The organism is Pandoraea norimbergensis, from assembly GCF_001465545.3.
Lineage (GTDB): Bacteria > Pseudomonadota > Gammaproteobacteria > Burkholderiales > Burkholderiaceae > Pandoraea > Pandoraea norimbergensis.
Map to the genome: position 1 here is coordinate 2,240,474 of NZ_CP013480.3, position 115,343 is coordinate 2,355,816.

General features: G+C 63.1%; 98 protein-coding genes and 2 tRNA genes (1 of these 100 cut by a window edge). 54 read left to right on the forward strand and 46 right to left on the reverse strand.

The window, feature by feature from the left end; all coding sequences use genetic code 11:
• Positions 1–48: 48 nt before the first annotated feature.
• Both AT302_RS09895 and AT302_RS09900 read right to left on the reverse strand, forming a co-directional pair.
• Positions 49–837: a deaminated glutathione amidase gene (locus tag AT302_RS09895; RefSeq protein ID WP_058378296.1), complete on the reverse strand. Its 789-nt coding sequence runs from the start codon at positions 835–837 to the stop codon at positions 49–51.
• A 35-nt stretch (positions 838–872) separates the two neighbouring features.
• Positions 873–1,784, reverse strand: coding sequence for a type 2 periplasmic-binding domain-containing protein (locus AT302_RS09900; protein WP_058380226.1), 912 nt, complete (start codon positions 1,782–1,784; stop codon positions 873–875).
• Between the two features lie 267 nt (positions 1,785–2,051).
• Between AT302_RS09900 and AT302_RS09905 the strand changes: the two genes are divergently transcribed.
• Positions 2,052–3,500, forward strand: a complete 1,449-nt coding sequence (locus AT302_RS09905; RefSeq protein ID WP_064675061.1) for an aminotransferase-like domain-containing protein — start codon at positions 2,052–2,054, stop codon at positions 3,498–3,500.
• Here the strand turns inward: AT302_RS09905 and AT302_RS09910 are convergent.
• The gene (locus AT302_RS09910; RefSeq protein WP_058378297.1) at positions 3,485–4,408 is read right to left on the reverse strand and encodes an aromatic alcohol reductase; all 924 of its coding nucleotides are present in this window, start codon (positions 4,406–4,408) and stop codon (positions 3,485–3,487) included. The genes AT302_RS09905 and AT302_RS09910 overlap by 16 nt on opposite strands.
• Before the next feature lie 37 nt (positions 4,409–4,445).
• Here AT302_RS09910 and AT302_RS09915 point away from each other — a divergent pair, with 37 nt between their 5' ends.
• The gene (locus AT302_RS09915) at positions 4,446–4,892 is read left to right on the forward strand and encodes a winged helix-turn-helix transcriptional regulator (protein WP_058378298.1); all 447 of its coding nucleotides are present in this window, start codon (positions 4,446–4,448) and stop codon (positions 4,890–4,892) included.
• A 1-nt stretch (position 4,893) separates the two neighbouring features.
• On the opposite strand, the gene AT302_RS09920 is transcribed toward AT302_RS09915, so the two are convergent.
• Entirely contained in the window at positions 4,894–5,355 is a 462-nt protein-coding gene (locus AT302_RS09920; protein WP_058378299.1) for a GNAT family N-acetyltransferase, read from the reverse strand.
• A 212-nt stretch (positions 5,356–5,567) separates the two neighbouring features.
• Between AT302_RS09920 and hutG the strand changes: the two genes are divergently transcribed.
• Together hutG and hutC are read left to right on the forward strand one after the other, a co-directional pair.
• A complete protein-coding gene (gene hutG / locus AT302_RS09925; protein WP_058378300.1) occupies positions 5,568–6,377 on the forward strand; it encodes an N-formylglutamate deformylase in 810 nt (269 codons plus the stop codon).
• Positions 6,378–6,491: 114 nt separating this feature from the next.
• A complete protein-coding gene (gene hutC, locus AT302_RS09930; RefSeq protein WP_058378301.1) occupies positions 6,492–7,262 on the forward strand; it encodes a histidine utilization repressor in 771 nt (256 codons plus the stop codon).
• Positions 7,263–7,298: 36 nt separating this feature from the next.
• Here hutC and AT302_RS09935 read toward each other — a convergent pair whose 3' ends face one another.
• Together AT302_RS09935 and AT302_RS09940 are read right to left on the reverse strand one after the other, a co-directional pair.
• Entirely contained in the window at positions 7,299–8,264 is a 966-nt protein-coding gene (locus AT302_RS09935; protein ID WP_084656139.1) for a DMT family transporter, read from the reverse strand.
• A gap of 115 nt (positions 8,265–8,379) precedes the next feature.
• Positions 8,380–9,006 carry a TetR/AcrR family transcriptional regulator gene (locus tag AT302_RS09940; protein ID WP_058378302.1) on the reverse strand — a complete coding sequence of 209 codons (627 nt, stop codon included), beginning with the start codon at positions 9,004–9,006 and terminating at the stop codon, positions 8,380–8,382.
• A 213-nt stretch (positions 9,007–9,219) separates the two neighbouring features.
• Between AT302_RS09940 and AT302_RS09945 the strand changes: the two genes are divergently transcribed.
• From AT302_RS09945 to AT302_RS09960, 4 genes are all read left to right on the forward strand, one after another.
• The gene (locus AT302_RS09945; protein WP_058380228.1) at positions 9,220–9,933 is read left to right on the forward strand and encodes a class I SAM-dependent methyltransferase; all 714 of its coding nucleotides are present in this window, start codon (positions 9,220–9,222) and stop codon (positions 9,931–9,933) included.
• 130 nt (positions 9,934–10,063) lie between these two features.
• Entirely contained in the window at positions 10,064–10,336 is a 273-nt protein-coding gene (locus AT302_RS09950) for a ParD-like family protein (RefSeq protein WP_058378303.1), read from the forward strand.
• Complete coding sequence (map, locus tag AT302_RS09955; protein ID WP_058378304.1) at positions 10,336–11,166, forward strand: type I methionyl aminopeptidase; 831 nt, start codon at positions 10,336–10,338, stop codon at positions 11,164–11,166. The genes AT302_RS09950 and map overlap by 1 nt, the downstream gene beginning before the upstream one ends.
• A gap of 200 nt (positions 11,167–11,366) precedes the next feature.
• Positions 11,367–11,696, forward strand: a complete 330-nt coding sequence (locus tag AT302_RS09960; protein ID WP_058378305.1) for a hypothetical protein — start codon at positions 11,367–11,369, stop codon at positions 11,694–11,696.
• Between the two features lie 17 nt (positions 11,697–11,713).
• Here the strand turns inward: AT302_RS09960 and AT302_RS09965 are convergent, their stop codons facing one another.
• From AT302_RS09965 to AT302_RS09995, 7 genes are all read right to left on the reverse strand, one after another.
• Entirely contained in the window at positions 11,714–12,541 is an 828-nt protein-coding gene (locus AT302_RS09965; RefSeq protein WP_058378306.1) for a hypothetical protein, read from the reverse strand.
• Positions 12,542–12,896: 355 nt separating this feature from the next.
• A complete protein-coding gene (locus tag AT302_RS09970) occupies positions 12,897–14,018 on the reverse strand; it encodes an HPP family protein (protein ID WP_058378307.1) in 1,122 nt (373 codons plus the stop codon).
• Between the two features lie 369 nt (positions 14,019–14,387).
• Positions 14,388–14,840, reverse strand: coding sequence for an RcnB family protein (locus AT302_RS09975; RefSeq protein WP_058378308.1), 453 nt, complete (start codon positions 14,838–14,840; stop codon positions 14,388–14,390).
• A 407-nt stretch (positions 14,841–15,247) separates the two neighbouring features.
• Positions 15,248–16,840 (reverse strand): efflux transporter outer membrane subunit, encoded by a 1,593-nt coding sequence (locus AT302_RS09980; protein WP_058378309.1) that lies wholly within the window; start codon positions 16,838–16,840, stop codon positions 15,248–15,250.
• Between the two features lie 12 nt (positions 16,841–16,852).
• Positions 16,853–20,038, reverse strand: coding sequence for an efflux RND transporter permease subunit (locus AT302_RS09985; protein WP_058378310.1), 3,186 nt, complete (start codon positions 20,036–20,038; stop codon positions 16,853–16,855).
• Positions 20,039–20,103: 65 nt separating this feature from the next.
• Positions 20,104–21,420 (reverse strand): efflux RND transporter periplasmic adaptor subunit, encoded by a 1,317-nt coding sequence (locus AT302_RS09990; RefSeq protein WP_058378311.1) that lies wholly within the window; start codon positions 21,418–21,420, stop codon positions 20,104–20,106.
• 26 nt (positions 21,421–21,446) lie between these two features.
• A complete protein-coding gene (locus tag AT302_RS09995) occupies positions 21,447–22,376 on the reverse strand; it encodes an alpha/beta hydrolase (protein WP_058378312.1) in 930 nt (309 codons plus the stop codon).
• A 241-nt stretch (positions 22,377–22,617) separates the two neighbouring features.
• Between AT302_RS09995 and AT302_RS10000 the strand changes: the two genes are divergently transcribed.
• The 3 genes from AT302_RS10000 to AT302_RS10010 are packed head-to-tail and all read left to right on the forward strand — an operon-like array spanning position 22,618 to position 25,222.
• On the forward strand, positions 22,618–23,634 hold the full coding sequence (locus AT302_RS10000; RefSeq protein ID WP_058378313.1) for a LysR family transcriptional regulator: 1,017 nt from the start codon (positions 22,618–22,620) through the stop codon (positions 23,632–23,634).
• A gap of 29 nt (positions 23,635–23,663) precedes the next feature.
• Positions 23,664–24,182 carry a GNAT family N-acetyltransferase gene (locus AT302_RS10005; RefSeq protein WP_058378314.1) on the forward strand — a complete coding sequence of 173 codons (519 nt, stop codon included), beginning with the start codon at positions 23,664–23,666 and terminating at the stop codon, positions 24,180–24,182.
• Positions 24,183–24,220: 38 nt separating this feature from the next.
• Complete coding sequence (locus AT302_RS10010; RefSeq protein WP_058378315.1) at positions 24,221–25,222, forward strand: serine hydrolase domain-containing protein; 1,002 nt, start codon at positions 24,221–24,223, stop codon at positions 25,220–25,222.
• 42 nt (positions 25,223–25,264) lie between these two features.
• On the opposite strand, the gene AT302_RS10015 is transcribed toward AT302_RS10010, so the two are convergent.
• From AT302_RS10015 to AT302_RS10025, 3 genes are all read right to left on the reverse strand, one after another.
• A complete protein-coding gene (locus AT302_RS10015; protein ID WP_058380229.1) occupies positions 25,265–25,675 on the reverse strand; it encodes a TIGR02594 family protein in 411 nt (136 codons plus the stop codon).
• Between the two features lie 62 nt (positions 25,676–25,737).
• Positions 25,738–26,514 carry a PA3715 family protein gene (locus AT302_RS10020; RefSeq protein ID WP_157125752.1) on the reverse strand — a complete coding sequence of 259 codons (777 nt, stop codon included), beginning with the start codon at positions 26,512–26,514 and terminating at the stop codon, positions 25,738–25,740.
• A gap of 36 nt (positions 26,515–26,550) precedes the next feature.
• Entirely contained in the window at positions 26,551–27,408 is an 858-nt protein-coding gene (locus tag AT302_RS10025; RefSeq protein ID WP_058378317.1) for a LysR family transcriptional regulator, read from the reverse strand.
• Positions 27,409–27,514: 106 nt separating this feature from the next.
• On the opposite strand from AT302_RS10025, the gene AT302_RS10030 reads away from it, so the two are divergent.
• Complete coding sequence (locus AT302_RS10030; RefSeq protein ID WP_058378318.1) at positions 27,515–27,895, forward strand: tautomerase family protein; 381 nt, start codon at positions 27,515–27,517, stop codon at positions 27,893–27,895.
• 31 nt (positions 27,896–27,926) lie between these two features.
• Here the strand turns inward: AT302_RS10030 and AT302_RS10035 are convergent, their stop codons facing one another.
• On the reverse strand, positions 27,927–28,553 hold the full coding sequence (locus AT302_RS10035) for a nucleotidyltransferase domain-containing protein (RefSeq protein ID WP_218918992.1): 627 nt from the start codon (positions 28,551–28,553) through the stop codon (positions 27,927–27,929).
• A gap of 214 nt (positions 28,554–28,767) precedes the next feature.
• On the opposite strand from AT302_RS10035, the gene AT302_RS10040 reads away from it, so the two are divergent.
• The 4 genes from AT302_RS10040 (at position 28,768) to AT302_RS10055 (ending at position 33,181) form a co-directional block, all read left to right on the forward strand.
• Positions 28,768–29,094 (forward strand): c-type cytochrome, encoded by a 327-nt coding sequence (locus AT302_RS10040; protein ID WP_058378320.1) that lies wholly within the window; start codon positions 28,768–28,770, stop codon positions 29,092–29,094.
• 169 nt (positions 29,095–29,263) lie between these two features.
• The gene (locus AT302_RS10045) at positions 29,264–30,292 is read left to right on the forward strand and encodes a porin (RefSeq protein WP_058378321.1); all 1,029 of its coding nucleotides are present in this window, start codon (positions 29,264–29,266) and stop codon (positions 30,290–30,292) included.
• A 13-nt stretch (positions 30,293–30,305) separates the two neighbouring features.
• A complete protein-coding gene (locus AT302_RS10050) occupies positions 30,306–31,997 on the forward strand; it encodes an arylsulfatase (protein WP_237172109.1) in 1,692 nt (563 codons plus the stop codon).
• A gap of 20 nt (positions 31,998–32,017) precedes the next feature.
• Positions 32,018–33,181, forward strand: a complete 1,164-nt coding sequence (locus AT302_RS10055; RefSeq protein WP_058380231.1) for a formylglycine-generating enzyme family protein — start codon at positions 32,018–32,020, stop codon at positions 33,179–33,181.
• Positions 33,182–33,262: 81 nt separating this feature from the next.
• Here AT302_RS10055 and cphA (AT302_RS10060) read toward each other — a convergent pair whose 3' ends face one another.
• Positions 33,263–35,833 carry a cyanophycin synthetase gene (cphA, locus tag AT302_RS10060; protein WP_058378322.1) on the reverse strand — a complete coding sequence of 857 codons (2,571 nt, stop codon included), beginning with the start codon at positions 35,831–35,833 and terminating at the stop codon, positions 33,263–33,265.
• A gap of 152 nt (positions 35,834–35,985) precedes the next feature.
• Positions 35,986–38,628 carry a cyanophycin synthetase gene (cphA, locus tag AT302_RS10065; protein WP_058378323.1) on the reverse strand — a complete coding sequence of 881 codons (2,643 nt, stop codon included), beginning with the start codon at positions 38,626–38,628 and terminating at the stop codon, positions 35,986–35,988.
• 295 nt (positions 38,629–38,923) lie between these two features.
• Here cphA (AT302_RS10065) and AT302_RS10070 point away from each other — a divergent pair, with 295 nt between their 5' ends.
• The 3 genes from AT302_RS10070 to AT302_RS10080 all read left to right on the forward strand — a co-directional run bounded on the left by AT302_RS10070 (position 38,924) and on the right by AT302_RS10080 (position 42,819).
• Entirely contained in the window at positions 38,924–41,353 is a 2,430-nt protein-coding gene (locus AT302_RS10070; RefSeq protein WP_058378324.1) for a cyanophycin metabolism-associated ABC transporter, read from the forward strand.
• Between the two features lie 17 nt (positions 41,354–41,370).
• Positions 41,371–41,838 carry a cyanophycin metabolism-associated DUF1854 family protein gene (locus AT302_RS10075; RefSeq protein ID WP_058378325.1) on the forward strand — a complete coding sequence of 156 codons (468 nt, stop codon included), beginning with the start codon at positions 41,371–41,373 and terminating at the stop codon, positions 41,836–41,838.
• A 72-nt stretch (positions 41,839–41,910) separates the two neighbouring features.
• On the forward strand, positions 41,911–42,819 hold the full coding sequence (locus tag AT302_RS10080) for a recombination-associated protein RdgC (RefSeq protein ID WP_058380232.1): 909 nt from the start codon (positions 41,911–41,913) through the stop codon (positions 42,817–42,819).
• Positions 42,820–42,920: 101 nt separating this feature from the next.
• On the opposite strand, the gene AT302_RS10085 is transcribed toward AT302_RS10080, so the two are convergent.
• Positions 42,921–43,640: an SDR family oxidoreductase gene (locus AT302_RS10085; RefSeq protein ID WP_058378326.1), complete on the reverse strand. Its 720-nt coding sequence runs from the start codon at positions 43,638–43,640 to the stop codon at positions 42,921–42,923.
• Positions 43,641–43,871: 231 nt separating this feature from the next.
• Between AT302_RS10085 and AT302_RS10090 the strand changes: the two genes are divergently transcribed.
• Positions 43,872–44,468, forward strand: coding sequence for a TetR/AcrR family transcriptional regulator (locus AT302_RS10090; protein ID WP_058378327.1), 597 nt, complete (start codon positions 43,872–43,874; stop codon positions 44,466–44,468).
• Positions 44,469–44,490: 22 nt separating this feature from the next.
• Here AT302_RS10090 and AT302_RS10095 read toward each other — a convergent pair whose 3' ends face one another.
• Positions 44,491–45,396, reverse strand: a complete 906-nt coding sequence (locus AT302_RS10095; RefSeq protein WP_058378328.1) for a LysR family transcriptional regulator — start codon at positions 45,394–45,396, stop codon at positions 44,491–44,493.
• Between the two features lie 175 nt (positions 45,397–45,571).
• Here AT302_RS10095 and AT302_RS10100 point away from each other — a divergent pair, with 175 nt between their 5' ends.
• Both AT302_RS10100 and AT302_RS10105 read left to right on the forward strand, forming a co-directional pair.
• Positions 45,572–46,285, forward strand: coding sequence for an SDR family oxidoreductase (locus tag AT302_RS10100; RefSeq protein ID WP_058378329.1), 714 nt, complete (start codon positions 45,572–45,574; stop codon positions 46,283–46,285).
• A 77-nt stretch (positions 46,286–46,362) separates the two neighbouring features.
• Entirely contained in the window at positions 46,363–47,154 is a 792-nt protein-coding gene (locus AT302_RS10105; RefSeq protein WP_058378330.1) for an SDR family NAD(P)-dependent oxidoreductase, read from the forward strand.
• A 497-nt stretch (positions 47,155–47,651) separates the two neighbouring features.
• Here the strand turns inward: AT302_RS10105 and AT302_RS10110 are convergent, their stop codons facing one another.
• On the reverse strand, positions 47,652–47,840 hold the full coding sequence (locus tag AT302_RS10110; RefSeq protein ID WP_058378331.1) for a hypothetical protein: 189 nt from the start codon (positions 47,838–47,840) through the stop codon (positions 47,652–47,654).
• Between the two features lie 352 nt (positions 47,841–48,192).
• On the opposite strand from AT302_RS10110, the gene minC reads away from it, so the two are divergent.
• From minC to minE, 3 genes are read left to right on the forward strand one after another with little or no spacing between them, the layout of a single operon-like run.
• Complete coding sequence (minC, locus tag AT302_RS10115) at positions 48,193–48,990, forward strand: septum site-determining protein MinC (protein WP_058378332.1); 798 nt, start codon at positions 48,193–48,195, stop codon at positions 48,988–48,990.
• A 43-nt stretch (positions 48,991–49,033) separates the two neighbouring features.
• The gene (gene minD / locus AT302_RS10120; RefSeq protein ID WP_058378333.1) at positions 49,034–49,849 is read left to right on the forward strand and encodes a septum site-determining protein MinD; all 816 of its coding nucleotides are present in this window, start codon (positions 49,034–49,036) and stop codon (positions 49,847–49,849) included.
• Positions 49,850–49,860: 11 nt separating this feature from the next.
• Positions 49,861–50,115, forward strand: a complete 255-nt coding sequence (gene minE / locus AT302_RS10125) for a cell division topological specificity factor MinE (protein WP_058378334.1) — start codon at positions 49,861–49,863, stop codon at positions 50,113–50,115.
• A gap of 147 nt (positions 50,116–50,262) precedes the next feature.
• On the opposite strand, the gene AT302_RS10130 is transcribed toward minE, so the two are convergent.
• The 7 genes from AT302_RS10130 to AT302_RS10160 form a co-directional block, all read right to left on the reverse strand.
• Positions 50,263–51,153, reverse strand: a complete 891-nt coding sequence (locus AT302_RS10130; RefSeq protein ID WP_084656143.1) for a DUF1571 domain-containing protein — start codon at positions 51,151–51,153, stop codon at positions 50,263–50,265.
• Between the two features lie 104 nt (positions 51,154–51,257).
• Positions 51,258–53,018 carry an AMP-binding protein gene (locus AT302_RS10135; protein ID WP_058378335.1) on the reverse strand — a complete coding sequence of 587 codons (1,761 nt, stop codon included), beginning with the start codon at positions 53,016–53,018 and terminating at the stop codon, positions 51,258–51,260.
• 184 nt (positions 53,019–53,202) lie between these two features.
• Positions 53,203–54,522, reverse strand: coding sequence for an acetyl-CoA C-acetyltransferase (locus AT302_RS10140; RefSeq protein ID WP_058378336.1), 1,320 nt, complete (start codon positions 54,520–54,522; stop codon positions 53,203–53,205).
• The gene (locus AT302_RS10145) at positions 54,519–55,730 is read right to left on the reverse strand and encodes a MaoC/PaaZ C-terminal domain-containing protein (RefSeq protein WP_058378337.1); all 1,212 of its coding nucleotides are present in this window, start codon (positions 55,728–55,730) and stop codon (positions 54,519–54,521) included. Before AT302_RS10145 ends, AT302_RS10140 begins: the two co-directional genes overlap by 4 nt.
• A gap of 2 nt (positions 55,731–55,732) precedes the next feature.
• On the reverse strand, positions 55,733–57,172 hold the full coding sequence (locus tag AT302_RS10150) for a 3-oxoacyl-ACP reductase (RefSeq protein ID WP_058378338.1): 1,440 nt from the start codon (positions 57,170–57,172) through the stop codon (positions 55,733–55,735).
• Positions 57,173–57,311: 139 nt separating this feature from the next.
• Entirely contained in the window at positions 57,312–59,822 is a 2,511-nt protein-coding gene (locus AT302_RS10155) for an acyl-CoA dehydrogenase (RefSeq protein ID WP_058378339.1), read from the reverse strand.
• Positions 59,823–59,972: 150 nt separating this feature from the next.
• Positions 59,973–60,830 (reverse strand): TetR/AcrR family transcriptional regulator, encoded by an 858-nt coding sequence (locus tag AT302_RS10160; protein WP_237172110.1) that lies wholly within the window; start codon positions 60,828–60,830, stop codon positions 59,973–59,975.
• A gap of 447 nt (positions 60,831–61,277) precedes the next feature.
• Between AT302_RS10160 and tig the strand changes: the two genes are divergently transcribed.
• From tig to AT302_RS10200, 8 genes are all read left to right on the forward strand, one after another.
• On the forward strand, positions 61,278–62,618 hold the full coding sequence (gene tig / locus AT302_RS10165) for a trigger factor (RefSeq protein WP_058378340.1): 1,341 nt from the start codon (positions 61,278–61,280) through the stop codon (positions 62,616–62,618).
• Between the two features lie 127 nt (positions 62,619–62,745).
• Positions 62,746–63,399 carry an ATP-dependent Clp endopeptidase proteolytic subunit ClpP gene (clpP, locus tag AT302_RS10170; protein WP_170935944.1) on the forward strand — a complete coding sequence of 218 codons (654 nt, stop codon included), beginning with the start codon at positions 62,746–62,748 and terminating at the stop codon, positions 63,397–63,399.
• Positions 63,400–63,640: 241 nt separating this feature from the next.
• Positions 63,641–64,921 (forward strand): ATP-dependent Clp protease ATP-binding subunit ClpX, encoded by a 1,281-nt coding sequence (gene clpX, locus AT302_RS10175; RefSeq protein ID WP_058378342.1) that lies wholly within the window; start codon positions 63,641–63,643, stop codon positions 64,919–64,921.
• Between the two features lie 194 nt (positions 64,922–65,115).
• On the forward strand, positions 65,116–67,536 hold the full coding sequence (gene lon / locus AT302_RS10180; RefSeq protein WP_058380233.1) for an endopeptidase La: 2,421 nt from the start codon (positions 65,116–65,118) through the stop codon (positions 67,534–67,536).
• 309 nt (positions 67,537–67,845) lie between these two features.
• The gene (locus AT302_RS10185; protein WP_058378343.1) at positions 67,846–68,118 is read left to right on the forward strand and encodes an HU family DNA-binding protein; all 273 of its coding nucleotides are present in this window, start codon (positions 67,846–67,848) and stop codon (positions 68,116–68,118) included.
• A 56-nt stretch (positions 68,119–68,174) separates the two neighbouring features.
• A tRNA-Val gene (locus AT302_RS10190) sits at positions 68,175–68,250 on the forward strand.
• 14 nt (positions 68,251–68,264) lie between these two features.
• Positions 68,265–68,341 (forward strand) — tRNA-Asp (locus AT302_RS10195).
• 84 nt (positions 68,342–68,425) lie between these two features.
• Positions 68,426–70,348 carry a SurA N-terminal domain-containing protein gene (locus AT302_RS10200; RefSeq protein WP_058378344.1) on the forward strand — a complete coding sequence of 641 codons (1,923 nt, stop codon included), beginning with the start codon at positions 68,426–68,428 and terminating at the stop codon, positions 70,346–70,348.
• 147 nt (positions 70,349–70,495) lie between these two features.
• Here AT302_RS10200 and AT302_RS10205 read toward each other — a convergent pair whose 3' ends face one another.
• On the reverse strand, positions 70,496–71,194 hold the full coding sequence (locus tag AT302_RS10205) for an arylesterase (RefSeq protein WP_058378345.1): 699 nt from the start codon (positions 71,192–71,194) through the stop codon (positions 70,496–70,498).
• Here AT302_RS10205 and AT302_RS10210 point away from each other — a divergent pair.
• Positions 71,193–71,885 (forward strand): ABC transporter ATP-binding protein, encoded by a 693-nt coding sequence (locus AT302_RS10210; protein WP_058378346.1) that lies wholly within the window; start codon positions 71,193–71,195, stop codon positions 71,883–71,885. The genes AT302_RS10205 and AT302_RS10210 overlap by 2 nt on opposite strands.
• Before the next feature lie 133 nt (positions 71,886–72,018).
• Here the strand turns inward: AT302_RS10210 and pgi are convergent, their stop codons facing one another.
• The 3 genes from pgi to AT302_RS10225 form a co-directional block, all read right to left on the reverse strand.
• A complete protein-coding gene (gene pgi, locus AT302_RS10215; protein WP_058378347.1) occupies positions 72,019–73,677 on the reverse strand; it encodes a glucose-6-phosphate isomerase in 1,659 nt (552 codons plus the stop codon).
• A 150-nt stretch (positions 73,678–73,827) separates the two neighbouring features.
• Positions 73,828–75,465 carry an NAD(P)H-hydrate dehydratase gene (locus tag AT302_RS10220; protein WP_084656144.1) on the reverse strand — a complete coding sequence of 546 codons (1,638 nt, stop codon included), beginning with the start codon at positions 75,463–75,465 and terminating at the stop codon, positions 73,828–73,830.
• Between the two features lie 295 nt (positions 75,466–75,760).
• Positions 75,761–77,035 carry a D-amino acid dehydrogenase gene (locus AT302_RS10225; protein ID WP_058378348.1) on the reverse strand — a complete coding sequence of 425 codons (1,275 nt, stop codon included), beginning with the start codon at positions 77,033–77,035 and terminating at the stop codon, positions 75,761–75,763.
• A gap of 251 nt (positions 77,036–77,286) precedes the next feature.
• Between AT302_RS10225 and purL the strand changes: the two genes are divergently transcribed.
• The 3 genes from purL to AT302_RS10240 all read left to right on the forward strand — a co-directional run bounded on the left by purL (position 77,287) and on the right by AT302_RS10240 (position 83,868).
• Positions 77,287–81,318 (forward strand): phosphoribosylformylglycinamidine synthase, encoded by a 4,032-nt coding sequence (purL, locus tag AT302_RS10230; protein ID WP_058378349.1) that lies wholly within the window; start codon positions 77,287–77,289, stop codon positions 81,316–81,318.
• Between the two features lie 174 nt (positions 81,319–81,492).
• A complete protein-coding gene (locus AT302_RS10235; RefSeq protein ID WP_058378350.1) occupies positions 81,493–82,122 on the forward strand; it encodes a hypothetical protein in 630 nt (209 codons plus the stop codon).
• Positions 82,123–82,350: 228 nt separating this feature from the next.
• Entirely contained in the window at positions 82,351–83,868 is a 1,518-nt protein-coding gene (locus AT302_RS10240) for a hypothetical protein (protein ID WP_218918993.1), read from the forward strand.
• Between the two features lie 98 nt (positions 83,869–83,966).
• On the opposite strand, the gene AT302_RS10245 is transcribed toward AT302_RS10240, so the two are convergent.
• The 6 genes from AT302_RS10245 to AT302_RS10270 form a co-directional block, all read right to left on the reverse strand.
• Positions 83,967–84,761: a peptidylprolyl isomerase gene (locus tag AT302_RS10245; RefSeq protein WP_058378352.1), complete on the reverse strand. Its 795-nt coding sequence runs from the start codon at positions 84,759–84,761 to the stop codon at positions 83,967–83,969.
• Between the two features lie 63 nt (positions 84,762–84,824).
• A complete protein-coding gene (locus tag AT302_RS10250) occupies positions 84,825–85,088 on the reverse strand; it encodes a BolA family protein (protein WP_058378353.1) in 264 nt (87 codons plus the stop codon).
• Positions 85,089–85,109: 21 nt separating this feature from the next.
• A complete protein-coding gene (locus AT302_RS10255) occupies positions 85,110–85,643 on the reverse strand; it encodes a septation protein A (RefSeq protein ID WP_058378354.1) in 534 nt (177 codons plus the stop codon).
• 169 nt (positions 85,644–85,812) lie between these two features.
• Positions 85,813–86,223, reverse strand: a complete 411-nt coding sequence (locus AT302_RS10260) for a YgiW/YdeI family stress tolerance OB fold protein (protein ID WP_058378355.1) — start codon at positions 86,221–86,223, stop codon at positions 85,813–85,815.
• Positions 86,224–86,338: 115 nt separating this feature from the next.
• Positions 86,339–86,773 carry a peptide-methionine (R)-S-oxide reductase MsrB gene (gene msrB / locus AT302_RS10265; protein WP_058378356.1) on the reverse strand — a complete coding sequence of 145 codons (435 nt, stop codon included), beginning with the start codon at positions 86,771–86,773 and terminating at the stop codon, positions 86,339–86,341.
• 135 nt (positions 86,774–86,908) lie between these two features.
• Positions 86,909–88,456, reverse strand: coding sequence for a protein adenylyltransferase SelO (locus tag AT302_RS10270; protein ID WP_058378357.1), 1,548 nt, complete (start codon positions 88,454–88,456; stop codon positions 86,909–86,911).
• A 319-nt stretch (positions 88,457–88,775) separates the two neighbouring features.
• Here AT302_RS10270 and AT302_RS10275 point away from each other — a divergent pair, with 319 nt between their 5' ends.
• The 9 genes from AT302_RS10275 to AT302_RS10315 all read left to right on the forward strand — a co-directional run bounded on the left by AT302_RS10275 (position 88,776) and on the right by AT302_RS10315 (position 99,226).
• Positions 88,776–90,407, forward strand: coding sequence for a 3-(methylthio)propionyl-CoA ligase (locus AT302_RS10275; RefSeq protein WP_058378358.1), 1,632 nt, complete (start codon positions 88,776–88,778; stop codon positions 90,405–90,407).
• A 320-nt stretch (positions 90,408–90,727) separates the two neighbouring features.
• The gene (locus AT302_RS10280; RefSeq protein ID WP_237172179.1) at positions 90,728–91,615 is read left to right on the forward strand and encodes a branched-chain amino acid ABC transporter permease; all 888 of its coding nucleotides are present in this window, start codon (positions 90,728–90,730) and stop codon (positions 91,613–91,615) included.
• On the forward strand, positions 91,612–93,057 hold the full coding sequence (locus tag AT302_RS10285) for a branched-chain amino acid ABC transporter permease (RefSeq protein WP_237172111.1): 1,446 nt from the start codon (positions 91,612–91,614) through the stop codon (positions 93,055–93,057). The genes AT302_RS10280 and AT302_RS10285 overlap by 4 nt, the downstream gene beginning before the upstream one ends.
• Positions 93,054–93,911 (forward strand): ABC transporter ATP-binding protein, encoded by an 858-nt coding sequence (locus AT302_RS10290; RefSeq protein WP_084656146.1) that lies wholly within the window; start codon positions 93,054–93,056, stop codon positions 93,909–93,911. Before AT302_RS10285 ends, AT302_RS10290 begins: the two co-directional genes overlap by 4 nt.
• Positions 93,904–94,668 (forward strand): ABC transporter ATP-binding protein, encoded by a 765-nt coding sequence (locus AT302_RS10295; RefSeq protein WP_058378359.1) that lies wholly within the window; start codon positions 93,904–93,906, stop codon positions 94,666–94,668. Before AT302_RS10290 ends, AT302_RS10295 begins: the two co-directional genes overlap by 8 nt.
• 94 nt (positions 94,669–94,762) lie before the next feature.
• Complete coding sequence (locus AT302_RS10300) at positions 94,763–96,859, forward strand: 3-hydroxyacyl-CoA dehydrogenase NAD-binding domain-containing protein (RefSeq protein WP_058378360.1); 2,097 nt, start codon at positions 94,763–94,765, stop codon at positions 96,857–96,859.
• Between the two features lie 88 nt (positions 96,860–96,947).
• Positions 96,948–97,553 (forward strand): bifunctional nicotinamidase/pyrazinamidase, encoded by a 606-nt coding sequence (gene pncA / locus AT302_RS10305; RefSeq protein ID WP_058378361.1) that lies wholly within the window; start codon positions 96,948–96,950, stop codon positions 97,551–97,553.
• 222 nt (positions 97,554–97,775) lie between these two features.
• Positions 97,776–98,216, forward strand: a complete 441-nt coding sequence (locus AT302_RS10310) for a PaaI family thioesterase (protein ID WP_058378362.1) — start codon at positions 97,776–97,778, stop codon at positions 98,214–98,216.
• A 14-nt stretch (positions 98,217–98,230) separates the two neighbouring features.
• Entirely contained in the window at positions 98,231–99,226 is a 996-nt protein-coding gene (locus tag AT302_RS10315) for an NADP-dependent oxidoreductase (protein WP_058378363.1), read from the forward strand.
• Positions 99,227–99,343: 117 nt separating this feature from the next.
• Here AT302_RS10315 and AT302_RS10320 read toward each other — a convergent pair whose 3' ends face one another.
• The 3 genes from AT302_RS10320 to ygfZ are packed head-to-tail and all read right to left on the reverse strand — an operon-like array spanning position 99,344 to position 101,550.
• Entirely contained in the window at positions 99,344–100,141 is a 798-nt protein-coding gene (locus AT302_RS10320; protein WP_058378364.1) for an NRDE family protein, read from the reverse strand.
• Positions 100,132–100,437, reverse strand: coding sequence for a DUF4936 family protein (locus AT302_RS10325; RefSeq protein WP_058378365.1), 306 nt, complete (start codon positions 100,435–100,437; stop codon positions 100,132–100,134). The genes AT302_RS10320 and AT302_RS10325 overlap by 10 nt, the downstream gene beginning before the upstream one ends.
• Positions 100,438–101,550 (reverse strand): CAF17-like 4Fe-4S cluster assembly/insertion protein YgfZ, encoded by a 1,113-nt coding sequence (gene ygfZ, locus AT302_RS10330; protein ID WP_058378366.1) that lies wholly within the window; start codon positions 101,548–101,550, stop codon positions 100,438–100,440.
• A 188-nt stretch (positions 101,551–101,738) separates the two neighbouring features.
• Here ygfZ and mltG point away from each other — a divergent pair, with 188 nt between their 5' ends.
• The 5 genes from mltG (at position 101,739) to AT302_RS10355 (ending at position 106,178) form a co-directional block, all read left to right on the forward strand.
• The gene (gene mltG / locus AT302_RS10335) at positions 101,739–102,734 is read left to right on the forward strand and encodes an endolytic transglycosylase MltG (protein WP_058378367.1); all 996 of its coding nucleotides are present in this window, start codon (positions 101,739–101,741) and stop codon (positions 102,732–102,734) included.
• A complete protein-coding gene (tmk, locus tag AT302_RS10340; protein WP_058378368.1) occupies positions 102,731–103,393 on the forward strand; it encodes a dTMP kinase in 663 nt (220 codons plus the stop codon). Before mltG ends, tmk begins: the two co-directional genes overlap by 4 nt.
• Before the next feature lie 154 nt (positions 103,394–103,547).
• Positions 103,548–104,588 (forward strand): DNA polymerase III subunit delta', encoded by a 1,041-nt coding sequence (holB, locus tag AT302_RS10345; RefSeq protein WP_058378369.1) that lies wholly within the window; start codon positions 103,548–103,550, stop codon positions 104,586–104,588.
• 29 nt (positions 104,589–104,617) lie between these two features.
• Positions 104,618–105,400 (forward strand): TatD family hydrolase, encoded by a 783-nt coding sequence (locus AT302_RS10350; protein WP_058378370.1) that lies wholly within the window; start codon positions 104,618–104,620, stop codon positions 105,398–105,400.
• A gap of 103 nt (positions 105,401–105,503) precedes the next feature.
• On the forward strand, positions 105,504–106,178 hold the full coding sequence (locus tag AT302_RS10355; RefSeq protein ID WP_058378371.1) for an ankyrin repeat domain-containing protein: 675 nt from the start codon (positions 105,504–105,506) through the stop codon (positions 106,176–106,178).
• 43 nt (positions 106,179–106,221) lie between these two features.
• On the opposite strand, the gene AT302_RS10360 is transcribed toward AT302_RS10355, so the two are convergent.
• From AT302_RS10360 to otsB, 3 genes are all read right to left on the reverse strand, one after another.
• The gene (locus tag AT302_RS10360) at positions 106,222–107,025 is read right to left on the reverse strand and encodes a crotonase/enoyl-CoA hydratase family protein (protein WP_058378372.1); all 804 of its coding nucleotides are present in this window, start codon (positions 107,023–107,025) and stop codon (positions 106,222–106,224) included.
• A 182-nt stretch (positions 107,026–107,207) separates the two neighbouring features.
• On the reverse strand, positions 107,208–108,635 hold the full coding sequence (gene otsA, locus AT302_RS10365; protein ID WP_058378373.1) for an alpha,alpha-trehalose-phosphate synthase (UDP-forming): 1,428 nt from the start codon (positions 108,633–108,635) through the stop codon (positions 107,208–107,210).
• Positions 108,632–109,429, reverse strand: coding sequence for a trehalose-phosphatase (gene otsB, locus AT302_RS10370; RefSeq protein ID WP_084656147.1), 798 nt, complete (start codon positions 109,427–109,429; stop codon positions 108,632–108,634). Before otsB ends, otsA begins: the two co-directional genes overlap by 4 nt.
• A gap of 399 nt (positions 109,430–109,828) precedes the next feature.
• On the opposite strand from otsB, the gene AT302_RS10375 reads away from it, so the two are divergent.
• Positions 109,829–112,417, forward strand: coding sequence for a PepSY domain-containing protein (locus tag AT302_RS10375; RefSeq protein WP_058378374.1), 2,589 nt, complete (start codon positions 109,829–109,831; stop codon positions 112,415–112,417).
• 97 nt (positions 112,418–112,514) lie between these two features.
• Positions 112,515–112,799, forward strand: coding sequence for an acylphosphatase (locus AT302_RS10380; protein ID WP_087687838.1), 285 nt, complete (start codon positions 112,515–112,517; stop codon positions 112,797–112,799).
• Positions 112,800–112,878: 79 nt separating this feature from the next.
• Here AT302_RS10380 and AT302_RS10385 read toward each other — a convergent pair whose 3' ends face one another.
• A complete protein-coding gene (locus AT302_RS10385; protein ID WP_237172112.1) occupies positions 112,879–114,510 on the reverse strand; it encodes a methyl-accepting chemotaxis protein in 1,632 nt (543 codons plus the stop codon).
• 282 nt (positions 114,511–114,792) lie between these two features.
• Here AT302_RS10385 and AT302_RS10390 point away from each other — a divergent pair, with 282 nt between their 5' ends.
• A protein-coding gene (locus AT302_RS10390; RefSeq protein WP_058378377.1) for an ATP-binding protein crosses the window boundary here: on the forward strand, positions 114,793–115,343 show its 5' end (the start). The gene runs 1,177 nt beyond the window's last position; only the first 551 of its 1,728 coding nucleotides appear in the window; its start codon is at positions 114,793–114,795; its stop codon lies beyond the right edge, outside the window.

A 115,343-nucleotide genomic window follows, 5' to 3' on the forward strand; every position in this document is an offset into this window, starting at 1 on the left:
CCGAACGGAGCGTGGAACGTCGGGGGCCGGGCTGCCGGCCGGGCGACCTTACAGTTGCGGTGCCGCGAAGCGACGGTTTTCATTACACGGCAGCACGCGACGGGCTTCGGCGATACGCGCCGGATCGATGTCGGCGAACAGCAGCGTCGGCGCTTCGCCGGCACGGGCGATAGCCACGCCGAGCGGATCCACCACCATGCTGGCACCGATGTTGCGCGCGCCACATTCACCGGCCGCCACCATGTAGCAGGTGTTCTCCAGCGCGCGCGCCGTGCACAGCACCTCCCAGTGGGCCTCCTTCATTGGTCCTTTGACCCACGCTGCGGGCAACACGAGCACGTCGGCGCCGTCGAGCGTGAGGCGTCGCGCCAGTTCAGGGAAACGCACGTCGTAACACGTCATCAAGCCCACCTTCAAGCCACACACGTCGACCAGCGGCGGCACCTCATTGCCGGGAATCACGTTGGTCGATTCCTTCATCGAAAACGCGTCGTACAGGTGGATCTTTTTGTACTCGGCGATGATCTCGCCATTGCGCAGCGCGATCAGGATGTTCCACACCTTGCCGTCATTGCTCGCCGGCACGTGCACCGTCATCATCGTCGTCATCTTGTTACCGCGGCTCGCTTCACGCAGTGCGGTGACAAACGGACCATCCAGCGGCTGCGCAGCGCGGCGTACCAGATCGGGATCGGCGATGTCGCGCGCCAGTATCCCTTCGGGGAGTACCAGCAGGTCTGCACCGGCGGCATGCGCCTGCGCCATCAGTTGCAGACAGGTCTGCGCGTTGGTGACGGCGTCGGCGGCGACGGCAAATTGTCCAATGGCTGCTTTCATCAGCGTCTCTCGATAGTCGGTTTCGGGGGCAGGGCTTACGCCCACGCTTGGGGGAAGAGGGCTTCGGCGCCGACGCGGCGCTCGATCAACTTCTGGTCGAGCATTTCGCTCACGAAGTCGTCGATCATCTTGCGGTTCGCCGCGAGACCGTTACGGTTCCATTGCGCCGGCAGGTCCAGCGTCGTGCGACGGATCTCGTCGAGAATCCACGGCGTCGTGTCCGCGTACTTCATCCGCTTTTCCATCCAGATACGCGAGGACTCGTCGAGCAACTCGCTCAATGCCTGCGCCAGCCACGGGTGCTCGGCAAGTATCGCGGGCTTGAAGCCAAGCACGTGGATGCCCGGCACGTAGCCAACCTCGTTGAAGTACGCCTGTTCGGCGGCGCGAAAGTCAGGCAGAAAGAAGCGCAGCGGCGAATCGGCGTCAAAGAAGTTGGGCGGCATGAACGGCGTGAACACGGCATCGAGTTCGCCGGTTTGCAGGAGTTCGTCGAGCGGGCGCTCGCCGGGGGCGGCCTCGATCAGACCGGGGCGCACATGCCGCCCGAGTCGATCGACAATCGGATGCGCTTGCGTCAACCGGCCCGCATACCACTTCGCATCTTCGATGCCCACGCCTTCGCGACGCAGCAGCGTGCGCGTCCACGTGTTGCCCGAGTCCTGCCAGCCGGTGACACCGATCTTCTTGCCCGCCAACTGTGAGAACGCGTTCAACGGGCTGTGCTTCGCCGTGATGACGCAGCGCTGGCGGAACCCCCGCATCAGAAAGTGCGGCACGCACACCAGGCTGTGATCGCCCATCGACACTGCCTGCGCGTAACGGCTGAACGACACCTCGCCGGCATCGTATTCGGCACATGTCGCAAGGTCGTTGGGCAACGTGCCCACGCGGTGCAGTTCCAGCTCGAACCCTTCGGGCTTCAAGTCGCCAAGTGCGAGGGGCATGTAGTAGTCCCAGTCCCGCACGGCCAATCTGATTTTTACCGTCACTTCGCTCTCACTCCACTGACGCTTCGAACCGGCAATCACGATGGTCCATGCGTTTGCATACCTCGCTCGATCACCGACAACACGGCCAGCATTTGCCAGCCCCCTCCGCCAGATCGCCGTTTTTTAAAGCGTTGGCGTTTGTTGAAATCGAGTGTAGTTTGAACAAAAATGAAGATACAATCTTTGTTTTGTTATTGAACAAAAATCCCATTCAGGACGACCGTGCAAAACGCAGATACGGATGACACCAAGACGCTCACGCTGCTCGCGCGGGGCATTCGGAAGCGCACGATGCAAGGCATCGCGCTGGACGTGGCGGCGATGATCCGCTCGGGCGCGATTGCGGTCGGCACGAAAATGCCGGCGGTGCGTGAGCTTGCCGAGGCCCTCGGCGTGAGTCCAGCGACCGTTTCCGGCGCGTGGAAGCAATTGCGCACGTACCGGCTGGTCAGCGGCGCGGGGCGCAACGGCATTTGGGTTTGCGGCGATCAGGGCGCGGTGCGTCCGACGCGTTTCGAGAGCGTTGGGCACTATGGCGATCAGATGGCGGCGGACCTGTCGATGGCAGTCCCCGATCCGGCGCTGGCACCGGACCTCGGTCCGGCGTTGCTGATGGGGGCGAAAACCGCCGGGTTGAACAGCTATCGCAGAGAGATGATCTCGGCACCGCTGCGCGACGCGATGGCGTCACGCTGGCCCTATCGGCCCGAGGCGTTCGTGGCGACCAACGGGGGTTTCGAGGCCGTGTACCTCGCGCTGCAAACGTTGGTATTGCCGGGCTCGGTCGTGGCGGTCGAAGATCCGACGGCCGTGCGCATTCTCGACATTCTGGAAAAGCTCGGCGCGAACGTCATCTCGGTGCCGCGCGATTCGCATGGCCCGAAGCCGGAATTTCTCGCGCGCGCGCTCAAGCAGCAGCCGGTCGTATTCCTCTATCAACCTCGCACACATTCCGTGACGGGCGGCTTCGTCTCCGACGAGCGGTTTGAGCAACTGGCCGAATTGCTCGAAGGCACGGATACGGCGATCGTTGAAGACGACGGACTCGGCGACATCGCGGTTCGTCCGGCGAAGAGTCTGGGCGAGCGTTTTCCGAATCGCACCGTGCATATCCGGTCGTTCTCGAAATCGTTCGGACCGGATTTGCGGCTCGCGGTGATGTCGGCCCCCGCGAAGGTTGCCGACGGGGTGCTGGCCTACCGGAATTTCGGTGCGGGATGGACCAGCCGTATTCTGCAAGCGGCGGCGGCATGGCTGCTGGATCAGCCTGAAACGGCGCGTGTTCTGGCCCATGCGCGTGAGGTCTACGCGCAACGCAGAATGGCCTTGATCGATCAACTGGCAAAGCACGGGCTCGCGTTACCGTCGACCTCGCGCGAAGACGGACTGTGCATCTGGATTCCGGTGGAATCGGAGCGTTACGCGCTGGTGACGCTCGCCGCACGTGGCATCGCCGTGCATCCGGGCGACCGCTTTCATATCGAGAACGTACCGCATGTGCGAGTGGGCATTGGGCTGCCCATCGACAACTTGGAGACCGTCGCGGCGGCAATTGCGCTGGCGGCCACCGGTGGCAAGCCACCCGCATCGCAGGCAGGTGCAGCTGCCGCTTATCCGCGGCAGCCGGCCAGCGTGTTCAGCATGGGGCGCAACAATCAGTCCAAATCGTAGCCGCGATCGCGCCACGCTCGCAGCCATGTCGCGAGATCGGTAACGGCCATCCCTAGGTTGTGGTTGATCGTCTGATTTTTCGGCCACGCAACGCCATCTTTGCGTGCGAACGCGAGCCGGTACTTGCCCATCATGTCGCCGGGGTGAACCTCGGCATCGGCTTTCAATTGCGGCACGCTCAGGCGTTCGCGCGTGAAGGGGCGGCCAAGGACAGACGTCAACGTGTCGGCCAGTTCGTCATACGTGAACGTGTCGCCCGCCACATGGACGATCTGGTCGTCGAAGTCACGCCACGAGGCCGCGATGCGTGCGGTCAATCGGCCGATGTCTTGGGGCGTGGTGACGGTGAGCGCGTAGTCCCAGTCGCCGAGTGCGCGCACGATGCCTCGTTCGAGATCCACCAGACCAAATTCGGGAAGCACGACGAAGCTCGTGAACATCCCCGTCGAGACAATGGTCCAGTGCATCTTGCGCTGATTGCGCAACATGTCGCGAACGTCCAGTTGCTCGTCCCACACGTCCTGACCGCTGCCACGGCCGACGACGTCGTAGTCCACGCCGAATTGCCACGGGATGTAGTGCGCGACGCCCGCGGCCAATACGGCGGCGGTGATCTTGCGTTGCGTGCCGAGGCCGCCGACGAATCCGGTGCAGCAGATGATCTGATCGAAGCCGGTGAAGAGGGTCGCTAATGTGTCCTCAGTGGCGGTGGCGAGATCGGCTTCGACAATGCTGATCTGAAGTTCGCGCATCATGGCGGCGCTGCCGGAACCCGGGCGCAGCAGCACCGAAACGGAGGCGACTTGTCCGGCATCGCGAAGCTTGGCGAGCTCACGTAACACGCATGCGCCGAGTTCTCCGGCACCCAGCACGAGGACGCTGCCGTTTGCTGCGTTTTGAATGGTCATTTGCAACTCCTGTTGAGTTGCGAATAATAGGAGCGTTATGAACCCGCGAGAAGAAGGCACACCCGTGATACTGCCGCCGTCCCCCTCATTCGATGAAGTCGTGCAGCAGTCGCAAGCGGCCTGCGACGCCTTGAGCGACGTGGATGACACGCTCAAACGCGAGATTCTCTCGCACGCCGGAAATCGCTGGTCGCTCGGGGTGGTGCATGCCTTGGGCGTGGCCGGCACGTTGAGACATGCTGAACTTGCGCGCAGGCTCGATGGCGTAACGCAACGCATGCTGACGCGCACGCTGCGTCAGTTAGAGCGCGATGGCTTGATCGCACGGCAAGACTACGGGGAAGTGCCGCCGCGCGTCGATTACCGTCTGACAGCGTTGGGGAGGGGGCTGCTGGTAGGGATGCTGCCGCTTTGGCGGTGGGTCATCGACAATGCGGCAGACTTTCGTGACGCACGGCAGCGTTACGACGAGAAAGCGTCTTGATTTACAGGGGTTTTCGATACACAACAAACCCCGATTTCTCTGCAACCTGATCGTAGAGGCGCATTGCCGTCTGGTTCGTTTCATGCGTTTGCCAGTAGACGCGCTCTGCCTTCGCTTGCTTCGCTTCCCGATAAACCGCTTCAATCAACGCGCGGCCCACGCCTTTGCCACGGGCTGAATCCAGCGTGAAAAGGTCCTGCAAATAGCATATCGGTCCCGCCATGGTCGTATGGCGGTGATACAGAAAATGGACCAACCCGACGATTTGACCATCCGACACCGCCACCAAGGCGTGCATCGGCTCATAGCCGTCAAAGAAGCGTCGCCATGTCAGGTCGGTGATTTCTTGGGGAAGCGCTGTCTTGCCGGCGCGCCCGTAGAACTCGTTGTATCCGTGCCAAAGCGGCAACCAAGCGTCGAAATCCGTTGGCACCACGTATCGCACTTCCAAGGCTACTTTCATGACTCGAGCACCTAGTTGAATGATGACACCGAGTGTAAAAGTGGAAATTCGCGCCGACGAGAGCCAGTGCCTCGGGGAATCATGGCGCCACGCTGCGGGTGGCGATGTTTCGGGCGAGAAATGGCCAGTCGCCCGGAGAGGGCTATTTCGTCGAGCTTGACGGAGGCGTCTTTCGCTAGCAGAGTGACCCAGCACCTACCCGATCCGACATCATGCAGACAAACGAACCTCCTTTCCGATTCCGGCAGGGCACCCGGCCGCTTCTGATCTCGATGCCGCATGTGGGAACGTATGTGCCGCCGGATCTGGCGGCGCGTTTTACCGACGCTGCCCGGCACGTACCAGATACCGACTGGCACCTCGAGCGCTTGTACGATTTCGCCGACGAACTCGGGGCTTCCGTGCTGGTCGGCACGCATTCGCGCTACGTGATCGACCTGAATCGCCCGCCAGATAACGCCAGCCTGTACCCCGGCCAAAGTGTGACGAGCCTTTGCCCGACCGACATGTTCGACAACACGCCGATCTACGCCAAACCCGGGGATGAACCCGACGAGGCGGAAATCGACGCACGGCGCAAAGCCATCTGGGAACCGTATCACCAGCAACTGGCCGCCGAACTCGCTCGCATCCGCACCGTGCATGGCGTTGCCGGGCTGTGGGACGCCCATTCCATCTGCTCCGTCGTTCCCCGTTTCTTCGACGGCAAACTGACGGATCTCAACCTCGGTACCGGCAAGGGCAGCAGTTGTGCCGAACGATTGGGCGAGCGTTTGCTAGTCGAAGCCAAGGCGGCCACCGGCTTTACCAGCGTGCTTAACGGGCGTTTCACCGGCGGCTATATCACGCGCCACTACGGGCAGCCCGCGCGCAATGTGCATGCGGTACAGCTCGAAATGACGTGGTCCTGCTACATGGAGGAGCACGCGCCGTTCGACTACGCGCCGGAGACTGCGAAACACATCACGCCCCACTTGCGCCGCATGCTGGAAGCCACGCTCGATTTTGTGGAAGGACGCTGAATCGCTGCGTTGCCGATTTGGTGCGTCGGTCGTTTTATGAAAGACACGGTATCGGGACGCAGGGTGATATAGACATGAATTATCATGTGCACACAATCCTTGCCGTCCCCATTCATGCCTCCGTCGAAATCCAACGCGAATACTGTGCCGACCTCGTTCACTAGCGGAAAGCCGTCCGCGCTCTACCAGCAGGTTCGAAATTACATCGAAGGCAAGATCGCTGCGAAGGAGTGGGTGCCGGGCGACCGCGTCCCCTCCGAGCAGGAGCTGGTCGAGCTGTTCGGCATTTCGAGAATGACGGTCAACCGGGCGCTGCGCGAGCTCGCGAAAGAAGGGCGTGTCGAGCGCGTGGCAGGCGTCGGGACTTTCGTTGCGGAACCTCGCCCGCAATCCACGCTGTTGCATATTGCGAATATCGCCGAGGAGATCCGGCGGCGCGGGCATCGCTATCAATGCCACGTGATCTCGGTGGAGAGCGTGCCCGCTACACCGGAAATTGCCGGTGCCATGGGGCTCCCGACAGGACAACTGATCGCCCATTCGATTTGTGTCCACCTCGAGAACGAAGTGCCGGTGCAACTGGAAGACCGCTACGTCAACCAGTTCATGGCCCCGGACTTCGTCAACCAGACATTTACAAACGAAACCCCGGCCGCATTTCTCTTGAGAGCGGTGCCCGTCGACGAGATCGAGCACATTGTCGACGCGACGCTGCCGACGAAGAAACAAGCCGCGCTGCTGCAAATGGACCCGACGCAACCGTGCCTCGTGCTGTTCCGCAGAACGTGGACCAAGGGCAAGGTCGTTACGATGGTGCGTTGCTACCACCCGGCGAACCGGTACGTGCTGGGCAGCCGGTTTCCTGCGGATAGCGGCACGCGCTAACCCGAGGGCGACGCATCAACGGCGCGGCTTTAAGCGTCAGGCGGGAGCAGCGACCTGCGCGCGTCGCGCCAACTGCCGCAGATACATGTTGTTCAGCACCAGCGCGGACGCCGTCACCGCTACTCCGGCGATCTGCGCGCCATTCGGCACCGTGCCTGTCATTGCCGAGACGGCGAAGGCCGTCACCGGCACCACATCCATGAACAGTACCCCGTTCATCGGCCCGAGCGTCCGGTTGCCGGAGATCCAGCAAAGGATTGCGACAAAGCCCGCAATTGGCCCCATGTAAATCAGATGCGGCACGACCGCGCCGAGCGACGTCAGGGTAGGCGCCGCGATGACGTGCGCAAAAATCAAGACCACGTTCACGCCGACAATCGTCGTCAACCCAAGCCATGTCGTCAGCGCCGTGTATTTGAGCGCCGACCAACGGGTGAAATGGGCCGAACCGAACGTGTACACGACCCAGCAGAGGGCGCCCAGCAAGATCAGACCGCTGGCGGCGAAGTGCTGCGGCGCAAGCAATGCGGCATGCCAATCCCCACGCGTGATGACCAGTGCCACACCGGTAAATGACGCCACCACAAACAGCAGTGAGGGCAACGGCGGCATTGACCGCCGCAGCAGGGCATTGACCACCAGACCCATCATCGGCTGTGTCGCCATCATGACGGACGCGTTGAGCGCGCCTTCATCGCCACTCAATTGCTGGCCGAGGAAGACAAACGAACCGAAGCCGCAGAAGCCGACGGACCCTAGCAGCCACGCCAGTGGCAACGACTCGCCATTGGCACGAAACGCGGCCACGCCTTCTCGATGCAGCAACAAGAGGGCGAATGCTGCACCCGCGATCAGGTAGCGCAGCGACGTGAATGTGAACGGGTCGGTGTACCGGAGCGCATCGGTCATGACGGGGAACATGGCGCCGATCAGCACCGTCGCAACGAGGCATGACGCGATGCCTTTCCAGTATCCGGATGACGAAGAAAGTTGGGGTGCCATATTCGTGAATGATCGTTCTCAAAATCGGGAAATATTTTGCGGCAACTGACATGCGTGGCATTCACGCATATCGGTTGCCGCAACGCGCTGGCTTCACTTCAAATTCGTGGCAACGTCATCGCAGGGCACGCAACCCCATATCGACGATCGAGCCGAGGGCGGCCTCGTCCATGTCGGTTTTGCCGAGCACACGGATGCCTTGCACCATGCACAGCAAAAAGCGGCCGACGTCTTCGGCATCCAGTGCGCGATCGAATTGGCCGGCTTGCTGGCCCCGTGCAATGGCAAGGCTGAACTGGGTCGCGATACGTTGTAATGCGGATTCCACATAGGGGCGCAGCACCCGATCGTCGGGCAGGAGTTCGAGCGCGGTATTGGTAATGAAGCACCCGTGCCGGTCGGCAAGGTTCACGTTTACGCGCGTGTAGTGCAGCAGTGCTTCGCGCAGGGCCATCTCCGGTGGTAAGTCAGCCGCCAGCCGTTCTTTCAGTCGCGCAACGGCGCCTTCTGCATATTGCTCGAACGCCGCCACCAGCAAGCCGTGCTTGTCGCCAAACGTCCGGTAAAGGCTGCCCCGGAAGACGCCCGTCGCGTCGCACAGCGCATCCACGGGGGTGGCGTGGTAGCCATGCTCCCAGAACACACGTGCCGCTGCCTCGACGGCTTGATCGATATCGAACTCTCGTGGTCGCCCACGCTCGGCGACGCGCGGCTTTTGCGAACGGGGTGTAGCAGTCGTCATGAACGCGATAATAGGACTGTTTGTTCTCAAAATCAACCGGTCCATCCAATGGGCATCGAAATGTGGCGTTACGAGACTGGCGACATTGCGCGGGCTTCGTGGCTCGCCCACAATAGCCGGAGTTTTCCACGCAGCCGCGATGACACGATGACGCGGTTCCCATGGACGCTCAGGGTCTTGGCGTCTTGGCATGACCAACCATCGGGGCTGGGCTTGGATCTCAAAGAACTGGACATTCTCGGCGACGGCGTCGCCGATCATTGGTACTACCGCGCCAAGGCGCATGCGCTGACGACGTTGCTCGGGGCACCGGCGGGTGAGGTGCTGGACATTGGCGCGGGCTCCGGTTTCTTTTCTCGTCACCTGCTGGCAACCGGACTCGCGCAGCGCGCCTGCTGCGTCGATCCTTTTTACGCGAACGACTACGAGGAAACGGTCGCTGGCAAACCGATTCTGTTCCGGCGCAGCATCGGGCAATCGAATGCCGATGTCGTCCTATTGATGGATGTGCTTGAGCACGTCGACGACGATGTCGGCCTGCTGCGTCAATATGTGGCGCGTGTGCGTTCGGGGACTCGCTTCGTCATCTCGGTTCCGGCGTTTCAAAGCTTGTGGAGTTCGCACGATGTTTTTCTCGAGCATCGTCGCCGCTACCGATTGCCTCAGATCGAACAGGTCGCCACCGAGGCGGGTCTCGTCGTCACGACGGGATGCTACGGATTCATCACCTTGTTTCCTGTCGCCGCTGCGACGCGCTTTGTGGCCCGCATGGCCACCGCAAACGGAGCGCCAGCGCGCTCGCAGCTCAAGCGCCATTCGCCCTCAATGAACGCCACGTTGTACGCGCTGTGCCGTTGGGAACACCCGTGGATGGTGCACAACCGCGCGTTCGGTTTATCGGCGTTTTGTCTTGCCGTGAAGCCGTAGCGATGGGGCGTGTCGTGCGCTATGACACGCTAAGTCGTGTGTTGTCATGGCAGACGTAGGGGACTGACAAGATGCCTTCGGCCTGTTAATATACGTTTCGTAGCTACTTCGTATATAAGAGGTCCGCAATATGGGTATCGTCAAGATATCGGAGCAAATGCATGAGGCGCTGCGCAATACCAGCGGCGCGCTCAGCCGCTCGATCAATGCGCAGGCGGAACATTGGCTGCGTGTCGGCATGCTCGCCGAACTGAACCCGACCCTGAGTTACGGCGAAATTTGCCGCCGTCTCATCGAATCCGACGGCGCGTCTGCGGCATCGGTGGCCTCGGCCACGCTGCCAGCGAGTGCTGTATCTCCAGTAACCGGTGCACCTGTCACCGCATTCAACAAGGTGGCGTAATGGTGCGCGAACACGTTGTCATCCGCTCGAAAGAAGAAGTTGCCCTCTCACGCCGTGCCGGTCAGTTGGCCGCACAAGTGCTCGACATGATTGGCGAACACGTCAAACCCGGTGTCACGACCGATGAGCTTGACCGCATTTGCCACGATTTCATCGTGCATGAGCTGAAGGCCGTGCCGGCCAACATCGGCTATCACGGGTATCCGAAGACGGTCTGCACGTCGGTCAATCACGTGGTCTGCCACGGCATTCCCGGTGAAAAGCGACTGCATGACGGCGACATCGTCAACATTGACGTGGCGCTGATCAAGGACGGCTGGTTCGGGGACACGAGCCGCATGTACTACGCGGGCAAGCCGGGCATTCTGGCCAAGCGGCTGGTCGACACCACGTATGAGGCGATGGTCGCGGGCATTCGTGCCGTTCGCCCGGGCGCTACGCTCGGTGACGTGGGCTATGCGATTCAGACCGTCGCGCATCGCGAAGGCTTCAGCATCGTGCGCGACTATTGCGGCCACGGCATCGGCACGACGTACCACGACGATCCGCAGGTGCTTCACTATGGCCGCCCCGGCACCGGGCTGACGCTCAAGCCGGGCATGATCTTCACGATCGAGCCGATGGTCAACGCAGGCAAGTCCGACACCAAGCAGTTGGGTGACGGCTGGACGGTGGTCACGCGTGATCGCTCGCTTTCCGCCCAGTGGGAACACATGGTGGCCGTGACCGAGACCGGTTTCGAAGTGCTCACGCAGTGGCCCGACGGGCTTGGCGAATACGAGCGCTTCGGTGCGCTCAGCGCCAGCCCGGCCACGGCAAACGCCGCCTGATCGCACTGGAAAAGGATCAAGCGCCGGTGCATTGCCGGCGTGGATAGCCGCAGATGTTCAGCGGCACGAAAGCCCCCATTCGGATGATGCGAATGGGGGCTTTCGCATGCTAGGATTTCTCGTCATGAGGCATGGGGGCGGCGTGCTTCGCGCCGTTCGCCCGCCTGCTACGGACATCCGACGGACCTCCCAGAGACATCATGAAAGTGATAGCGGACGAAGGGAATCTCGTGGAAACGGCAGCTTTGGCGTGCCGTTTCGCCCACGACGAGTTTGCCCGGATCATCGGTGTAGAAGTGCTCGCTGATGGCGATGTTGCCAATTTCCTGCTCGACCGTCTGGCGAGCATGCGTTTCACTCCCCAAGAAAAGCCCAACGGCGCGCTGCTCGTGCAGCGTGTGCACGCGTGCGTCTATGCGATGCCAATGGCCGTTCGACAGGGCGAATCCGAGATCATCGAAGTGCGGTTGGCCGTCGTGCCGCAAGTGCAGCACGGACTGGCCACGCAACTGGTGATTTCGAAGGGGTGACGGTAGCCAGGCGAGGCTCAGGCGTCGTCCGGTGCGTCATCGAGGGCAAGCAGGCGGTCTGCGTAACGCAGGTAGAACCAGCCGTGCAGGCTCGTTCCCACGGCAAGGTAGACCACTGTCACAAGGGTTTGCAAGATCAAGGCGCCGAGCAGGACGGTCGTGACACCGGGCATGACTTGCAGCAGTAGCCCGAAGCCGACCGTCAGCAGCAAGCCGCCGACGAGCAGCGGCAGCACCGTCACGATACCGGTGCCAAGCATCACCCAGAAGTGACCGCGCGTGTCGTCCCAAGCCGCCCGCCAGCGCTTGGCTCTCCCTACGCTGACCTGCGCAAAGATGAGCGACATGCGCACGATGAAAAATACCAAAGCGCAAAGCAGGAGGGCGGTGAACGTCGAAATTGCCGCGCGTGAGTCACTCATGCCGGCGGCGCGCAACGCGAACACGGCAACCAGAAGCGCAAGCGTGATCACGACGCAGAGTGCGAGGCCGATTTGAATCGCCATCCATACGTAGCGCCAGAGATCTCTGCCGTACCACGGCGTTTGCCGCGCGGCATCGGCGCCGAGGATCGTGTGGCGATACACGTGCACGCTCAACACTGCGAACGAGAACATGATCACAAGCGTCAGGACCAGTGCCAGGATAGCGAGACCCAGACGAAGCCCCGGCGATCCACCGCTTTGCGCCATCATGAGCGTCAGTTGTTTGACTGACGCGTTAAGGGCGGTCGCGACGAGCATGACGACCGCAATCGTAATACTCAGCAAGGGGCGACTGCGCAAGGCGTTGAATCCGTCGCGCCATGCTCCCTTGAAACACTGCTTGAACGTGATCGGTTCCATGATTCCCCTGAGCGTGTGTCGCTTCGTGATCCGAAGCTGTGCGGCGATGACGCGTCCCGGAGCTTCTTAGGAGCGCGGGGTGGTTTGGCCGTGAGCGCACCCGTCGTGGCATGTCCGCAATGGAGATACGCGCCCGTTGATCGAATACGTTATGTGGCGCGCAACAAGCATGTCACGACGCCGCCATTCTCACAGATCGGCGAATGGCTGACAAATAGCGCACGGCGGGGGAGGAGGGTGTTTGGAGGGAAGCGTCGACACGAGCGGTCGACGTGTTTTGGTGTGCGAAAAACAAACATCAAATGACGGGGGACGGCGAGCGCGCTGCTGTCGCTGCTCGCCCATCACCAATCATTCAAGCCGACATGACCTTGCGCAGCACTTCGGCGTGCGTGATGACGCCGACGAGCCGGGCCGCCTCGTCGAGCACCGGCACCGTGCCGTGGCGCTGCGTGGCAAGCAGCGGCACGATTTCTGAGAGCGGCATGCTGGTGGTGGCCGACTTCATGCCGGGCTGAATCAGTTCGCGCACGGACGGACGCGGACCCGCGCTCAAGGCCACGCCAAAACGGGGCCAGCGTTGCGCGCGGGCACGCCGGGTATGCAGATCGTGACGCGTGACCAGACCGATAACCCGGGCGTCGGCATCCACAACAGGCAGGGCGTCGAGACCGTGACGCTGCAACAGGCGCCAAGCCGTGGGCACCTCGTCGTAAGCCTTCACATGGGCGGGGGACTTCGTCATCACGTCGCCAACGGTCAGTTCACGCGCCCGCCGGGCATAGGCTTCGCGCTGCGTATCGCGCAGCAGGTCCGCCAGATCGTCGGCGGAAATCGAGAGCAGTTCGCTGTGGCGGGCGAGCGCCTTTTCGGCATCGGCCGTGGTGACCTGAACGCCGGCCGTAGCGTCGGTGGCCGGACGTGCTGCCGCCTGAGCGCGGGCCACATGCGGATACCGATGGCCCGTAATCGCGTGATAAGCGATGGCCGCAGCCAGCAAGGCCACGGACTGCACTGCAATCGGCTCAAGCAGGAAGCCGTAACCGAGGGAGTGCACGGCGGGGCCGCCGAGGACGGCTGTCAGCGCCACTGCGCCTGAAGGCGGATGCACGCAACGCAGCGTAAACATCAGCGCAATCGAGATACCAACGGCGGTCGCCGCTGCCACCACAGGCGACGGGATGAACATAGCGCACGTCACACCGACGAACGCCGAAACGAGATTGCCGCCGAGGATCGACCACGGCTGTGCGAGGGGACTGGCAGGAACGCCGAACAACAGGACTGCGGAGGCACCCATCGGCGCGACCAGCCACGGAATATAGGTCGCGGGGCCAAGCAGCCATAGCATCAGGCCGCCAGTAAAGGCGATGCCACACAGGGCACCCACCCCGGCGCGTAACCGCTCACGCCATTGCACCGCCACCACGGCGGGCAGAAAACCGGTCAACCACTGCCTTACATCACGTTGCGTCATTGCCATGTCGTCCCCTCCGCCGACCGCACCGAAGTGGGGCAATCGATTGATATTTTGTGCATGATATATCGTATATCGATGGATTGGGAGAGTATGAGGGCGTGATTTTAGTGCTGCGGCGCAGCGAAATCCCCGTATTGCCCCACCTGCTGGCAACGCGATGCACCAAAAGGAAGAAAACGAGACGATGTAGGCGAGATGTCTTCGACGGGCGCCGGCCGAAGGCAGGGGCGGCGAAAGCCGCAAGTGGGAGACGGGCGGCGCTGCCAGCAGGTGCCGGAGGCCGAATGCAAAAGCGGCAGGGCTTTGGGGCCCTGCCGCCGTTTGGCAAGTCAGCGGGAATTCGCCAAGGTCAGTGGCGTGGGGCGGTCAGCGTCCGGCGTTGACCACCATGTCTGCGATCACGCCGCTCGCGATGGCTACCAGCAGGAAGTCACCGCCGACGCCAACCCATTGATAACCACGACGGGGCGGTTGCAAGTTGTAGTCGCGATAATTTTCGACGACATACTGACGGTCGCGATACTGCTGCGGGACACGGTCCCCTTTGCGCCAATCCGGGTGTTGCCACGTATCTTCGACGGGGCCGGGGCCTGCGTGGCCGCGAGGCGGTGGGCCGCCGTGTTGTGGGCCGTGTCCTTGCGGCGCACCGTGTTGCGGGCCGCCGTGACCGGGGGGCGGACCCTTGTGGTCGCCACGATCGCCCTGATCGCCGCGGCCCGGGCCACCTTGAGGCGGCGGGCCGCCCTGAGCGAACGCGAGGGTGGATGACACCGCCATGCCGGCGGCGAGAACAATCGACAACGTCTTGTGCATCTTCATTCTTTGCACTCCTTTTCGTAAGGTCTGGCGACCGCACGCGGGGGAAGCATTCGAGATGACTTGCCAGTAACGGTCACCGTTCAGGTGCGCTGCACATGACGGCAACCGTAGGGCAATCCTACCATCGCAGCACAAAAAAAAGCCCGGGCATGTCGGACGTCGATTGACGTGGGACAGACGCCGGGCAAGCAGGGACGCAGGGAAGAAACTGGTTAAAAACGGGGGTGAAACATTCCCGTTGCAGCATCCCGAAGGAGCATCGAAACCGGCGGCGCGCATGGCGCGCTTGGGGAGGGGGCAACTCCACGCGCCGCTCGCCTTGGGGGACACGAGGGCGGCCGCCGGCCCGATGCTTTCGGTGCCTACAACGCTAAATCACTTCATTGTTATTTACGTCTTTTCATCACTCATCGAGCGGCAACGGTCGCCGGGGTCGTCGCAACACTTGTCGCCACACCGACCGCCGGGGTGTTGACGGTTGCGGCTGCCGACGCGGGGGCCGCAGGCGCACCTGCCGAACCCGCCGCCGGTACATCACCCCAGCCGCCACCCAGTGCGCGGATCAGGTTGACGGTCGATACGGCTTGCGCACCGGCCAACTGCACCGCGCTGCGTTGCGCTTGCAACACCGTGCGTTCGGCGTCGATGACATCCAGATAAGCGATCGAGCCTTGCTTGTACTGCGTGCGCGACAGTTGCGCTGCGCGGTTCGACGCCTTCACGGCGTCGTCCTGTGCGCGCGTCTGGTCGGCGAGCAGGCGCAGGTTCGACAGGTTGTCCTCGACTTCGCGGAATGCCACCAGCACTTGCTGACGGTAGTTCGCGACATCTTCTTCGTACTGCGCGCGTGCCCGCGACAGGTTGCCGCTGCGTGCGCCGCCGTCGAAGATCGGCAACGCCAGCAAGCCGCCTACTGCCGGGCCGAGCAGGAACGTACGGCTCGACCAGTTGAACAGGTCGCCGAGCGTGGCCGCTTCAAAGCCGCCCGAGCCTGTGAGCGAGAGCGACGGGAAGAACGCGGCCTTGGCCACACCGATACGGGCGTTGGCGGCAGCCATCGCACGCTCAGCCGCTGCGATATCCGGGCGGCGCTCCAGCAGTGCCGAAGGCAACCCTGCCGGAATGCTCACCTTCACCGGCTGAAGCGGCGTCGGCGTGTACGTGAACTCTGCCGGCGTCTTGCCCAGCAGAATCGCGAGGCTGTGCTCCGACGCGGCACGAAGTCGCGCCACAGCCAGCGAATCCGACTGTGCCGTGGCCAACTCGGCCTTTGCGCGCGCCACGTCCAGCTCGTCGATGTCACCTTCCGTAAAGCGGCGTTGCACGAGCTTGAGCGCGTCTTCACGCAGCTTCACGGTCTGCGTGTACAGCGCCTGTTCGGCGTCGAGCTCACGCAGGTTGAAGTAGTTCTGCGCCACGTCGGCCTGCAACGCGAGCTGCACCGAGCGGTACAACGCTTCGCTTTGCTCGGCATCCGCGCGGGCGGCGGCCACGTTATCCGACACGCGGCCAAACAGATCGACTTCGTAGCCCACGCTCGCCTGCGCACGCCACAGCGTGTACGGTGCGATGTTGCCGCCGTCCGGCTGCAACTGCGAGGCCGGCGAGATCTTCTGACGCGTCGGGCCGAAGCCCGCGTCGAGCGTCGGGAAGAGGGCGGCACGTGCCTGACGCTGCACGCCGCGCGCTTCCTGCACGCGCGCCGCCGCAGCCTTCAGGCTCTGGTTGGCAGCGAGCGCGTCGTCTTCGAGCTTGTCGAGCGTCGCGTCGCCGAACACCTTCCACCATTCACCGCGCGCCACCGCTTCCGAGGGCTGTGCGGTCTTCCACGTACCCGCGTCGGCGGCCGACAGCGAGGCTTCCTTGAACGCCGTCGGCGTGCCCTTGTCGGTCACCGTCGGTACTTCGTAAGTGGGGGCCATCGAGCAGCCCGCCACCACCAGCAGGGCACCGAGCAAGCTCGAGACACCCAGACTGCGTTTGATCCATTGCGATTGCATGATTGGCATCCTTCAGACTTCGGCCTTGACGTTGGCGGGCATGGTCGACGCGTGAGCGCTATGCAGCGGCTTCTTGCCGGCCAAGGTGCGCAGCAGCACGTAGAACACCGGCGTCAGCACCAGACCGAAACCGGTCACGCCGATCATGCCGAAGAACACGGCCACGCCCATGGCATGACGCATTTCCGAACCCGCACCGGTCGACATCACCAGCGGCACCACACCCATGATGAACGCGATGGACGTCATCAAAATCGGGCGCAGACGCAGACGGCTAGCCTCGATAGCGGCAGCCACGGCCGTGCGGCCCTGCATTTCCAGTTCCCGGGCAAATTCCACGATCAGAATCGCGTTCTTCGCCGACAACCCCACCAGCACCATCAAACCGATCTGCGTGAAGATGTTGTTGTCACCGCGCGTCAGCCACACCCCGAACAGGGCAGACATGATGCTCATCGGCACGATCATGATCACGGCCAACGGCAGCGTCAGACTCTCGTACTGAGCAGCCAGCACCAGGAACACCAGCAGCACCGAGATCGGGAACACCCACATCGCCGAATCGCCCGCCAGAATTTGCTGATACGTCAGGTCGGTCCATTCGAACTTCACACCACGCGGCAGGGTTTCGGCGGCAATCTTCTCCACCGCAGCCTGTGCCTGACCCGACGAGTAACCCGGGGCCGGACCACCGTTGATGTCCGCAGCCGTGTAGCCGTTGTAGCGCACCACCATTTCCGGACCGTACGTCGGCGTGACCTTCACGAGCGACGACAGCGGCACCATATCGCCCGACGAGTTACGCGTCTTGAGCAGGCCGATGTCTTCGGCATGGGCACGGAACGGGGCGTCGGCCTGCACACGTACCTGATACACGCGACCGAACTTGTTGAAGTCGTTCACGTACAGCGAACCGAGGTAGATCTGCATGGTGTCGAACACGTCGGTGATCGGCACGCCGAGCTGCTTGGCCTTCACACGGTCGAGGTCCACGTTCAGTTGCGGCACGTTGATCTGGTACGACGAGAACGTCGGGCCAAGTTCCTTGGTCTGCGAGGCCTTCTTGATGAACGCTTGCGTTGCATCGTTCAGGGCTTCGTAGCCGAGCGCACCACGGTCTTCCACTTGCAGCTTGAAGCCGCCGAGCGTACCCAGACCCAGCACCGGCGGGGGCGGGAACACGGCGATGAACGAGTCCTTGTTCTTCGAGTACTCGCCGTTAAGCTTTGCCGCGATGGCGGCCGCCGACAACGACTTGTCCTTACGCTGGTCGAACGGCTTGAGCGTGACGAACACGATGCCTGCCGACGACGAGTTGGTGAAGCCGTTGACCGACATCCCCGGGAACGCCACTGCACTCTTCACGCCGGGCGTCTTCAGTGCGATGGCCGACATATCGCGAATCACCTTGTCGGTGCGCTCAAGCGATGCACCGTTGGGCAACTGGGCGAAAGCGATCAGATATTCCTTGTCCTGCGCCGGCACGAAACCGCCCGGCACTACCTTGCCCAGCAACACCGTGATACCGAGCAGCACGGCGAACAGCGCCATCATGACGGCCTTGCGACCGATCACGCGGGTCACGCCTTGACCGTACTTTTCCGAACCGCGATGGAACACACGGTTGAACGCACCGAAGAAGCCGCCGAGATAGCGATTCATCTGACGCGTGAGCCAGTCCGGCTTGGCGTGATGGTCCTTGAGCAGCAGGGCGGCCATGGCCGGCGAGAGCGTCAGCGAGTTGAAGGCCGAGATCACCGTCGAGATGGCGATGGTCATGGCGAACTGCTTGTAGAACTGACCCGTCAGGCCCGACATGAATGCGAGCGGCACGAACACAGCGACCAGCGTGAGGGCGATGGCGACAATCGGACCGCTCACTTCCCGCATGGCCTGATACGTCGCTTCCTTCGGTGTCAGCCCGGCAGCAATGTTCCGCTCGACGTTTTCCACCACCACGATCGCATCGTCCACCACGATACCGATCGCCAACACCATCCCGAACAGCGACAACGCGTTGATCGAGTAGCCGAAGCCGAGCAGCAGGGCGAACGTACCCACGATCGAGACCGGCACGGCGAGCAGCGGGATGATCGACGCACGCCACGTTTGCAGGAACACGATCACCACCAGCACCACCAGCGCAATGGCTTCGAGCAGCGTGTGCACCACGGCCGAGATCGACGAACGCACGAACTGCGTCGGGTCGTACTCGATGCGGTATTCCACGCCCGGCGGCATGTCTTTTTGCAGGTCGGCCATCGCGGCACGGACGTCGTCCGAGATTTGCAGCGAGTTCGCGCCCGGCGACTGGTTGATACCCAGACCCACGGCCGGCTTGTTGTCGAGCAACGAGCGCAGGCTGTACGACGACGCGTCGAGCTGCACGCGGGCCACATCGCCCAGATGCGTCACAGCGCCGTCCGGCGAGGTCTTCAGGATGATGTCGCGGAACTCTTCTTCCGTGTTCAGACGGCCACGCGCATTCACGTTAAGTTGCAGCGGCGTATCCGGGCCGGCCGGCGTTGCGCCGATCACACCCGCAGCCACCTGCACGTTCTGCTCGCGAATGGCCTTCACCACGTCCGACGCGGTCAGGCCGCGCTGAGCCACCTTGGCCGGGTCGAGCCACACACGCATCGAGTAGTCGCCTGCGCCCCACAACTGCACTTCACCGACGCCCTTGATACGCGAGAGGCGATCCTTGACGTTGATGAGCGCGTAGTTGCGCAGGTAGGTCATGTCGTAGCGATCGTTCGGCGAGATCAGGTGCACCACCATCGTGAGCGTGGGCGACGACTTGATGGTCGTCACGCCAAGGCGCTGCACGTCGTCCGGCAGGCGCGGCAGCGCTTGCGAGACACGGTTCTGCACGAGCTGCTGCGCCTTGTCCGGGTCGGTGCCCAGACGGAAGGTCACGGTCGTGGTCAGGTTGCCGTCGCTGTTGGCCTGCGACTGCATGTACAGCATGTTTTCCACACCGTTGATCTGCTCTTCGAGCGGCGAAGCCACCGTCTCAGCGATCACCTTCGGGTTGGCGCCGGGGTACTGGGCGTGCACGACGACCGACGGGGGTACCACTTCCGGGTACTCCGAGATCGGCAGCTGGAACACGGCGATCAAGCCGGCCAGCAGCGTGATGACCGAAAGAACCCCCGCAAAGATGGGCCGGTCAATAAAGAATTTTGAGATGTTCATTACGAAACTCTGAGGTGTCGTTCAGCGTGTGATTCGTGACGGTGCGAGCGAGTGCATCGTCATCATTACGAACGCGTCGCCGTTGCGTTGACCGCCGCCGACTGGGCCGGTTTGGCCGTCGCCGGCGTCTTGCCGCTGGCATCGTTCTGCGAAGTCGTCTGGCTGGCGGCCGGGGTGGTGGCCGGGTTGGCGGCCACTGCCGGTGCGACGATGTCATGCGCGTCGCCCTTGTCGGCAGCCATCTTCACGGTCTTCGGCGAGACCGGGTCGCCCGGGCGCACACGTTGCAGACCGTTCACGACGATGCGTTCGCCGTCGTTCAGGCCACCAGCAATTTCCACGAGCCCGCCGTGGCGCTCGCCCAGTTGCACTTCGCGGTACTGCACCTTGTTGCCGGCGTCGACCACGAGCACGAACTTCTTGCTCTGGTCGGTACCGACCGCGGCTTCGTCGATCAGCAGGGCCGGATGCGGCTCGCCGCCACCGACACGAATGCGGGCGTACAGGCCCGGGACGAGCGCGCCATCGGCGTTGTCGAAGCGAGCGCGCACGCGGATCGTGCCCGACGTGGTGTCGAAGCGGTTATCGACCGAATACACCGTGCCCTTACGCGAGTAGCCCGACTCGTTGGCGAGGCCCAGATCGACGGGCACGCCGCTCGGCTTGGCCGTGTCGCGTGAGAGGTAGCGCAGGTAGGTCTGCTCATCCACGTCGAACGATGCGTAGATCGGCGAGACCGACACCACCGTGGTCAGCGCGGGCGACTGCGCCCCGGCCGACACGGTGTTGCCGACGGTGATCTCTGCGCGCGAAACGCGGCCGGCCACCGGAGCCACGATCTGCGTGTAGCCCAGATTGATGCGTGCGGTTTCAAGCGCAGCGCGCGCGGCCTTCACGTTGGCGACGGCTTCACGTGCCGCGTTTTCCTTCTGGTCGAAATCCTTCTTCGCGATGGCGTTATCCGCGATCAGGCGTTCTGCACGGGCGAGGTCGGTGCTGGTGAAAACGTCACGCGCCTGTGCCGAGGCGAGTTGCGCGGCGGTGCGATCGACTTCGGCCGCATACGGGCGCGGGTCGATGGTGAAGAGCGCATCGCCCTTCTTCACGAGCTGGCCGTCCTTGAAATGAACGGCGGTGATGGTGCCTGACACGAGCGGCTTGATATCGACGCGATCCACCGCGTCGAGACGGCCGGAGTAGCTTTGCCAGTCGGTCACGGTACGTGAGATCACGTTGGCGACGTCGACTTCTGCGGCCGGCATGACTTGGGAGGCCGGCGGCGTGCTGGCGTCCACGCGCACGACGGTGAGTGTGCCGAGGGCCACGAGCGCGATCGTAGCGGCGGCGGCGATGATGACGGGTTTGCGAGCGAGGGTGGTCATTATTCAAATCTCCGGAACGGATGGACTCACTGGGTAGAGCCAGCGGCAGGCGGTGCCAGCCGGCGTGTCAGGAAGGCGGCCACCTCCCGCAATGCAGCGGGCAGGGCGGCGAGGCCGTGATGGGACGCGCTGCGATGGCGCGTGACTTGCGTCGGCACGCCGGCCGCGATGAGTTCGGCAGCGTATTTTTCGGCTTCGACGTGCAGCAGGTCGTGTTCGGCAGAGGCGATCAGCGTGGGCGGCAAACCACCCAGGCGTCGCGATTCCAGCGGCGCGGCGTACGGATGCAGGCGCTGCGTGGCATGCGGCAGATACGCGCGGTAGCACTTGGCGCACTCGCTCGCTTCGATATCGCTGGGCGTGCGGGCATTAGCCAGACGCGTCATGCTCGGATCGAGCAGCGGGGCCAGCAAGGCCTGCGCCGAGATCGTGATTTCGCCGCGATCACGGGCGATCATCGTGAGCGACGTGGCGATGTTGCCGCCCGAGTCGTGGCCGGCCACCGCGAGGCGGCGCGGGCTGGCGCCGTAGCGGCGGGCGTGGCGCTGCACCCAGAGGGCGGCGCACCAGGCGTCTTCCGGCGCGGCAGGAAACGGGAATTCGGGGGCGAGCGAGTAGGCAACCGACACCACCAGCGCAGGCACGTGCGTGGCGAGGTAGCGGGCGGCAGCGTCGCCGTCGTCGAGCGTGCCCGTGCAGAAACCGCCGCCGTGGAAATACAGCACGGTGGGCAGGCTCGCTTCGAGCGGCACGACGACGCCGGGTTCGCCCGTCTGGGCCGGATGGCCCGCTTGGCCGGCTTTGGCAGCTTTCGCCGACTGGCCGGGCTTGGCCACGGGACGGTACAGGCGCAGCGTCAGCGGGCCGACGTGGCCGGCAATGCTGACGTCTTCAATGCGCAGTCCGTCGCCGGTTTGGCTGGCGTGGCCCGATTGTGGCTTGGCGTTGGCAGACATATTCGCTTTGGGCTCGCGTGAGCGACACCCCTCTGGTGACTTTCGATGGAGCGAAGTCTAGAGGCCACGCACATTGGGATAAACGCCTATAATTTGGCAACACTGTTCGGCCAGTTCGACTAATCGGCGCCTGCCTTGTCTGTATTGGCTTATGCCGCCGACCAATATGCTTATATCCGTAGGATTGGCGTGAATTCGTCGGATTGGCCAGTGCGACAGCGTTTTCAAATGGGGAAACATCATGGATCGCTTGCAAGCGATGCAGGTCTTTACGCGGGTGGTGGAGGCGAACAGCTTCTCGCGCGCCGCCGACAATCTCGGCATGCCGCGCACCTCCGTGACCACGATCATTCAGAATCTCGAGGCTCATCTGGGCACGCGGCTATTGCAGCGCACGACCCGGCGGCTGAATCTCACGCCCGACGGGGCGGCGTACTACGAGCGCTGTCTGCGCATTCTGGCGGACATCGAAGAGACGGAATCGTCGTTCCGGGAGAGCAGCCAGCGCGTGCGCGGCAAGCTGCGCATCGACATGCCGGGCTCGCTCGGCAAGCTCGTCGTGCTGCCCGCGTTGTGCGAATTTCACGACCGTTATCCCGAGATCGAATTGATGGTCGGCATGGGCGACAAGCCCGTCGATCTGATTCAGGAAGGCGTGGATTGCGTGCTGCGCGTGGGCACGTTGCAGGATTCGAGTCTGGTGGCGCGGCGCGTGGGGCTGTTCCAGAGCGTGACGTGTGCGTCGCCGACGTATCTCGAGCGCATGGGCATGCCGCATACGCTCGACGATCTGCAACGGCACACGGCGGTGCACTACTTCTCGAGCCGCACCGGGCGTGTGATCGAAGAGCAGTTTCTGGTCGACGGCAAAGAGGTCGACATCCACATGCAAGGCTCGGTCGCGGTGAACGACGCGGAGGCCTATCTGCAACTGGGGTTGTCGGGCTTCGGCACGGTGCAGTTGGCACGCTTCATGGCACTGCCGTATCTGCAATCGGGGCAGTTGGTCGAGATTCTGCATCAGTGGAAACCGCCGCCCATGCCGATTTCGGCGGTCTATCCGCATAATCGTCATTTGTCGCCCAAAGTGCGCGTATTTGTCGACTTCATCGCCGAACTCTTCGAGCGTTGCCCGTTGCTGCAAGGGCTCGACGAGACGGCTGGAGAGTGCAAACCGACCGTGGCGGCGCCTGATGCGGATGGCCGTTGGGCAACGTCTTACGGCACCGAAATGGCGCCGCAGGAGGTGGTGGTTTGACGTTGGCTGTGACGTCATCGGCGTCACCAATGTCAGTCGTGAAGGTGCGCCCGGCGACGCTTGCCGACGCCGAGGCGCTTCCGACCATCGACCGCGATGCGGGACAGGTATTCCGTCAGTTTTCCGAGCTTGCGTGGTTGGCGGACGGTGAAGGGATGCCGGTTGAGCGCCATCGTGCGTTCATCGCGAAGGGTGCCGCGTGGGTTGGCGTCAACAAAAACAATGCCCCAGTCGGGTTTCTCGACGCGGAAGTCATTGGTGGCGAACTCCATGTGTGGGAGATGTCGGTGCATCGCGACTGGCAAGGGCGTGGTCTTGGCCGGGCGTTGATGGCGGCGGCCAGCGCCTATGCGACGCGCGCGGGGCTGGCGGCGCTCACCCTCACGACGTTCCGCGACGTGCCTTGGAACGGGCCGTTTTACGAGCGCCTGGGGTTTGCGGCAATCCCGCCATCCGGGCTGAGTGCAAGGCTCAGGCAAGTCTTGGCCGACGAAGTGGCGGGCGGATTGCCGAAAGACCGGCGCTGCGCAATGCGGCGCATTCTGTAGAATCACTTTCCCCGACAGTCCTTCCTGTGGTGCCGCCGATGGATCTCGACAATTTTCTGGCGCAGGTCACATCGGACGGCCCCATCGCGGGCGTCTCGCTCGCGACGTTACGTGCGGGCGAGCGCGACATCGAACGATACGCCGGTATCCGTGGCACGCACGATTGCGCAGCCGTCGATGCACAGACGGTGTTCGAAGCCGCCTCGCTTACCAAACCCCTCGTGGCTTTCATCGCCCTTCAACTGATCGAAGAAGGGCGGCTGGATCTGCATCGTCCATTGATCGATATCTGCGGCGAATACGTCGCAAACGATCCGCGCGCTCGCGCCATCACGGCGTTTCACGTGCTCACGCATACCAGTGGCCTGCCGAACATCGTTCGCGACGAGGCGCCGCTTCGCACCTATTTCACGCCCGGCGAACGTTTCAGTTACGGCAGCAGTGCATTCGCGTGGCTTCAGCGGGCGATGGAAACGGTCGGCGGCGCTTCGTTGGAAGCACTCGCCTGTGCACGCGTCTTCGAGCCGCTGGGGATGCATCATTCAAGCTTGCACTGGCAGGAACGCTTTGCGGAAAACCATGCGCAAGGCCACGAGTGGGAAGGCGAGCCAGTGCCCAAGCGACGCTTGCCAACGGCGCAGGCGTCATGGTCGCTGCTGACGACGGCCTCCGACTACATTGCGTTTGTTCAGGCGGTATTGGCCGGACGCGGTCTTTCAGAAGCGAGTCACGCAGCGTGGTTCCAGCCCCGGGTGAACACCCGGCAGGTCGAAGTGGAGGATCTGCGGGGCGAGTTTCCTGCCGATCCCGCTGTCGGATGGGGCTTGGGCTGGGGGATCGAAATCGAGCAGCAATGCTGCTTTCACTGGGGCAACAGTCCCGGCTTTCGCGCACTCGTGCTGGCGAATCGGCAGACCCGGGATGCCATCGTCTGGTTCGCAAATTCCGCACGCGGTTTGCGGCTCGCACACACGGTGGTGCCGTTATCCGTGGCGGGCGAACATCCGTGCATCCGGTGGTTGAATATCGGGCGCTTGTGACGCGCTGCGGCTACACCGGTGCACCGGCGCATCGTTACCCCGTTACACCGCCGCAGGCCACCGATAACCGAGTACCGACGAGATCGGGTAATCGAGTTCGCGCACTTCGTCCAACTGATTGCCGCCGAGCAGATAAATCGTCGTATCGTCGTGACGTAGATAAAAGCCTACGTGCCCGCGCCAACTTGTCGGGTCGTCGCGTGTGAGCACGACAACGCAGCCGTAGACCGGGCTGTCGAGTGCCGATCCCCACTCAAGCCACGAGCGCGCCAGTGCGGAACCTGTCCCGGCAAGCCCTGCACCGCCCATGCACCAGTTGATGAACGACGAACACCACGAGATCTTGTCGTCGTAGCCGACCAGATTCGTGGTGTTGTTGTATTCGACGATGCGTGGGTTGGTGTCGCCCTGTGGATAGCGGCGGATGCCACGCTCGGCATCGGCAATGCGCATCCACTCCGGCTCGGAGGCACACGCAACGACGGGTTCGTTCGCGCTCATGCGCTGCATCGCTTTCAAGTTCCCGAGAGTGCTTTGGGAACGTTATAGCGCGAACCGTCGTACTCGATCGTGACGTTGGGGCGCTTTGCCGTACTCTCCTTGCTCGCACAGTCGTTACGCGTGGGCTTGTTCGTCGTCGTAACGGTCTTCTCGCTGACGATCAATTTCGCGTAGCCATCCTTGCCAGCGGGGCCGACGGAGACGGCGCGCGACGTATCGGAGAAACTGCCTGCGCAATTGCCATCCCACTCGCCACCGCCTTGTTGCGTCGCCAGATTGTCGACGACTTTGCGCAGCTTCGCCCCGTCGACGACATACAAGCTGACAGTGGTTTGCGAAAACGGATTCACGCGCGACGATCCTTCGTACGTCGCGCGAACACCGAAGGCGAGCACTTGCGGCGTGAGCCGCCAAGGTGCGGTGTCGAGCGACAGGCTACGCAGTTGCACGGCGTCCGACGTGATCGCCGAGCTTTCGAAGTTGTGCGCAATGATCTTGCCCGTCTGACTGTCGGCGACCAGCACCTCGATGTCGTAGACCTTCTCGTCGTCCGTGCTGCCCTTTTGCGGCAGTGGCAATACCGCCAGCGTTTGTGCGGGGTTCGCGGGCCATACCTTACAGGCCGCCACCTCGGTATCGACCGTGCGCCCGGGTTGCAACGCCTGCGCCCATGCCTTGAAGTTGTCTTGGCAATCGGCGTGCGCGAGCAACGGCGCGCAGAGCAAAGCGGAGGCAATGAGGGTTCGCATGGGGATCGGCAGCCAAGGGGTGACGTGAGAAAGGTGGCTCATTCTACTGGCGCCTGCGGTTCACGACCACAACGCAAATCAGCCCCGCACCGCCGCGCGAAAGGCCGCTGAGAGGGCGGCAATCGTTTCGCGTGCGCGCCCGTCCTTGATGCGCGTGTGAAGGAGTACCGGCAAGCGCGGCAAATCAGGCAACCCGAGGCGCGGGCCGACATCGACGGCACCGAACGGCAGCATGCGCGGTGCCAGCGCAGCCACCCCCAATCCGGCCATGACGGCGGCTGTGACGGCGGCCACACCGCCGCCCACGAAAATCTCGGTCCACGGCACACCGGCCGCGTCGAGCATTTTGCCTGCCATCACGCGCACGCCACATGGTTCGGCCAGTGTTGCCACCGGCAGGGGTTCGTCGCTGCGATGCTGCCAACCCGGCGCCGCAAACCAGCCGAATTTCTCTTCCGCCAGCACTTCGCCGTCGCTACGTCCGTCGTGCAGACGCACGATCACGGTATCGAATTCGCGGCGGTCAAAGCTCTGAAGCAGGTCGCACGACGACCCGATGCGGATCTCGATCAACAGCTTCGGGTCCTGCGCATTCATACGGGCGATCAGGGCGGGCAGTTCCGGGCCAGCGACGTGATCGCTGATGCCGATCGTGAGACGCTGACGCGTACCGGCGACCGACGATAGCGCGCGGTCGTGCACTTTGAGCAACTCGCGCGCATGCTCCAAAAATGCCGCGCCTTGCACGGAAAGCTCAACATAACGGGGCGTGCGCTCGAACAGACGAAAGCCGAGCCGGTCTTCCAGCCGTTTGAGCTTGAGGCTCACGGCGGCTTGTGTGGTGAGCATCGCTTCGGCCGCGCGCGTGAAACTGCCGAATTCGGCAATGCGCACGAAAGCGTCGACAGCATCGAGGTCCAGCGGGCGTCCAATCATATTCAATGCTTATCAATGAAATAATTGGCGATAGCATATCAAAATAGATAATCTGACGTTGTTTCTACCGGTCATTTCTACCGCTCATTTCCCCAGGAGCCAAGCCATGCCACTCGTCAGCATTTCCCTTCGTGCAGGAAAACCGGAAGCGTACCGTCAGGCGATCTTCGATAGCGTCTATCAGGCCATGCGCGAATCGTTCAACGTGCCCGAGAACGATCAGTTCATGACCATCACGGAACACGACGCCGCCAACTTCCGGTACGACCCGACTTATCAGGGCGTCTCGCGTAGCGACGACGTCATGTTCATCCAGATCACCGCGAACAACACGCGAACGCTGGAGCAAAAGAAGGCGTTCTACCGCCGCTTGGTGGACTTGCTGGGCGAGCGCCCGGGTGTGCGGCCCGACGATGTTTTTATCAGTCTTGTCGAGGTCGCCAAGGAAAATTGGTCGTTCGGCAACGGACTCGCGCAGTACGCATGAACGCCGCAGTTCATGCGCATGCGAGTGCGCTTCAGAGTGCCTGAAGCCACTCGTGCCCGGGATGGAGTGTGGCTAACCACTGCCGCAGATCGTCTTTCTCGGACGGCGCCAACTTGGGCAGCGCGAGACGGAAATCGCGTTCGTCTTTCTCGCGGCGGTGCTTCGCTTTGAAGAGCAGCACCGCCGCCGGGCACAGATAGGGCACGCCGTCACCGGTTCTCCGGATCATGTCGATACGCGCGCGCCGCAGGTCCGGGGCACGCTTGTATGCCCACGTGTCGCGTGTGCCTTGCGTCTCGACCATCATGTCGACGCGCCAGCAACGCTCAGCCAAATCCCCGCCCCACAACTGTGTGATGTCTGCCGCCGGAGACTCGGACGCAGGCAGGTGCTCGATCACGCCATCACGCACGGTGAAGAACACTAACTCCGCCAGCATGTCCCGGAAGTGACTCACGTCCTCGGGCAGTACCGAGAACTCCAGATCTTCATGCTCGCGCGTCTGCTTGCCGTGCCACAGATCTAGCGCCCATCCCCCCACGACATACCAGTGGGCCGACGTCTCGCCCAATCGCTGCGCGAGATCGTTGGGTGTCCATGCGTTCCAGGCATCGTCGGGGAAGGGGGTAATCGGCGCCATCGGAGGGAGAGGAGACATCGCGTGATCCGCAGAAATGACAGATCCCGCATCTTGCCCGAGATCCCGGAAAACGGAACCCCCAGCTATAACCAATCGATGATGTGCATCCCGAAAGAGTGATATGTATTTTATTTTTTTACAATGTATTCTTTTGTAACGATACGTATACATATAAAAGTCACAATTCAGCGATGCCGCTGTCGGGGAATCGCACATTTTTGAGGGGTTCACCATGAAATTACGCGCTGTCTTCAGCGTTGCGCTGGCGTTGAGTGCGTCTGGCATGTTCGGCGTGCTGACGAATACGGCAACGGCTGCGCCTTCGGCGAGTGAGCAGACCTGCCGCGCTTGCCACGACATGAACGACAAGAAGGTGGGCCCGGCGTTTCGCGCCATTGCGGCGTCGTACCGCGACGACCCGGCGGCGCTGGCAAAGATCAAAAAAAGCATTGTCGAAGGCAGTCGCGGCAAATGGGGATCGATCCCGATGCCGCCGAACGCACTCGCCGATGGCGAAGCCGATCGTTTTGCCGCGTGGGTCATGAGTCTCAACAAGTAGTCCTCTGCGGGTGCGCTACCCCGCGCTACCCGCGCTGTCCCGCATCCCCCAGCCGCTACCCACACGAACGAACACAGCTCCGGACCCCGCACACGTTGCCGGGCCACCGGACCACCGTGCCCAGACGTTGCCCACGACATGACGAGGCGGCGCTCGCACAGGAGGAGACATGTACAAGAAAGCCTGCGCTGCGCTGGTTCTGGCGCATTGTTCCGGCGCGTCGTTTGCGCAAACGGGACCGACACTGTCCGGTATCGTCGATAGCTATTTCGAGACCATCCGGGCGCAGAATCAAACCACCCCGCGTATGCAAAGCGGCGGCCTGCAAACCTCGCGTTTTGTCTTTCGCGATGTCGAGAAAATTACCGACACGCTGGAAGCCCAAGCCGTGCTGGAGTGGCGCTTTCGGGTCAACAACGGCACGACGCCGGTGCCGCCGGCGCGCGATGCCTACGTCGCGCTAAAAGGCGACTTCGGGCGCTTGCTGCTTGGGCGCATGCGCGTGACGTCAGCGACCACCTATGGCCGCATCGACCCGACGTACACCGGCAACTACAGCGTCATTACCAACGTCATTGCCTCGTACGAGCGCTGGCTCGAGAACAACACCATCAAGTACGAGACGCCCAAATGGAACGGCTTTCAGGTGATCTCGTCGCTGTCGCTCGGCAAGCAGGGCGAGAATCTCGCGACCGGTGAGCGGCGAAACAGCGGGCAGGGCACCAGTACGGGCCTGCGATATTCGACCGGGCCGTGGTTCGCATCGGTCGTCTACGACAACTTCAACAATGCCCGGCCGGGCGAGAGCATGCAGGACGTGTGGCTCGTCGGCGAATACTGGGTTCGCGGGCAGTACAAATTCACGGCCGCCGTCCATCGCTATTCCGGCATTTACACGTCGGGCAAGCCGTCGCAGCAGGGGTTCGACTGGCAACTCGGCGGCCGCTACCAACTCACGGCTGCCGACGAACTCGTGGTGTCGCTGGTCAACCGCAATGAGAGCGGTGGCTCGAACGGCGACGCTACCGGGCTGTACGTGGGTATCGAACACAGTCTGTCGAAGCGCACCCGACTCTACGCGAGCTATGCCCGCATCAACAACCGCGGCAACAGCCGGTACGCGCTGGCGTTCGACATGACGCCGCTGCCCGGCGAGAACACGAGCGCCGTGGCATTGGGCATCAGTCATGCCTTCTGAGAGGAGCCTGAACGTGAACGATCGAACGAACGTGTGCCGCCTTACCGTGCGCAAGGCGGTGCGCTCGCTGCTCGCCGCATGCATGACTGCGATTGGCGTGAGCGCGTGGGCCGCCCCGGCGCAACGCCCGAACATCCTGATGATTCTTGCCGACGATCTCGGGTATTCCGACGTGGGCGCATTCGGCAGCGAAATTCATACGCCGAATCTCGACGCACTGATTGCCTCGGGCCGGATTCTGACGAACTTCCACGTCGCGCCGAGCTGCTCGCCAACGCGTGCGATGTTGCTGTCGGGGGCCGATCACCATTTGTCCGGCTTGGGCACGATGGCCGAGACGTTGCAGATCTATCAGGTTGGGCAACCGGGTTACGAGGGCTATCTCAACGAGCGCTCGCTCTCGATCGCCAGCCTGCTGCGCGATGGCGGTTATCACACGTACATGGTGGGCAAATGGCACCTCGGGCTCACGCCGGGGCAGAGCCCGCAGGCGCGCGGTTTTGAATCGTCGTTTGTGCTGCTGCAAGGCGGCGCTGCGCACTTCGGCCCGACACCGGGGAAGATTACGTCCGCCGATCGTGCGTCGTATCGTGAGAACGGCGCCATCGTGCGCTTGCCGGAGACGTTCTATTCGAGCACCGGTTACACCGACAAGCTGATCGGCTACATCGAGCGCAATCGGGCGGACGGCAAACCGTTCTTCGCCTATGCCGCGTACACGGCACCGCATTGGCCGCTGCAAGCGCCCGACGAGACGATCGATCACTATCGCGGCCGATACGACGCCGGTTACGACGCGATTCGCGACGAGCGCATCGCGCGGCAGAAAGCGTTGGGCATCGTGCCGCGCGATTTCAAACCGGCGGCGCAATTGCCTGTGTCACCGGCGAACCCCGCGTGGGAGCAATTGACGCCCGATCAACGCAAGACCGAAGCTCGCAAGATGGAGGTGTACGCCGCGATGGTCGAGAGTCTCGACGCGAACATCGGACGGCTCATCGACTACCTGAAGGCCACTGGGCAATACGACAACACCTTCGTGTTCTTCGCCTCGGACAACGGGCCTTCGGGGGAGCGTGTCGATGTCTTCTATCCAGACGGACCCGACAACGACAACAGCTACGCCAATCTCGGCCGCCGCCGCTCGAACATCGCGCTGGGTACGCGCTGGGCAGAGGTCAGTGCAACACCGTTCCGGTTGTTCAAGGGCTACCCGGCAGAAGGGGGTGTCAGCGTTCCCGCGATCGTGCGGCTGCCCCGGCAGTCCGTCGGTCAGACACAGGCGAACCAACTGGCATCCGTGCTGGATCTCGCGCCGACGTTCCTGCAACTGGCGGGTGTGAAAAACCCGGGGAGTCGCTATCGTGGTGAAGCGGTCAATCCGATGACAGGCAGCTCGCTGTTGCCGCTGTTGACGGGCAGCACGATGACGCATCTGCCCGACGACGCACTGGTCGGTGAGGAGTTTGCGGGCAACCGGTACATCCGCGACAACCGCTGGAAGTTGCTGTCGGTGCACCTCAAACAAGGTCCGCAGCCGGTCGCGGGGCCGCCTGACTGGAAGCTCTACGACATGTCGACAGATCGTGGCGAAACACAGGACGTCGCCGCCGATAATCCAGATATCGTGAGCCGGTTGAAGCGCGGCTGGCGTGAGTACATGACGCGTGTCGGCGTGGTGCTGGCGCCGGGCGTGAACGAATAATGCGCGCGTTTTCACGTCGCATGGCTTTGCCGGCACTGATCGTCGTGTCGGTGGCCGGTGGTGCGGGCGCGTGGTTGTCGGCACACGGTGGCGCGCGCTCGGCTGCATCATCCGCGACACCGGTGCCGCGTATCGGTGATGGCCGGCAGGGTCCCGAACGCATGGCGTGGATTCCCGCGCAGCGCTTCCTCATGGGTACGGATAGCCGTCTCTCTCAGCGCAATGAGCGGCCAGCGCACGAGGTGCGGGTCAGCGGATTCTGGATGGACGTGCATGACGTGACGAATGCGGAGTTCGCACGCTTCGTTGCCGCGACCGGCTACGTCACCACCGCCGAGCAGGTGCCGCGCTGGGACGATTTGAAAGGGCAGTTGCCACCGGGTACGCCGGCACCTGCGCCCGGGGCGCTCGTGCCGGGCGCGATGGTGTTCGTGGGCACGGATACACGTGTGCCGCTCTTCGATGCTTCACGATGGTGGCGATACGTGCCCGGTGCCAACTGGCGTCATCCGCAGGGACCGGGCAGCGATCTGGCAGGCAAGGAGGAGCATCCTGTCGTGCAGGTGTCGTACGACGATGCGCGGGCGTATGCCGACTGGGTGGGTAAGCGTCTGCCGACCGAGGCCGAGTGGGAAGTGGCCGCGCGCGGCGGGCTGACGCAGGCCGATTACGTATGGGGAGGCAGCAAGACGCCTGATGGGAAGTCGATGGCCAATATCTGGGACGACGATACTCAGCCGTTTCCGGTCGCCAGTGCCACGAAGATCGAAATCGGCACGCGTCCCGTCGGCAGCTACGCGCCGAATGGCTATGGTCTGTACGACATGGCCGGTAACGTCTGGCAATGGGTGGCGGACTGGTATCGCGTCGACTATTTTGCGAGACAGGCCGCCCAGACGAATCGCGGTGAGCGCGTCATCGATCCGCAAGGCCCGGCGCAGAGCTTCGATCCTGACGACGGCGCGACGCCAGCCGATGCGCCGAAGCGTGTGACACGCGGCGGTTCATTTCTCTGTACGGATACGTATTGCAGCGGCTATCGCACGAGTGCCCGGCGGGGCACCGACCCGAGCAATCCGATGTCGCACATCGGCTTTCGACTGGTGATGACGCCGGATCAATGGGCGGCGCGTACGACTACGGCGACGGCTGCGGCAAACGTCTCGGGCTCACACCGGTACTGAAATGAAAACGCCCCCGGAAACTGGTGAGTTCACCAATTTCCGGGGGCATGTCAGATGCCGTCAAAATTGCATTCAGTGCGTTCAGGCTTCCGCGACACGCTTGCCGATGTACTCAAGCGCCTCGTCCACCTGATCGATCAAAATCAGGCACAGATCGCCCGGTTGCAGACGTGCCAGCGCCGTATCGATCGCGGCAAACTCACCGCGGATTTCATCGATATGGCTGGCACGGCGGGCATCCACCAGACCCGCACGCAGCAGGCCGAGCACTTCGCCATCTTCACGGCCGCGCTGGCACTGATCCTGATAGAGCAGCACGTCGTCGAACGCGTCGCCCAGAATCTCGGTCTGACGGCGGATGTCTTCGTCGCGACGGTCGCCCGCGCCCGAAATCACCACCGAGCGGCGCTTGGCCGGCATCGTTTCAACGGCTTGCGTGAGGGCCTGAATCGCGTCCGGGTTGTGACCGTAATCGGCGATCACGGTCGCACCCTTGTAGTCGAACACGTTGAAGCGGCCCGGTGCGGTACCCGCATCGTTCACGAACGTGGCCAGACCGGCGCGCACGATCGCCGGATCGATATTCAGTGCCCATGCGGCACCAATGGCTGCCATGGCGTTCTCGACCTGGAAGCCGATCGCGCCGCCGCGCGTCAGCGGAATCGCCGACAGTGCGTAACGCGTTTCTTCCGTGCCCTGAGCGGTGACGATGTTGCCACCGTCCACGAACACCACACGCTTGCCCTTGGCACGATGCGTGGCGAGCACCGGGTGCGAGGCGTCCATCGCGAAGTACGTCACCTTGCCCGGGCAGGCGTCGGCCATGCGCGCGACCATCGGGTCGGCTGCGTTGAGCACGGCCATGCCGTTCGGCGCGACGTTGCGCACGATCACGCTCTTGAGCACGGCCAGATCTTCGACTGTGTTGATGTACGACAGGCCAAGGTGGTCGCCCATGCCGATGTTGGTCACCACGGCGACATCGCAACGGTCATAAGCCAGACCTTCACGCAGCAGGCCGCCGCGAGCCGTTTCGAACACGGCCGCATCGACGTCGGGGTGCAGCAGCACGTTGCGCGCGCTGCGCGGGCCGCTGCAATCGCCGGTGTCGATACGCTGACCGCTTACGTAAATGCCATCGGTGCCGGTCATGCCGACGCGCAGGCCACGTTGTGCGATCAGGTGTGCAATCAGGCGCACCGTCGTCGTCTTGCCGTTCGTTCCCGACACGGCCACGACCGGAATGCGGCCGTCGTCGCCGTCTTCGAACATGGTCGAGACGATGGCTTCACCGACCGCACGGCCCTTGCCGTACGACGGTTGCAAATGCATACGCAGACCCGGTGCGGCATTGACTTCCACAATGCCGCCGGCCTGATCTTCGAACGGACGGATGACGGTTTCGCACACGGCGTCCACGCCCGCGATGTCCAGACCGACTTGCTGCGCGGCGGCCACGGCACGCGCGGCGATTTCCGGATGCACGTCGTCGGTCACGTCGGTGGCGGTGCCGCCCGTCGACAGGTTGGCGTTGTTGCGCAGCACGATGCGCGCGCCCGCTTCGGGCACGGAGTCGGCGTTCAGCCCTTGCTTGGCGAGCGTCGCCAGCGCGATGTCGTCAAAACGAATCTTGGTGAGCGAGGTGGCGTGCCCTTCGCCACGGCGCGGGTCGGCGTTGACCGTCTCGACCAGTTGGCGCACGGTGTGCACGCCGTCGCCGGTGACTTGCGGCGGATCGCGGCGCGCAGCGGCGACCAGCTTGTTGCCGATTACCAGCAGACGGAAGTCGTGGCCCGGGATGTAGCGCTCGATGATGACGTCGCGGCTGATGTCCTGCGCAGCCTCGAACGCCTTCTCGATCTCTTCGCGCGTGCGCAGACGCACGGCAACGCCCTTGCCCTGATTGCCGTCGCGCGGCTTGACGACCACCGGTGCGTCGATTTCCTGCACCAGCTTCCACGCGTCTTCGATGTCGCGCACGGTGCCACCCTGCGGCACCGGCACACCGGCCGCGTGCAACAGCGTCTTGGTCAGGTCTTTGTCTTGGGCGATCGATTCGGCCACGGCTGACGTGCGGTCGGTCTCGGCGGCCTGAATGCGGCGCTGCTTGCTGCCCCAGCCGAACTGCACCATCGAGCCTTCGGTCAGGCGGCGGTAGGGGATGCCACGCGCAACGGCAGCGTAGACAATCGAACCCGTGGACGGGCCGAGGCGCACGTCTTCATCGAGGTCGCGCAGGCGGTACAGGGCGTCGGCCAGATCAAACGGGCTGTCTTCGAGCGCGGCGTTGATCAGTTGCTGGGCCAGTTCGAACGCGAGACGTCCGACCGGCTCTTCGCTGTACTGCACCACCACCTGGAATGTACCCGGCTCAATGGTCTGCGTGGTCTGGCTGAACGTGACCGGGCAACCGGCGGCGGCCTGCAAGTGCAGGGCCGTGGTGGCGAGGGCGTCGGCGAGCGAGACCGGACGCTCTTCTGCGTCGGGCGTCAGTGCCGTCAGTTCCGGGAAGCGCGCGCGCAGGCGGGCTTCGAAACCGGCCAAATTGCCGATCGAGTATTCGAGATCGGTGCACGTCACGATGGCCTCGATGGCCGTGTGACGGCTCCAGAGGTTCGGCCCGCGCAATGCGCGGATGCGGGAGACTTCCATAAATTGCAATCCCTGTCTGTCCACTTCGCGTCCCTGTATGGCTGGTGGTTTGCGAGAAAAACGACTGTGGCTTGGGTATTCGATAGCTATCTATATAGATCAGGCGACGTTTGACTTCCCCGAACGCCGCCTGTCTTCAATGCTTTTGGCGATCAGGCTGCCAGCGCACGGATCGGTTGACCCATCCACAAGTGCACGAGGTCGAGCATGGCCGCTGCACCGCCTTCATCGGCTTGCAGCACCAGCACGTCGCCCGGCACGAGTTGCGCAAGGGCTTCCTCGGCGGCGCTGCGGCGCTCACCGGCCTCTACCACTTGCACCTTTTTGCCTGCGTCGATGCCTGCGTTGATACCCGCCCGCAGTTGCGCGCGCGACTCGGGCAACGCACGCTTGCGCGACACGCTCAGGTCGTCGCACAACACCACGCGGTCGAACGTTTGCGCGAGCAGCTTGCCTTCGGCTTGCAGGTCTTCGTCCATGCGGTCGAGGCCCGGGCCGTAGACGGCAATGCGGCGCTCGGCCGGCAACGTGGCCAGCGCAGCTGCCAGTGCAGTGAGCGCCGGGGCGTTGTGCGCGTCGTCGACGACCACGGTCGCGCCTTGCTTTTCGAACACGGTGAAGCGGCCCGGGGCATCGACCTGACCGACGTCGAACGTCGTCACGCCAGCGCGCAGGATGTCGAGCTTCACGCCCATCGACCACGCAGCGGCCACGGCGGCCAGCACGTTCTCGATCTGGAAGGCGACGCGGCCTGCGTAGGTCAGCGGCATGTCGGCGGTCGCGGCCACGACGGTTTCTTCGGCGCCGGTGGCAAGCACCACGCGCCCGTCACGCACGAACACCACGCGCTTGCCTGCGGCGCGATGCGCCACGATGGCCGGCAGTTGTTCGTCCAGACCGAAGAAGATCACGTCGCCGTCGCACAGCTCGGCCATTTCGACCACGAGCGGGTCGCGCGCGTTGAGCACGGCGACGCCTTCCGGCAGCACCACGTCGATTTGCGTGCGCAGCACGTTGTACATACGGTCGACGTCTTCAACAAAGTACTGGCCCAGATGGTCCGGGCGGTCGATGTTGGTGACGATGCCGACCTGACAACGGTCGTAGGCGAGGCCTTCGGAGAGAATCGCGCCGCTGTCGTTCTCGAACACGGCAGCGGTCACGCTGGCGTTCATCAGCACGCGGTGGGCGGCGTCCCAGTTGGCGCGGTCGCCGCTTTGCACGAGGCGCTTGTCGAGGAACAGGCCGTCGCTGCACGCCAGACCGGTGTGCTCGCCGGCCAGTTGCAGCAGATGCGTGAGCAGGCGGCCGACCACGGTCTTGCCGTTGGTGCCAGTAATACCGACAACCGGAATACGGCCGGCATCGCCTTGCGGGAACAGGTGGTCGACGATGGCACGGCCGACCGGACGGGCTTCGCCCGAGGCCGGCTTCAGGTGCATCAGCAGGCCGGGGCCCGCGTTGACTTCCACGATGGCGCCGCGTTGGTCGGCGAGCGGGCGGGAAATGTCTTCCGCAACCAGATCGACGCCGGCGATGTCCAGCCCGACGATGCGCGCTGCCAGCGACGCATGGGCGGCCACGCTCGGGTGCACACGGTCGGTGACGTCGAACGCCACGTTGCCATTACGCTGGATCAGGACGTTCTTGCCTTCGGGCGGCACGGAGTCGGCGTCGAAGCCCTGACGCTTGAGTTCCAGCCGGGCCGACGAGTCGATACGCACGCGGTTGAGCGGCTGGTCTTCAGCGCTGCCGCGACGCGGGTCGCTATTGATTTGCAGCTCGATGAGTTCCGAGACGGTGTGCTTGCCGTCGCCGACCACCGAGGCCATTTCGCCCATGGCGGCAGCGACCACACGGCCGCCCACCACCAGCAGGCGGTGCTCCAGCCCTTGGACGAAGCGCTCGACGATCACGCCGTTGCCTTCTTCGAGGGCGACGTCGAACGCCGTGGTGACTTCGTCTCGCGTGGTGAGATTGATAAACACGCCACGGCCATGGTTGCCGTCGTACGGCTTGACCACGACTGGCAGGCCGATGTCTTCAGCGGCTTCCCAGGCGTCGTCGGCGCTCTCGACCAGACGGCCTTCCGGCACGGGCACGCCGCACGATTCGAGCAGTTGCTTGGTCAGGTCCTTGTCGCGCGAGATGCTTTCGGCGATGGCGGGGGTGCGGTCGGTCTCGGCGGTCCAGATGCGGCGGGCGGCGGCGCCGTAACCCAGTTGCACCAGATTGCCGTCGGACAGACGCAGATGTGGGATGTCACGGTCGTCGGCCGCATCGACGATGCAGGCGGTGCTCGGTCCCAGGCAGTGCTTGTCGACCAGACCGCGCAGCATTTCGACGGCGGCTTCGACGTCGTACGGGCGGTCTTCGATGGCGGCCATGACCAGATCGCGGGCGGCGAACAGCGCGGCGCGGGTCACGTCTTCGTGCCAGGCGCGCACGATCACCTTGTAAACACCGCTGATCGGGGTTTCACGGGCTTTGCCGAAGCCACCGGGCATGCCGGCGAGGTTCTGCAATTCGAGCGTGACGTGTTCGAGGATGTGGCCGGGCCAGGTGCCTTCGCGCAGGCGCTGAAGGAAACCGCCGCGCTCGCCGATGCTGCATCGGTGCTCGATGAGGGTCGGCAGCCACTCGGACAGCCGCTCGGGGAACCCCGGGATCTTGTTGGACGGGAACTCCTCGAGTTCGCCGATATCGACCCATGCCTCAAGCACCGGCCGATATGTCCACATATTCGGGCCGCGCAGCGACAGGACATCGAAAATCTCAATGTCTTTCTTTTTCATCTAAGGCTAATTCACGCGTCAAGGCTGGATTCGGTGAAGCCGGCGAGGCCGATTTCGGGCGGCACAGCCGGTCGCGCTTGTACAGTTAACTGGTTACTTAACGTGAGATCTCAGAAACGGTTGACCGGCGCAACAATATTTCCATGTTGCGGTGTGTCATCGGGGAACTCCCCGCCGCAAAAGGCGTCGCTGTGGTTATACTTGCGGCAAATTCGCGGGCTGACAGGGAAAGTCCGCGTCGATTTCTCTCCGTTTGCACCGATGTCCGCCCCTTGAGGACACGCTCGCCGCAGCAATGACCGACACCTCCGCCGCCAGTCCCACCGCTTCATCCGACAGTGGCCCGTCTTCCGCCGCTACCGCCTCGTCTGCTCCGCTTTCCGGTGTTCGCAACGCCACCGCCGAGTCCTGGTACCCGGACGCCGCCGCACAATTGGCCGATGGGGAATCCGTACTCGCGTGGCTGACGGTCGATCTCGACGCGCATCTGCACTTTGCGCGGGGCGTGGTCGTGGCGACCGACCGCCGGATTCTGGCGCGCGAAGCGACGGCCGGCGGCGCCTCGGCCCATGCCGGGGGCTGGCAGTCGTGGGCGTACCGCGAGGATTTGGTGCTCACGCATACCGATCATGCGGGCGTGGGGTCGCTGGAACTGTGCGATGCCCGTCAAAAGCTCGCGAGCTGGCGCTACACGCTGGGTCACAACCCGGCCGCGTTGCAGTTGATGGACGCCGTGGTGCGCATGCGCGATATCGCCGTGGCCGCCGCCGCTGGCCGGGTGCTGGCCGACGAAGTGGTGGAAGTCGGCACGTGCCCGATCTGTCAGGCCGAGTTGCCGGTGGGCGTCGACGAGTGCCCGCAGTGCAACCCGGAAACGGAAGCCCCACCGTCGACATGGGCATTGCTGCGCCTGTGGCGCTTTGCCCGGCCGTACCGCTTTCAGTTGCTCGCCGGCTTCCTGCTCACGCTGTGCGGCACCGGCGCCACGTTGATCCCGCCGTATCTGACGATGCCGCTCATGGACAACGTGCTGATCCCGTTCCAGAACGGCCAGCCTATCGATTACCACCTGGTGGGAATGTATTTGTCCGGGCTGCTTGGTGCGGGCCTCGTGGCCTGGTTGCTAGGCTGGGCGCGGACGTATCTGCTCGCCAAGGTCTCGGAGCGCATCGGCGCCGACCTGCGCACGGAGACGTATTCCCACTTGTTGCGGCTGTCGCTGGAGTACTTCGGCGGCAAGCGCACGGGCGACCTGATGGCGCGTATCGGCTCCGAGAGCGACCGTATCTGCGTGTTCCTGTCGCTGCACCTGCTCGACTTCGCCACCGACGTGCTGATGATCATCATGACGGCGGTCATTCTCGTGTCGATCAACCCGTGGCTGGCCGTGGTCACGCTCGTGCCGCTGCCGTTTATCGCATGGCTGATCCATCTGGTGCGTGACCGTCTGCGCCACGGCTTCGAGAAGGTCGACCGGATCTGGGCGGAAATCACCAATGTGCTGGCCGATACGATTCCGGGCATTCGCGTGGTCAAGGCCTTCGCGCAGGAAAACCGCGAAGTGGCGCGTTTCAAGGAAGCTAACCGCCATAACCTCGTCGTCAACGACCGCGTGAACCGCGTGTGGTCGCTGTTCTCGCCGACGGTCACGTTCCTGACGGAAGTCGGTCTGCTGGTGGTGTGGATCTTCGGTATCTGGCAGATCTCGAAGCACGAGATCACGGTCGGGGTGCTTGCCGCGTTCCTCACCTACATCAGCCGCTTCTATACGCGTCTCGATTCGATGAGCCGCATCGTGTCGGTCACGCAGAAGGCCGCCGCCGGTGCCAAGCGCATCTTCGATGTGCTCGATCACGTGTCGAACGTGCCGGAGCCGGTCAACCCCGTGCATCTGAAAGAAGTGAAGGGCGCCATCGACCTGCGCGACATCGGTTTCCGCTACGGCAACCGTTCGGTGATTCGCGGCATGGACCTGCGCATTGCGCCGGGCGAGATGATCGGTCTGGTCGGTCACAGCGGGTCGGGCAAGAGCACGCTCGTGAACCTGATCTGCCGCTTCTACGATGTGGCCGAAGGCTCGATCCAGATCGACGGCGTGGATATTCGCGCGCTGCCGGTCTCCGAGTTCCGCCGTAACGTGGGGCTGGTGTTGCAGGAGCCGTTCCTGTTCTTCGGCACCATTGCCGATAACATCGCGTACGGCAAGCCGAACGCCACGCGGGCCGAGGTGGTTGCCGCCGCCCGTGCCGCGCATGCGCATGAGTTCATTCTGCGTCTGCCGCATGGTTACGACTCGCTGGTCGGCGAGCGTGGGCAGGCACTGTCGGGCGGCGAGCGTCAGCGTATTTCGATTGCACGCGCGCTGCTGATCGACCCGCGCATCCTGATTCTCGATGAAGCCACCTCGTCGGTCGATACGGCCACCGAGAAGGAAATTCAGAAAGCACTCGACAACCTCGTGCAAGGCCGCACGACGATTGCCATTGCGCACCGTCTCTCGACGCTGCGCAAGGCCGACCGCCTCGTGGTGCTCGATCGCGGCAAGATCGTCGAAGTGGGTAACCACGACGAGTTGATCGCCCGCGAAGGCGCTTACTACAAGTTGTATCAGGCGCAGCAACGTAACGTCGATACGGATATCGACGATGCCGTCGACACCGCCGAAGCCGCCGCCGCGATTGCTGCCGTGACGGCAGCACCGGCACAGCCGCTCTCGGCCAACTGATCGACGCGAGGATAGTCATGCAGATCGATTTCACTCTGTCGCGTAATGTTTTTGGCCGCTTGGTGCTGACGGACGCCGACGGTGTCGCGCACGAAGGTGTGGTGCCCGTGCGCGCGTTTCCGATTGCTGCTCCCGACGACGGGCTGGCGCTGGTGAGTACGGAAGGGCGTGAGCTCGTCTGGCTCGACTCGCTCGACGTGCTGCCGGTGAGCATGCAGACGCTGGTGCGCGAAGAACTCGCCACGCGCGAATTCATGCCGGAAGTGCATCGCATCAAGGGCGTGTCGACGTTTGCTACGCCGAGCACGTGGACCGTGGAGACGAATCGTGGCGAAGCGTCGTTCGTGCTGCGCGGCGAAGAAGACATTCGCCGTCTTGGCGGCCAGACGCTGCTCATCACGGACAGCCACGGCATTCACTTTCTGATTCGCGATTCGGCCAATCTCGACAAGCCGAGCCGGAAAATTCTCGACCGATTCCTTTGATTTTCGAAGATCGGTCGCGCCGCCCATCGCGTCACTGGTAAAATCGCGCTTTTGCTTTTTGCGGTGATGCCGATGTGGTTCAAGAATCTTCAGTTGCACCGAATTCCTGCCGGTTGGTCCATGAGCGTCGCGCAAATGGAAGACGCGCTCGAGAAGCACGCGTTCCGCGAGGGCGGCAGCCTCGAAATGCAAGTGCAGGGCTGGGCCCCGCCGCGTGAAGGCGGTGAGCTCGTTCACAGCATCAATCGTCAGTTTCTGCTGGCCTATCGCGCCGAGAAGAAACTGCTGCCGTCGACCGTCGTCAATCAGGTCACGCGCGCCAAGGCCGTCGAGCTTGAAGAGCAGCAAGGCTTCAAGCCGGGCCGCAAGCAGATGAAAGAGCTCAAGGAGCAGGTCACCGACGAACTGCTGCCGCGTGCGTTCGGTATTCGTCGCGACACACGCGTGTGGATCGATCCGATCAACCGCTGGCTCGTGATCGACGCCGCGTCGCCCGCCAAGGCCGAAGAAGTGCGCAGCCTGTTGCTCAAGACGCTCGACATCACGCTCGAGAATGTGGAACTCAACGAAGCCCCGGTGGCCGTGATGACCTCGTGGCTGGCCGGCAATGAAGCGCCGGGTGGCTTCACCGTCGATCAGGACGTTGAACTGCGCTCGAATACGGATGAGAAGGCTGCGGTGCGCTACGTGCGTCACCCGCTCGACGGTGCCGACGTGCGCCAGCACATCGAAGCCGGTAAGCGCTGCACGAAGCTCGCGATGACGTGGAACGACCGCATCTCGTTCGTGCTCACCGATGCGTTCGCGATCAAGCGCGTGACGCCGCTCGACATCATCAAGGACGCCGCCGACCCGACGGCAGAAGGTGAAGCCGAGAAGTTCGACGCCGACGTGGCGTTGATGACCGGTGAGCTTGCCAAACTGCTCGACGATCTGATCGAAGCCGTGGGCGGTGAACGTGAGATGGATAAGGCGGCGTGAGTTGGTTTGATGCTGCCTGATGTCTGAAAAGACATAAGAAACGCCGCGGTCCCGGTAACTGGGGCGCGGCGTTTTTTCATTGGCGTGTCCGCCGTCCGGCGTTATTCCTGATTCGCTTGCGACGCCGGGTCAATTAGGTAGACGCCGTGCGAGAGCGCCTGCTTCACTTCGCGCGTGCGCTCGTCGACGCTCACTTCTTCTTCGCCCGCTTCGATAGCGTCGTAAGCCTGACGGACGACTTCGGCCGGCGAGAGCTTTTCGGCCTCGAAGCCGCGCGTCAGATCGGTATCGATGAAGCCCGCATGCAACCCGACGACCTGCGTGTTCTGGGCGCGCAATGCCAGACGCGTGCCGTTGGTGAGCGACCACGCGGCCGCCTTCGAAATCGCATATTCGGGAATGACGCTTGAGCTAATCCAGCTCACGATGGACAACACGTTCAGAATCGCACCGCCGCCGTTGCGCCCGAGGGTATCGGCGAAGGCCTGTGTCGTTGAGAGGATGCCGAAGACGTTGGTTTCCAGTGTGTCGCGCAGCAGCTTGTCGGCACCGGGGCGTGTCAGGCCTTCGGTCACGCGCGCAATGCCCGCGTTGTTGATGAGCAGCGTCACGTCGCCTGCCAGTTGCGCGGCAGCGGCGACTTCCTCGGGGTTGGTGACGTCGAGTCTGACGGGAATCACGCCCGGCAGCGTGACGTTGGCTGGATCGCGTGACCCGGCGTACACCTTCTTCGCCCCACGGGCGAGTGCCTGTTTGGCAAATTCCAGCCCCAGACCCCGGTTGGCACCGGTCACAAATACGACAGCATCTTTGATCTTCATTGCAGCGCTCCAGCGGAGTAGGTAGGCCGCCCAAGGCGGCACGGCTTCAGCTATACTTCATGACAATTGTGATCGCCATCGTCATTGAGGGGCATTGTGCCGAGCAGTACGTCGGTTTGTCAATGGTGATCGACATTGTCTTTTTCGATCGTGTCGATTGACGCGATGTGCGCTGATCCGGCGTCGTCACCTTAGCGGGTTCGACATGGGTCGCGCGTCGCAGGAGCCAATATGGGAATTTCGAGAGAAAAGGCCGCAGAGAACCGCGAGGCCATCGTCGCCGCCGCCGAGCGGCTGTTTCGTGAGCACGGTGTGGATGCGGTCGGGCTGACGGCGCTGATGAAGGAAGCGGGCTTCACACAGGGCGGGTTCTACAACCACTTCAAGTCGAAGGACGCGCTGGTGGCTGCCGTGTTGGCGCGGGCGGTGCAAGGCTCGGACGGGGTGCTGGCGGGTGGCGACGTGGCTTTGCAGGCCGCGATGTCGCCGCAAGAGCGCGTCGAGCGCTATTTGTCGCCCGCGCATCGCGACGACGTGGCGTGCGGTTGCGCGATGGCCGGGTTCGCGGGCGATGCTCCTCGTATCGGCCCCGAAGCGCAAGCCTGCTATGCCCGAGGACTCGCTGACGTCATCGGTAAGCTGACCGACGCCGGTCGGGCGCAAGGCATGACCGAACAAGACGCCGCACAGGCCGCGATGGCGCGCTTCTCGCAGATGGTCGGTACGCTGGTGTTGTCGCGGGCCGTCGCGGGCGCTGACCCAGCGCTCTCGGAGGCGTTGCTGGCGGCCGGGCGTCAGGCATTGACAGGGCAAGCGAAGGGCGCTTGAGCGGGCGTGAGCCGCCGCCGCTTCAATGCGGCGGCCAGCGCCATGCGGCGCGCAGGCGGTCACGCAGAAAGTCCACGAACGCCCGGGTGCGCGGGGCCAGATGTCGGCTATGCGGATACACCGCGTGTAACGGTGATGCGGGAATCGGCAGCGCGGGCAACACGCGCACGAGCCGGCCGGCGTTGATGTCATCGCCCACATCCCAGATCGATTTCTGCGCAATGCCGGCACCGTGCAGCGCCAGTTCGTGCGCCGTGTCGCCGTCATCGACCACATAGGTGTTCTGCACCTGCACCCGCAGCGTTTCCGACGCCCACACAAACCGCCAGTCCCCATGCGTGGCATTGCCGAACAGGATGCAGTCGTGTTGCTGCAAGTCGCCCACTTCACGCGGCGTACCGCGCCGGGCCAGATACTCGGGGGATGCGACGAGTACGCGGTAGTTCGGGGCAAGCTCCTGTGCGACAAGGCTGGAGTCGGGCAGGGTGCCCACGCGAATGGCCACGTCGATGCCGTGTGCGACGAGATCGACCCATAGATCGCTCAATTCCAGATGCACCTTCAGATCGGGATGGCGCTCGCGAAACGCCACCAGTAGCGCAGCGAGATGCCGCCGCCCAAACGCGCGTGGCGCGCTGATACGCAAAACGCCACCCACCGTGCCCGCCTGCCGTGTCATCAACCGCTCGGTTTCGGCAATCTCTCCCAATATCCGCTGGCAGCACGCATGAAAGACCTGTCCCTCCTCGGTCAGGGCCTGTCGTCGCGTCGTCCGGTTCAGCAGGCGCACACCGAGGCGCTGTTCGAGCAGGCCCAGCCGTTTGCTTACAACTGCCAATGACAGACCCAGCTCGCGTGCGGCGGCCGACATGCTGCCGGTCGCGACGATGCGGTCGAACAAGGTGAGGTCCAGCGTTTGATCGATCATTGGTGGCAGATTCTCAAAAATTTGAAGAGAGTCATTCAGTTTTCCCGGGGATTATCTTCTTTTGGAATGAGGACGACAATGCGTCCATGACGTCGCGTGACAGGCCAACGCCGGCGCAGATGCCTGCTTCTTGGTTTGTCCTGCTTTGTCCTTTTCCATTCTCGGGAGATTCGGCATGTTCAATTTCGACGGCCAGCGTGTGCTGGTAATTGGCGGTAGTTCCGGTATTGGCCGTGCGGCGGCACAAGCGTTTGCGAAGGCGGGGGCGGCGGTCACGATCGCGTCGCGCAGTCAGGTCAAGCTCGATGAAGCGCTGGCGACCATCGGCACCACGGCGCGTGCGGTCGTGCTCGATACGGGGGATGCGGCGGCCGTTGAACAGTTCTTCGCCGATCACGCGCCGTGGCAGCACGTGGTGATCTCGGCCGCGCAGACGCCGACCGGCGCCGTGCGCAAGCTTTCTCTCGCCGATGCGCACGCCGCGTTCGACAGCAAGTTCTGGGGCACTTTTCACGTGGCTCGCTTTGCCAAGATCGAGGACGGTGGCTCGCTCACGCTGACGTCCGGTTATCTGAGCGTGCGCCCGAGCACGTCATCGGTCGTGCAGGGCGCGATCAATGCGGCTGTCGAAGCGCTGGGACGAGGCCTCGCGCTCGAACTCTCGCCGGTGCGCGTGAACACGGTGTCGCCCGGGCTGACCGCAACGCCGTTGTGGAACAAGCTGCCGGAAGCGGATCGCGAGGCGATGTACGCGAGTGCGGCGCAACGGCTGCCGGCGCGCCGCGTGGTGGCTGCGGAGGATGTGGCCAACAGCATTCTGTATCTCGCCGGTACGCCGAGCGCAACCGGTTCGACGGTGCTCATCGATGCGGGTGGCGCGATCGCCTAATGACTTGATAGCGCGATGGTGGCAGTGCAGCGTCATTTCGCAAGTTGTCCTAACGAAAAATCTCTGGAGTCTCAGACATGCATATCGATCTGAAAGAAAAGGTGGCGCTGGTGACGGCGTCGACGGCGGGCATCGGGTTTGCGATTGCACAAGGGCTGGCCGCTGCCGGTGCGACGACGATCGTCAATGGCCGCTCGAAAGCGGGTGTCGACGTCGCCGTAGCGAAATTGCGCGAGGCCGTGCCCGGTGCGCAGGTGCGCGGCGTTGCCGCCGACCTCGCGACGGCGAGTGGTTGCGATGCGCTGGTCTCCGAGGTGCCCGACGTCGATATCCTCGTGAACAACGCCGGTATCTTCGGGCCGAAGGACTTCTTCGACATCCCGGATGCGGAGTGGACGCGGTTTTACGACGTCAATGTGTTGTCGGGCGTGCGGCTGTCGCGGGCCTATTTGCCGGGCATGGCCTCGCGTGAGTGGGGGCGCGTCATCTTTATTTCGTCGGAATCCGCACTGAATATTCCCGAGGACATGATTCACTACGGCATGACCAAAACCGCGCAGTTGGCCGTATCGCGCGGGCTGGCCAAGCGCATGCGTGGCACCGGGGTGACGGTCAACGCAGTGCTGCCGGGGCCGACGCTCTCCGATGGGATGGCTGAGATGCTGCATCAGGCCGGCGTGCCCGCCGATGCCGATATGGCGCAGGCGGCCGCAGCCTTCGTGCAGGAGCATCGGCCCAGTTCGATCATCGGCCGCGCGGCCAGCACCACCGAGGTGGCGAACATGGTGGTGTATGTTGCATCGCCGCAGGCATCGGCCACCACGGGGGCTGCACTGCGCGTTGATGGCGGCGTTGTCGATTCGCTTTAATGCATGGGTAGGAATACGCGAGACAGGCAGCGCTCAGGCGCGCGTCAGGTACTGGTCAGACGACGCGCTGCTGCGCTGCCGCAAGGATTTCGCCGAATTCCGAAAGACGCTCGGCCGATTTGGTGCGGACACCCAAGAGCGGTATACCCGAATCACATTTGGGTACCCATCGCGATAGAGATTGCCTAGAATGAAAGCGTGCCATCCCGCCATTACGAAGTAAGGAGGCCGCGATGCTTACAGGGAGCTTGATTGCAATGTTGGTGATTGTGCTGGTCGTCGGCGTTGCCGTCGCCTGGCTCGCGGACCGTAATTGGTGTCGTGAGCATCCGGCTGCGCGGCACACGACTTGGCGACGTCATCGTCGTGATATCCGGCACGGTTGATTCACCCGTATGACCGGCGGCACAGAACAAGCCGCCAGATGCCAGCCAAATAAAAAGCCCGCCTTTCGGCGGGCTTTCTGTTACTAGACACCTTAATTTCTGGCTGGACGCTCAGGCAACTGCCTGAAGGACGTACTTGCCCTGGACAGTGAGGCGCGGGGACTTCACACCCGGCGCCAACTCTTCCCATTCGATCAGTTTGCTATCAAGCAACGATTCGAGGTCCGGGCGGTCAAGCTCCACTTGCTCCGGAGCGTCCTTGACCAACATCAGGGTGGCAAATTCATGATGACTCAGCATCTTCGTCTCCCGGTTTGCGGTTTCAACAGGGGTCCCAACTCAAGGGACTTTAAGGATAGGTCACGAATATGGCACTTGCGCGACAGAATTCGTACTTTCGATGCTGCTATGCAGCATTTCTTGTGTTGGACTTTCCCACCGCCAGCATAGGCGTTCAGGATGACACTGGCGTGTCATTCAATACGTCAATAGCGTATTCAAAATGCATTGATTTGCTGCGGTGCAATAGTGACCAAAACAGCGCAAATTGCGGGGTTCGCCCGCTTATTTTGAGTTTGCTTGGGGCCGAGGGACGGTAGAATGGCCCAATTTGCCAGCAACACGCTGCCAGCAACGCGCTCATCGACCTGACATGCCGCAAAAGAAAACGCCGTACTTCGAGTTACGCAGCGGTGCCGTGGATACCCTGCATTTCGTTGTCAAGACGCCGCAACTGGATACACTGCGCACCGAATTGGCGCAACGTTTTGAAGCTACCCCGGAGTTCTTCGCTGGAGACACCGTCGCGATCGACGTGCGTCGTCTGACCGGGGCCGAGCGAGTCGCTGTCCCTGCGCTGGCCGAAATGCTGGCGGAATTCCGGATGAAGCCGATCGGCGTGGTGGCCAATGCCGACCAGACCGACTGGGCTGTGGTGGATGGCCTGCCGCGTCTGGACAGTCATGAGCGCCGTGCCCCGCGCAATGCGCGCGACGGCGACGCAGGCGGCGAGGCATCCGGCGACGCCGTGACGTCAGCAGTGGCTGCGCAATCCGCGACGAATGCGGCTAATGCGGCAAATGCGGCGAATGCGACGTTGCCGGAGCCTTCCGCAATCCCTTCGACCATCATCGACAAGCCGTTGCGTTCGGGCCAGCAGGTCTACGCAAAAGGCGATCTGATTTTGCTCGATCTGGTCAGTTATGGGGCCGAGGTGATCGCCGAAGGTAATATTCACATTTACGCGCCGCTTCGGGGGCGGGCGCTGGCCGGGGTGAAGGGCAAGCTTGATGCGCGCATCTTCTGTACCTGTCTGGAGCCTGAGCTGATTTCTATCGCCGGTATTTACCGTACCGGCGAACATGCACTGCCGCCCGATGTTCAGGGGCGCTCGGTGCAGGTGCGGCTGGTAGACGACAAACTGATTTTCGAGCCCCTCGGGCTCAAATGATTCGTAGCTAATTTCATCCTCAAGTTTGGGAAGGCATCGACAGATGGCAAAAGTGATTGTGGTGACCTCTGGCAAGGGTGGTGTCGGCAAGACGACAACCAGCGCCAGCTTTTCCGCCGGCCTCGCCTTGCAGGGGCACAAGACGGCAGTCATCGATTTCGACGTCGGCCTGCGCAATCTCGATCTCATCATGGGTTGCGAGCGCCGCGTGGTGTATGACCTGATCAATGTGATTCAGGGCGAAGCAAACCTCAACCAGGCCCTCATCAAGGACAAGGCGACCGAGAACCTGTTCATCCTGCCCGCATCGCAAACGCGCGATAAGGATGCACTCACGCAAGAAGGCGTCGAGAAGGTCATCAAGGACCTCACCGACATGGGCTTCGAGTACATCGTGTGCGATTCGCCGGCCGGTATCGAGTCGGGCGCACTGCTCGCCATGCACTTCGCTGACGAAGCGCTGGTGGTGACCAACCCGGAAGTGTCGTCGGTTCGCGATTCGGACCGCATTCTGGGCATCCTGTCGTCAAAGACGAAACGGGCCATCGAAGGCGGCGAGCCGATCAAGGAGCACCTGCTGATTACCCGCTACAACCCCAAACGCGTGAGCGACGGCCAAATGCTGTCGCTGGAAGATATTCAGGAAATTCTGCGTATCAAGCTGATCGGCGTGATTCCGGAGTCGGAATCGGTACTGCACGCGTCGAACCAGGGTACGCCTGCCATCCATCTGGAAGGCACCGACGTGGCCGACGCCTATCGCGACGTGGTGAGCCGATTCAAGGGCGAAGACAAGCCCATGCGCTTTACCGACTATCAAAAGCCGGGGCTGTTGCAGCGCATTTTCGGCTCGAAGTAAGGAGCGCGCCCATGTCCTTCCTGTCTTTCCTCCTGGGGGAGAAGAAAAAGACCGCTTCCGTCGCTAAAGAGCGCCTTCAGATTATTCTGGCGCACGAACGCTCGGGCTCGTCGCCGCCAGCAGATTATCTGCCGGCGCTGCAACGTGAGTTGGTTGCCGTCATCTCCAAGTACGTCAAGATCGCCCAAGACGACATCAAAGTCAGCGTCGAGCACCAGGACAACCTGGAAGTGCTCGAAGTGAAGATCGAACTGCCGCAGACCTGAGCGTCCGCAGTTTTTCGGTTCTCACGCACTGACCCGCGGCTCTCGGGCCGCTGATCGCCGGATAAGCGAAAGCCCGCCACCCTATTGCAGGGTGGCGGGCTTTCGTCGTTGCTCGCGCGTGAGTGTGCCGAGACTTCAGCCAATCGGTCAGAACTTGTAATCCGGGTTCTTCGGATCGAACGTCGCGTCGGTCCATTGTTCCTTGCGGACTTTCTCGAAGCGCATCTCCTCCGTTTTCTGCCCTGAAGCATCCCACGCCTCGATGCCGCGCGGCCGCCCCGTCTTCAGATCGATAAGCACGCGCGACTTGTTGGCATAGTGTTGTGGCGGCCCGGACGGAGCATCCCATTCCAGTGCCAGCACGCGCACGCCATTCACTTCGGATACCGAAATTCTAGCGGGCTTCTCCGGCAGCCCTGCGGCGCGGAAACTGCGCCCATCATGGGCAATCTGTTCCGCGATGAAGCCGAAGCCGAGATCGCGCACGGTGTGATTCGACTGCGAGCGCGCCAGCGTGCCGTCAATGCTGCTCCAGATCGACGTGAACCCGAGAATGCCGCCCAGATGGCCGTACATCTCTTTCGGGTTCTTGTTCTCGTCGTAGATGATTTCCTGACCGCTGTGGGCACCGTCAGGCAGCCACTTGGTATAGATCTGCAAGGGCTTCTCGCGAATCTTCACGAGCATGCGGTCGGGCGTGGTTTGCCATTGGTTGTTGATGCGTTCGTGTCGCGTCAGCTCGTATTGGTACTCGGGCATCGCGGCCGACTCGGCTTTGAGAAAGCGCACGAGGGCTTCGGGGTTGAGCGCCTGCATGCCGGCGACGATGGCGTCGTCGCTCATTTTCGCGAGTTCGCCGCTCTTGATGGTTTGCGAGAGCCATTGCGTTTGCTGTGCGACGGGCATCGCGGCGAGTTTGGCGACGTCTGCATCGCTGGTCTGTGCGTTGACGTTGGGCCCGGTGAGCATGCCGATGGCAATCGCAAGCGGTGCGAGGGCAATGCCCAGCCGCAGGCGGGGGGCGTGAAACGTGGACATGGGTTTTGTCTCCCTGAATCGACGGTAGCCTGTGCCGAGATGACACAGGGCAGGCCGCACGGCGCACGCAGGGGTTGCCCGCGTGACGCGCCGCGCGACGCCGGTCATGCGTGCGGGGGTGGGGGCGCCGCAGGCGTGGCCTCGGCCGGTCCCGGCTCGCGCAGTTCGCGCCGCAGGATCTTGCCGACGGTCGTCTTGGGCAGTTCGCCCTGACGGAATTCAACGATGCGCGGCACCTTGTAAGCGGTCAGGTGCTCGCGGCAGTGGGCGAGCAGTGCCTCCGCGGTGAGTTGAGGGTCCTTGGCGACCACGACGAGCTTCACGCGCTCGCCGGCCACCGGGTCGGGCACGCCGACGACGGCGGCTTCGCGCACGCCTGGGTGAAGTGCCACGACGTCCTCGATCTCGTTGGGATAGACGTTGAAGCCCGAGACGAGAATCATGTCTTTCTTGCGGTCGATGAGCCGAACGAAACCGTTCGCATCCATCACGCCGATATCGCCGGTCAGCAGCCAGCCGTCGGCATCGAAGGTCTTCGCCGTATCTTCGGGGCGTTGCCAATAGCCGCGCATGACCTGCGGCCCGCGCACGCAAAGCTCACCCGGCTCGCCGAGGCCGGCCCACGTGCCGTCGTCGCGCTTGAAGCGCACGTCGGTCGACGGCGCAGGCAGGCCGATGGAGCCGGAGAATTCCATGTCGTCGATGTGGGCGAGATCGATCGGGTTCATCGTGACGATTGGCGAACATTCCGTGAGGCCGTAGCCCTCGATAATCGGCTTGCCGGTGACCTGTTTCCAGCGCTCGGCAATCGCGCGTTGCGTGGCCATGCCGCCTGCGAGCGAGAGCTTGAGCTTCGAAAAATCGCGAGCGCGGAATCCTTCGTCTTCCAGCAGGCCGTTGAACAGCGTGTTGACGCCCGCCACACCGGAGAAGGTCTCGTTGCGGATGATGTACACGACCTTCTTCACGTCACGCGGGTTGGCAATCAGGATGTTGCGCCCGCCCAGACTCATGAACATCAGGCAGTTCACGGTCAGTGAAAAGATGTGATACATCGGCAGCAACGACAAGTTCGTCTCAATCTCGTCGGTGAGCTGATCGGCAATCCACGCCTCGGCTTGCAGCAGGTTGGCGAGCACGTTGCCGTGCGTGAGCATGGCGCCTTTCGCGAGTCCGGTTGTGCCCCCGGTGTATTGCAGAAAGGCCAGATCGTCGCGGGTCAGCGGCACGGGCGTGAGTCCCTGTGCGGTGCGTGCTTTAGCGCCTTCTGCCAGTGCGTGCTTGATAGAGATGGCTTGCGGTAGATCGTACGGCGGCACTTGTTTTGCCACGCGCCGCATGATGAAGTTCACCAGCCGCCCCTTGGCATTCAGCCCCTCGCTAAGCAGGTCGCCGATTTGCGTGACGACGACGTCACGCACTTCAGTGCCGGGGAGCGATGCCTGCAACGTCTTCGCGAAATTCTCGAACACCACGATCGTGCGTGCGCCGCTGTCGCGCAACTGATGCGAGAGCTCGCGCACGGTGTAGAGCGGGTTGACGTTCACGACGACGGCGCCAGCAATCAGCGTGCCGAACAGGCAGATTGGGTACTGAAGGCAGTTGGGCATCATCAGCGCCACGCGGTCGCCCTTGCGCACGCCTCGCGATTGCAGCCACGCGGCAAACGCACGCGCCTGCTTTTCCACCTGCGCATAGGTGATGTCGCTGCCGAGGCTCACAAATGCGGCGCGTTCGCGGTACTTGCCGATCCACTCGTCGAAAGCCTGCACGAGCGATTCGTAACGCGTGACATCGATTTCCGCGGGCACGCCTGCCGGATAGGTGTTGAGCCACACGCGTTCTTGTTGAACAGCTTGGTCCATCTTCTCCTCCTCCCTGAGGTTGTGTCCTGTCGATCTGCGTGTTTGTATCAGCGGTTCACCGGCGGCCCATTTCTCGGGCTCTTTCGGTTTCGAACACGCGTGACGCAGACGACGATGCTTTGCAGTCGCTTATGCCCCTTACGTTCCTTATGTTCCTAACTTGCGTTGGTGCTCCTGATCTCGCTCAGCGCTCCAGAATCGCAACGACGCCCTGACCACCAGCGGCACAGATCGAAATCAACCCGCGTCCGCCGCCGCGCTGCGCGAGCAACTTGGCGAGCGTGGCCAAAATGCGTCCGCCGGTCGCCGCAAATGGATGGCCGCAGGCGAGCGAGCTGCCATTCACGTTGAGCCGCTGACGGTCGATGCTGCCCAGCGGCGCAGAAAGGCCCAGCTTGTCGCGGCAGTACTGCGGGTCTTCCCACGCTTTGAGGGTGCAGAGCACCTGTGCGGCGAAGGCCTCGTGAATCTCGTAGAAGTCGAAGTCCTGAAGCGTGAGCCCGGCTTGCGCCAGCATGCGCGGTACGGCATAGGCAGGGGCCATCAGCAGGCCTTCGCGTTGGCTTTCGTCGGGGTTGAAGAAGTCGACGGCGGCGGTTTGCGAATACGTGAGATAGGCGAGCACCGGAATGTCGTGCGCGCGCGCCCAATCTTCGCTGGCCAGCAGCACGCATGACGCGCCATCGGTGAGCGGCGTGGAGTTGCCGGCGGTCAGCGTGCCTGTCGCGCTGCGGTCGAATACCGGCTTGAGGCTTTCGAGCTTTTCCAGCGTCAGGTCGGGGCGCAGATTGTTGTCGCGTTGCAGGTTGCGGAACGGCGTCATCAGATCGAGGAAGAAGCCGCGCTCGTAGGCCTCGGCCAGATGCTCATGGCTCGCCAGCGTGAGCGCGTCCTGCGCCGCGCGTTCGATCTGCCAGCGTTTGGCCATCAACTCACAGTGTTCGCCCATCGACAGGCCCGTGCGCGGCTCGCCGTTGCGAGGCAACGAGGGGCTGAACAACATACCCGGGCGCACTTTGGCAAACGCCCCGAGCTTGCCGCCGGTGCTGCGCTGACGATTCGCTTCGAGCAGAATTTTGCGCAGTTGTTCGTTCACGCCGATGGGCGCGTCCGAGGCTGTGTCGACACCGCCGGCAATGGCCACGTCGATCTGACCCAGCGCGATCTTGTTGCCGGTGAGGATCGCCGTCTCAAGCCCTGTGCCGCACGCTTGCTGCACGTCGTAGGCCGGCGTTTGTGGCGCGAGCGTGGTGGAGAGCACCGATTCGCGCGTCAGGTTGAAGTCGCGGGCGTGCTTGAGCACGGCACCGGCGGCAACTTCGCCAAGCGTTTGACTATGCAGCGAGAAGCGGTCGACGAGGCCTTGAATGGCTGCCGTGAGCATGTCCTGATTCGAGGCGGTCGCGTACGCGGTGTTCGAACGCGCAAACGGAATGCGATTGCCGCCGAGAATCGCGACGCGGCGCAAGGCAGGGGCAGGCGCGGTGGGTTTGAAGGCGCTCATGAACGGTCCGGGGTTGTCGATGTGGTTGGGGAGGTCGTGGGAAGGCTGCTGGGATCAGTGGCTGCGGCGGCCTCGGTGGCCGGCGCCGCATCGAACGACTGCCAGCGTCCGCGTAGATGCGGCACGGTGCCGGTGGCGTCGCGCAGTTCGAACACATTACCCGCCGAGTGGGGTGTATCGAGCGTGCTGACCCATTTGGTGGCGGTGCTGCGCTCACGCCAGAGGGTGGCTTCGCCGGGCAGCCGCAACGGGGTCTTGAATTCCACCAGCAAGTCGAGTTGGTCGCCGGCTTGTGCGGGCAATACGGTCGCGAGCGAGCGCGCAAAACTCCACATGCCGTGGATGATCGGTCGCTCGAAACCAAACAGTTTCGCCGTGAGCGGCCACAGGTGAATCGGGTTGTAGTCGCCAGAAACGCGCGCGTAGCGGCGGCCGAGATCGGCAGGGGCCAGAAATTTCTCCGACGTCACCAGCGTCGCATCCGCGCGAAGTTCGCTTCGATACGGTGCGCCGACCGGGTCTTTGACGCCGGTGCGCAAGTAGAGACTTTCACCCGTCCAGACGATATTGCCGTCGCGGCGCGCGGTCGTCAGCACCGTGAACACTTGGCCCTTGTCGTGCGCGTACAGCGCGCCACATTGCACGTGCAAATCGAGACGATCGCCGACCGATAAGCGGGCGAACTGACGGTTGTGGTTCGCCAGATGCACCATGCCGAGCATGGCGAACGGAAACGCGCGGTCGGTCATCAGCAGCATGTGCTGGGCGAACGCGAGCAGATGCGGCCACGTGGGCGGCACGCCGTGCGCGGGCGAGAAGCCGCACAGGCTAGCGTAGCGGGCGATGTCGTCAGCGTCGAGCCGCACGTCGCGGCGTTCGAAGGCAATCGACGGCATCGGTTGTGCGCGGGCCGGTTTTCGCGACGAGCCCAGCGCGCGCAGATAGAGCATCAGCGGCGACGGCGGGTGGGTGACGTTGCGGACGTCTTGGGCGAGTAGCGTGTCGGGCCAGATGGCGGACCACAGCGTCGCTGGCGTGATTTGCGACGGCGAGCCATGACCGGGGGATGCACCGACGCGCGCAGCGGGAGCGTCAGGCGGGGTGCCGCCGGCGCCGCTACTTGCCTGCGCACGTGATGAAGTGGCCGACTCGCCTGGGACATCCACAGCATCTACCGCGTCTTGCGAAGACAAATGGTCGTCGGGCATGGTCACGCTCCCAGCAGACTTTGGCCACACACGCGCACGACCTGTCCGGTCAGCGCCCCCGATGCCGGATGGGCCAGCCACGCGATTGTCTCGGCAACGTCGACCGGCTGACCGCCTTGTCCCAGCGAATTCATGCGCCGGCCCGCCTCGCGAATCGCGAACGGCACGGCGGCGGTCATTTGCGTTTCGATAAATCCCGGCGCAACGGCGTTGATGCTCATGTGCCGTTCTGCAAGCAACGGCGCCCACGCTTCAACCATGCCGATGACGGCCGCTTTCGACGCGGCGTAATTCGTCTGGCCCCGGTTGCCCGCAATGCCGCTGATCGACGCCACGCCGACAATCCGGGCCCGCTCGCGCAACGTGCCGGCTTCGAGTAGCGCAGCGTTCAGCCGTTGCGGTGCACCGACGTTGATGTCGAGCACGCTCTGCCATTGCGCTTCGCTCATGCGGGCAAGCGTTTTGTCGCGCGTGATGCCGGCGTTGTGCACGAGGATGTCGAGGCCCGCCGGGGCGACGACGGACAGATGCGCCCTGAGGATGGCTGCGGCGTCCGGCGCGGCGATGTCGCAACTCAACGGACTGCCGCCCAACCTTGTCGCCACGGCGCTAAGGGCTTCCTGCGCAGAGGGGATGTCGACGCACACCACATGCGCGCCGTCGCGGGCCAGCACGGTCGCAATGGCCTCACCGATGCCGCGCGCGGCGCCGGTGACGACGGCGGTCTGCCCCGTGAGCGGACGCTGGTCGCGCATGGGCGGTGTTTCGAAGACAGGGTCTTGCAAGGTAGCGACCTGACCGCTGACGTAAGCCGCGCGTGGCGAGAGGAAGAAGCGAAGCGTCGAGTGCAGCGATTCGCGGGCGGCTGGCGCGACATAGAGCAACTGGGCGGTGGCGCCGCGTTTGAGTTCTTTTGCCAGTGAGCGGACGAAGCCTTCGAGCGCACGCTGGGCGGTGCTGGCTTGCGGCGTCGCGGCGAGATGCGGCGGCAGGCCGAACACGAGCACGCGCGCGCAGCGATCCAGCGAGGCGAGCGTGTCGTGGAAGAAGGTGTAGAGCGAGGTGAGCGCATCGGTACTGGTGATCGCGCTGGCGTCGAAGATCAGGGCTTTCGGACGCACACCCTCGGCAGCATTGAAACGCCCGCTCATGGTGCCGGCCTGATTGGCGCGGGAAATCCAGTCGAGTCGATCGGCATGCGCGAGACTCGGCACACCCAGCCAGTGCAACTCGCGCGCGAGCGTGGGTAACAGCGGCGCATCGCCCGCGCCACCCACAACGGCCAGCGGCGGCGAGATGGCGTGTGCCGAGGCTTCGGCATCGGGTTCGCCGTAGGCGGGCATGCGCTCGAGCGGAACAGGGCGGGGCAGCCCCAGCGCATTGGCCAGCTTGCTGCCCACAGCGGAGTTGGCAAAGGCGAGGTATCGGTCGGACGTCGTCACGGCGCTAAGATCCTTTGGCGATGTTGGTCAGCGTCTTTCGGGGGCGCCGGTGTGGTGATGCGTCGATACGTGGGGACGTTGATGCATCGACGTATCGGTTCCACCGTGCAATTGCACAAGCCTGCAAGCGCGCAGGCGACTATGTCGTCGCCTCGTGCGTTACCGCTTCGCCAGCATCATCATTCTGTTTCGACTGACGCACGTCGGCAGCGCGGCCGAAGTCTGCCGGGAAGTCATCGACCGCCACTGCTCGCGCGGCATAGTCCGCGTATTGCGCGAGCGTGCGTTGCTCTTGCGCGGTGATGAGTTGCAGCCGGGCGGCGTTCTCCACCCATTCGGAGAATTCGGGCAGGCTCTGCGGCATCGTCGGCAAGCGGCCTTCCTTCACGGCGGTGCGCAGGCGTTGTTCGATGACGGTGACTTGCGGCGTCATCTTGAAAACGATCTCGCCATAGGCCAGTTCATCGATCTCGGGACGCGGCGAGTAGCTGCCCGCAATCAGGCGCTCGCGAGCATCGCCCGGCGTTTGCATCAACTCGGCCACCTTGGCGGCGAGCGCGTCGGAAGGTTTGGCATACGGCAGGCCGAGCGGGGTGAGCTTCCAGCGCATCCACCACGCGACAGGTCGCGACGGGTAGTTTGCCAGCACGCCTTCGAAGGCTTCGCGGGCTTGCCAGAGCGCGTCCTGCGCGGCCCAGTGCACGAGCGGCAGGTCGGCCTCGGGACGTCCTTCGTCCTCGAAACGCTTGAGCGTGGCGGTAAGCAGGAACAACTGCGAGAGGATGTCGCCCAGACGGCCCGTGATGCTCTCGCGGCGCTTGAGCGAGCCGCCCAGCACGGCCATCGAGACGTCCGATGCAATCGCCAGCAGTGTGGACATGCGGTTCGCGCCCCGGTAGTAGGCGTGCAGTTCCGGTGCGGCGGCCGATGGCACGGCCGAGAAGCGCGCCTGTGTGATGCCCTGCAAGGCGCCGCGCACGATGTTGCTGGTGACGAACGTGAGGTGCCCGAACAGGGCGTCGTCGAATGCGCGCACGGCAGTGGTGTGGTCTTCCGTCTGCGCGGCGGCCAGTTCCTTCAGCACATACGGATGGCAGCGAATTGCACCCTGGCCGAAGATCATCAGGCAGCGCGTCATGATGTTGGCGCCCTCGACGGTGATCGACACCGGAATCTGCTGATAGGCGCGGGCCAGGAAGTTGTTCGGACCCATGCAGATGCCTTTGCCCGCGACGACGTCCATGCCGTCGTTGACGACTTTGCGCGCGCGCTCGGTCACGTGGTACTTCGCAATGGCCGAGATGACGGACGGCTTCTCGCCAAGGTCGACCGCCAGCGCGGCCATGCGGCGTGCGGCGTCCATTGCATAGAGATTGCCGGCCATGCGTGCGAGGGCTTCCTGCACGCCTTCGAACTTGCCGATGGGCGTGCGGAACTGGCGACGCACGGCCGCGTAAGCGCCCGTGGCGCGCACGGCAATCTTCGAATAGCCGACATTGGACGACGGCAGCGAGATGGCGCGACCGGCCGCAAGACACTCCATGAGCATGCGCCAGCCCTTGCCGACCTGCGGTTGACCACCGATGACCCAGTCGAGCGGAATGAACACGTCCTTGCCGGAATTCGGGCCGTTCTGGAATACCGCGTTGAGCGGCCAGTGACGGCGCCCGATGACCACGCCCGGATGATTCGTCGGAATCAGTGCGCAGGTGATGCCGGGCTCGTCATCGCTGCTGAGCAGGTGGTCGGGGTCGAGCGCGCGGAAGGCGAGGCCGAGCACCGTGGCAATCGGTCCGAGCGTGATGTAGCGCTTGTTCCACGTCACGCGAAAGCCGAGCGTTTCGCGGCCTTCGAAGGTGCCGCGGCAGACGATGCCGACGTCGGGGATGGCAGCGGCGTCCGAACCGGCATAGGGGCTCGTGAGGGCAAAGCAGGGGATCTCGTCACCCTTCGCCAGACGCGGGAGGTAGTAGTTCTTCTGCGCTTCGGTGCCATAGTGGAGCAGCAGTTCCGCCGGGCCGAGCGAGTTGGGCACCATGACCGAGACGGCCGCCGCCGAGCAGCGCGATGCCAGTTTCATCACGACTTGTGAGTGCGCAAACGCGGAGAATTCGAGGCCCCCGTAGCGCTTGGGAATGATCATGCCGAGAAAGCCCGCTTCCTTGGCGTATTGCCATGCTTTGGGCGGCAGGTCTTGCCAGACTTGCGTGCTCTCCCAGTCGTTGGACAGATCGCACAGATGCTCGACCTGATCGTCCATGAACGCCTGTTCTTCCGTCGAGAGCTTTGGGGCAGGGAACGCCGAGAATTTCTGCCAGTCGGGACGCCCCGAGAACAAGTCGGCATCCCACCAGACGCTGCCGGCTTCGATGGCATCTTTTTCGGTATCCGACATTTCCGGCATGATGGTGCGGAATTTGGCGAGCATGGGGGCGGTGACCCATGCACGGCGCAACGGTCCGACGCTCAGTACGAGCGACGGCAAGATGAACATGATGGCCAGAATGACGGTGGCGGCTGGGCCGGTCAGTTCGGCGGCGGCACCTGCGCCAACCCAGACGACAGTGGCGATCAGCCACTGCCAAGCATGCGCACGATAGAGGAGCAGGGCGCTCACTCCGGCGATAAACGCGAGAATCCATAGGACCATCATGTCTTCCTCCCTTTCGGTACGGCCTTCCTGCGGAAATGGGCCCGCCTGAGCGGGCGCGCTAGCGCGGGGGCTGTCATCGTTGAGCCGTCTGACGGCGCGCGGTGTGTGGCGCGCCGGCGACGGCTTCTTGTCAGACCATCTGGCGCGTTATTGGTGCGCCATGTCGTTTTCGTTCTGGGTCTGGCCGGTGCCGCTACCGCTTCCGCTACCGCTACCCGGCCGTGCGTTCGACGCATCGTCCCCGGATCCACCCGGTTCGATGTGACCGGCTTCCCGGGGCGGGGTGACGTCGGCATCCTTCGCGAGCGCGAAGACGGCGGCGAAGCTCGCCAGTTGCTCTTCGCCCGGCATCGGCGCTTTGAGCGCGGCAACCATCAGTGCGGTCAGACGGGCCACCACTTGCAGATCGCCCATCGGTTGGCCTTGGGCGAACGTGTCAATCAGGCGTGTGGTGTCGCTGCTGGCGAGCACGCCGGAAAGTGCCTGTAACGCGAAATGCAGACGCCAGCCCAATTCCTGACGCGGCAGTTCCGGCAGAGCACGTGCGAAAGCCTCGAAGAAACGCTCGAAGACCGGCGCGTAGTGCTGTTGCAGATAGTCGCGAATGAACGGCGAAGGGTCGGCGTAGACGCGCCCGAGCAGGCGCAGGAACGCTGGGCCGCCGATGTCGCGATGATGAGAAATGGCCAACGCGGGAATGAACATGGCCCCCAGCACGTGCTCACAGGTGAGCTTGGGCGCGGGCCACGCAGACTCGGCACGCGTGAGCAGGGCAAGACGCTCGTCGTTGAGCCGGTCGAGCCGGCGCGACAACATGGCCTGTAGCAGCGTTTCCTTGCTGCCGAAGTGATAGTTCACGGCGGCCAGATTGACCTCGGCGCGCGATGTGATCTGGCGCAAGGACATGGCTTCGTAGCCGTATTCGATGAAAAGGTCTTCTGCGGCATCGAGGATGCGCAGTTTGGTATCACCGGCTTGTCGGCCGGCCGACGGGCGAGGGCTCACGACGAACCTCCATTGGGACGCGACACAGCGTCACGTCATATAGATGAACTTTCGTTTCATTCAAACGTTCGATTGAATCGTAGGCGGGGAATGTCCATCTCCCAAGATCTTTTTCTGGACGTCGCCCTCTAATGCTCAGTCCTGGGCCGTGGACAGGCGTGCTGGCGTACGCAGAAGCGCATTTGGGGCACTGAATCGGGGGTGGGATAGGCGGGTTTGCCCGATTTCTCCGATTTCGGGCCGAAAGTCTGGAGGCGTGGCAATAGTTTGCTAAAATGTCCCGCTTTACGTGCAAGACCATTTGGCGCTACCCCGATTCGTCGGGGGCGGAGGGAAGCCGGCAAGTCATTGCCGGTTCCGGCCCAAGGTTGATTAACTGACTGGGTCCGCTTGCGGCATTTCCCTCGCCGCAACACAGAACGACCCTCTGGATGGATGAATATCCTCATGACTATCTCTGTTGAAAACCTCGGCAAGCTCGAGCGTCGCTTTACCATCGCCCTGCCCAAGCAGGAAGTCGAGAAAGAAGTTGCAGCTCGCATTCAGAAGCTGTCGAAGACGGTGCGCATGCCGGGTTTCCGCCCGGGTAAGGTGCCCCTGAAGATGGTCACCCAGCAATACGGTGGTCAGGTCGAAGCCGAAGTCGTCAGCGACAAGGTCGGTCAGCAATTCTTCGAAGTCAGCAAGGCGCAAGACCTGCGCGTCGCTGGCCAGCCGCGTTTCGCGCCGAAGGCTGACGGTGCCGACACCGAATACGCATTCGACGCCACGTTCGAAATCTACCCGGAAGTGAAGATCGGTGACCTGGCCACGGCCGAAGTCAACCGCACGACGACCGACGTCTCGGAAGCCGAAATCGATCGCACGATCGACATTCTGCGCAAGCAACGCGTGCACTACCACGTGCGCGGCGAAGCCGGTGCTCACGGCGACGGCGGCACGGTGGAAGCCAAGGAAGGCGACCGCGTGACGGTCGACTTCGTCGGCAAGATCGACGGCGAAGTGTTCGCTGGCGGTTCGGCTGAAGACTTCGTGTTCGTGCTCGGCGAAGGCCGCATGCTGCCGGAGTTCGAAAAGGCAACGCTGGGTCTGAAGGTTGGCGAGTCGAAGGAGTTCGAGCTCAAGTTCCCGGACGAGTACCACGGCAAGGAAGTCGCCGGCAAGACGGCAACGTTTACCGTGACGCTCAAGAAGGTTGAGTGGGCACACCTGCCGGAAGTCGACACCGAGTTCGCCAAGTCGCTCGGCATCGCCGACGGCAGCATCGAGAAGATGCGCGCCGACATCAAGGAAAACCTGTCGCGCGAAGTGAAGCGTCGCACGCAGGCGCTCCTCAAAGATCAAGTGATGAATGCACTGATCTCGGTCTCGGAACTCGACGTGCCGAACGCACTGGTCGAACAAGATCAAGAACGTCTGGTGGCGATGGCCCGTCAGGATCTGGCGCAACGTGGCGTGCCGAACGCCGGCAACGTGCCGATCCCGGCTGAAATGTTCAAGGAACAAGCCGAGCGCCGCGTCAAGCTGGGCCTGATTCTGGCTGAACTGGTCAAGCAAAACGACCTGCAAGCCAAGCCGGAACAAATCAAGGCCGAAGTCGAAGAGTTCGCAAAGAGCTACGAAGACCCGCAAGAAGTCGTCCGCTGGTACTATGGCGATCAGCAGCGCATGGCGGAGATGGAAGGTTTCGTCGTCGAGAACAACGTTGTTGAGTTCGTCCTGAGCAAAGCGAAGGTGACGGACAAGCAAGTCAGCTTCGAAGAGCTGGCTGGCAACACGCAAAACTGATCGACCTCGATACATCGCGTTTGACCTGCTGCGGCCGCAAGGCCGCAGCAGTGTTTCCAACCGGCCTTTTCGGGCCTCCTCCCTGCGGCGCGCAAAACCATCTCGATAGAAGGGTCGAACCGTCATGATTACCCGTTCCGAATTGCTCGCCCAACTCGCTTCCCCGACGCACAACTCCGCTCTCGAATCGCAGGCCCTTGGTCTGGTGCCGATGGTCGTCGAGCAAAGTGGTCGTGGCGAACGCGCATACGATATCTACTCGCGACTCCTGAAGGAGCGCATTATTTTCATGGTGGGCGAGGTCAACGACCAGACCGCCAACCTCGTTGTCGCCCAGTTGCTGTTCCTCGAGAGCGAAAATCCGGACAAGGAAATCTCGATGTACATCAACTCGCCGGGTGGTTCGGTTTCGGCCGGCCTGGCAATGTACGACACGATGCAGTTCGTCAAACCGGCCGTCTCGACGCTGTGCATGGGCATGGCTGCCAGCATGGGCGCGTTTCTGCTGGCCGCGGGCGAGAAGGGCAAGCGTTTCGCGCTGCCGAACGCCCGGATCATGATTCACCAGCCGTTGGGCGGTGCACGTGGTCAGGCGTCGGACATCGAAATCCACGCACGCGAAATCCTGCTGCTCAAGGAGCGCCTCAACAAGCTGCTCGCCGAGAACACCGGCCAGTCGCTCGAAGTCATCGCGCGCGATACCGATCGCGATAACTTCAAGTCGGCGGCGGATGCTGTCGAGTACGGGCTCATCGATCGCGTGCTGGAAAAGCGTCCCTGAGGCGTCCCTGGGCCGGTACCCGGCCCGGGCGCCTGACGGCAAAATTGGCGCGCCATCGGGTTTTTCGACATGAAAGTCCGGATGTTCGCGCCAAGTCTTTGTCGTAAAAGGAAAATTGTCGCTGTCGCGGGTGGGCCACACGCCCGCGCGGCATGGCGTTACAATGGAATTCACTATGCCGCGTTTGCCGCCCCCATCGGGGGACGACCGGGGCGCAAATTGCTAGCAGGCTGACACAGATATGGTGGATAAAAAAAGCACTTCCAACGGCGAAAAGCTACTCTACTGCTCCTTCTGCGGAAAGAGTCAGCATGAGGTCAAGAAGCTCATCGCAGGTCCGTCCGTGTTCATCTGCGACGAGTGCATTGATCTGTGCAATGAGATCATTCGCGACGAGGCCGCTGCGGCCGAAGACGAGAGCGGCAGTGGCGGCAAGTCGGATTTGCCTTCGCCGCAGGAGATTCGCGAAAGCCTCGATCAGTATGTGATCGGTCAGGATCGCGCCAAGAAGATTCTGGCGGTCGCGGTCTACAACCATTACAAACGGTTAAAGCACATCGGCGACAAGCGCGACGAGGTTGAGCTCTCCAAGAGCAACATCCTGCTGATCGGGCCGACCGGCTCGGGTAAGACGCTGCTCGCGCAAACGCTCGCCCGTCTGCTCAACGTGCCCTTCGTGATTGCCGATGCCACGACGCTGACCGAAGCCGGTTACGTCGGTGAAGACGTCGAAAACATCATCCAGAAGCTCCTGCAGAACTGCAATTACGAGATCGAGCAGGCGCAGAAGGGCATTGTTTATATTGACGAAATCGACAAGATCAGCCGCAAGTCGGACAACCCCTCGATCACGCGCGACGTGTCGGGCGAAGGTGTTCAGCAAGCGCTGCTGAAGCTCGTCGAAGGCACGATGGCTTCGGTGCCGCCGCAAGGCGGGCGCAAGCACCCGAACCAGGACTTCATCCAGGTCGACACCACGAACATCCTGTTCATCTGCGGCGGCGCTTTTGACGGTCTCGAGAAGATCATCATGAACCGCACCGAGAAGACGGGTATCGGCTTTGGTGCGACTGTCAAAACGGGCGAAGAGCGTGATGCCGGTGAACTGCTGCTCGAAACCGAGCCGGAAGATCTGATCAAATTCGGCCTGATTCCGGAACTGATCGGTCGTCTGCCGGTGGTTGCCACGTTGGGTAAGCTTGACGAGGACGCGCTGGTGACGATCCTGATCGAGCCGAAAAACGCACTGCTCAAGCAATATCAGCGCCTGTTCGCGATGGAAGGCGTCGAGCTGGAAATTCGCCCGGCAGCGCTGCATGCGGTGGCCCGCAAGGCCATCAAGCGCAAGACCGGCGCGCGTGGCCTGCGTTCGATCATCGAACAGGCACTGCTTGAAGTGATGTACGAATTGCCGTCACTCAAAGGGGTGACCAAGGTGATTCTGGACGATAACGCGATCAGTGGCGACGGCAAACCGCTCTTGATCTACCAGGAGTCGCCCAAGGTTGCCGGCTCTAATTGAACGGTCAACTCAGTGATACCCAAAGCCGTTCATGGAAACATGGACGGCTTTTTTTCCTTCATACTAGTGCCACGGGCAATGAAACCCCGAGTGGTGCACCTTACCGGCAGAAGGGTTGTTTTACCCCCTTGTAATTCCTGTCGGCGGCCTCAATTAGCTGGAACACAACGGTATCGTTAATTATGGGGAACGAGATGTCAGGCACCCAAATCCTCCCGCCCGAAGCGATTCAACTGCCCCTGTTGCCTCTGCGCGACGTGGTCGTGTTTCCGCACATGGTGATTCCCCTCTTCGTGGGGCGTCCGAAGTCGATTAAAGCGCTTGAAACCGCCATGGAAGGCGGCAAGCACATTATGCTGGTCGCCCAGAAAGCGGCCGCCAAGGATGAGCCCACGGCCAAAGATCTCTATGAGATCGGCTGCGTCGCGAACATCCTTCAAATGCTCAAACTGCCCGATGGCACCGTCAAGGTGCTGGTCGAAGGCATTCAGCGTGCACGCACCATCAGCGTGGACGAAGAAGAGACGCAATTCACGTCTGAAGTCATGCCGCTCGAACCGGATGACGGCAACTCGCCGGAATCCGAGGCGCTGCGTCGCGCCATCGTGGCGCAGTTCGATCAGTACGTGAAGCTCAACAAGAAGATTCCGCCGGAGATCCTGACCTCGCTGTCGGGCATTGACGAAGCGGGTCGGCTGGCTGACACCATCGCTGCGCACCTGCCGCTCAAGCTCGAGCAGAAGCAGAAGATTCTCGAGATGTTCCCGGTCATCGAGCGCCTCGAACATCTGCTGGCGCAACTCGAAAGCGAGATCGACATTCTCCAGGTGGAGAAGCGTATCCGCGGCCGTGTGAAGCGTCAGATGGAGAAGAGCCAGCGCGAGTACTACCTGAACGAACAGGTCAAGGCCATTCAGAAGGAACTGGGCGAAGGCGAGGAAGGTGCGGATCTCGAAGAACTCGAGAAGCGCATCAAGGGCGCTCATCTGCCCAAGGAAGCCAAGAAGAAGGCCGACGCTGAACTCAAGAAGCTCAAGCTGATGTCGCCGATGTCGGCAGAAGCGACCGTCGTGCGCAACTACATCGACACGCTGGTCGGTCTGCCGTGGCGCAAGAAGAGCAAGGTGAACAATGACCTGACGAACGCCGAGAAGGTGCTCGACGAAGACCACTTCGGTCTCGAGAAGGTCAAGGAACGCATCCTTGAGTATCTTGCTGTGCAACAGCGCGTTGACAAGGTGAAGGCGCCGATCCTGTGCCTGGTTGGGCCCCCCGGTGTTGGTAAGACGTCGCTTGGTCAGTCGATCGCTCGTGCAACGAACCGCAAGTTCGTGCGCATGGCATTGGGTGGCGTGCGCGACGAGGCCGAGATTCGCGGTCACCGCCGGACGTACATCGGTTCGATGCCGGGCAAGATTCTGCAAAGCCTGTCGAAGGTGGCTGTGCGCAATCCGCTGTTCCTGCTCGACGAAGTGGACAAGATGGGCATGGACTTCCGTGGCGATCCGAGTTCGGCGCTGCTCGAAGTGCTGGATCCGGAACAGAACCACACGTTCTCGGACCACTACGTCGAAGTCGACTTCGATCTGTCGGACGTGATGTTTGTGGCGACGTCGAACTCGCTGAACATTCCGGCACCGCTGCTCGATCGTATGGAAGTGATTCGCCTGTCGGGTTACACGGAAGACGAGAAGGTCAACATCGCCCAGCGTTATCTGCTGCCGAAGCAGAAGAAGAACAACGGGTTGAAGGAAGGCGAGATCGATCTGACCGAAGCCGCGATTCGCGACATCATTCGCTACTACACGCGTGAAGCGGGTGTGCGTTCGCTGGAACGCGAGATCTCGAAGATCTGCCGTAAGGTCGTGAAGATGTTGCTGCTCAAGAAGGTCGACGGTACGTCGATCAAGGTTGACGCAGGTAACCTCGACAACTTCCTCGGCGTTCGCAAGTTCGACTTCGGTCTGGCGATGAAGGAAAACCAGATCGGCCAGGTCACGGGTCTTGCGTGGACGGAAGTGGGCGGCGATTTGCTGACCATCGAAGCCGCGGTGATGCCGGGCAAGGGCAACATCATCCGCACCGGCTCGCTCGGCGACGTGATGAAGGAGTCGGTCGAAGCTGCACGTTCGGTGGTGCGTTCGCGCTCGCGTCGTCTGGGTGTGTCCGATGAGCAGTTCGAGAAGAAGGACATTCACATTCACGTGCCCGAAGGGGCGACGCCGAAGGACGGTCCGTCCGCCGGTATCGCGATGACCACGGCGCTCGTCTCGGTGCTCACCGGTATTCCGGTGCGTGCAGATGTGGCGATGACCGGTGAGATTACGCTGCGCGGTGAAGTGCTGCCGATCGGTGGTCTCAAGGAAAAGCTGCTCGCAGCGCATCGTGGCGGCATCAAGCTCGTGTTGATTCCGGAAGAGAACGTGAAGGATCTCGCTGAGATTCCCGATACGGTCAAGAACGCGCTGGAGATCATGCCGGTGCGCTGGATCGACAGAGTGCTGGAGTTGGCGCTGGAACATGCGCCGGCACCGCTGCCTGAGGAAGAGCCGAAGGCTGCACCGGTGACGCCGAATGCGGATGGCAGCGGCAAGCAGGAAGTCATCAAGCACTGACGTCAGCATGTGACGAGGTAAGGCGAACGGCGATCATCGATTTCGATGTCGTTCACTGAGCCGAAAGTCTGCAAAAAGCTCGGGGTTTTCCCCGGGCTTTTTTTATTCACGCAAAGTGGTCGAAAATAGCGTCCGGAAGTGATGACTCAGGAGTGCTTCCTAAGCCGCCAAAACAGCGCAAAACGGCTTGACATCAGGGTTTGCGGCTTGTCTAATGGCAAAGCCAGCGGACCTTCGCAGATCAATGTCAAGGCGCGTTAAGAGCGCCTCCGCGGCTCAATCGCCTACTATCCTTGCAAGGGGGTTACAGTGAATAAGACGGAACTGATCGATCATATCGCGGGTGAGGCAGACATTTCGAAAGCCGCTGCCGGTCGTGCACTCGATGCTTTTGTGGGTGCAGTAAAGAAAGCGTTGAAGAAGGGTGACGATGTGACGTTGGTGGGCTTCGGTACCTTCCACGTGACGAAGCGCGCAGGACGCACGGGGCGCAATCCGCGCACTGGCGCAGCGATCAAGATCAAGGCAGCGAAGGTTCCGAAATTTCGCCCTGGCAAAAATCTGAAAGATACAGTAAACTGATCGACTTTCCTGCCTAGGCAGGAAGCAGCAGTAAGAACAAAACTAGAATCGGGAACGGGTGCTTAGCTCAGTTGGTAGAGCGGCGCCCTTACAAGGCGTAGGTCGGGGGTTCGAGCCCCTCAGCACCCACCAGTTCCAGATCTTGGGGAGCGGTAGTTCAGTTGGTTAGAATACCGGCCTGTCACGCCGGGGGTCGCGGGTTCGAGCCCCGTCCGCTCCGCCAAATTGTGAAAAGGCGAACTTCGGTTCGCCTTTTTTGCCATATGGACGTCCCAAAGACGCTTCCTGACGACTCTTCCGATTTCGTATGTTCGACTTCATTCGGCGCCACCAACGATTGGTTCTCATTTTCCTGACGGTGTTGATCGTGCCGTCGTTTGTGGTGTTTGGCGTTCACGGCTTGCAGGAGTACACGTCGGACGCAGGCACGATCGCCAAGGTCGGCGATCAGACCGTGACGCGCCAGGAGTACGACAGTGTGCTGCGCGCACAAACCGAGCGCATGCAGCAGATGTTCGGGGGCGCCGTCGATGCCAGTCAGATCAACACGCCTGAAATGCGTAGTGCCGTGCTGGACAACCTGATCCAGCAAAAGCTGCTCACGCAGGAAACGCTCAAGAAGAACCTGTCGGTGCCCGACGCGCAAGTGCGCGAAGCGCTGCTCGCGATTCCGGCGATTGCGCAATTGCGCCGCGCGGATGGCTCGATCGACGAAGCGGCTTACGAACAACTGCTCGCGGCACAGAACCTCACGCCGCAGCGTCTCGAAGCGCAGATTCGCTACGAACTCGCTTCGAACCAACTGCCGGCCAGCGTGCAGGCGAGCGCCATGCTCCCCAAGGCCGTGATCGATCGTTTCGCGCAGCTGCGCGCACAACAGCGTGATGTCTCTGTACTGACGTTCCCGGTGTCGGACTTCGCGGGCAAGGTCACGCCGACGCAAGCGCAGGTGCAGGCCTATTACGATGCCCACAAGGCAGCGTTCCAGACGCCCGAGTCAGCCGAGATCCAGTACGTCGTGCTCGACCCGAAGGCCATGCCGGCATCGGCACTGTCAGCGCCTAGCGACGACGTGCTGCGCAAGATGTACAACGACAATCTGAAGCAGTACACGACGCCGGAAGAGCGTCGTGCCTCGCACATTCTGATTGCATCGCCGGCGGACGCTTCGCCTGCCGATCATGCGAAAGCGAAGGCCAAGGCCGACGACCTGCTCGCGCAACTGAAGAAGAACCCGAACGACTTTGCCAAGCTGGCGAGCCAGAACTCGGAAGATCCGGGCTCGAAGGCCAACGGCGGCGATCTGGGCTTCTTCACGCGTGACGCGATGGTCAAGCCGTTCGCCGATGCCGCGTTCGCACTCAAGAGCGAAGGTGACGTGAGCGACGTGGTGAAGAGCGACTTCGGTTATCACATCATCAAGCTGACGGGCATCAAGCCGGCAACGACCAAGCCGTTTGAAGACGTGAAGGCACAACTGGCCGATCAGTATCGCCAGCAAGAATCCGCCAAGGCGTATGCAAAGCTCGCCGACCAGTTCACCAACGCTGTGTACGAACAACCTGACAGCCTGCAACCGGTCGCCGACAAGCTGAACATCAAGGTGCAGACGGCGCAGGTCACGCGCACGGCAAACCCGGCGCAAGCCCAGAGCCCGATCGGCAACGAGAAGCTGCTGAAGGCCGTGTTTGCGGATGAATCGCTCAAGAACAAGCGCAACACTGAAGCCGTGGACGTGGGCCAGGGCGTGCTGGTGTCGGCACACGTGGTGACTTATCACCCGGCCGCGACGCCGCCGCTCACGCAGGTGGAAGCGCAGGTCAAGCAGCAGTTGGTGGCGGACATGGCGGCGCAGGAAGCGAAGAAGGCCGGTGAGGCCAAGCTCGATGCGCTGAAGAAGGGCGGCGACGCCGCGTTCGGTGCCATGCAGACGATTTCGCGTGACAACCCGGGCAAGCTCCCGCCGAACGCCCTGACGGCAATCTTCGGTGCCGATACGGCGAAGCTGCCGGCTTACGTGGGTGTCGATCTGGGCGATGGTCAGGGCTACGCGGTGTTCCGCATCAGCAAGGTCACGCAACCTGCTGTGCAAGATCCGCAGCGTCTAGCCGCGGAAACGCAGCAGCTCAACCAGTTGGCAGCACAAGCTGAGTGGAATGCGTGGGTTGGCGATCTGCGGGCTCGTTCGAAGGTCAAGGTCGTCAATGACGTGACCAAGTCGGGTACCTGATTCAGCGGATTCCACGAATCCAACGCATGACAACCGGCGCAGGCCGGGTAGCAAGAAAAAAGCGCGGCTCGATGGCCGCGCTTTTTTTATGGTGCTCCCAACTGGACGTACTCACTTGGCGGTGAGTGTCCGCGATAGGTCAATAGGTTACGCCCCCGGTTTCACCCCGCGCCCGCTCGCAGCGCGCGGCGGTGCTTTGCCGGCAGGTTTGAGCAGGGGCGCCACGGTCGGCCAGACATTTTGCAGAATTTGCGGATGTGCCTTGGCGAGCGGGTGGATCTGGTCTTGCTGGAACCAGTCGGGATGCTCAATCACACCATCGAGCAGGAACGGCACGTAGCCCGTCTTTTCCTGCTTGGCGAGCGTGGCAAACATCGAGAAGAACTGCTCGCCATACTCGGTGCCGTAGTTCGGCGGAATGCGCATGCCGACGACGATCACCCGGCTGCCTGCCTTGCGTGACGACTCGATCATTTCGCGTAGATTGGCGCGCGTGAGGTCCAGTGAAATGCCGCGTAAGGCATCGTTACCGCCGAGCTCCAGAATCGTGATGGCGGGATGATAGCGGTCGAGCAACGGCGCCAGACGTGCCCGCCCACCGCTTGTGGTATCGCCACTGATACTGGCGTTGACAACGTTATAATCGAAACCGCTTTGCGCAACTTTTTGTTGCATGAGGTTCACCCAGCCTGCGCCGCGAGCGATGCCGTACTCGGCGGACAGGCTGTCGCCCACGACCAGAATTGTCGGCGCGCCAGAACTTGCCGCGTGCGCCGCGGTCCCTGTCAGGATGCAGCAGCCCACGAGGGCTGAGGCGGCCAATTTCAAGAACTGTCTTCTTGCCATGTCGTTTTCCGAAAACGTAATTGAAGTGCGGGGTCTGGGCAAACGGTTGCGCGACGCCACCGGTGAGCTCGTCATTTTGCAGGATATCGATTTTTCCGTCGCAAAAGGCCAGAGCGTGGCGATAGTCGGGGCCTCGGGCTCGGGCAAATCGACGTTGCTGGGCCTGATGGCCGGGCTCGATACGGCGACCGACGGTAGCGTCACGCTCCTCGGCAAGTCGCTTGGCGAGCTCGATGAAGAGGGGCGCGCAGCCCTGCGACGCGGTGCGATCGGCTTTGTCTTCCAGTCATTCCAATTAATGCCGCACCTGACGGCGCTCGAGAACGTGATGCTGCCGCTCGAACTTCTGGGTGAGACACGGGAAGTGCGCAATCGTGCGATCGAGTTGCTCGGACAGGTCGGCTTGGGCTCGCGCCTCACACATTATCCGAAGCAGCTTTCCGGCGGCGAGCAGCAGCGCGTGGCGCTTGCCCGGGCGTTTGTCACGCAGCCGGTCGTGCTGTTCGCCGATGAACCGACCGGCAGTCTCGACACGGCAACGGGCGAGCGTGTCATCGATCTGATGTTCTCGCTTAACGAGGCAAGCGGTGCAACGCTCGTGCTCGTCACCCATGATCTGGCGATTGCCGAGCGCTGCGATGCCACGGTGCAACTCGCTGGCGGCCGTCTGGTCGACGGTGTGGCTGCCTGATACGTCTGGCAGGCCTGATAGGCCTGATAGGCGATATCTCTGAGGGGCAAGCGGCGCGATGCCCTCGACGGGCTCGCGCCGCTGCTGCTTGCGCACCGGCCAGCAAACACTGGCAGGTGGCAGCAAATCACGATCAGCGCTTGGGCTTCAACGCCTCACCGGCCAAGCGAATCAGCGATGCCGTCGAGGCGTCGTGCGCGTCAGGCGTGAGCGTCGACGGATCGACCAGCTCGGGCTCGATGGCGCGGCAGAGCGTCTTGCCCAACTCGACGCCCCATTGATCGAACGGGTTGATGTTCCAGATCGCGGCTTGCACGAACACCTTGTGTTCATAAAGCGCGATCAATGCGCCCAGACGCTCCGGCGAGAGCTTGTCGATCACCAGCGTGTTGCTCGGCCGGTTGCCTTCAAAACGTCGTTGGGCACCCAGCGGGCCACCGGCCTGTTCCGGCGTCGCCATCGATCCGCCTTGCAGCAAAGCTTCGCTCTGCGCAAAGCAGTTGGCGAGCAGCTTGCGATGATGATCGAGGTAGACCGGCTGCGAATACTGCGGCTGAAGCACGGCGATGAAATCCACCGGCACGAGTGTTGTGCCTTGGTGCAGCATCTGGAAATAAGCATGCTGGCCGTTCGTGCCGGGTTCGCCCCAGATGATCGGTGCGGTCTGCCATTCGACGGGGGCACCGTCGATCTGCACCGACTTGCCGTTGCTCTCCATGTCGAGCTGCTGCAAATAGGGCGGCAGCTTCTGGAGGGCATCGGTGTACGGGGCAATCGACAGCGTTTGCGCGTCGAAGAAGTTGCGATACCAGATGCCCAGCAGCGCGAGCAGCACCGGCATATTGGCTTCGAGCGGCGCCGTGCGGAAGTGCTCGTCCATGGCATGCGCGCCGGCCAGCATTTCGTCGAAATGCTGCGCGCCGAGGTACAGCATGATGATCAGCCCGACGGACGACCATAGCGAATACCGTCCGCCCACCCATTCGCCGAATTCAAAAACATTCTCCCGTCCGATGCCGAAGCGCGTCGCTTCTTCGACGTTCGTCGAGACGGCGACGAAATGCTTGCCAAGGTCAGCTTCCGGAATGCCATGCTCGATGAACCACGCGCGAATGGTGCGGGCGTTGGTCATCGTCTCGAGCGTGGTGAACGTCTTCGAGCAGACGACGACGAGCGTGGTTTCCGGATCGAGCGCGGGCAGCGTGCGTGCGAGTTCTGTCGGATCGATGTTCGCGATGAAGTGTGCCGACAAGTTGGCACGCCCATAGGCGGCGAGGGCGTCGCACACCATGCGCGGCCCGAGATCCGAGCCGCCGATGCCGATGTTGATCAGATGGCGGATGCGCTTGCCTGTGGCGCCCAGCCAGCGGCCGTCGCGTACCTCGTCGCTGAACTTGCGCATGCGCGCGAGCGTGGCGTGCACGCCGGTGCTGACGTCGCCCGTGGTGTCGCGAAACGTGACGCCCTTCGGCGCGCGCAGGGCGATGTGCAGGGCGGCGCGGTCTTCGGTGACGTTGACGTGTTCGCCGGCCCACATCGCATCGCGCTTGCCGGGCACGTCGCATTCACGGGCGAGATGGGCGAGCAGGGTGCGCGTCTTTTCGGTAACGCGGTTTTTCGAATAGTCGAGGTACAGGCCAGCGGCACGCAGCGAGAATTGTTCGACGCGCGAGTTCGCACCGGCACCCGCGAACCAGTCGCGCATATGCTGGCTGGCGATCTCGTCACGATGTTCGAGCAGGGTGCGCCAGGCGGGAGTTTGATCCAGACGAAAGGACGGCTTCGACGACATGTGCAATATGTTCTTTTCGGTAGGACGAAGTATAACGGGAGTCTCCGTGAATTTACGCCGAAAACCGGTTCCTGCGCTGGTTTGCGGGTCGATTGGCGGGGGCAGTGGCGGTCGTTGATGTGCTTGATCGATCGCTCGACCCTGCCACTGTCATGACGGCGCTCGCCTGAGCGCGTCTGCCAGTTCGGCGCGCATGGCCGGCAAAAGTTCAGATGCGGTCAATCCTGCGGGGCCGATGCCCTCATTGACGCACCGTTCGGCGGCACGTCCGTGAAGCCAGACGCCGGCCAGCGCCGCTGTGACGGCGGGCATACGTTGTGCCAGCATCGCGCCGATCATGCCGGTCAGCACGTCGCCCGTGCCTGCCGTCGCGAGCCCCGCATTCCCGGTGGTGTTGACCCAGCCATGCGTGCCGTTGTCGATGATGCTGCCCGACCCCTTGAGCACCACTGTGGCCCCGAAGTATCGGGCGAGCGTGCGGGCCGACGTGAGTCGGTCCGACTGAATGCGCTGCACATCGCAACCGGCCAGCCGGGCAGCCTCAAGTGGGTGTGGCGTGAGCACGGTGGGGCCGGTACGGCTGCGCACGCGCTCGGCGAGCACCGGTTCTGCCGCGAGCAGGTTGAGGGCGTCGGCGTCGAGCACGAGCGGAGTGTGTTCCAACGCCAGCACGCGCGACAGGCACGCCGCCGATGCGGCCGAAGTGCCTAGCCCGGGGCCGATGGTGACGGCCTGCATGGCCGCAAGATCGATACCTTCTGCGTGGCGCAGCATCAGTTCGGGGTGAACCGGGTCCCACGCCGGAGCATCGTGCGCGACGAAACCGACGTAGACTCGCCCGGCACCGTTCATCAATGCCGCGCGTGCGCTAAGCAGCGGCGCGCCGATCATGCCGTCATGGCCGCCCAGCACGGCGAGCGAACCGTAGCTGCCTTTGTGCGTGGCGTGATGACGTTGTGGCAGGTCCGCGAGAAACGCGGCCGGCGTGTTGGTTGTCAGCGCGGAGGAGGCCGCCGCCGCATCCAATGCGCCATTGGCGCCCAGAGTGGCTACCAGCACGCGGCCGGCGATGTCACGTCCTTCGCCGGTCAGAAGCCCCGGGCAAGCGCCCAGCATGGCGATCGTGACGTTGGCGCGGATGACAGGGCCACTCGCTACGCCGGTCGCCGCGCCAAGGCCGCTGGGGATGTCGATCGCGAGGACGGGCGTGCCCTGGGCATGCGCGTAGGCAATATTCTCGACGAGGCGGCCCGCCGGGCCATCGAGCGGGCGCGACAAGCCGATGCCAAACAATCCGTCGACGATCCAGGCATAGGCCGAAGGCTGCGGCCATACGTCGGGCGCAGGGCGCACGGGCACGCCAGCGGCAACAGCGTTGGCATGCGCCCATTTCGCGTCATCGGCGACGGGCGGCGTGAGCTGCCAGACGTCGACCAGCACGCCGCGACGATGCAGTTCGTGTGCCGCGACATAGGCATCGCCGCCGTTGTTTCCGGGGCCTGCAAGCAACAGCACGGGCTGACGCCCGGCTGTCGCGAGTGCCGGTAATTGTCCATACAACCAGTCGGCCACGACGGCGCCCGCGCGCGCCATCAGCGTGTGCGGGGCCAAGTGTGCGGCGCTTGCGCGTTCGATCTCGCGCAAATCGGCGGGCAAGTACAGGGGAAGCGGCGTGTCGGCAAGCGCGCCGTCGATGATGTCGGATGGCTGAGGCGGTCGAGCCGGCCTCGCGAGCGGACTCGGGCTCGCGGGGGCAGCGGCAGCATCGACACGCAAGTGATCGGTCATGACAGGCATAACTCCCGGAAATCCGTGGCGGCGTCGATGGTATTGACCGTGTTCCGGCGTTCTGCGCAAACGTTGCGAGCGTCGCGCGTGGTGACGGATCGTTTGGTGGAACGGTCGGAACAGGCAAATCAGGCCGCAATTCGACGATTATGCCGTGAATGCAGCGGAGCGCCTGCCAGCGGATTCCCCGATGTGCTGTCGGTGTTCGCTGACGGCGCGCACCCTCGTCGGTGTGCGCGCCATCAGGAAGATCGGCCAAACGATGGGGCTAACCAGGCTGGCGGGGCCAGCCGGGCTAGTGGGAATAGCGTGCGAGCGTAAGACCGTTGAGGTCGATGTCAGGCGTTTGGCCGGAGATCACGTCGGCCAGCACGCGGCCGGAGCCGCAAGCCATCGCCCAGCCGGTCGAGCCATGGCCGAGATTGAGGTAGATGCCGGGCAGGTGCGTTGCACCAAGCAGCGGCGGACCATCGGGCAGCATCGGACGCGCACCGACCCAGGCACGGGCCTCTCGGTACTTGCCGGCGCCCGGGAACCAGTCTGTCGCCACTTTGTAGAGTGTGGCGATCGCCCGCTCGCGCAGCACCAACTGGGTGTCGCCCAGTTCGGCGGTGCCTGCGATGCGCAACCGGTTGCCCTGCGGGGTGATGGCCGTCTTGTAGGACTCGTCCATCACGGCGATGCGCGGGCTGAACATTTCGTTCTTCACGGGCACGGTGAGCGAGTAGCCTTTGATTGGCCACAGCGGCAGATCGATGCCGAGCGGCTTCAGCAGCTCGGTGCTTGCCACGCCGGCGGCAATGACCACCGCGTCGGCTTCCATCGAGGTGATTTGCAACGGCTGCGCGGTGCTGGCCGTCTCGACGGTCACCCCGGCACGCCCGAGATTCGGACGCACGGCCAGCACTGTCGTTTCGGTGGCGAGCGTCACGCCCATATCGCGGGCGATCTGAGCGAGGCGCTTGGTGAAGAGGGGGCAGTTGCCGGTTTCGTCGCGCGGCAGATGCAGGCCGCCGGCCAGCGGCGCATCGGTCGAAATCGACGGTTCGAGCTTGCGGCACTCGTCCGGCGTGAGCAGGCGGTGCGGCACCTCGTTCTCGGCGAGCATGGCGCGCGCCGGCTCGTTCATCTTGATTTCGCGCTCGGAACGGAACAGTTGCAGGTACCCCTGCGTCTGCTCGTATTCGAAGAGATGCTGCTCGCGCAGTTCGTGCAGGCAGCGTTGGCTGTAGAACGCAATGCGTTGCATACGCTCGCGATTGGCGCGATAGCGCTCGAGCTTGCATTCGCGCAACCAGCGCGACGCCCAGCGCCACGTACCGCGCGACAGGCCGGGACGGAAGATGAGGGGGCTCGCTGCACTGAACATGTAGCCGAGCAGCTTGCGCGGCATGCCGGGTGCGGCCCACGGCGTCACGTAGCCGGGCGCAATGACGCCGGCGTTGCCGAAGCTGCTTTCCTGCGCGACTGTGCTGTTACGCTCGACGAGCGTAACCGTATGCCCCGCGGCGGCCAGATAGTAGGCGGTGCAAGTGCCGATGACCCCGCCGCCGATAACGATGACCTTCATTCCCAACCGTCTGGTGTGTGGCGAACGCCCGTACGCTCGCTTGTTAGTGTAGTTCTGTGTCTCCTGACTGAACCGACCGCGTGCCATAAATCTTGGGCAGCGCGTGTTCGTCACGGGGGGCATAGGTTACCAGAGAGCGGCCGCGGCGGGGCGCGAAGACGTTTCGCACTCGGGTATAACCCCGGGTAAGCAGGGTATAATCCCGGTTTGTCGTTCCCCCGCGTTTTGAACGCCTCGCCTTCCGTCCTTCCATGACTCACATTGCCTGCTTCGCCGGCGCCTTGGCGCTCTCCGAATTCCGCCAGCAACGTCTTCTGCAGACCCTGCAAGCCATCGACAGCTCGATCGTGCGTATTGACGCGCGCTACGTGCATCTGGTGGCCAGCGCCGCGCCGCTATCGAGCGACGACGTGGCCCGTGTTGCCGGCCTGCTGACCTACGGTGAACCGGTACGTGAAGAGCCGGTTGGCGATCAACTGCTGGTGATTCCGCGTCTGGGCACGATCTCGCCGTGGGCGAGCAAGGCCACCGACATTGCCCACAACTGCGGTATTGCCGATGTGCGCCGTATCGAGCGCGCCGTCGAGTACACCGTCGGCGTGAAGTCGGGCCTGCTGGGCGGCAAGAAGTCGCTGCCCGCCGATGTCCTGGCGCGCGTGGCCGACGTGCTGCACGACCGCATGACCGAAACCGTGGTCGCCACCCGCAAAGACGCCGAAGTGCTCTTCGTCGAACTGCCGGCCAAGCCGTTGCAGACGATCGACGTGATCGGCGTAGGCCGCAGCGCCCTCGAAGCCGCTAACCGCGATCTGGGTCTGGCGCTCGCCGAAGACGAAATCGACTATCTGGTCGAAGCCTTCGTCGCCCTGAAGCGCAACCCGACCGACGTCGAGTTGATGATGTTCGCGCAGGCCAACAGCGAGCACTGCCGTCACAAGATTTTCAATGCGCAGTGGACCATCGACGGCGAAGCGCAGGACAAGTCGCTGTTCCAGATGATCAAGAACACGCACCAACTGCACCCGCAAGGGACGGTGGTCGCGTATTCGGACAACGCCTCGGTGATGGAAGGTGCCGAGGTCGAGCGCTGGTATCCGCGTGGCGCTGACGCCAAGTACGGCCGCAGCGTCGAGTTGACGCACACGCTGATGAAGGTCGAGACGCACAACCACCCGACGGCCATTTCGCCGTTCCCGGGCGCATCGACCGGCGCGGGCGGCGAGATTCGCGACGAAGGCGCTACGGGCCGTGGATCGACGCCGAAGTCGGGCCTGACCGGTTTCACCGTGTCGAATCTGGCGCTGCCGGACGCGCGTGAGCCGTGGGAAAACGACCGCGACGTCGCCGTGCCGCCGTCGCTGCGCAAGCCCGATGACACCGGCACCGACTATGGCCGCCCGGACCGCATCGCTTCGCCGCTGCAAATCATGATCGACGGCCCGCTCGGCGGCGCTGCGTTCAATAACGAATTCGGCCGTCCGAACATCGGCGGCTACTTCCGCGCCTACGAGCAAAACGTGGCTGGCCGCGTGCGCGGCTATCACAAGCCGATCATGATTGCCGGCGGTATGGGCAACATTGCGGCCCAACACACCCACAAGAACGATCTGCCGGCCGGCACGCTGCTGATTCAGATCGGCGGCCCGGGCATGCGTATCGGGATGGGCGGTGGCGCTGCCAGCTCGATGGCGACCGGCACCAACACGGCCGAACTCGACTTCGACTCGGTGCAACGTGGTAACCCCGAAATCGAGCGTCGCGCGCAGGAAGTCATCAACTGGTGCTGGCGCCAGGGCGAGGCCAACCCGATCCTGTCGATTCACGACGTGGGCGCGGGCGGCATCTCGAACGCATTCCCGGAACTGGTGGACGGTGCAGGCAAGGGCGCGCTGTTCGATCTGCGTCAGGTGCAGTTGGAAGAGTCGGGCATGTCGCCCGCCGAAATCTGGAGCAACGAAGCGCAAGAGCGCTACGTGCTGGCCATTGCCCCGGACAGCTTCCCGGCATTTCAGGCCGTTTGCCAGCGCGAGCGTTGCCCGGTGGCCGTGGTCGGTGTTTCGACCGAAGAACGTCAACTGAAGCTGGTCGACCCGATGCATCCGGAATCGCCGGACCCGGTCGATATGCCGATGGACGTGCTGCTCGGCAAGCCGCCGCGCATGCACCGCGATGTCACGCGCGTGAAGTCGGAATTCCCGCCGGTCGACGTGACCGGCCTGTCGCTCGATGAAGTCGCCCGTGCCGTGCTGCGTCACCCGACGGTGGCGAGCAAGTCGTTCCTGATCACCATTGGCGACCGTACCGTGGGCGGCCTGACCGCACGCGACCAGATGGTCGGTCCGTGGCAGGTGCCGGTGGCCGACTGCGCGATTTCGTTGATGGATTACGCCGGTTTCCGCGGCGAAGCGATGACCATGGGCGAGCGTACGCCGCTCGCCGTGATCGACGCGCCGGCCTCGGGCCGCATGGCCGTGGGCGAAGCGATCACCAATATCGCGGCCGCACCGATCAAGTCGCTCGACCAGATCAAGCTGTCGGCCAACTGGATGGCGGCATGCGGTACCGAGGGCGAAGACGCCGCACTGTTCGATACGGTCAAGGCCGTGGGCATGGAACTGTGCCCGGCGCTGGGCCTCTCGATTCCGGTCGGCAAGGATTCGTTGTCGATGCGTACCAAGTGGGAAGACAGCGGCCGCAACAAGGACGTGGTGTCCCCGGTGTCGCTCATCGTGTCGGCGTTTGCGCCGGTCGAAGACGTGCGCAGCCACCTCACCCCGCAACTGCGTTCGGTCGCAGAAGCCGGTGAGACCGTGCTGATTGCCATCGATCTGGGCCACAACAAGAATCGTCTGGGCGGCAGTATTCTCGCGCAGGTGACGCAGCAGATCGGCGACGTCACGCCGGACCTCGACGATCCGGCCGACCTCAAGCGCTTCTTCGATGCTATTCAGAAGCTCAATGCCGACGGCAAGCTGCTCGCTTACCACGATCGTTCGGACGGCGGCCTTTTCGCCACGGTGGCCGAGATGGCGTTTGCGGGCCACGTGGGCGTTTCGCTCAACGTCGACATGCTCACGCTGGACGAGGGCTTCGAGTCGGATTACGGCGATGCCAAGGATTGGGCGAAGCAGACCGTTGGCCGTCGCGAAGACAAGACGCTGCGTGCGCTGTTCTCCGAAGAGCTTGGCGGTGTAATTCAGGTGCGTGCGAGCGATCGCGACGCCGTGCTGCAAGCGCTGCGCGAAGCCGGTCTGTCGGCCTGCACGAACGTGATCGGCAAGCCGAATCCGAACGACGTCATCGAAATTTATCGCGATGCGAAGAAGGTGTTCGGTGCGCCGCGTGCCGAACTGCAACGCTTGTGGTCGGAAGTGAGCTGGCGTATTGCGCGACTGCGCGACAACCCGGCGGCTGCCGATGCCGAGTATGAAGCGCTGAACGACACGAGCGATCCGGGTTTGTCGCCGAAGCTTACGTTCGATGCGAACGAAGATATTGCCGCGCCGTTCATCGCGACTGGCGCGCGTCCGAAGGTTGCCGTGCTGCGCGAGCAGGGCGTGAACTCGCATCTGGAAATGGCTTATGTCCTCGACAAGGCCGGCTTCGAAGCGTACGACGTGCACATGAGCGACCTGCTGGCAGGCCGTCAGGCACTGGAAGACTTCAAGGGCTTTATCGCCTGTGGTGGTTTCTCGTACGGCGATACGCTGGGTGCGGGTGAAGGCTGGGCGAAGACGATTCTGTTCAACCCGGCGCTGGCCGAGCAGTTTGCGGGCTTCTTCAACCGTGCCGACACGTTCGCGCTGGGCGTGTGCAACGGTTGCCAGATGATGAGCAACCTGTCGAACCTGATTCCGGGCGCGGGCGCGTGGCCGAAGTTCACGTACAACCAGTCGAAGTACGAAGCCCGTCTGACGCAGGTCGAAGTGCTCGATTCGCCGTCGTTGTTCTTCAAGGACATGGCCGGCTCGCAACTGCCGATCGTGATCGCGCACGGCGAAGGCTTCGCCAACTTCGGTCAGCAGGGCAACATCGATCAGGCGATCGCCGCGATGCGCTTTGTCGATCACCGTGGACAGCCGACCGAGCAGTACCCGTTCAATCCGAACGGTTCGCCGCGCGGCCTCACGTCGGTGACGACGGCCGACGGCCGCTTCACGGTCATGATGCCGCACCCGGAGCGTGTGTTCCGCACCGTGCAGATGAGCTGGGCACCGGCGCAATGGGGCGAAGATAGCCCGTGGATGCGCATGTTCCGCAACGCACGTCGCTGGGTTGCGTAAAACGCTGTATCTCGTCTGACGACGCTGCGGCGTCGACGACGTAAAAACCGCCTGTCCTGTCATGGGGCAGGCGGTTTTTTTGTTGGTCGACAGGCGCGTGCCTGTCAACGTTGACAGTTGTTGCGCCGGTGGTGCGCGTGGCCTGATACGAGCGTGATCCTTCAGGAGCGTGTCATGGAAATCGAATCCATCGTAAACCTCAAGCCCGGCATACTCGAAGCCACCGGCGGCAACGGCGATCAACTGCTGGTCGACGATTTTTACAATCGCGAGTTCGTGCACATCGAAGTCCCCCAATACGATGGTATGGCCGCCGGGCAAACGGTTGGCGGTCGGTGGCGAGGTCCTTCGTCCGTCTACGACACGTCAATCTGGACGGTCACGATTCCCGCGCGCGTGGCGTTACGGGTGCCGCGCCGCGAAGTGCTCGATGCCATTGGCAGCGCAGTGGCGGTCACGTTCAGCGTCAAGCGCGGAACCAGTCCCATCGAAATCTCAGATGTACTGAACCTGCGAGTTCAGGGGACGCCACTGCCCATGCCGACGATTAATGCCGGTCGCACGCAAGTCACTGTTCTGTACGGTACGCAAGTCGTCGGGCAAACGGCCCGGGTGCGCTGGGAAGGGCGGGTGGTGCGCGATACAGAACTTCAGGCAGTCGTCCCGGGGCTGGCGAATACTTTCAATATTCCTGCCGGGTGGGTGAGCGAGAGCGCGGGGACAACGGTTTTCGTCACCTACGCGATCGGCACGACAGCGAGCGACCCGTATCTGTTCTCGAGGGTGCTGAGAGTGGCGCTGTAGGGGAGCCTTGTCATGCGGCACCTCGATAGCTTCCTCCGCGGCCACACACTGGGCGCTCGGTTGCGCAGCGCCGTGATGTTCACAACTCTTGTGCTCGTGGGGCTGTGGGCGCTGCCAGTCCATGCACTCACCGGCGCCGATGTGGCGTATCTGGTCAACCAACGCTATCAATCGAGCGTGACGCAGTGCGCGCTCAATCGTCCGGCGTGGATGTGCTCCGGCGTGCTGATGCGCGCGTTGCCGGGGGACGCATCGCAGCCGTTTGCGCAGTTGACGGCGCAGGAATTGGCGCTGCAATCAGCCAACGTGGCTTACCTGAGACATGACTTGCGTACCAGCGGGCTGGCCACGAGTGCAGGCTTCATTCTCGCGGATGGGTTGACGGCGGCGGGGTGGGGGAAGCCGCTCGACGTGCGCTGTGCATACCCGGTAGCGGTAACGCCTGCGGCGGCTACTGCATCGCACGGCTGTGATTTGCTGACGATGGCTGCGCCATCGCCGCCAGACCTGAGCTCCTGTCTACCGAACGGCGTGACTGATGCACCCGGTTGGGCGGCGCACTTCACTGGCAACGGCAGCGACGTCAACCGGCAGTGCTCGTTCAGTGCGATGGTTGCGAAGCAATTCAAGGCGTCGCTCGACGCGCATGCGCTGATGTCCGATGCGCTGGCGTCGGGACCGAACAATCTGCTCGTCACGGCTTGGGATGTTGCAAAGCCGGAGACGATCCCCGTGCAGGCGTTCTTCTACGACGTCAGCCACGGCGGTCAACTCATTCAGGCGCAGCGTTACCAAAAACAGTACTTCGATGCGACCGGCACGTGGGTGCCGATTTTGCGTATGGGGTTTGGTCCACCGCAGGGCGCCACCTACGGTTTTGACGAAACCGATCAGCTTGATGAAGGATTTCGCATCGCCGCCCGGTTGAATGCGCGTTATGCCGATGTCTCTCCAACATGCCCCGGTGGCCGGCCGGCGTTCTATTGCAATGGCGTGATCGTTCGAATTGCGGAGGCCTCGGCGGCGTTTCATGCGTGGAACGCCAGCCCCTCGTCGGTGAAACGTGACGGGGTTTCCTTTTCCTATTTGCGCGCGGACGCCGGTGTGAAGCGATTGATCGAGGCGCGTGGCGGCACGGGGTTCGTCGTACGTGAGTCTGGTGCGCCGACGGGGTATCCACTGACGGTGCGCTGCGCGTTTCCTTCGGATGGTTTTACGGGGGGGCGTTTAGAGAGCTGTTATCGCAATGATGACCATCGGTTTTGCGACGAGATGGGAGTGACCACAGTCGCTGCGTGGCAAACGCACTATCTGGCTTCGTCGTTGATGACGCAATGTCCGTTTCGGCCTGATGCGGTGCCGTTCCAGCTGAGCATCGACGTGCGACATCATTTCCCGAACGAGAACGTGTTGCGGCACGCGTACAACGAACTGATCATCCGCCCCTGGCCGGACGATATTCCGTTGAGCCTGCCGCTCGAAGCTTTCATTTCCATTGATGAGGGCCTGCCTCAGGCCCGTTATGTGCAGCAGGACTATCAGAGCACGACCGGGCGATTTCTTCCCCTGATTCGCGTTGACACGCTGGCGGCGGCGGGGAAGGTCTTCGTGTACGTACCGGACGATCAGATCGCCGCGTTGTCGGCCGCAGTTCCGGTGCCGAGCGGAGCTCTTTCGGCTGCGCCGCGCGGTGGTGCACTCACAGGCAATTCCGGACCGGAGGGACTAAAACCGAACGGGCCATGAGCGATGGCGACTGACGTCGCTCAGGCATATCAACAAAAAACCCGCCATCTGGCGGGTTTTTCGTGTCTGACTCATGTCTGACAAGACGCCAGCGATCCTTACTGGATCTTGGCCTTCTTCTCGAGACCGTCGATGAAGTTTTGAAGCTTCTCTTCCTGCATTTGCTGCACGAGTTGCGGCTTGACGTCGGCGAGCGGCGGGATCTGCGCATCGCGCGAATCGTCGAGTTCGATGACGTGATAGCCGAACGAGGTCTTCACCGGGGTCTGCGTGTACTGACCCTTTTGCAGCTTTTGCAGCGCGTCGGCAAATTCCGGCACGTAGGCGTTCGCCGGCGACCAGTCGAGGTCACCACCGTTTTGCGCCGAACCCGGGTCCTTCGAGTACTGCTTGGCCAGATCGGCGAAGTTGGCGCCGCCCTTGAGCTTGGCGATGATTTCCTTGGCCGTATCTTCGCTCGGCACGAGGATGTGGCGAGCGTGGTATTCCTTGTCGCCGAACTGCTTCTTCAACTGGTCGTAGCGTGCCTGCACATCGGCATCGGTGACCGGCGAAGTCTTCTGGAAGTTGGTGATCAGTGCGCGGATCAGCACGCCTTGCTTGGCCAGTTCGACCTGAGCCTTCACGTCGGCGTCGCTTGCCAGACCCTGGCGCACGGCTTCCTGCGCGAGGATTTCGCGCTTGACCAGCTCTTCGCGCACTTGCTGTTGCAGTTGCGGCGAGTTCGGCTGGCCCTGACGGACCATTTCACGCACCATCGCATCGGCGCGCTTGACGGGCACCGGCGTGCCGTTCACGACGGCAACATTCTGGGCAAGTGCGGGAAGGGATACGGCGGTCAGCGACACGGTGGCGGCGAGCGCCAATGCCGTGCGGGCGAGTTTCAATGCCATGCTGTTTTTCCTAACGAATGACGGAGGCAAGGTTAATCGACGGGGGACGCGTCGCACGCGTTCTTACGCTTCGCCAGGGGCGAGCGCGACGATGGCGAGGGCGTGAATGCCGTTCTGCATCAAATCGGCAAGCGCATCATACACCAGCCGATGCCGCGCCACGCGGTTGCGACCGGCAAAGGCGGGCGAGACGATACGAAGGTTGTAATGCCCGCCGGACGCCGCACCGGCATGGCCGGCGTGACGCGCGCTGTCGTTCTCGAGAACCATCTCGATCGGGCTGAGGGCGGCCGTGAGGCGCGCCTCGATTTGCTGTTCCATGGTCATGGTGTCGGCTCCGGTCGCAGGTTACTCGTCTTGCTTGATGTACTTCGCGAGCCAGAGGCTCTGCACGACGATGAACACCACCATGAGACCCATACCGCCAAAGAGCTTGAAGTTCACCCAGATGTCGGTCGAGAACTGATAGGCGATCACCAGATTGAGTGCCCCCATCGCAAGGAAGAACAGGGCCCAACTGAAGTTCACGGCACGCCACAGATGCTCGGGCAGCGCCATTTGCTTTTCCATCATGGTGCGAATCAGGTTCTTGTCGAACATGAGTTCAGCCACGAACAGCGTTACGCCGAACAGCCAGTAAAGCGCGGTGGGCTTCCACTTGATGAAGGTGTCGTTGTGCAGCCAGATGGTGGCGCCGCCGAACACCACGATGATGGCGAGGCTGACCCATTGCATCGGCTCGACCTTGCGGTGACGCAGCCACATCCAGGCAACTTGCAAGATCGTGGTGGCGATCGCAATGCCCGTGGCGATGTAGATGCCGGCGAACTTGAAGGCGACGAAAAACAGAATGACCGGTAACAGGTCGAACAGAAATTTCATGAGGTCTCGACTTGGGGGCTACGGGCTTGCCAGCCTGAGGTGTCGATGTCGAACGCGCCTTGAACGCGCGTCGTTGAATCTCACCGGGCGGCAAACCCGCATTATATTTCAAAGCCCCTGTTTTCAAAGCGTCGCTTTCCGGCTGCCAGTGGCATCCGGGGAGCGAGGCTTATCGAATGATTTCGAGTCGCTTGACGTCGATATCGCTCGGACGATGACGGTGGCGGTCCACTTCGCCCGTAATGCGAACGCGGGTCTTGTCGTCGATCTTGACGCCCGGCGGCAGATACTTGTCGTCGAGTTCGATTTCGATGGTGTGACCCGCGTCGTCGCGGAACGTGTAGTGCTCGTGCTTGATGCGGTTGACGATGAAGCCTTCAATGACGGCTTGCGAGTCGTCAGGCGCGGACAACGCTTGCTGAACAGAGACGACACTCGGCATGACCGACGGCACGGCGACAGCCGCCGCGGGCGGGGCGCCGGGGCCCGTGTACTGCGCGATAGCCGGCGTGGCCGACAGCGCGCCGAGCGCGGCTGCCGAGGCGAGAAGCATGGCGAAGCGAGTCTTTTGCACGGACATGAGAGGCGTTCCTTGTTGTTGATAGAGGAAACTCAGCATAGCAGAATACCGAACCGCAATCGGTGACTTCCCTGAACCGCGCCGACGAGTCAACGTCCCTCGCATCCCTTCGGCGTCAGTCGCGCTTTCCGTCCTTGTCATCCGGCATCGGGCTGCCTTCCTTGTCATCGAAATTCAACGACGCCGAGTTGATGCAGTACCGCAAACCGGTCGGCGCGGGGCCGTCTTCGAAGACGTGACCCAGATGCGCGTCGCAGTTACGGCAGCGCACTTCTACCCGCACCATGCCGTGGCTGTAATCCATGATTTCGTCCACACCGGCACCCTCGACTGGCTTGCTATAGCTGGGCCAGCCGCAACCTGCGTCGAATTTGTCCGTTGATTGGAAGAGCGGCTCACCGCAGCAAACGCACCGGTAGGTCCCGTCTTTCCAATGGTCCCAGTAACGGCCGGTGAAGGCACGTTCGGTCGCGGCGTTGCGGGTGACCTGATACTCGACGTCATCGAGTTGGGCGCGCCAGTCGGCATCGCTCTTTTCCACTTTGCTCATGAAATTCTCCTGAGTTTTGATACCCGGATTTCTATGATCCGGGTGTCATCTGACGAGTTGCATATTGGGATAATTCCCCCGATCGCAATGCGTCAGTGATCCATGCTTGTTTCCGTCAATGATGTGAGCCGCGGGTTATGAGGAGCAGCTTACTTCCAGCTGACCGGCCCAGTCGGGCGGCAGTTCGGCGTAGCGCTCGAATTCCGGCTGTTCATCGTACGGACGCGAGAGCACGCGCAGCAGCGTGTCCACTTCCGAGAAGTCCTTCTCATCGGCCCGTCGAATCGCGACCTCGGCGAGGTGGTTGCGCAGCACGTACTTCGGATTGACCAGACGCATCGCAACGGCGCGCTTGGTATCGGTGCTGGCCTCCTGCCGCAAACGTGCCCGATAGTCGACGGCCCATGCATCGAAGCCCGCCCGGTCGATAAACATGTCGCGCAACGGCGCATCGGCCGCAGGGTTGTCGAGTTGCAGCGTGGCGAGTGAGCGGAACAGATGCGTGAAGTCCACGCGGCCCTCGTGCATCAGCTTGAACAGGCGATTGATGAGCACCTCGTCGTCGGCGTGCGACTCGCGCAGCCCTAGCTTGGCACGCATGCGCAGGTCGATTTCTTCGGCGAAGCGCGTCTTGAACACGGGCAACGCCGATTGCGCCAGTTCGATGGCGGCATCGCCTTCGCCGAACAGTGGCAGCAGCGCTTGGGCGAGGCAGAACAAGTTCCAGTACGCCACGTTCGGCTGCGCCTGATAGGCGTAACGGCCCTGCGTATCCGAGTGGTTGCAGATGTGGTGCGCGTTGAAGGCGTCGAGAAAGCCGAACGGGCCATAGTCGATCGTCAGGCCGAGGATCGACATGTTGTCGGTATTCATCACGCCATGACAGAAGCCTACGGCCTGCCAGTGCGCGATGAGTTCGGCGGTCGCTTCGCAGACCGCTTCGAGCAATGCGAGGTACGGATTGGCGGCCTCGCGGCAATGCGGATAGTGGTGATCGATCGTGAAGTCGGCGAGTTGGCGAAGGGCTTCGTGTTGACCGCCGGCCCAGAAATGCTCGAAGTGGCCGAAGCGGATGAAGCTCGGCGACAGGCGAGTCACGACCGCCGCCGTCTCGATGGTTTCGCGGCGCACGGGGGCGTCCGAGCCGACCACGCACAGGGCGCGTGTCGTCGGCACGCCCAGATGGAACATGGCTTCCGAGCAGAGGAATTCCCGAATCGACGAGCGCAGGACGGCGCGGCCGTCGCCCATGCGCGAATAAGGCGTGAGCCCGCCGCCCTTGAGCTGAATTTCCCAACGGCCACCGGCGCCATCGGCTTCGCCCAGCAGCAGCGCACGGCCATCGCCGAGTTGACCGGCCCAGACGCCGAACTGATGCCCGGAGTAGACGCTCGCGAGCGGGTCACCGCCGGCGAGTGGCTGATTGCCGGCAAAGGTCGCCAGAAACTCCGGATCGCGCGCGGCGTCGGGCGACCAGCCCAACAGGCGGGCGGCATCGACTGAGAAGCCGACCAGATAGGGTTCGGGCAACGGCTGCGGGGAGAGTCGGGTGTAGAAGTCCGGACCGAGCGACGCAAACCGGTTCGCCAGATTAAGCGGGCCGAAATTCCTGAGCGACGAAGGGGCGGCCGGGGTGGCTGAGGCAGCCGGGGAAGCGGTTGCGGGGCGGTCTGATGCCGACATTGGGGACGTTCCTGATGGTGAACAAACATTCTACTTGAGGTGTCCGGCGCTTGCTGCCGCGCTGCGAGGGCTTTGCCAGCGCACTTTGGCGAGAACGGCGAGTGCACGCGGCGTGCCGCCGTGCTGCGCCGCACAAGCGATCGGCGTTGACCGATGGCCCGGGCGCGTCAAGAATCGGAGTGCGTGGCACCACGAATGCACGCATCAGACGTGCCAGCCTGTCACGCGCCGTGCTCACCGAACTTGTTCTCAGCTCACAGCCTTAGCCCAAACGTATCCCGATATTCCGGTAGTCCCGACTTTTCTGGAGATTCGACGCATGGCACCACCGCTCCTCGGCCAGATGATGGCCGCGCCGCTGCTGATTTCTTCGCTGCTGACTCACGCCGCGCGCCACCACGGCGACACCGAGATCGTCTCGCGTCGCGTGGAAGGCGACATCCATCGGTACACATGGCGTGACGCCGAGCGGCGCTCGCGACAGCTTGCCCTTGCCCTGCGCCGGCTCGGCGTGAGTGACGGCGAGCGCGTCGGCACCTTGGCATGGAACGGTTACCGCCATCTTGAGCTTTACTACGGCGTCTCGGGCATGGGCAGCGTGGTCCACACGATCAATCCGCGCCTGTTCCCCGAGCAGATTGCGTTCATCGTTAATCACGCCGAAGACCGCTACGTGGCGTTCGACATCAACTTCATGCCGTTGGTCGAGGCCATTGCGCCGCAATGCCCGGGCGTGCAGGGCTGGATCGCGATGACCGACCGCGCGCATCTGCCTGCATCGACCCTGCCGTTGCTGTGCTACGAAGACCTGCTGGCCGCCGAAGACGCCGACACGTACGTCTGGCCCGAAATGGACGAGAAGACGGCGTCCGGGCTGTGCTACACGTCGGGCACCACCGGCAACCCCAAGGGCGTGCTCTACAGTCACCGCTCGACGGTGTTGCATGCGTTCGGTGCGTCGTTACCCGACGCCATGGCGATGTCGGCGCGCGATGCCGTGCTGCCGGTCGTGCCGATGTTCCACGTCAACGCGTGGGGCATGCCGTACTCGAGCGCACTCGTCGGCGCGAAGCTCGTATTTCCCGGCAAGGACCTCGACGGCAAGTCGATCTATGAATTGTTCGAAGCCGAGGGCGTGACCTTCTCGGCGGGCGTGCCCACGGTGTGGCTGGGGCTGCTGACGTATGTGAAATCCATCGGTGCCCGGTTCTCGACGCTGGAGCGCACGGTAATCGGCGGCTCGGCGTGCCCGCCCGCGATGCTGACCACGTTCGAAAAGGACTATGGCGTGCGCGTCATCCACGCGTGGGGCATGAGCGAGATGTCGCCGCTCGGCACGCTGTGCCATCTGCGCAAGCACCATCGCGAGCTGCCGGCCGTAGCGCAGCAACACATTCTGGAGAAACAGGGGACGGCCATTTACGGTGTCGACCTGAAGATCGTCGGGCCCGAGGGCGAGGAACTGCCGTGGGATGGCAAGGCGTTCGGCGATCTGTATACGCGGGGGCCGTGGGTGCTTGACCGCTATTTCCGAGCCGACACGTCGCCGCTGGTGGATGGCTGGTTCCCGACGGGCGACGTGGCCACCATCGATCCCGAGGGCTACGTCCAGATCACCGACCGCAGCAAGGACGTGATCAAGTCGGGCGGGGAGTGGATCAGCTCGATCGACGTCGAGAACATCGCGATGGCACATCCCGAGATTCACGAGGCGGCATGTATTGCCGTGCGCCACCCGAAGTGGGAGGAGCGCCCGCTGCTGGTGGTGGTGCGCAAGCCAGGGTCGTCGCTCACGCGCGAGGACGTGCTGGCCTTCTACGAAGGGCGCGTCGTGAAGTGGTGGATTCCGGACGATGTCGTGTTTGTCGACGAGATTCCCCACACGGCCACCGGCAAGATGCTCAAGCTCAAGTTGCGCGAGCGATTCCGGGACTATCAGGCGGCGCCGTAGGGTGCCCGCAGGCGCCATGACCTCGCCCCTCTCGGAAAACTCCGAAGCGGGGTACAGGTGGCGCCTCAAAAGCAAGTCACGACGCCAATTTCCGGCAGGTCGGCCGCCAATCCAGCGGCCTGCGCCCCCTATAATGTCAGCCAGATTTTCGTTCGACGCGGCCCTGTTTGCCGCGTCTTTTGTTCGTATTTCGTTTGTCTTTCGTTTGTCTTTCGTTTGCATCGAAGCAAGACATTGACCAAGGAGTCGCAGTGCATTTCCTGAGCGCCACGGCGGGCCTCGTCCTCGTGAACGGCGTGAGCTACGGCTTGCTGTTGTTCATGCTGTCGAGCGGGCTCACGTTGATCTTCAGCATGCTCGGCGTGCTGAACTTCGCGCACGCCAGTTTCTACATGCTCGGGGCTTACTTCGCCTACGCACTGTCGTCTGCGTTGGGTTTCTGGCCGGCGCTGGTGCTGGCACCGGTCATCGTCGGCGTTTTCGGGGCCGGGTTCGAGCGAGGCGTCTTGCGACGATTGCGCACGCGCGGGGCGCTGGCCGAGTTGCTGGCAACCTTCGGTCTGGCGTACCTCGTCGTGGAACTAGTGCAACTCGTCTGGGGACGCGGGCCCGTTGACTACGCGGTGCCGGCGGCGTTCGAGGGCGTGTTGATCACGGTGCTGGGCGTCGCCGTACCGGCCTATCGCCTGTTTCTGATGGCGCTAGCTTGCGCGGTGGCGGTGTTGGTCTGGGTGGCGTTTCGGGCCACGCGTGCCGGGCTCGTATTGCAGGCGGCGCTGGCACAACCGGCCATGACGCAGGCGCTCGGTTACGACGTGCCTGCGCTTTACACCGGCGTATTCGCTTGTGGGGCCGCCTTGGCGGCGCTGGCGGGCGCAGCAGGCGGCAATGTGCTGGTGACGGAGCCGGGCATGGCCGCAACGGTTGGCAGTGTTGTGTTCGTCGTGGTGGTGGTCGGCGGGCTCGGTTCATTAAGCGGCGCGTTTGTGGCGTCGCTGCTGATCGGTATCTTGCAGACGTGGGCGGTCACGAGCGACGCGAGTCTCGCGCCATGGTGGCCATCGGCCGCACAGGGCGCGATCTTCGACGCGCTGTCGCCGGTTGCTCGTCTGACGCTCGCGCAACTGGCCCCGGCCGTACCGTACCTGCTGATGGTGGCGGTGCTGCTGTGGCGTCCGCGCGGTCTGCTCGGTGTGCGGGGGGGATGATGCGCGACGCCGCAGATAACCCGTCCGGCCGCCCGGTGGACAACGGCTCACCCGATTCGGTGAATGCACCGATGGCGACTGAATTCAAGGCGCCGAGGGCAGCAAGGTCGACGATGCCGCCGGTGCCACCAATGTTGCCGACGTCGCATGTGTCGCATGGGTCGGCCGGGCAGAGCATTGCGATCTGGGCAGGCTTCGCGTTGCTTCTTGTGGTCTTGCCGTGGTGCTTTCCGTCGGATGCGGCATTGACGTTGATGACGCAGATGGGCACCGCTGCCATTCTGGCGTTGTCATTCAACTTGTTGCTGGGATCGACCGGGCTGCTGAGCTTTTGCCACGCGACCTATGCGGGTATCGGCGCATATGCCGGTGTCTGGTGCATGAATCGTATCGGCGCGGGGGCGTTGCCTATTTCGATGTTCATCGTGCCGCTGGCCGGGGCGGCGGCAGGCGCGATGGCGGGTGCGACGCTTGGCTTTGTCACCACGCGCCGTGCAGGCATGACGTTCGCGATGATCACGCTGGGCGTTGCCGAGCTGGTCTGGGTTGTGGCTGCGATGCTGCCCGAGTGGTTCGGCGGCGAACGCGGCATTGCCACCGACCGCACATTGGGTGCGCCGTGGCTGAGGCTGACGTTCGGCTCGCAACGCGAGGTCTACGGACTCGTCGCCGTGTGGCTCTTCATCTGTGCGGCGTTGATGTACGGCGTCACTCGTACCCCCTTGGGCTTTCTCGCGCGTGCCGTGCGCGACAACGCGGGGCGAGTCGCGTTTCTGGGGCAATCCCCCGCAGCGGTTCGCTACCGGATGCAGATTATTGCCGCTGCGTTTGCGGGCGTGGCAGGGTCACTGGGTGCGCTCAATTTCGAACTGGCCAGCGCAGACACTTTCAGTCTCGAACGTTCCGGTGTCGTGCTGGTATTCACGGTACTGGGTGGCACGGCCTACTTTGCGGGGCCGATGGTTGGTGCGGTGATCGGCGTATTCGCGACCGTCGTGCTAGCGACGATGACGCGGGCGTGGCAGCTTTATCTGGGGCTGGGATTTCTCGCTGTCGTGGTCTTTGCGCCGGGCGGCGTGGCTGGGTTGGTGGCCGGACACATGCAGGTACTTCAAACGTTTCGTCAGAGCACGGTACGACGTCTATGGCGTCCGTATCTGGCCGTATGCGCGGGGTTAGCCATGGTTGTCGGCGGGTTGATCGCCGTGGTCGAAATGACCTATGGCATTCGTCTCGCCGTCGCCAGTGCGGTTGACCCCGGGCAATCGTGGTGGGCTGGCGGGGGCGCGTCGAGTGGTTGGGCGCGATGGGGCGTTGCGATGCTGAGCTTGATGCTGGGCGCTGCGTGGCTGTATCGCGCATGGCCTCGCCTGATTGACGCCGTTCGTCATGTCGCGGGCCATGTGGGGCGGTTAGCCCGCGGTGCCGGAGATCGGCCATGAGACGCACACAAGTGAGTGCCGGAAGCGCGGGGATTGCGGGGGGCGCAGGGGGCGCGAACCCGGGAGCGCGGCCAATCCTCAGCGTTCGCGGCGTCCGTAAATCATTTGGCCGCACGCAGGTGCTCGACGAAGTCGATCTCACGCTGGCCCCGGGCGAGCGGCTGGCCATCATCGGCCCGAACGGTGCAGGCAAGAGCACACTCTTCGATGTGATCTCAGGGCGGACGTCGCCGGACAACGGCCGCATTTTGTTGGGCGCGCGCGATGTCACCGGCCGTCCGCCTCACATCATCAGCCGGCTTGGCTTGTCGCGAAGTTTTCAGACATCCCAACTGTTTTTGGACACGAGCGTCGTCGACCACTTGCGTTGTGCTGCGCTGTGGCCGAGCGGGCACCGCTATACGTTCTGGCGAAGCATGCGCGGGTTGCGCGATGTCACGGCAATTAGCGAGGACTGGCTGGTCCGGCTAGGGCTGGATACGCGCCGCGACGATCCCGCAGGTGCCTTGAGCTATGCCGAGCAACGGGTTCTCGAAATCGGCTTGTGCGCCGCTGCCGCAGGGCAGGTGATGCTGCTCGACGAACCGACGGCAGGGATGAGTCAGTCAGAATCGGCGCGGGTGGTGGCCCTCATTGCAGAACTCAGTCGCGGACGTTCGCTCTTGATGATCGAGCACGACATGCAGGTCGTGTTTTCGCTGGCTGACCGAATCGCGGTGCTGGCGCGCGGCAAGATCATCGCGTGCGATGTGCCGGCACGTATTCGTGAGCACCCGGACGTGCGGACGGCGTATCTCGGCGAGTATGCGGACGCCCTCGGCGCGTCGCCGGCCGAAGGGAGGCACGATGCTTGAGGTGATCGACCTGACGGCCGGGTATGGCGGCGCTCGCGTGCTCAATGGGGTGACGATGCACGTTGCCCCGGGGGAGATCGTCGCGGTGCTGGGACGCAACGGGGCGGGACGCTCGACGCTCGCTCGCGCCATCATGGGGCAGCTTCCACGGCAGGGCGACATCCGCTGGCAAGGCCAGTCGCTCGCGTCGTTGGCGCCGCACCAGATCGCCCGGCTCGGCATCGGCTACGTGCCCGAGACACGCGATGTGTTCGGGCCGCTGACGGTGGCGCAGAATTTGCTGCTTGGCCAGCGAGGGACGCAGGCAGGACGTGTCAATGCGCGTGCCAATGGCCGTGAAACTGGGCATGGCCATGTCCAAGCTCCTGTGCGGACAAACCGTGCGTTGACATTGGATGAGGCCTTCGAGCGCTTTGAGGAACTGGCACCACGCCGGCATGCACCATCGGCATCGCTCTCCGGCGGCGAGCAACAACTGCTGTCGCTGTGCCGGGCGTTGATGGCCGGTCCCGATTTGCTGATCGTGGATGAGCCGACCGAAGGACTGGCACCGCGTGTGGTGGCGCGAATCGGCCGTATCCTGACCGAACTGCGTGCTTCGGGTGTGGCCGTCCTGCTGATCGAGCAAAAGCTGTCGCTCGCGCTCAGCTGCGCACAACGGGTGGCGGTGATGGGGCGCGGTGCACTGGTGTTCGAGGGGACACCCGATGAACTGGCACGAGCCCACGAAATTCGTGCCGAATGGCTTGAAGTCTAGCTGCGCTAGAATCGAACGATCGTTTCGCCGCACTGCGCTGGGTCACGCGCTGGCGGTACCCCCAACGACACCAACAATAAGGAAAGAGACAACGATGAGCACGGCATATGAAGTCCGTGACGGCGTAGCCGTCATCACGCTGGAGAATCCCCCGGTCAACGGGCTGGGACACGCAACGCGTGCCGGCATCGCCGAAGGGCTGGCCAATGCACAGGCCGACGCGCAAGTGCGTGCCATCGTGCTGATCGGCGGCGGCAAAGCATTCTCCGGCGGTGCCGATATTCGTGAATTCAATACGCCGAAAGCGACCCAAAGTCCGCTGCTCGTCGATGTGATCAATGCGCTGGACGCTTGTGCGAAACCGGTGGTCGCCGCCGTGCATGCCGTGGCCATGGGCGGCGGACTGGAACTCGCGCTCGCGTGCCACTACCGCGTGGCGCTGCCCGGCGCGCAAATCGCGCTGCCCGAGGTCAAGCTGGGGCTGCTGCCCGGCGCGGGTGGTACGCAGCGCCTGCCGCGCGCGATTGGCGTGACGCGTGCGCTCGATATGGTGGTCACGGGCAAAGTCGTCAAGTCGGAAGCGCTCGTCGGCTCGCTGTTTGCCAAGTTGTTCGAAGGCACGCACGACGATCTTCTGGCGGGTGCGATTGCCTTCGCGAACGATGTGGCAGCACGCGGCGAAGCATTGCCGCGCCTGCGCGACGTTGAGATCGACGACGCTGACGGCTCGACACAAACAGCTATCGACGCCGCACGCGAGAAGGTGCTGCGCGAGCAACCGCATTTCCCCGCGCCCCAGAAATGTGTGGCAGCCGTTGAAGCCGCGCTCGCGCGCCCGTTCGACGAAGGCGTGAAGTTTGAGCGTGAATGCTTCGTTTCACTGGTGACGTCGCCGGAGTCGAAAGCCCTGCGTCACGCCTTTCTAGGTGAACGTGCGGCGGCCAAGATCGCCGACGTGCCCGACGACACGCCCGTGCGCACCATCGATCGTGTGGCGGTGATCGGTGCGGGCACGATGGGCAGCGGTATCGCGATGACGTTTGCGAATGCGGGCATCCCCGTGACGCTTGTCGATACGACTGACAGCGCACTCGCGCGCGGTTTCGATGCGATGCGAGGTAACTACGCACGCGCGGTAACGCGTGGTCGGATGGCGGCTGACGAGGCGCAGAAACGGCTCGCACGCATTCACGGCAGCGCCGACTTCAACGCAGTGGCCGACGCCGATCTGATCGTTGAAGCGGTGTATGAAGACATGTCGATCAAGCAGGTGGTGTTCCGCGAGCTCGACAAGGTGGCAAAGCCGGGGGCAATTCTCGCATCCAACACCTCCACGCTGGATCTGGACGCGCTGGCGGCCACCACCGGGCGTGCGCAAGACGTCATCGGCATGCATTTCTTCAGTCCCGCCAATATCATGCGGCTGCTCGAAGTCGTGCGAGGTGCTCACACGGGCAAGGACGTGCTGGCGACAGTCATGAAGCTGGCCAAGCGCATCGGCAAGCTTGCCGTCGTGGCGCGCGTTTGCGATGGGTTTATCGGCAACCGCATGCTTGAGCCGTATTTCAAGCAATCGCAGTGGATGGTGGAGCAGGGGGCGTCTCCCGCGCAGATCGATGCCGCCATCGAGCGCTTCGGGTTCGCAATGGGCCCGTTCCGCACCAGCGATCTGGCGGGCAATGACGTGAGCTGGGCCATTCGCAAGCGTCGTCATGCCGAGCAGCCGGGGCTGGTCTATCCGAAAATTGCCGACGTACTTTGCGAAGCGGGCCGATACGGTCAGAAGACGCACGCGGGCTGGTACAACTACGCCGATAGTGACCGCACGCCGCGTGAGTCAGCCGAAGTCGGACAGATGATTGACGACTATCGTCGCGAGCACGGCATCGTGCCGCACTCGTTCACCGATGACGAAATCGTCGAACGGCTCGTTTATGCGCTGGTCAACGAAGGCGCCAAGGTGCTGGCCGATGGCACGGCGGCGCGCGCGTCCGATATCGATATGGTGTACCTGAACGGTTACGGATTCCCGTTGTGGCGGGGCGGGCCGATGCTCTACGCCGATACCGTGGGGTTGGATAAGGTGCTGGCGCGTGTGCGCGAGTTCGAAGCCGGTGTGCACGGCGAAGACTGGACGCCAGCGGCGCGCCTTGTCGAACTGGCCGAGAGCGGCAAGCGATTTAACGGATGAGTGGATACGCAGGTCACCGGGTAGCCGGATAAGTGGATAGGCAGGCAGCGGGGGAGCCCGGTAACCGGTGAGCCAGCAGGAGAATGCAATGAAACCGATGGACGAAGTCTTGCTCGTGATCGACGTGCAGTACGATTTCATGCCGGGTGGTGCGCTGGCGGTGCCGCACGGCGACGAGGTCGTGCCCGCGATCAACGCACTGGCGGGGGGCTTCTCGCACGTCGTGCTTACGCAGGACTGGCATCCGTCGGGGCACGTCTCGTTTGCGGAGAATCACCCCGGCAGCCAGCCGTTCGAGACAATCGCGCTGCCCTACGGCGACCAAGTCCTGTGGCCGGTGCATTGCGTGCAGGACACGCGTGGTGCTGCGTTGCACGACGGTCTGCACATTCCGCAGGCGCAGGCGATCGTGCGCAAGGGCTATCACGTGGGTGTGGACAGCTATTCCGCTTTTCTGGAAGCGGATCGCAAGACACCGACGGGACTCGCCGGTTATTTGCGTGACAAGGGCGTCCGGCGAGTGCACTGTGTCGGCCTCGCGACGGACTTCTGTGTGGCATGGAGTGCGCTCGATGCCAAGGCCGCTGGCTTCGATGTCTGTTTGATCGAGCATGCCTGTCGCGCCATCGACCTGAATGGTTCGCTTGCGAAGGCATGGGCGGCACTGGCCGAAGCAGGCGTGAGGCGCGAATGAGCGCGTGGCGTGCTCGTTGCTCGGCGTCACCACTCGTATGCCGGAAAAACGTCACATGGGCACAGGATGTGCACTAACTTCAACGAATCACCCATTCCGGACGCAATGACACTGACTTGCGTTCCTAGCTGACGAAATGACGATGGACACGTTTTACCGAACACTTGATCGACTTACGGTGCGCCGATGTGGCGCCCTCGGAACGAGCCGGGAGTGCACACGATGAGCACACTATCGATTCGCTCCGGGTTTATCGATCACCTTGGCATCGAACTTCTGCGCGCCGAGGGTGGCGAGTCGGAACTTCGACTCAAGCTCGCTCCCCAGCATCTGAACAGTTGGGAAGTGATGCACGGCGGCGTGACGATGGCGCTTCTCGACGTGGCGTTGAGCACGGCGAGCCGCAGCACTGCGCCGGAAGGCAGCGGTGTAGTCACCATCGAAATGAAGACGAGTTTCATGCAGCCGGGTTCTGGCGAGATGAGCGCTTTCGGGCGCGTGCTGCATCGCTCGACCACGATGGCGTATTGCGAAGGCGAAGTGCGCGACGCCAACGGCAAGCTCGTGGCGAAGGCCATGGGCACATTCAAGTATCTGCGTCGTCTGGCGGTGGGCCGCGAGGTTCGCCAGCAGCGACGTCCCGACGATCCGCAGGGCGACTAACCGGAGCGTATGTCATGACGATCAACCGCCAGATTTTGCTGGTCTCGCGTCCCAAGGGCGAGGCCACGCTGGACAATTTCCACCTTGCCGCGCCGGAACTGCCCGAACTTGGTGACGGGCAAGTGCTGGTGCGCAATTTCTATCTGTCACTCGACCCCTACATGCGTGGCCGCATGAACGACACCAAGTCGTACGCGCCGCCGCAACCGCTCGACGCCGTCATGGTCGGTGCGACGGTAGGTGAGGTGATCGAGTCGCGCCATCCCGACTGGCAGCCGGGCGACGCCGTCACCGCGATGTTCGGCTGGCAGGAGTACGGTATTTCCGACGGCAGCAATCTGCGTCGCGTTGATGCCGTGCGCGTGCCGATGAGCGTATATCTGGGGGCCGCCGGCATGCCGGGCGTCACCGCGTGGTACGGCTTGAACAAGATCATCGCGCCCAAGGCGGGGCAGACTGTGGCCGTGAGCGCGGCCTCCGGTGCCGTGGGCAGTGTGGTGGGCCAACTGGCCAAGCGCATGGGTTGCCGCGTGGTGGGCATTGCAGGGGGGCCGCAGAAGTGTGCCTATGTCACCGAAACGCTGGGCTTCGATGCGTGCGTCGACTACAAGGCGGGCAATCTCTACGAGGCGCTGCGTGCGGCCGCACCCGACGGTATCGACGGCTACTTCGAGAACGTGGGTGGCGCGGTGTTCGATGCCGTGCTGGGCAACATCAACGCCCATTCGCGCATCGCGCTGTGCGGCATGATCGCCGGCTATGACGGCCAGCCGGCGCCGCTGAAATACCCGGCGTTGCTGCTGACGAACCGCGTGAAGCTCGAAGGCTTCATCGTGACCGAGCATCTGGATATCTGGCCGCAGGCGCTGACTGAGTTGACCGACGCCATCGCCGCAGGCGAGTTGCACTACCGCGAGACGATGACGCAGGGGCTTGAGAGTGCACCCGCTGCATTTCTCGGTTTGCTCAAGGGCGAGAACTTCGGGAAGCAGATCGTGCGGTTGGTCTGACGTTGTACGGATTGGCACGCCGCGCGAGAAGGTGCGCGCGGTTTGCCGCCAACCTGATAATTCGGCAACCTTGCGGGCAGCCACCGGCAGCTACCGGCCGCCACGGGCCAGCACCGGTTACGCGCGTTTGATCTCGAAGCGATAGCGCTGAATGTCGAGCAATTCGCTGGCAGGTTGCCCGGGCGATACCGTCGATTCGGTGAACTCGACGGTACCGTTGCGGTGATAGCGAAGCAGCGTCGTGCAGCGAGTGCCGTAGGCGGGCGAAGCGATAAAGGCCGCCGAGAGGGTCTTCTCCCACGCATGGGGCACGCCGGTCTCCGGCAGCGCATCGTCGGGCGCTTCCGTGTTATCGCGCATCAAATGCAGCAGCGTAGCGTCGTCAGCGTGGCTAGCGATGGCGGCGGACAACGCATCGCGCCGGCTCACGAGCTTTGGCCAGGGCGTATCGAGCAACGCATTCGACAAGCCATGAACGCCGGGTTCGATTGGGTGAGCCACTGGTACGCCCGGGTTCTCTCGATTGCCTAGCCAGAACAACTTCCCGCCCGGTAAATCGCCAGCAACCAGATTGAAGCCCGCGTAATCGTGCGCGTGCGTTTCTACGCGCGCGAGATCGGCATCGAACGGCGTGGCGTCGAGCAAGGCGGACACGAGCAAGCCCCGTGATGGCGCGTCGTTGGGCGTCTTTGGCGCCCGTCCGTCACGAAAATTGGTGAGCGCCGCGAAACGGCCGACACGGTTAATGCCCATCCATGTGCCGCCGCCGCGTAGATCGCGTCCCGCAAGTATGTCGGGGCGATCGTGCCACCAGTGCATGGGCTCGGCCTCCCGCTCGAAAAATTCGTCGCGATTGGCGAGCAGCACGAGCGGCGTGTCGGCGTCAGGCTGCCACGAGAAAACGATCAGGCACATGGGGAGGGCACGTCCACGAAGCATTCGATATGACGCTCGCCCTCGACGAGCGTGGCCAACCCGCATTGCGTTGCCATCGCGGGCAGGGCGTCCATAAACGCGGGCGGTACGTCGTCATACCGCTCCATCCAAGTCGTTGCCCCAGTGAGCGCGTCGTTCGCGGACGTTTCTGCCCGCCATTGCAGGCGCGCAGACACGCCGAAGCGTGACGCGACCAATGCGAAGAGCCGCGTCACGGCCTGAGTGGCGGCTTCAGCGTTAGCAGGTGTGACGCGGTAATAGACGTAACAGTCCATTCAGGACGCTGCCGAAGCAGACGCGGCAGGCGTTTCAGTCGGATCGAAGATCTCGTACGGCATTGCCAGGAATTGCAGCGCAGGGCCCTCGGCCGTGCCGAGCCGAACGTCATCGGCTTCACGCGCGGCCAGTTTCAGTTCCACGAGAACGTCATAGCCACCGCCCGGTGCCGCGGCAGCTTGCACCACCATGCCGCACGGTTGATCGGGGTCGCTGACTTCGACCAATTCCTGCGCGGGAATGGGCACGGGGCCACCGTCGGCCACATGTGCGAGGTGCAGGCGGCGCTTGATGACGCCGCGATATTGACTGCGCGCGACCACTTCCTGACCGGGATAGCAGCCCTTGCGGAAGCTCACGCCGCCCACGACTTCCCAATTCACCATTTGGGGCACGAATTGTTCTTGCGTGGCGGTGACCACATCGGCCACGCCGCTATGCACATCGAGCCACGCGGTCAGCGCCGGGTCGACGACGACCAGTCCCGGGGCGGCCTGCAACGCCGCCCAGACCTGCGCAGCCTGCGCGACCGGCACGCTCCAGAGATAACGGGGCAGCGATCGGGCCGTGCCGGCATCGGGCAGACGGATCAGGCTCGTCGGCGCATCGCCAAGCGTGCCCTGCACGGCTGCTAGCGGCGCGGCGGGCAGCGTCGCGAACGTTTGCAAAAGGACGTTTTCGGCGGCGGGGCCGCCAACCTGAATCAGCACATGCGTTGCCGTGGCATCGGTCAGCTTGGCCTTCGCCCGCAGCACGAACATCGACAAGCGCTTCTGAACGGCCGCCTGAACATCGGCGGCACCGGCCAGATAGATCGTGGCGTCGGGGGTAGCGTCGCGCCACATCAGGAACGTGGCGAGCAACCGCCCTTTGGCCGAACAATAGCCTGTGAGCCGCGCCTGGGTGGGCTTGAGGTGTTCGACATCATTGGTCAGTTGCCCATGCAGGAAGCTCGCGGCGTCGGCGCCGGTCACGGCGATGAGGCCCGTGTCGTGCGCCAGCGCGGCGAAACTGCCCGATTGGAGTGCTGCAAACTGCGCCGCACGCGCATCGGGATCGGACGAAGATGCGGCTGCCGCTTGCGGCAGAAGTTCACGCCATTGGGAATTCATATACAGGAGTGCCTGTCTATCTTTGAGGGTTCGGCAAGTCAAAGTATTATATTGGGTCTTCCGCTTGGGCGTGCGAGCCCGGTTCGACGCGCAAAACGCGAAGCACGAACCGCCGTTATCCATACACGCCCGGGTTGACCGAGTCCCCCGAACCCGCTGCCGTCCGAGCGCGACTTATTCTGCAATACATGTCCTTCATCAAACGCTTGTTCGTGCTGTTGATTGTCGCCGCGTTGGCGGCGGGCGGTGCTTTCTATTACTGGGCGCAAGCCCCAATGCAGCTCGTCAAGCCCACGCTTGACGTGACGATCAAACCCTACAGTTCGGTGCGTAGCGTCGCGACCCAGCTCCGCACGGGCGGCGTGCCGGTGCATCCGCTGCTGTTCAATCTGCTCGCCCGCATCATGGACGTGGGCACCAAGCTCAAGTCCGGCAACTACGAGTTCGCCACGGGCGTCACGCCCATCGACGTGATGGAGAAGCTCGCACGAGGCGACGTCAATCAGTACGTGGTGACGATCATCGAAGGCTGGACCTTCAAGAAAATGCGTGCCGAGATCGACCTCAACCCGGCGCTGCGTCACGACACGGCCGGATTGCCCGACGCCGACATCATGCAGCTCGTGGGCGCCGATCGCGCCGAAGCCGAGGGCATGTTCTTCCCGGACACCTACCTCTTTCCGAAGGGCTCCAGCGACGTCGACATCTACAAGCGTGCTTATCGCCTGATGCAGAAGCGTCTGGATGAAGCCTGGGCCGCGCGCGCGCCGGGCTTGCCGTACAACACGCCGTACGAGGCACTGATCATGGCATCGCTGGTGGAGAAAGAGACAGGGCAGGCCGTGGAACGGGGGCAAGTCGCCGCCGTGTTCGTGAACCGCCTGAAGAAACGTATGCTGCTCCAGACTGACCCGACAGTGATCTACGGTATGGGCGACCTCTACACGGGGCGTATTCGCAAGCGCGACTTGCAGACCGATACGCCTTACAACACCTACACGCGCGCCGGGCTGCCGCCGACGCCGATTGCGCTGCCCGGCGTGGCATCGCTGGCGGCGGCGCTTAATCCCGCCCCGAGCGATGCGCTCTATTTCGTGGCGCGGGGCGATGGCACGAGCCATTTCTCGACCAATCTCCAGGAGCACAATCGCGCCGTGGACAAATACCAGCGAGGTGATCAATGACGCAACCTAACGCCGCACCGGCCACCGTGCCGGGCAAGTTCGTGACTTTCGAGGGCATCGACGGCGCTGGCAAGAGCACGCACGTGAATGCCTTTGTGGAGACGCTGCGTCAGGGGCTCGCCCGCGTTGGCCGTGACGTCGTGGCCACGCGTGAGCCGGGCGGCACGCCGCTGGGCGAAGCGTTGCGCAAACTCGTGCTCGATGAGCCGATGGATATCGAAACCGAAGCGCTGCTGATGTTTGCCGGACGCCGTGAGCATCTGGTCAAAGTCATCGAACCCGCGCTGACCCGTGGCGACTGGGTGGTCTCCGACCGCTTCACCGATGCGACGTTCGCCTATCAGGGCGGTGGCCGTGGCCTCTCGCTCGACAAGCTGTCGGTGCTTGAGCAGTGGGTGCAGGGCACCCGCCAGCCGGACCTCACGATTCTGTTCGATCTCGATCCGTCGATTGCGGCGGCCCGATTGGCCGGTGCCCGCGCGCCGGACAAGTTCGAGCGCGAGTCGGCTGCCTTTTTCACCCGAGTGCGTGAAGAGTACCTGCGTCGTGCGCAAGCGTCGGCGGGCCGCTTCGTTGTGATCGACGCGGCCCAGAGCATCGATGCCATCGCCGCAGAACTCGCTGGGGTCTTTGCGCGACTGGGCGTGCCCGGGCACTGACGGCGACAGTTGCTGAAGCGCCCCGCGAATGGGGCCATAATCCGGGTATTCGTTCGGTCTCCCGCCCGAAATCAGGCGCAAGCCGACGACGTTCCCCGCACTGATGTGTCATGCCAGCGCCCATGCTGGCGAAAATTCAGGCCAAGGAGCCCCCATGCTGTATCCGTGGCAGTCGCAGGACTGGACGCGCCTTAACGATCTTCGCAGCCAGATGCCGCATGCCCTGTTGTTGCAGGCGGTGCCCGGCATCGGCGAGCTCGTGCTTGCGCGCACCTTCGCGCAGGGTCTGCTCTGCGAGGCCCCGCGCGACGATTTGTCGCCGTGCGGCACGTGCAGCGCCTGCCAGTGGTTTGCCAGCGGCAATCACCCGGATTTTCGTGCTATCTGCCCGGAAATCATGGCCGATACGCTGCCCGGTGCCGAGAATCGCACCGAGGCCGACGCCGACAAGAAGACCAAGACCCCGAGTAAGGAAATCAAGATCGAGCAGGTGCGCGAAGTCATCGACTTTGCCAGCCTGGGCTCGCACCGTCAGGGGCGTCGCGTCGTGCTGCTGTATCCGGCGGAAGCGCTGAACGTGCACGCCGCCAACGCGTTGCTCAAGACACTCGAAGAACCGCCTGAAGGTGTCGTTTTCCTGCTGGTGACGACGCAACCCGATCGCCTGCTGCCGACGATTTTGTCGCGCTGCCGTCGCGTGGTACTCACACGCCCCGACGACAAGCAGTCGACGCAATGGCTCATGGGCGAAGCCGGCCTCGATGCCGCGACGGCGGCGGCGGTGCTGGCGGAAGCCGGTGGCGCGCCCCTGTCGGCCCGCACGTTGGCCGAGCCCGAAGAGCGGAGCTGGCGCGACTGGCTGCTGGGGCAACTGGCGCAGGGCGGGGTGGTCGACGCGTTCGCTTGTGCCGAGCAACTGCATAAGGGCAACCTGCCGGGCATTCTCGAAACGCTGCAACGCTGGTGCTTCGACGTACTCGCCGAACGCATGACGGGCAACTCGCGTTTCTACCCGGCCCACGCTAAGGCGCTGCGCCAGTGCGGCGACGCGACCGACGACGTGCGCCTGCTCGGCTTCCTGCGTGAGCTTGCGCAACAGCGTCAGGTGCAGAACCACCCGCTTAACACCCGTGTGCTGCTCGAAGCCCTTTTTCTGCAATACAAACAGTTGTTCGGCGCACCGGCGTCGCTCTGACTCCGACACCGGAACCCTGATCGTCCATCATGTTTATCGATTCGCACTGTCACATCAATTTTCCCGAACTGGCCGAGCAGATGCCCGACCTGCTGGCCCGCATGCGCGAGAACAAGGTGAGTCACGCCTTGTGTGTGTCGGTCGATCTGCCCACGCTGCCGCAGGTGTTGGAGATCGCGGCACAACACGAGAATGTCTACGCCTCGGTGGGGGTGCATCCCGATTACGAAGACACGCCCGAGCCGAGCGTCGACGACCTCGTGCGTCTTGCGGCTACGCCCAAGGTGGTAGCCATCGGGGAGACCGGTCTCGACTATTACCGGCTGGAAGGGCGCTCCATCGAAGACATGGAATGGCAGCGCGAGCGCTTTCGCACCCACATTCGTGCGGCGCGCGTGACAGGCAAGCCGCTCATCATTCACACTCGCTCGGCCGCCGATGACACGCTGCGCCTCATGCGTGAAGAAAACGCGGGCGAGCCGGCCGGTGTGATGCACTGCTTCACCGAAAGCTGGGACGTGGCACAAGGCGCGCTCGATCAGAACTTCTACATCTCGTTCTCGGGTATCGTCACTTTCAAGAGTGCCCGCGATTTGCAAGACGTTGCACGCCGCGTGCCGCTCGATCGCATGCTGATCGAAACCGATTCGCCGTATCTCGCGCCGGTGCCGTATCGCGGCAAGCTGAACCAGCCCGGCTACGTGCGTCATGTGGCCGAATTCATTGCCGATTTGCGCGGCGAACCGGTCCAGAAGATTGCCGAGGTGACAACGGAGAACTTCTTCCGCCTGTTTGCCGCCGCAAAACATTGAAGCGAGTTGCCTCACCGCGCCAAGATCCGTACGACTTGCGCGGTTTCATCGCCTTGCCCCCAGCGTTACTCAATTTCAACGGTCTACCGACAGGAGTCCACCGATGCGCAAATTCCCGATGATCCGAGCCTTGATGTTGCTCAGCGTGCTTTGGCTGACGGCGTGTGCCACGGCGGCGACGTCGAATGTGGCGCTGTTCAAGGCCGTCACGTTCAACGATACGAAGGCTGTGGCCGAAGCCCTCAAGGCCGGCGTCGATCCGAACACGCGTGACGAGAAGGGCAATCCGTTGCTGGTGATCGCGATGCGCGAGAAGTCGGTCGATGTCGCGCGACTGCTCATCAACAACGACAAGACGGATCTCGATGCGACCAATGCCGCCGGTGAAAACGCGCTGATGCTCGCCTCGCTGCAAGGCCTCACGCCGATGGTCAAGCTGATGATCGACAAGGAAGCCGAGGTCAACAAGAAGGGCTGGGCACCGCTGCATTACGCGGCGACCAGCGGCAATGACGAGATCGTGCAGTTGCTGCTCGATGCGTCGGCGTATGTCGATGCCGAATCGCCCAACGGCACCACGCCGCTCATGATGGCCGCACGCGGTGGTCACATCACGACCTGCAAGGTGCTGCTCGACGGCGGTGCCGATGTGCGCTTGAAGAACCAATTGGGGCTCACCGCCATCGACTTCGCCAATCAGTCGAATCAGAAGGAAATTGCGGACGGTTTGCGCAAGCGTCTGGAGCAGGTGCAACAGTCGCGTCCGGCAGGGAAGTAAGTCGTAGCCCGGGGGCGCAGCAAGGCGCGGTGCGTTATTGCACTTAGTTTCGCGGCGCCCCGTGACGGCCCACACCGGAGAGGAAGGCGCGGGCCCCTTCGAGACCTTCCGAGAACACCACATCGTGTCCCGCTGCGCCTTCCTGGCGCAGCGCATCTTCCAGCGGTAAATCCCATTGCGCGTAAGCGGCCCGCCGGTCGGCGCGCAACGCGCCCTGCGGCAACGCGGCCAGTTGATGTGCCAGAGCAATGGCCCCCTGAAGCGCCATGCCCTCCGGCACCAACCGGTTCACCAGCCCGATCTCGAAACCTTCCTGTGCACCGACCGCGCGCCCGGTCAGAATCATGTCGAGCGCACGGCTCATACCGATCAGTCGCGGCAAACGCACCGTGCCGCCGTCGATGAGCGGCACGCCGAAGCGGCGGCAAAACACGCCGAACGTCGCCGACACGTCCGCCACTCGCAAGTCGCACCACAACGCCAGTTCCAGCCCGCCCGCCACCGCGTGGCCGGTGACCGCGGCAATCACCGGTTTGTCGAGATGGCGGCGCGTCAGGCCCATCGGGCCGTCGCCGCTGCCATCGGGTGTGACGACGTTGCGTCGCTGGGGATCGTCGAAAGCCGAGAGGTCGGCGCCGGCACAGAACGTCGAGCCTTTGCCGCACAACACGGCTACGCTCGCGTTGCTGTCGCGCTCGAAGGCGAGCAGTGCATCGCGCAAGGCGTTGGCCATCTCGCGGTCGACGGCATTGCGGCGTGCAGCACGAGCCAGCGTGATGACCGTCACCGGCCCATCGTTTTCGACGCTCACGCTGGGCGCCGAGCTATCGTTCTGACTTTGGCTCATGGCGAGTCTCCTTGTCACGGTGCGCGCGTTCCGGGAACGTCAGGTGGGGCGCGCTTTTGCATCGCACCCCCGAGTCGCGTCGATGTGTGCCGAAGCGTCAAAGCACGGAGCCTGAACGCCTCGGCGCCTCGGCGCCTCGGCGACTCAAAGCGCCCGTCAGCCTCGGCGTCCCGAAGCGTCCGTCAGGCCGCCGCAGGTTGTGCGCAGCGCACCAGCACCGGGGTGGCGGGTGTTGTCGCGCTCGGCGTACGAAGATCGGTCATGAACCGGTCGCGCCACGTCGACAGATTGTGTTCGCGCAATGTTGCCATCATGCCCTCGTAGCGCGACTGTCGCTCGGATAGCGACATGTTCAGGGCCGAGCGAAGCGCTTCAGCCATTTCGTCGATGTCATACGGATTGACGATCAATGCGCCATCAAGCTCTTGTGCCGCGCCCGCAAAACACGAGAGCACGAGCACCCCCGGATCGGCGGGGTCTTGCGACGCCACATACTCCTTGGCGACGAGATTCATACCGTCGCGCAGCGGCGTTACGTACCCTACTTGCGACGCCCGGAAGAACGACATCAAGACTTCGTGATCGTAGCGTTTGTTGATATAGCGCAGCGGTGTCCAGGCCAGATCTGAGAAGCGGCCATTGATGTGCCCCGCCTCGGTTTCCAACTGACGCCGGATCTCGCCGTACCCGGCCACATCCGAGCGGCTGGGCGGTGCGACTTGCACGAAGCTCACCGTGCCTTGCTGGTTGGGCCACAGCTCCAGCAGTCGCTCGAACGCGCGAAAACGCTCCAGCATCCCCTTGGAGTAGTCGAGCCGGTCCACGCTCATGATCAGCTTGCGTTGCTGCAACCCCTGCTTCAGATCGAGGATGTGCTTCACGGTGGCACGCGCAGTCGCCTGTTGCTGAATTTCGTCCGGATACACGCCGATCGGATAAACGCCCGTACGGAACGTGCGGCCATACGCGGTGACCGTGCCGTCGTCGTGCAGCGTGCCACCCGCGTAGCGCACCAGATAGTCGGTGAAGGCGGTGCGGTCGGGCTCGGTCTGAAAGCCGACGAGATCGTATTCGCACATCGCGCGCACGAGCGCCTCGTGCGGCGGCACGGTCATCAGCACCTGCGGCGACGGAAAGGGGATGTGCAAAAAGAAGCCGAGCCGCTGCTTGATACCGATATGCCGGCAGGCCTGCGCAAATGGCAGCAGATGATAGTCATGCACCCAGATCAGGTCGTCCGGCTGCAACAGCGGCGCGAGCAGCGACGCAAAGCGGGCATTGACGTGGCGATAGCCGTTGTAGTCGTCGCGCTGAAAGCGCGTGAGGTCGTCGCGATAGTGAAACGTCGGCCAGAGGGTGGCGTTGGAGAAACCGCGGTAGTAGGTGTTGTAATCGCGGCGCGTGAGCGGCACCGTGGCGAACGTGACGTTGTTGCGATGCGCGATGTCCGGGGCCGTTGCCGGCACCGCATCGATCTCGCCATTCCATCCGAACCACATGCCGCCGGTGTTTTTTAGCGCATCGAACACGCCGATGGCGAGCCCGCCGGCGGTGGGCTTGCCCTCGGTGATCGGGGCGACCCGGTTCGACACGATGACTAGGCGACTCATACGTCTTTCTCCTGTGTAGGCGGGCGCAGGGTCAACAGCCAGGCTGTGAGCGCCTCGGGGGACGGCAGGCGGTGACGGGCGCAGGTCTCGCCTTCGCCGATCTTGATCGTGATACCGCCGTGCGCATTGACATCGGCAAACCCGGCCTCGTCAGTCAGGTCGTCGCCCGCAAACAGGGGCGTGCGACCGGCGAACGGCGGGGTTTGCATGAGGAGGGAGATGGCGCGGCCCTTGCTGACGTTGCGGGGCCGCAGTTCGAACACCATCTTGCCGGGCTGCAAGGCAAAGGTGTCGGCGTGCAGTTCGGCGAGGGCGCGCATGGTGTCGCGTGCCACCCCCGCCAGTTCCGGTGCACCACGATAGTGCAGGGCGAGTGCGCTGCCCTTGTTCTCGAGCAGCAGCCCCGGGTGTTGTTCGACGAGTGCGCGCAGCGGCGCGGCCATGGCGGCGATGCGTTCCGTATCGCGCCCAAGACCCTCCGCACGCTCGAAATCGCCATTGGCATAGCGAATTTCGGCGCCGTGAAGGCCAGCGGCAGGCACGTGCAGGGGGGCGAGCAGACCGTCGATATCGTCAATGCGGCGCCCCGAGACCACAGCCAGAGCGCCGTTCGCACGTTCCTTCAGCCGGGCGAGCACGCTGGCGGTGTCGCGCGGCAACCGCACGGCGTCGGGACGCGCGGCCAGTGGCGCCAGCGTGCCGTCCAGATCAAAGAAGAACGCCGTGGTGTGCACGTCGACGACACAGGTGTCGGCCGGCGTGGTGGCGGACGTGGCTAACGTAGGTTGTTCCATGGCACTCCGTCGCTGTCGTGCCGTAAGGTCGAATCCGGGGCCGAGCGGGTGGGCGCAGGGGAAGGGGAAAGTACGACGATGACGGCGGTTCGGTGGGGCGGGAGCGCGAACTTCCGCGCGGGATAAATTCATCCTAACCGCTCAAAAACCGACAGGGCGTCGTCCGTTCTATGAAATTCTTGTGGGATATCGCTGACAGGCGCCTGACAGGAACCGAAATTCAGGGCCAGAAGTGAAAGATCGGGTAAAGATTGAAACTGAGAATCGTTTGCAATAACATTCGATATTGCCGCAAAGCGCCCGGGGGGCGTTTGCGGTATGGCACACCTCCGGGAACGGGGTTGCGGCGCACATCGCCTGTGCCGCCCAAAGGCGCCCAGAGTTGCGCCGGACAACACAATGATGAAAAGACTGTGGTTTCAACTGCACTGGTTTTTCGGCATCACCGCCGGGCTGGTGCTGGCAGTGGTCGGCCTGACCGGCGCGCTCCTTTCTTACGATGACGAACTCACGCGCGCCTTCAGCTCGGGCGTGATGACCGTGCCTGTGCGCGACGGCGGCCGGCTGCCCGTGCCCGAACTGGTCGCACGCGTGCACGACGCCGTCCCTGATCGCCGCATTCTGCTGATGACGGTGGTGCGTACTCCCGAAGATGCCGTGGGCGTACGTCTGTCGACCGGCGACGGTCCGCGCGGCGAAACCTATTTCGTCGATCCTTACACGGGTGAAATGCTCGGCCGCTCGAAGGCCGACGTCGTGTTCCGTTTCATCATGGACATCCACCGCTTCCTGACGGTGGAAGGCATCGGCAAGCAGATCACCGGCGCGGCCACGTTGCTGCTATTCCTGCTGGCGCTGAGTGGCCTGTATCTGCGTTGGCCGCGCCGTCTGGGCAACTGGCGTGCGTGGTTTCACATTGATTTCAAGAAGAAGGGCCGGCCGTTCCTCTGGAATCTGCACGCGGTGATCGGCACGGTGGTGCTGGTGCCGTATTTGTTGTCGGCCACGACCGGGCTTTACTGGTCGTACGACTGGTGGCGCGGCATGCTGTTTTCCGTCGCTGGGGTTCAGCAACCGGTGCGCAACAAGCCGGCGGCACAACCGAAGATGGCGAAGCGAGGGGACGAGGGCGGCGAGCGCAAGAAGCCCGCACTGCCGAATCTGGCCGACACCGACGTGAACGTCGCGTGGGACGCGTTCAAGGCTGAAGTCCCGAACTACACCAAAGTCTATCTGCGCCCGGCCCAGAAAGCGGGTGGCCCGCTCCAGATGACGTGGCTCGACGATTCGGTGCCACATGAGCGCGCATTCAGCCGTCTGGATGTGGACGCGGTGACGGGCAAGGTCAGCAACGTGGAGCGTTACGGCCAGAAGACCGTAGGTGGCCAGTTGATGACGAGCATCTACGCACTGCATCGCGGCAGCTTCTTCGGGCCGGTGGGCATCGTCGTCATGATGCTGTCGAGCCTGATGATGCCGGTGTTCTTCGTCACCGGCTGGATGCTCTACCTCGATCGTCGCAAGAAAAAACGGGCGCTGGCGGCGTCGCGGCCGGCGGCTGCCGGCAATGACAAGCCGTCGGCTGGCGGGGCGTTGGCCGACGAGGGGGTTCTGATCGGGTTTGCCAGCCAGAGCGGCGTGGCCGAAGGCCTCGCTTGGCAGACGGCTGGCATGTTGCAGGGTGCAGGTGTGCCCGCACAAATTCAACCGCTCGCACGCATCGGCGAGGCGCAACTCGGCACCGCCAAGCGCGCACTTTTCATTGTCAGCACGTTCGGTGACGGTGAGCCGCCTGACAGCGCCCGCCGCTTTGCCCAGCAACTGATGAATCAGGCGATGGCGTTGCCGACACTGCGCTTCGCCGTGCTCTCGCTGGGGGATAGCCAGTACGACCGGTTCTGCGGCTTCGGGCGCACGCTCGACGGCTGGCTGCGCGCGCAGGGCGGCGTGGCGGCGTTTGAACCTATTGAAGTCGACCGGGGCGACCCGGGCGCTTGGGCGCGATGGCAGGAGCGGCTGGGTGAATGGCTGGGCCGACCGCTCTCCGCAGCGAAGCCCGATGATTCGCCCGTCTTCCAATCATGGCAACTCGCAGAGCGCACGTTGCTGAACCCGGGCAGTACCGGTTTGCCGGCCTATCACGTGGCCTTTACGCCGCCGCCGGGCGTCAAGTGGGTGGCGGGTGATCTGGTGGAAGTGTTGCCGCGTCATCCGCAGGCGCGCATCGACGCGTGGCTTGCGGGCAGCGTCTGGGCGTCGGATGTCCGGGTGACGGTCGCCGGGCGAGAAGTGACGCTGGGCGAAGCGCTGCGCGAGCGCGTTCTGCCCGATGCGGCACCCCCCGCCGGTATCGACTTGCAGACATGGCTTGCGCCGCTGGCGACGCTGCCCGAGCGCGAGTATTCGATTGCCTCGACACCGGCAGAAGGCCAGTTGGCATTGCTGGTGCGTCAGACACGCAATCCCGATGGTTCGCTTGGCTTGGGTTCCGGCTGGCTGACCGATGGCGTGGCGCTGGGCGGTGACGTCATGATGCGCGTGCGTCCGAACCCGGGCTTCCATGGTCCGCAAGACGATCGCGGCGTGATCCTTATCGGCAACGGTACCGGACTTGCCGGTCTGCGTGCGCACTTGTCCGAGCGCATTGCACAGGGACGCCGTCGCAACTGGCTGATCTTCGGCGAGCGTCAGGCGGCGCACGACAGCTTCCACGATGTGACGTTGCGTGACTGGCAGGCACAGGGTGGCATTGCCCGCATCGACCGTGTGTATTCGCGCGATCAGGCGGCACGCATCTACGTGCAGGATCGCGTGCGGGAAGTCGCATCGGACATCGCCGAATGGGTGCAGCAGGGCGCTTCGATCTATGTCTGCGGCAGTTTGTCCGGCATGGCACCTGCGGTCGACGCGGCACTCGCCGACGCCATCGGCGCGCAGGCATTGCTCGATCTGTCCGCACAGGGGCGGTATCGTCGCGACATCTATTAAGCGCTCACGCGCGGTGTGCTAACTTGTTGCGAGGGCCTGATGATCATCAGGCCCTTTTTCCATAAGCTTCATGACAACGGGTCTTGCAGGAGGGGCAATGACGACAACGTGGCAAATCATCGTGCATGGGGTGGTGCAAGGCGTTGGCTACCGGGCCTCGTGTGTCGTGGCTGCCCACAGGCTCGGCGTGAATGGCTGGGTGCGTAACCGGCGCGACGGGACGGTGGAAGCGATAGCGCAAGGCAGCGCCGATCAGTTGCTCGCGTTCTGCGAATGGATGCGGCAGGGGCCACCCGGGGCGCAGGTCACGTCTTGCGAAGTTGACAAGGCGTGGATCGCCGAGACGCCGCTCAAGGGTTTCGAGCAGCGCGCCAGCGTCTGAGTTTTCAGTGGGGTAGGGGATCGGCGAACCGGCGTCGAGAACCGACGCCGGTGAGTGGCGCAACCGGGCGGGGACCGGTTTAGGCGGCGAGCGCCAGCGCACCGTGCGACGGAGCAGCGGCCGCAGCACCCTGCATGCCGATCGAGGCGTGGGTCGAATCATGCGCCGACAGCCGGAACAGCGCGACCGACTCGCGCAAGCGTGCGGCTTGCGATTCCAAGGCGGCAGCGGCTGCGGAAGCTTCTTCCACGAGCGCCGCATTCTGTTGCGTCATCTCGTCCATCTGCGTCACGGCACCGTTGACTTGCTCGATGCCGCTGGACTGCTCGACGCTGGCGGCCGAGATCTCGCCCATGATGTCGGTGACGCGTTTGACCGACTGCACCACTTCAATCATCGTCGCGCCTGCCCGTTCGACCAGACGGGTGCCGGTCTCGACACGGCTGCCCGACGCGTCGATCAATCCCTTGATTTCCTTGGCGGCTGCCGCGCTGCGTTGGGCAAGCGTGCGCACTTCGCCCGCAACCACCGCAAAACCACGGCCCTGCTCGCCGGCCCGCGCGGCTTCGACGGCGGCGTTGAGCGCCAGAATGTTGGTCTGGAAGGCAATGCCGTCGATGACGGTCAGGATGTCGTTGACCTTTTGCGAGGCTTCGGAAATATCGCGCATGGTCGTGACAACCTCCTGCACGACTTCGCCGCCACGTGAGGCGGTCTCCGATGCCGTCACGGCCAGTTGACTCGCGGCACGTGCGTTCTCGGCGTTCTGCTTCACGACGGCGGTCAGCTCTTCCATGCTCGCTGCGGTTTGCTCCAGCGAGGACGCCTGCGATTCGGTGCGTGCCGACAGGTCGGCATTGCCGTCGGCAATTTCGCGGGCGCTGCCGTGAATGGCTTCGGTGCTTTCGCGCACGGTGCCGACGGTGCCGGCAATGCCGTCGCGCATGCGGCCGAGGGCGCCGAACAACTGGCCCATCTCGTTGTTGGTGCGCTGTTCTACGCGATGGCTCAGATCGCCAGCCGCCATGCGCTCGAAGTGCCCGATGGCTTCACGAATCGGACGCAGCACGGCGCGGGCCAGCATGGCGCGGCCCCAGAGGGCGACGAGCAGGGCGATCACCAACGTGACGCCAAGCGCAATGCGCATGATGTTGTAGCGCTGTTGGGCGGCCTCGAAGCGGTCTTTCTGACGCGCAATCTGAATGTCCTGCAACTCGCGGATGGCGCTGTCGACGGCGTTGTAAGCCGACGGCGCGACGCGTGCCTGAATCTGGTGGAAGCCCGCCACATCACCCTGCTTGAGCGCGTTCATCGCCGGGGTAATCACGTTCTCGAAGAAGTTTCGGCGCTTGGTGTCGGCGGCCTTGGCCAACTCCGCTTCGTGCGTGTCTTCCTTGGGACGTTTCAGATAATCGTTCCAGAGGGCGTCGGAAGCGGCGATGTATTGGTTGCCGCGCTTGAGCACCTTTTCCGACTCGTCCGGGTCAGCGCCGAGGCTGACATAGGAGGCGAACGTCGCCATTGAGAGGCGAGTCCGCAGAAGCTGCTCGCCCGTGCCCTTGAGTTCGGCCAGAGCGGGGGTGTCGTCCGTGGCCATCTTGCTCAGGGACTCGTTGCTGGAACTGAGCGCTTGCAAGCCCAGCACGCTAACGAGGACGAGAACTGCACCAAGCAAACCAAGGACCAGTGTCAGGCTGGTCCGAATCGTCATGTTCTTATACATATTTATCGATGGAATGTGTGCCCGGGTCGCGGAAAGAGAACACGCGGCCTCCCCCGCCGGATGCTTCGAACAAAGCGGGTCATAGGGATTATCGGCAGATGAGACACAGAACTTGAGCCGTTTTGTCCGGCGAAATCCGAAAGCCCGCCTAGTCATGTCGAAGTTCGGAATTTGCGCAGTCGCAAAGCGCTCGCCAGACGCCAGACTCAAGGCTGTTCAGTTCCTCAGTACGCCGAAGCGCTCACGAGCGCAGTGAAGCGTCTTCACACGATGACTTTCAACGATCTCCCGAATGATGGCCTCGACGGTTGCCGCGATGACGCGATGATGCGAACGGAGTCAGCCGCCACCGAAATCGATGCCGCGCTGACCTCGTTGCCTTCCCTTACAGAGGAGGGCGGCATCGATTTGGCCGACCCATTCCGCATGGCACTGGTCCACGAACTTCGCGCGCCGTTGCAGGTGCTGCAAGGGCAACTGGATGCGTTGACCGGCGATGATGACGCCAGCGGCACCGGCGGCACCGGCGGCACCGGCGGCACTAGCGGGGCCGATCGGATGGACGCCGGGCACGCCGCCGGATTTTCGCCCGAACCCGGCAGGGTCGCCGGGAATGCACGATTCGACACCATGCGAGAGGCGCTCGATGTACTCGTGCGTGTCGTGGACGATGTGTTGCAGCTCGGGCAGGGCGATGCCGTGGAGATGCCGCTGCGCGATGAACCCTTTGAAGTGCGGGCGCAACTGGACGGCGAAGTCAGGCTCTTCGCCGCAGAAGCACGCGCGAAGGGCCTGACGCTACGCTGCAATGTCGACGACGA

What these genes read in the sequence shown, in the direction of transcription:
- AT302_RS10030 (WP_058378318.1), top strand. Translation starts at nt 27,515, where the DNA reads ATGCCACTCGTCAGCATTTCCCTTCGTGCAGGAAAACCGGAAGCGTAC.
- AT302_RS10130 (WP_084656143.1), bottom strand. Translation starts at nt 51,153, where the DNA reads ATGTCCACGTTTCACGCCCCCCGCCTGCGGCTGGGCATTGCCCTCGCA.
- AT302_RS10095 (WP_058378328.1), bottom strand. Translation starts at nt 45,396, where the DNA reads ATGATCGATCAAACGCTGGACCTCACCTTGTTCGACCGCATCGTCGCG.
- AT302_RS09940 (WP_058378302.1), bottom strand. Translation starts at nt 9,006, where the DNA reads ATGACGACTGCTACACCCCGTTCGCAAAAGCCGCGCGTCGCCGAGCGT.
- AT302_RS10080 (WP_058380232.1), top strand. Translation starts at nt 41,911, where the DNA reads ATGTGGTTCAAGAATCTTCAGTTGCACCGAATTCCTGCCGGTTGGTCC.
- AT302_RS10380 (WP_087687838.1), top strand. Translation starts at nt 112,515, where the DNA reads ATGACGACAACGTGGCAAATCATCGTGCATGGGGTGGTGCAAGGCGTT.
- AT302_RS10320 (WP_058378364.1), bottom strand. Translation starts at nt 100,141, where the DNA reads ATGTGCCTGATCGTTTTCTCGTGGCAGCCTGACGCCGACACGCCGCTC.
- tig (WP_058378340.1), top strand. Translation starts at nt 61,278, where the DNA reads ATGACTATCTCTGTTGAAAACCTCGGCAAGCTCGAGCGTCGCTTTACC.
- AT302_RS10325 (WP_058378365.1), bottom strand. Translation starts at nt 100,437, where the DNA reads ATGGACTGTTACGTCTATTACCGCGTCACACCTGCTAACGCTGAAGCC.
- AT302_RS10220 (WP_084656144.1), bottom strand. Translation starts at nt 75,465, where the DNA reads ATGACCGATCACTTGCGTGTCGATGCTGCCGCTGCCCCCGCGAGCCCG.
- pncA (WP_058378361.1), top strand. Translation starts at nt 96,948, where the DNA reads ATGAAACCGATGGACGAAGTCTTGCTCGTGATCGACGTGCAGTACGAT.
- map (WP_058378304.1), top strand. Translation starts at nt 10,336, where the DNA reads ATGGTGCGCGAACACGTTGTCATCCGCTCGAAAGAAGAAGTTGCCCTC.
- AT302_RS10240 (WP_218918993.1), top strand. Translation starts at nt 82,351, where the DNA reads ATGCGCGCGTTGCCGGGGGACGCATCGCAGCCGTTTGCGCAGTTGACG.
- AT302_RS10155 (WP_058378339.1), bottom strand. Translation starts at nt 59,822, where the DNA reads ATGGTCCTATGGATTCTCGCGTTTATCGCCGGAGTGAGCGCCCTGCTC.
- AT302_RS10110 (WP_058378331.1), bottom strand. Translation starts at nt 47,840, where the DNA reads ATGCTGAGTCATCATGAATTTGCCACCCTGATGTTGGTCAAGGACGCT.
- AT302_RS09970 (WP_058378307.1), bottom strand. Translation starts at nt 14,018, where the DNA reads ATGACGCAACGTGATGTAAGGCAGTGGTTGACCGGTTTTCTGCCCGCC.
- AT302_RS10200 (WP_058378344.1), top strand. Translation starts at nt 68,426, where the DNA reads ATGTTCGACTTCATTCGGCGCCACCAACGATTGGTTCTCATTTTCCTG.
- AT302_RS10275 (WP_058378358.1), top strand. Translation starts at nt 88,776, where the DNA reads ATGGCACCACCGCTCCTCGGCCAGATGATGGCCGCGCCGCTGCTGATT.
- AT302_RS09900 (WP_058380226.1), bottom strand. Translation starts at nt 1,784, where the DNA reads ATGCCCCTCGCACTTGGCGACTTGAAGCCCGAAGGGTTCGAGCTGGAA.
- AT302_RS10375 (WP_058378374.1), top strand. Translation starts at nt 109,829, where the DNA reads ATGATGAAAAGACTGTGGTTTCAACTGCACTGGTTTTTCGGCATCACC.
- AT302_RS09920 (WP_058378299.1), bottom strand. Translation starts at nt 5,355, where the DNA reads ATGAAAGTAGCCTTGGAAGTGCGATACGTGGTGCCAACGGATTTCGAC.
- AT302_RS10045 (WP_058378321.1), top strand. Translation starts at nt 29,264, where the DNA reads ATGTACAAGAAAGCCTGCGCTGCGCTGGTTCTGGCGCATTGTTCCGGC.
- holB (WP_058378369.1), top strand. Translation starts at nt 103,548, where the DNA reads ATGCTGTATCCGTGGCAGTCGCAGGACTGGACGCGCCTTAACGATCTT.
- mltG (WP_058378367.1), top strand. Translation starts at nt 101,739, where the DNA reads ATGTCCTTCATCAAACGCTTGTTCGTGCTGTTGATTGTCGCCGCGTTG.
- AT302_RS10010 (WP_058378315.1), top strand. Translation starts at nt 24,221, where the DNA reads ATGGATCTCGACAATTTTCTGGCGCAGGTCACATCGGACGGCCCCATC.
- minD (WP_058378333.1), top strand. Translation starts at nt 49,034, where the DNA reads ATGGCAAAAGTGATTGTGGTGACCTCTGGCAAGGGTGGTGTCGGCAAG.
- AT302_RS09980 (WP_058378309.1), bottom strand. Translation starts at nt 16,840, where the DNA reads ATGCAATCGCAATGGATCAAACGCAGTCTGGGTGTCTCGAGCTTGCTC.
- AT302_RS10135 (WP_058378335.1), bottom strand. Translation starts at nt 53,018, where the DNA reads ATGGACCAAGCTGTTCAACAAGAACGCGTGTGGCTCAACACCTATCCG.
- AT302_RS09950 (WP_058378303.1), top strand. Translation starts at nt 10,064, where the DNA reads ATGGGTATCGTCAAGATATCGGAGCAAATGCATGAGGCGCTGCGCAAT.
- cphA (WP_058378322.1), bottom strand. Translation starts at nt 35,833, where the DNA reads ATGGAAGTCTCCCGCATCCGCGCATTGCGCGGGCCGAACCTCTGGAGC.
- AT302_RS10205 (WP_058378345.1), bottom strand. Translation starts at nt 71,194, where the DNA reads ATGGCAAGAAGACAGTTCTTGAAATTGGCCGCCTCAGCCCTCGTGGGC.
- AT302_RS10090 (WP_058378327.1), top strand. Translation starts at nt 43,872, where the DNA reads ATGGGAATTTCGAGAGAAAAGGCCGCAGAGAACCGCGAGGCCATCGTC.
- AT302_RS10355 (WP_058378371.1), top strand. Translation starts at nt 105,504, where the DNA reads ATGCGCAAATTCCCGATGATCCGAGCCTTGATGTTGCTCAGCGTGCTT.
- purL (WP_058378349.1), top strand. Translation starts at nt 77,287, where the DNA reads ATGACTCACATTGCCTGCTTCGCCGGCGCCTTGGCGCTCTCCGAATTC.
- AT302_RS10020 (WP_157125752.1), bottom strand. Translation starts at nt 26,514, where the DNA reads ATGAGCCACCTTTCTCACGTCACCCCTTGGCTGCCGATCCCCATGCGA.
- AT302_RS10290 (WP_084656146.1), top strand. Translation starts at nt 93,054, where the DNA reads ATGAGACGCACACAAGTGAGTGCCGGAAGCGCGGGGATTGCGGGGGGC.
- pgi (WP_058378347.1), bottom strand. Translation starts at nt 73,677, where the DNA reads ATGTCGTCGAAGCCGTCCTTTCGTCTGGATCAAACTCCCGCCTGGCGC.
- AT302_RS10025 (WP_058378317.1), bottom strand. Translation starts at nt 27,408, where the DNA reads ATGATTGGACGCCCGCTGGACCTCGATGCTGTCGACGCTTTCGTGCGC.
- AT302_RS10310 (WP_058378362.1), top strand. Translation starts at nt 97,776, where the DNA reads ATGAGCACACTATCGATTCGCTCCGGGTTTATCGATCACCTTGGCATC.
- tmk (WP_058378368.1), top strand. Translation starts at nt 102,731, where the DNA reads ATGACGCAACCTAACGCCGCACCGGCCACCGTGCCGGGCAAGTTCGTG.
- AT302_RS10085 (WP_058378326.1), bottom strand. Translation starts at nt 43,640, where the DNA reads ATGAAGATCAAAGATGCTGTCGTATTTGTGACCGGTGCCAACCGGGGT.
- AT302_RS09960 (WP_058378305.1), top strand. Translation starts at nt 11,367, where the DNA reads ATGAAAGTGATAGCGGACGAAGGGAATCTCGTGGAAACGGCAGCTTTG.
- AT302_RS10300 (WP_058378360.1), top strand. Translation starts at nt 94,763, where the DNA reads ATGAGCACGGCATATGAAGTCCGTGACGGCGTAGCCGTCATCACGCTG.
- AT302_RS10260 (WP_058378355.1), bottom strand. Translation starts at nt 86,223, where the DNA reads ATGTCCGTGCAAAAGACTCGCTTCGCCATGCTTCTCGCCTCGGCAGCC.
- AT302_RS10245 (WP_058378352.1), bottom strand. Translation starts at nt 84,761, where the DNA reads ATGGCATTGAAACTCGCCCGCACGGCATTGGCGCTCGCCGCCACCGTG.
- AT302_RS10000 (WP_058378313.1), top strand. Translation starts at nt 22,618, where the DNA reads ATGGATCGCTTGCAAGCGATGCAGGTCTTTACGCGGGTGGTGGAGGCG.
- AT302_RS10235 (WP_058378350.1), top strand. Translation starts at nt 81,493, where the DNA reads ATGGAAATCGAATCCATCGTAAACCTCAAGCCCGGCATACTCGAAGCC.
- AT302_RS10105 (WP_058378330.1), top strand. Translation starts at nt 46,363, where the DNA reads ATGCATATCGATCTGAAAGAAAAGGTGGCGCTGGTGACGGCGTCGACG.
- AT302_RS10255 (WP_058378354.1), bottom strand. Translation starts at nt 85,643, where the DNA reads ATGAAATTTCTGTTCGACCTGTTACCGGTCATTCTGTTTTTCGTCGCC.
- minC (WP_058378332.1), top strand. Translation starts at nt 48,193, where the DNA reads ATGCCGCAAAAGAAAACGCCGTACTTCGAGTTACGCAGCGGTGCCGTG.
- AT302_RS10075 (WP_058378325.1), top strand. Translation starts at nt 41,371, where the DNA reads ATGCAGATCGATTTCACTCTGTCGCGTAATGTTTTTGGCCGCTTGGTG.
- AT302_RS10015 (WP_058380229.1), bottom strand. Translation starts at nt 25,675, where the DNA reads ATGCGCATTGCCGATGCCGAGCGTGGCATCCGCCGCTATCCACAGGGC.
- AT302_RS10360 (WP_058378372.1), bottom strand. Translation starts at nt 107,025, where the DNA reads ATGAGCCAAAGTCAGAACGATAGCTCGGCGCCCAGCGTGAGCGTCGAA.
- AT302_RS10280 (WP_237172179.1), top strand. Translation starts at nt 90,728, where the DNA reads ATGCTGTCGAGCGGGCTCACGTTGATCTTCAGCATGCTCGGCGTGCTG.
- clpX (WP_058378342.1), top strand. Translation starts at nt 63,641, where the DNA reads ATGGTGGATAAAAAAAGCACTTCCAACGGCGAAAAGCTACTCTACTGC.
- AT302_RS10005 (WP_058378314.1), top strand. Translation starts at nt 23,664, where the DNA reads ATGTCAGTCGTGAAGGTGCGCCCGGCGACGCTTGCCGACGCCGAGGCG.
- AT302_RS09915 (WP_058378298.1), top strand. Translation starts at nt 4,446, where the DNA reads ATGAACCCGCGAGAAGAAGGCACACCCGTGATACTGCCGCCGTCCCCC.
- otsB (WP_084656147.1), bottom strand. Translation starts at nt 109,429, where the DNA reads ATGGAACAACCTACGTTAGCCACGTCCGCCACCACGCCGGCCGACACC.
- AT302_RS10070 (WP_058378324.1), top strand. Translation starts at nt 38,924, where the DNA reads ATGACCGACACCTCCGCCGCCAGTCCCACCGCTTCATCCGACAGTGGC.
- AT302_RS10295 (WP_058378359.1), top strand. Translation starts at nt 93,904, where the DNA reads ATGCTTGAGGTGATCGACCTGACGGCCGGGTATGGCGGCGCTCGCGTG.
- AT302_RS10040 (WP_058378320.1), top strand. Translation starts at nt 28,768, where the DNA reads ATGAAATTACGCGCTGTCTTCAGCGTTGCGCTGGCGTTGAGTGCGTCT.
- lon (WP_058380233.1), top strand. Translation starts at nt 65,116, where the DNA reads ATGTCAGGCACCCAAATCCTCCCGCCCGAAGCGATTCAACTGCCCCTG.
- AT302_RS09895 (WP_058378296.1), bottom strand. Translation starts at nt 837, where the DNA reads ATGAAAGCAGCCATTGGACAATTTGCCGTCGCCGCCGACGCCGTCACC.
- AT302_RS10270 (WP_058378357.1), bottom strand. Translation starts at nt 88,456, where the DNA reads ATGTCGGCATCAGACCGCCCCGCAACCGCTTCCCCGGCTGCCTCAGCC.
- AT302_RS09995 (WP_058378312.1), bottom strand. Translation starts at nt 22,376, where the DNA reads ATGTCTGCCAACGCCAAGCCACAATCGGGCCACGCCAGCCAAACCGGC.
- AT302_RS10315 (WP_058378363.1), top strand. Translation starts at nt 98,231, where the DNA reads ATGACGATCAACCGCCAGATTTTGCTGGTCTCGCGTCCCAAGGGCGAG.
- cphA (WP_058378323.1), bottom strand. Translation starts at nt 38,628, where the DNA reads ATGAAAAAGAAAGACATTGAGATTTTCGATGTCCTGTCGCTGCGCGGC.
- hutC (WP_058378301.1), top strand. Translation starts at nt 6,492, where the DNA reads ATGCCTCCGTCGAAATCCAACGCGAATACTGTGCCGACCTCGTTCACT.
- ygfZ (WP_058378366.1), bottom strand. Translation starts at nt 101,550, where the DNA reads ATGAATTCCCAATGGCGTGAACTTCTGCCGCAAGCGGCAGCCGCATCT.
- AT302_RS10210 (WP_058378346.1), top strand. Translation starts at nt 71,193, where the DNA reads ATGTCGTTTTCCGAAAACGTAATTGAAGTGCGGGGTCTGGGCAAACGG.
- AT302_RS10250 (WP_058378353.1), bottom strand. Translation starts at nt 85,088, where the DNA reads ATGACCATGGAACAGCAAATCGAGGCGCGCCTCACGGCCGCCCTCAGC.
- AT302_RS09935 (WP_084656139.1), bottom strand. Translation starts at nt 8,264, where the DNA reads ATGGCACCCCAACTTTCTTCGTCATCCGGATACTGGAAAGGCATCGCG.
- AT302_RS09910 (WP_058378297.1), bottom strand. Translation starts at nt 4,408, where the DNA reads ATGACCATTCAAAACGCAGCAAACGGCAGCGTCCTCGTGCTGGGTGCC.
- AT302_RS10035 (WP_218918992.1), bottom strand. Translation starts at nt 28,553, where the DNA reads ATGTCTCCTCTCCCTCCGATGGCGCCGATTACCCCCTTCCCCGACGAT.
- AT302_RS10100 (WP_058378329.1), top strand. Translation starts at nt 45,572, where the DNA reads ATGTTCAATTTCGACGGCCAGCGTGTGCTGGTAATTGGCGGTAGTTCC.
- AT302_RS10055 (WP_058380231.1), top strand. Translation starts at nt 32,018, where the DNA reads ATGGCTTTGCCGGCACTGATCGTCGTGTCGGTGGCCGGTGGTGCGGGC.
- AT302_RS09975 (WP_058378308.1), bottom strand. Translation starts at nt 14,840, where the DNA reads ATGAAGATGCACAAGACGTTGTCGATTGTTCTCGCCGCCGGCATGGCG.
- AT302_RS10140 (WP_058378336.1), bottom strand. Translation starts at nt 54,522, where the DNA reads ATGAGCGCCTTCAAACCCACCGCGCCTGCCCCTGCCTTGCGCCGCGTC.
- AT302_RS09965 (WP_058378306.1), bottom strand. Translation starts at nt 12,541, where the DNA reads ATGGAACCGATCACGTTCAAGCAGTGTTTCAAGGGAGCATGGCGCGAC.
- AT302_RS09990 (WP_058378311.1), bottom strand. Translation starts at nt 21,420, where the DNA reads ATGACCACCCTCGCTCGCAAACCCGTCATCATCGCCGCCGCCGCTACG.
- minE (WP_058378334.1), top strand. Translation starts at nt 49,861, where the DNA reads ATGTCCTTCCTGTCTTTCCTCCTGGGGGAGAAGAAAAAGACCGCTTCC.
- AT302_RS10145 (WP_058378337.1), bottom strand. Translation starts at nt 55,730, where the DNA reads ATGCCCGACGACCATTTGTCTTCGCAAGACGCGGTAGATGCTGTGGAT.
- hutG (WP_058378300.1), top strand. Translation starts at nt 5,568, where the DNA reads ATGCAGACAAACGAACCTCCTTTCCGATTCCGGCAGGGCACCCGGCCG.
- msrB (WP_058378356.1), bottom strand. Translation starts at nt 86,773, where the DNA reads ATGAGCAAAGTGGAAAAGAGCGATGCCGACTGGCGCGCCCAACTCGAT.
- otsA (WP_058378373.1), bottom strand. Translation starts at nt 108,635, where the DNA reads ATGAGTCGCCTAGTCATCGTGTCGAACCGGGTCGCCCCGATCACCGAG.
- AT302_RS10285 (WP_237172111.1), top strand. Translation starts at nt 91,612, where the DNA reads ATGATGCGCGACGCCGCAGATAACCCGTCCGGCCGCCCGGTGGACAAC.
- AT302_RS10385 (WP_237172112.1), bottom strand. Translation starts at nt 114,510, where the DNA reads ATGACGATTCGGACCAGCCTGACACTGGTCCTTGGTTTGCTTGGTGCA.
- AT302_RS09985 (WP_058378310.1), bottom strand. Translation starts at nt 20,038, where the DNA reads ATGAACATCTCAAAATTCTTTATTGACCGGCCCATCTTTGCGGGGGTT.
- AT302_RS10350 (WP_058378370.1), top strand. Translation starts at nt 104,618, where the DNA reads ATGTTTATCGATTCGCACTGTCACATCAATTTTCCCGAACTGGCCGAG.
- AT302_RS10225 (WP_058378348.1), bottom strand. Translation starts at nt 77,035, where the DNA reads ATGAAGGTCATCGTTATCGGCGGCGGGGTCATCGGCACTTGCACCGCC.